The sequence below is a fragment of the Dentiradicibacter hellwigii genome (assembly GCF_041770905.1).
GTDB lineage: Bacteria > Pseudomonadota > Gammaproteobacteria > Burkholderiales > Rhodocyclaceae > Propionivibrio > Propionivibrio hellwigii.
The window spans coordinates 56335-168526 of the sequence record NZ_JBEUWX010000002.1 but is presented as its reverse complement, the minus strand read 5'-3'; the positions used below and the strand labels follow the sequence as shown (position 1 = coordinate 168526).

General features: G+C 57.4%; 112 protein-coding genes, 2 tRNA genes and 4 pseudogenes (1 of these 118 cut by a window edge). 62 read left to right on the top strand and 56 right to left on the bottom strand.

From position 1 onward, the window contains the following. The first annotated feature begins 135 nt into the window (after positions 1-135). The 6 genes from aat to ABCS64_RS03080 all read left to right on the top strand — a co-directional run bounded on the left by aat (position 136) and on the right by ABCS64_RS03080 (position 5450). Positions 136-867 (top strand): leucyl/phenylalanyl-tRNA--protein transferase, encoded by a 732-nt coding sequence (gene aat, locus ABCS64_RS03105; RefSeq protein ID WP_418890464.1) that lies wholly within the window; start codon positions 136-138, stop codon positions 865-867. A gap of 9 nt (positions 868-876) precedes the next feature. Then, positions 877-1623, top strand: a complete 747-nt coding sequence (locus ABCS64_RS03100) for an arginyltransferase (RefSeq protein ID WP_418890463.1) — start codon at positions 877-879, stop codon at positions 1621-1623. A 209-nt stretch (positions 1624-1832) separates the two neighbouring features. Beyond that, positions 1833-2021, top strand: coding sequence for an antitoxin YezG family protein (locus ABCS64_RS03095; protein ID WP_418890462.1), 189 nt, complete (start codon positions 1833-1835; stop codon positions 2019-2021). A 256-nt stretch (positions 2022-2277) separates the two neighbouring features. Further along, positions 2278-2718, top strand: a complete 441-nt coding sequence (locus ABCS64_RS03090) for a hypothetical protein (RefSeq protein WP_418890461.1) — start codon at positions 2278-2280, stop codon at positions 2716-2718. A 262-nt stretch (positions 2719-2980) separates the two neighbouring features. After that, positions 2981-4495 carry an ABC transporter permease/substrate-binding protein gene (locus tag ABCS64_RS03085; RefSeq protein ID WP_418890460.1) on the top strand — a complete coding sequence of 505 codons (1515 nt, stop codon included), beginning with the start codon at positions 2981-2983 and terminating at the stop codon, positions 4493-4495. Position 4496: 1 nt separating this feature from the next. After that, on the top strand, positions 4497-5450 hold the full coding sequence (locus ABCS64_RS03080) for a zinc-binding dehydrogenase (protein ID WP_418890459.1): 954 nt from the start codon (positions 4497-4499) through the stop codon (positions 5448-5450). A gap of 345 nt (positions 5451-5795) precedes the next feature. Here the strand turns inward: ABCS64_RS03080 and ABCS64_RS03075 are convergent, their stop codons facing one another. The 7 genes and pseudogenes from ABCS64_RS03075 to ABCS64_RS03045 form a co-directional block, all read right to left on the bottom strand. After that, a complete protein-coding gene (locus tag ABCS64_RS03075; RefSeq protein WP_418890458.1) occupies positions 5796-7025 on the bottom strand; it encodes an HsdM family class I SAM-dependent methyltransferase in 1230 nt (409 codons plus the stop codon). After that, positions 6950-7261, bottom strand: a complete 312-nt coding sequence (locus ABCS64_RS03070; RefSeq protein ID WP_418890457.1) for an SWIM zinc finger family protein — start codon at positions 7259-7261, stop codon at positions 6950-6952. The genes ABCS64_RS03075 and ABCS64_RS03070 overlap by 76 nt, the downstream gene beginning before the upstream one ends. 151 nt (positions 7262-7412) lie before the next feature. Then, a complete protein-coding gene (locus tag ABCS64_RS03065) occupies positions 7413-8432 on the bottom strand; it encodes an HNH endonuclease (RefSeq protein ID WP_418890456.1) in 1020 nt (339 codons plus the stop codon). Positions 8433-8450: 18 nt separating this feature from the next. Then, entirely contained in the window at positions 8451-9452 is a 1002-nt protein-coding gene (locus tag ABCS64_RS03060; RefSeq protein ID WP_081253372.1) for a DNA-methyltransferase, read from the bottom strand. A gap of 81 nt (positions 9453-9533) precedes the next feature. Beyond that, complete coding sequence (locus tag ABCS64_RS03055; RefSeq protein WP_418891860.1) at positions 9534-10580, bottom strand: DUF3418 domain-containing protein; 1047 nt, start codon at positions 10578-10580, stop codon at positions 9534-9536. Between the two features lie 36 nt (positions 10581-10616). Further along, positions 10617-12122 (bottom strand): annotated as a pseudogene (locus tag ABCS64_RS03050) (type I restriction endonuclease); the annotation flags it as partial. A 34-nt stretch (positions 12123-12156) separates the two neighbouring features. Beyond that, positions 12157-12645 (bottom strand): annotated as a pseudogene (locus ABCS64_RS03045) (IS1595 family transposase); the annotation flags it as partial. A gap of 386 nt (positions 12646-13031) precedes the next feature. Here ABCS64_RS03045 and ABCS64_RS03040 point away from each other — a divergent pair. From ABCS64_RS03040 to ABCS64_RS02990, 11 genes and pseudogenes are all read left to right on the top strand, one after another. Further along, on the top strand, positions 13032-13190 hold the full coding sequence (locus ABCS64_RS03040) for a hypothetical protein (RefSeq protein ID WP_418890455.1): 159 nt from the start codon (positions 13032-13034) through the stop codon (positions 13188-13190). After that, entirely contained in the window at positions 13187-13885 is a 699-nt protein-coding gene (locus tag ABCS64_RS03035) for a polysaccharide deacetylase family protein (protein ID WP_418890454.1), read from the top strand. The genes ABCS64_RS03040 and ABCS64_RS03035 overlap by 4 nt, the downstream gene beginning before the upstream one ends. 182 nt (positions 13886-14067) lie before the next feature. Further along, positions 14068-14928, top strand: a complete 861-nt coding sequence (locus ABCS64_RS03030) for an SDR family oxidoreductase (RefSeq protein WP_418890453.1) — start codon at positions 14068-14070, stop codon at positions 14926-14928. Continuing rightward, positions 14918-15766, top strand: a complete 849-nt coding sequence (locus ABCS64_RS03025; protein WP_418890452.1) for an ABC transporter ATP-binding protein — start codon at positions 14918-14920, stop codon at positions 15764-15766. Before ABCS64_RS03030 ends, ABCS64_RS03025 begins: the two co-directional genes overlap by 11 nt. A gap of 498 nt (positions 15767-16264) precedes the next feature. After that, on the top strand, positions 16265-17404 hold the full coding sequence (locus ABCS64_RS03020; RefSeq protein ID WP_418890451.1) for an RNA ligase RtcB family protein: 1140 nt from the start codon (positions 16265-16267) through the stop codon (positions 17402-17404). Positions 17405-17407: 3 nt separating this feature from the next. Next, the gene (locus ABCS64_RS03015; RefSeq protein WP_418890450.1) at positions 17408-18109 is read left to right on the top strand and encodes a hypothetical protein; all 702 of its coding nucleotides are present in this window, start codon (positions 17408-17410) and stop codon (positions 18107-18109) included. Beyond that, positions 18058-18729 carry a peptide chain release factor H gene (gene prfH, locus ABCS64_RS03010; RefSeq protein WP_418891859.1) on the top strand — a complete coding sequence of 224 codons (672 nt, stop codon included), beginning with the start codon at positions 18058-18060 and terminating at the stop codon, positions 18727-18729. Before ABCS64_RS03015 ends, prfH begins: the two co-directional genes overlap by 52 nt. Positions 18730-18859: 130 nt before the next feature. After that, positions 18860-19330 (top strand): annotated as a pseudogene (locus ABCS64_RS03005) (NAD(P)H-binding protein). A gap of 60 nt (positions 19331-19390) precedes the next feature. Then, complete coding sequence (locus ABCS64_RS03000) at positions 19391-20047, top strand: LysE family translocator (protein WP_418890449.1); 657 nt, start codon at positions 19391-19393, stop codon at positions 20045-20047. A 163-nt stretch (positions 20048-20210) separates the two neighbouring features. Continuing rightward, positions 20211-20612 (top strand): carboxymuconolactone decarboxylase family protein, encoded by a 402-nt coding sequence (locus tag ABCS64_RS02995; protein WP_418890448.1) that lies wholly within the window; start codon positions 20211-20213, stop codon positions 20610-20612. Positions 20613-20640: 28 nt separating this feature from the next. Further along, the gene (locus tag ABCS64_RS02990) at positions 20641-21747 is read left to right on the top strand and encodes an alpha/beta hydrolase (protein ID WP_418890447.1); all 1107 of its coding nucleotides are present in this window, start codon (positions 20641-20643) and stop codon (positions 21745-21747) included. A 408-nt stretch (positions 21748-22155) separates the two neighbouring features. On the opposite strand, the gene ABCS64_RS02985 is transcribed toward ABCS64_RS02990, so the two are convergent. Further along, entirely contained in the window at positions 22156-23535 is a 1380-nt protein-coding gene (locus ABCS64_RS02985) for an IS1380 family transposase (protein ID WP_418890446.1), read from the bottom strand. Positions 23536-23751: 216 nt separating this feature from the next. Here ABCS64_RS02985 and ABCS64_RS02980 point away from each other — a divergent pair, with 216 nt between their 5' ends. Then, positions 23752-24105, top strand: a complete 354-nt coding sequence (locus ABCS64_RS02980; RefSeq protein ID WP_418891858.1) for a family 1 glycosylhydrolase — start codon at positions 23752-23754, stop codon at positions 24103-24105. Positions 24106-24180: 75 nt separating this feature from the next. On the opposite strand, the gene ABCS64_RS02975 is transcribed toward ABCS64_RS02980, so the two are convergent. Beyond that, the gene (locus ABCS64_RS02975) at positions 24181-24774 is read right to left on the bottom strand and encodes a TetR/AcrR family transcriptional regulator (protein WP_418890445.1); all 594 of its coding nucleotides are present in this window, start codon (positions 24772-24774) and stop codon (positions 24181-24183) included. Between the two features lie 273 nt (positions 24775-25047). Between ABCS64_RS02975 and ABCS64_RS02970 the strand changes: the two genes are divergently transcribed. Together ABCS64_RS02970 and ABCS64_RS02965 are read left to right on the top strand one after the other, a co-directional pair. Next, the gene (locus ABCS64_RS02970; RefSeq protein WP_418890444.1) at positions 25048-27093 is read left to right on the top strand and encodes a TonB-dependent receptor; all 2046 of its coding nucleotides are present in this window, start codon (positions 25048-25050) and stop codon (positions 27091-27093) included. A gap of 225 nt (positions 27094-27318) precedes the next feature. Then, positions 27319-27717: an extensin gene (locus ABCS64_RS02965; RefSeq protein WP_297957696.1), complete on the top strand. Its 399-nt coding sequence runs from the start codon at positions 27319-27321 to the stop codon at positions 27715-27717. 122 nt (positions 27718-27839) lie between these two features. On the opposite strand, the gene ABCS64_RS02960 is transcribed toward ABCS64_RS02965, so the two are convergent. Then, positions 27840-28058, bottom strand: coding sequence for a hypothetical protein (locus ABCS64_RS02960; RefSeq protein WP_418890443.1), 219 nt, complete (start codon positions 28056-28058; stop codon positions 27840-27842). 242 nt (positions 28059-28300) lie between these two features. Here ABCS64_RS02960 and ABCS64_RS02955 point away from each other — a divergent pair, with 242 nt between their 5' ends. The 8 genes and pseudogenes from ABCS64_RS02955 to ABCS64_RS02920 all read left to right on the top strand — a co-directional run bounded on the left by ABCS64_RS02955 (position 28301) and on the right by ABCS64_RS02920 (position 36704). Next, positions 28301-29518 (top strand): MFS transporter, encoded by a 1218-nt coding sequence (locus ABCS64_RS02955; protein WP_418890442.1) that lies wholly within the window; start codon positions 28301-28303, stop codon positions 29516-29518. Between the two features lie 243 nt (positions 29519-29761). Then, positions 29762-30610 carry an aldo/keto reductase gene (locus tag ABCS64_RS02950; RefSeq protein WP_418890441.1) on the top strand — a complete coding sequence of 283 codons (849 nt, stop codon included), beginning with the start codon at positions 29762-29764 and terminating at the stop codon, positions 30608-30610. Between the two features lie 163 nt (positions 30611-30773). Then, positions 30774-31733, top strand: a complete 960-nt coding sequence (locus ABCS64_RS02945; protein WP_418890440.1) for an alpha/beta hydrolase — start codon at positions 30774-30776, stop codon at positions 31731-31733. A 24-nt stretch (positions 31734-31757) separates the two neighbouring features. Next, positions 31758-32117: a nuclear transport factor 2 family protein gene (locus ABCS64_RS02940; RefSeq protein ID WP_418890439.1), complete on the top strand. Its 360-nt coding sequence runs from the start codon at positions 31758-31760 to the stop codon at positions 32115-32117. Between the two features lie 67 nt (positions 32118-32184). After that, entirely contained in the window at positions 32185-33180 is a 996-nt protein-coding gene (locus ABCS64_RS02935; protein WP_418890438.1) for an alpha/beta hydrolase, read from the top strand. A gap of 15 nt (positions 33181-33195) precedes the next feature. Continuing rightward, positions 33196-33828 (top strand): flavodoxin, encoded by a 633-nt coding sequence (locus tag ABCS64_RS02930; RefSeq protein ID WP_418890437.1) that lies wholly within the window; start codon positions 33196-33198, stop codon positions 33826-33828. 226 nt (positions 33829-34054) lie between these two features. Continuing rightward, positions 34055-35581 (top strand): annotated as a pseudogene (locus ABCS64_RS02925) (carboxylesterase/lipase family protein); the annotation flags it as partial. Positions 35582-35594: 13 nt separating this feature from the next. Further along, complete coding sequence (locus tag ABCS64_RS02920) at positions 35595-36704, top strand: alpha/beta hydrolase (RefSeq protein WP_418890436.1); 1110 nt, start codon at positions 35595-35597, stop codon at positions 36702-36704. Between the two features lie 24 nt (positions 36705-36728). Here ABCS64_RS02920 and ABCS64_RS02915 read toward each other — a convergent pair whose 3' ends face one another. Further along, positions 36729-37022, bottom strand: a complete 294-nt coding sequence (locus ABCS64_RS02915; RefSeq protein WP_418890435.1) for a hypothetical protein — start codon at positions 37020-37022, stop codon at positions 36729-36731. Here ABCS64_RS02915 and ABCS64_RS02910 point away from each other — a divergent pair. Both ABCS64_RS02910 and ABCS64_RS02905 read left to right on the top strand, forming a co-directional pair. Continuing rightward, positions 37021-37323, top strand: a complete 303-nt coding sequence (locus ABCS64_RS02910) for a nuclear transport factor 2-like protein (RefSeq protein WP_418890434.1) — start codon at positions 37021-37023, stop codon at positions 37321-37323. The two genes, ABCS64_RS02915 and ABCS64_RS02910, sit on opposite strands and share 2 nt — an antisense overlap. Positions 37324-37576: 253 nt before the next feature. After that, positions 37577-38521 (top strand): CPBP family glutamic-type intramembrane protease, encoded by a 945-nt coding sequence (locus ABCS64_RS02905; protein ID WP_418890433.1) that lies wholly within the window; start codon positions 37577-37579, stop codon positions 38519-38521. A gap of 285 nt (positions 38522-38806) precedes the next feature. Here ABCS64_RS02905 and ABCS64_RS02900 read toward each other — a convergent pair whose 3' ends face one another. The 6 genes from ABCS64_RS02900 to ABCS64_RS02875 form a co-directional block, all read right to left on the bottom strand. Beyond that, a complete protein-coding gene (locus tag ABCS64_RS02900) occupies positions 38807-39559 on the bottom strand; it encodes a DUF4336 domain-containing protein (protein WP_418890432.1) in 753 nt (250 codons plus the stop codon). A 7-nt stretch (positions 39560-39566) separates the two neighbouring features. Continuing rightward, positions 39567-40343 (bottom strand): hypothetical protein, encoded by a 777-nt coding sequence (locus tag ABCS64_RS02895; protein WP_418890431.1) that lies wholly within the window; start codon positions 40341-40343, stop codon positions 39567-39569. Positions 40344-40353: 10 nt separating this feature from the next. Continuing rightward, positions 40354-40554, bottom strand: coding sequence for a hypothetical protein (locus ABCS64_RS02890; protein WP_418890430.1), 201 nt, complete (start codon positions 40552-40554; stop codon positions 40354-40356). Between the two features lie 898 nt (positions 40555-41452). Then, positions 41453-43702 (bottom strand): nitric-oxide reductase large subunit, encoded by a 2250-nt coding sequence (locus ABCS64_RS02885; RefSeq protein ID WP_418890429.1) that lies wholly within the window; start codon positions 43700-43702, stop codon positions 41453-41455. 941 nt (positions 43703-44643) lie between these two features. Beyond that, positions 44644-45270 (bottom strand): DUF1269 domain-containing protein, encoded by a 627-nt coding sequence (locus ABCS64_RS02880; RefSeq protein WP_418890428.1) that lies wholly within the window; start codon positions 45268-45270, stop codon positions 44644-44646. Positions 45271-45589: 319 nt separating this feature from the next. Further along, positions 45590-46534 (bottom strand): LysR substrate-binding domain-containing protein, encoded by a 945-nt coding sequence (locus ABCS64_RS02875; RefSeq protein WP_418890427.1) that lies wholly within the window; start codon positions 46532-46534, stop codon positions 45590-45592. Positions 46535-46637: 103 nt separating this feature from the next. On the opposite strand from ABCS64_RS02875, the gene ABCS64_RS02870 reads away from it, so the two are divergent. Together ABCS64_RS02870 and ABCS64_RS02865 are read left to right on the top strand one after the other, a co-directional pair. Further along, entirely contained in the window at positions 46638-47198 is a 561-nt protein-coding gene (locus ABCS64_RS02870) for an NAD(P)H-dependent oxidoreductase (protein ID WP_418890426.1), read from the top strand. A gap of 13 nt (positions 47199-47211) precedes the next feature. Next, positions 47212-47511, top strand: a complete 300-nt coding sequence (locus tag ABCS64_RS02865; RefSeq protein WP_418890425.1) for a YciI family protein — start codon at positions 47212-47214, stop codon at positions 47509-47511. A 454-nt stretch (positions 47512-47965) separates the two neighbouring features. Here ABCS64_RS02865 and ABCS64_RS02860 read toward each other — a convergent pair whose 3' ends face one another. Together ABCS64_RS02860 and ABCS64_RS02855 are read right to left on the bottom strand one after the other, a co-directional pair. Beyond that, a complete protein-coding gene (locus tag ABCS64_RS02860; protein ID WP_418890424.1) occupies positions 47966-48409 on the bottom strand; it encodes a hypothetical protein in 444 nt (147 codons plus the stop codon). 264 nt (positions 48410-48673) lie between these two features. Next, a tRNA-Leu gene (locus tag ABCS64_RS02855) sits at positions 48674-48758 on the bottom strand. A 134-nt stretch (positions 48759-48892) separates the two neighbouring features. Here ABCS64_RS02855 and hpnC point away from each other — a divergent pair. From hpnC to ABCS64_RS02835, 4 genes are all read left to right on the top strand, one after another. Further along, on the top strand, positions 48893-49702 hold the full coding sequence (hpnC, locus tag ABCS64_RS02850) for a squalene synthase HpnC (protein WP_418890423.1): 810 nt from the start codon (positions 48893-48895) through the stop codon (positions 49700-49702). A gap of 57 nt (positions 49703-49759) precedes the next feature. Further along, positions 49760-50593 carry a presqualene diphosphate synthase HpnD gene (gene hpnD / locus ABCS64_RS02845; protein ID WP_418890422.1) on the top strand — a complete coding sequence of 278 codons (834 nt, stop codon included), beginning with the start codon at positions 49760-49762 and terminating at the stop codon, positions 50591-50593. Next, entirely contained in the window at positions 50578-52038 is a 1461-nt protein-coding gene (hpnE, locus tag ABCS64_RS02840; RefSeq protein WP_418890421.1) for a hydroxysqualene dehydroxylase HpnE, read from the top strand. Before hpnD ends, hpnE begins: the two co-directional genes overlap by 16 nt. Before the next feature lie 429 nt (positions 52039-52467). After that, the gene (locus tag ABCS64_RS02835) at positions 52468-53496 is read left to right on the top strand and encodes a site-specific integrase (RefSeq protein WP_418890420.1); all 1029 of its coding nucleotides are present in this window, start codon (positions 52468-52470) and stop codon (positions 53494-53496) included. 32 nt (positions 53497-53528) lie between these two features. Here the strand turns inward: ABCS64_RS02835 and ABCS64_RS02830 are convergent, their stop codons facing one another. The 3 genes from ABCS64_RS02830 to ABCS64_RS02820 form a co-directional block, all read right to left on the bottom strand. Continuing rightward, entirely contained in the window at positions 53529-53879 is a 351-nt protein-coding gene (locus ABCS64_RS02830; RefSeq protein WP_418890419.1) for a type II toxin-antitoxin system PemK/MazF family toxin, read from the bottom strand. Beyond that, positions 53842-54060 carry a hypothetical protein gene (locus tag ABCS64_RS02825; protein ID WP_418890418.1) on the bottom strand — a complete coding sequence of 73 codons (219 nt, stop codon included), beginning with the start codon at positions 54058-54060 and terminating at the stop codon, positions 53842-53844. The genes ABCS64_RS02830 and ABCS64_RS02825 overlap by 38 nt, the downstream gene beginning before the upstream one ends. Before the next feature lie 338 nt (positions 54061-54398). Further along, complete coding sequence (locus ABCS64_RS02820; RefSeq protein ID WP_418890417.1) at positions 54399-54524, bottom strand: hypothetical protein; 126 nt, start codon at positions 54522-54524, stop codon at positions 54399-54401. A 77-nt stretch (positions 54525-54601) separates the two neighbouring features. Here ABCS64_RS02820 and ABCS64_RS02815 point away from each other — a divergent pair, with 77 nt between their 5' ends. From ABCS64_RS02815 to ABCS64_RS02790, 6 genes are all read left to right on the top strand, one after another. After that, positions 54602-54844 (top strand): antitoxin MazE family protein, encoded by a 243-nt coding sequence (locus tag ABCS64_RS02815; RefSeq protein ID WP_418890416.1) that lies wholly within the window; start codon positions 54602-54604, stop codon positions 54842-54844. Next, positions 54841-55161, top strand: coding sequence for a type II toxin-antitoxin system PemK/MazF family toxin (locus tag ABCS64_RS02810; protein ID WP_418890415.1), 321 nt, complete (start codon positions 54841-54843; stop codon positions 55159-55161). The genes ABCS64_RS02815 and ABCS64_RS02810 overlap by 4 nt, the downstream gene beginning before the upstream one ends. A gap of 226 nt (positions 55162-55387) precedes the next feature. After that, positions 55388-55648, top strand: coding sequence for an antitoxin (locus ABCS64_RS02805; protein WP_418890414.1), 261 nt, complete (start codon positions 55388-55390; stop codon positions 55646-55648). After that, positions 55645-56043: a type II toxin-antitoxin system VapC family toxin gene (locus tag ABCS64_RS02800; protein WP_418890413.1), complete on the top strand. Its 399-nt coding sequence runs from the start codon at positions 55645-55647 to the stop codon at positions 56041-56043. Before ABCS64_RS02805 ends, ABCS64_RS02800 begins: the two co-directional genes overlap by 4 nt. 191 nt (positions 56044-56234) lie before the next feature. Next, positions 56235-56489: a FitA-like ribbon-helix-helix domain-containing protein gene (locus tag ABCS64_RS02795; RefSeq protein ID WP_418890412.1), complete on the top strand. Its 255-nt coding sequence runs from the start codon at positions 56235-56237 to the stop codon at positions 56487-56489. Continuing rightward, positions 56486-56911 carry a type II toxin-antitoxin system VapC family toxin gene (locus ABCS64_RS02790; protein ID WP_418890411.1) on the top strand — a complete coding sequence of 142 codons (426 nt, stop codon included), beginning with the start codon at positions 56486-56488 and terminating at the stop codon, positions 56909-56911. Before ABCS64_RS02795 ends, ABCS64_RS02790 begins: the two co-directional genes overlap by 4 nt. A 218-nt stretch (positions 56912-57129) precedes the next feature. Here the strand turns inward: ABCS64_RS02790 and ABCS64_RS02785 are convergent, their stop codons facing one another. The 6 genes from ABCS64_RS02785 to ABCS64_RS02760 form a co-directional block, all read right to left on the bottom strand. Next, the gene (locus tag ABCS64_RS02785) at positions 57130-57414 is read right to left on the bottom strand and encodes a type II toxin-antitoxin system RelE/ParE family toxin (protein ID WP_418890410.1); all 285 of its coding nucleotides are present in this window, start codon (positions 57412-57414) and stop codon (positions 57130-57132) included. Continuing rightward, a complete protein-coding gene (locus ABCS64_RS02780) occupies positions 57411-57695 on the bottom strand; it encodes a CopG family ribbon-helix-helix protein (protein WP_418890409.1) in 285 nt (94 codons plus the stop codon). The genes ABCS64_RS02785 and ABCS64_RS02780 overlap by 4 nt, the downstream gene beginning before the upstream one ends. A 281-nt stretch (positions 57696-57976) precedes the next feature. Continuing rightward, positions 57977-60295, bottom strand: coding sequence for a DotA/TraY family protein (locus ABCS64_RS02775; RefSeq protein WP_418890408.1), 2319 nt, complete (start codon positions 60293-60295; stop codon positions 57977-57979). Positions 60296-60306: 11 nt separating this feature from the next. Beyond that, the gene (locus ABCS64_RS02770) at positions 60307-61188 is read right to left on the bottom strand and encodes an integrase domain-containing protein (RefSeq protein ID WP_418890407.1); all 882 of its coding nucleotides are present in this window, start codon (positions 61186-61188) and stop codon (positions 60307-60309) included. A 218-nt stretch (positions 61189-61406) separates the two neighbouring features. Next, entirely contained in the window at positions 61407-61691 is a 285-nt protein-coding gene (locus ABCS64_RS02765) for a hypothetical protein (protein ID WP_418890406.1), read from the bottom strand. Positions 61692-61910: 219 nt separating this feature from the next. Next, the gene (locus ABCS64_RS02760) at positions 61911-62192 is read right to left on the bottom strand and encodes a hypothetical protein (RefSeq protein WP_418890405.1); all 282 of its coding nucleotides are present in this window, start codon (positions 62190-62192) and stop codon (positions 61911-61913) included. A 249-nt stretch (positions 62193-62441) separates the two neighbouring features. Between ABCS64_RS02760 and ABCS64_RS02755 the strand changes: the two genes are divergently transcribed. After that, entirely contained in the window at positions 62442-64022 is a 1581-nt protein-coding gene (locus tag ABCS64_RS02755; protein WP_418890404.1) for a type IV secretory system conjugative DNA transfer family protein, read from the top strand. 10 nt (positions 64023-64032) lie between these two features. Here ABCS64_RS02755 and ABCS64_RS02750 read toward each other — a convergent pair whose 3' ends face one another. Next, a complete protein-coding gene (locus ABCS64_RS02750; RefSeq protein ID WP_418890403.1) occupies positions 64033-64347 on the bottom strand; it encodes a BrnA antitoxin family protein in 315 nt (104 codons plus the stop codon). Then, positions 64334-64642, bottom strand: a complete 309-nt coding sequence (locus ABCS64_RS02745; protein ID WP_418890402.1) for a DNA-binding protein — start codon at positions 64640-64642, stop codon at positions 64334-64336. The genes ABCS64_RS02750 and ABCS64_RS02745 overlap by 14 nt, the downstream gene beginning before the upstream one ends. Positions 64643-64680: 38 nt before the next feature. Here ABCS64_RS02745 and ABCS64_RS02740 point away from each other — a divergent pair, with 38 nt between their 5' ends. Then, positions 64681-65007: a hypothetical protein gene (locus ABCS64_RS02740; RefSeq protein WP_418890401.1), complete on the top strand. Its 327-nt coding sequence runs from the start codon at positions 64681-64683 to the stop codon at positions 65005-65007. Between the two features lie 138 nt (positions 65008-65145). Here the strand turns inward: ABCS64_RS02740 and ABCS64_RS02735 are convergent, their stop codons facing one another. The 10 genes from ABCS64_RS02735 to gloB form a co-directional block, all read right to left on the bottom strand. After that, positions 65146-65499, bottom strand: coding sequence for a type II toxin-antitoxin system ChpB family toxin (locus tag ABCS64_RS02735; RefSeq protein ID WP_418890400.1), 354 nt, complete (start codon positions 65497-65499; stop codon positions 65146-65148). Next, positions 65499-65747, bottom strand: coding sequence for an AbrB/MazE/SpoVT family DNA-binding domain-containing protein (locus ABCS64_RS02730; RefSeq protein WP_418890399.1), 249 nt, complete (start codon positions 65745-65747; stop codon positions 65499-65501). The genes ABCS64_RS02735 and ABCS64_RS02730 overlap by 1 nt, the downstream gene beginning before the upstream one ends. Before the next feature lie 96 nt (positions 65748-65843). After that, on the bottom strand, positions 65844-66218 hold the full coding sequence (locus ABCS64_RS02725) for an AbrB/MazE/SpoVT family DNA-binding domain-containing protein (protein WP_418890398.1): 375 nt from the start codon (positions 66216-66218) through the stop codon (positions 65844-65846). A 21-nt stretch (positions 66219-66239) separates the two neighbouring features. Then, a complete protein-coding gene (locus tag ABCS64_RS02720; protein ID WP_418890397.1) occupies positions 66240-66566 on the bottom strand; it encodes a BrnA antitoxin family protein in 327 nt (108 codons plus the stop codon). After that, a complete protein-coding gene (locus ABCS64_RS02715) occupies positions 66544-66843 on the bottom strand; it encodes a BrnT family toxin (protein WP_418890396.1) in 300 nt (99 codons plus the stop codon). Before ABCS64_RS02715 ends, ABCS64_RS02720 begins: the two co-directional genes overlap by 23 nt. Positions 66844-67380: 537 nt before the next feature. Beyond that, positions 67381-68244 (bottom strand): plasmid replication initiator TrfA, encoded by an 864-nt coding sequence (gene trfA / locus ABCS64_RS02710; protein ID WP_418890395.1) that lies wholly within the window; start codon positions 68242-68244, stop codon positions 67381-67383. Positions 68245-68269: 25 nt separating this feature from the next. Next, positions 68270-68644: a hypothetical protein gene (locus ABCS64_RS02705; RefSeq protein WP_418890394.1), complete on the bottom strand. Its 375-nt coding sequence runs from the start codon at positions 68642-68644 to the stop codon at positions 68270-68272. A gap of 126 nt (positions 68645-68770) precedes the next feature. Further along, positions 68771-69118 carry a hypothetical protein gene (locus ABCS64_RS02700; protein ID WP_418890393.1) on the bottom strand — a complete coding sequence of 116 codons (348 nt, stop codon included), beginning with the start codon at positions 69116-69118 and terminating at the stop codon, positions 68771-68773. Positions 69119-69337: 219 nt separating this feature from the next. Further along, a tRNA-Ser gene (locus ABCS64_RS02695) sits at positions 69338-69428 on the bottom strand. A 150-nt stretch (positions 69429-69578) separates the two neighbouring features. After that, complete coding sequence (gene gloB / locus ABCS64_RS02690) at positions 69579-70349, bottom strand: hydroxyacylglutathione hydrolase (protein ID WP_418890392.1); 771 nt, start codon at positions 70347-70349, stop codon at positions 69579-69581. A 33-nt stretch (positions 70350-70382) separates the two neighbouring features. Here gloB and ABCS64_RS02685 point away from each other — a divergent pair, with 33 nt between their 5' ends. From ABCS64_RS02685 to dnaQ, 3 genes are all read left to right on the top strand, one after another. Continuing rightward, positions 70383-71141: a class I SAM-dependent methyltransferase gene (locus ABCS64_RS02685; RefSeq protein ID WP_418890391.1), complete on the top strand. Its 759-nt coding sequence runs from the start codon at positions 70383-70385 to the stop codon at positions 71139-71141. Continuing rightward, positions 71138-71614, top strand: coding sequence for a ribonuclease HI (rnhA, locus tag ABCS64_RS02680; RefSeq protein ID WP_418890390.1), 477 nt, complete (start codon positions 71138-71140; stop codon positions 71612-71614). The genes ABCS64_RS02685 and rnhA overlap by 4 nt, the downstream gene beginning before the upstream one ends. 77 nt (positions 71615-71691) lie before the next feature. Then, positions 71692-72402, top strand: a complete 711-nt coding sequence (gene dnaQ / locus ABCS64_RS02675) for a DNA polymerase III subunit epsilon (RefSeq protein ID WP_418890389.1) — start codon at positions 71692-71694, stop codon at positions 72400-72402. 96 nt (positions 72403-72498) lie between these two features. On the opposite strand, the gene ABCS64_RS02670 is transcribed toward dnaQ, so the two are convergent. Beyond that, positions 72499-73053, bottom strand: a complete 555-nt coding sequence (locus tag ABCS64_RS02670) for a hypothetical protein (protein ID WP_418890388.1) — start codon at positions 73051-73053, stop codon at positions 72499-72501. A 109-nt stretch (positions 73054-73162) separates the two neighbouring features. On the opposite strand from ABCS64_RS02670, the gene ABCS64_RS02665 reads away from it, so the two are divergent. Next, complete coding sequence (locus ABCS64_RS02665; RefSeq protein ID WP_418890387.1) at positions 73163-74062, top strand: recombination-associated protein RdgC; 900 nt, start codon at positions 73163-73165, stop codon at positions 74060-74062. A 212-nt stretch (positions 74063-74274) separates the two neighbouring features. On the opposite strand, the gene ABCS64_RS02660 is transcribed toward ABCS64_RS02665, so the two are convergent. From ABCS64_RS02660 to eno, 5 genes are all read right to left on the bottom strand, one after another. Beyond that, on the bottom strand, positions 74275-74739 hold the full coding sequence (locus ABCS64_RS02660) for a hypothetical protein (RefSeq protein ID WP_418890386.1): 465 nt from the start codon (positions 74737-74739) through the stop codon (positions 74275-74277). A gap of 204 nt (positions 74740-74943) precedes the next feature. Next, on the bottom strand, positions 74944-77331 hold the full coding sequence (gene parC, locus ABCS64_RS02655; protein WP_479686645.1) for a DNA topoisomerase IV subunit A: 2388 nt from the start codon (positions 77329-77331) through the stop codon (positions 74944-74946). Between the two features lie 309 nt (positions 77332-77640). Further along, the gene (locus ABCS64_RS02650; protein WP_418890384.1) at positions 77641-77868 is read right to left on the bottom strand and encodes a glycine zipper 2TM domain-containing protein; all 228 of its coding nucleotides are present in this window, start codon (positions 77866-77868) and stop codon (positions 77641-77643) included. A 221-nt stretch (positions 77869-78089) separates the two neighbouring features. Then, positions 78090-80039, bottom strand: coding sequence for a DNA topoisomerase IV subunit B (locus ABCS64_RS02645; protein WP_418890383.1), 1950 nt, complete (start codon positions 80037-80039; stop codon positions 78090-78092). Positions 80040-80174: 135 nt separating this feature from the next. Then, positions 80175-81479 (bottom strand): phosphopyruvate hydratase, encoded by a 1305-nt coding sequence (gene eno, locus ABCS64_RS02640; protein ID WP_418890382.1) that lies wholly within the window; start codon positions 81477-81479, stop codon positions 80175-80177. Here eno and ABCS64_RS02635 point away from each other — a divergent pair. Next, positions 81460-81774 (top strand): hypothetical protein, encoded by a 315-nt coding sequence (locus ABCS64_RS02635; protein ID WP_418890381.1) that lies wholly within the window; start codon positions 81460-81462, stop codon positions 81772-81774. The genes eno and ABCS64_RS02635 overlap by 20 nt on opposite strands. A gap of 98 nt (positions 81775-81872) precedes the next feature. Here ABCS64_RS02635 and ABCS64_RS02630 read toward each other — a convergent pair whose 3' ends face one another. The 3 genes from ABCS64_RS02630 to tehA form a co-directional block, all read right to left on the bottom strand. Then, complete coding sequence (locus ABCS64_RS02630) at positions 81873-85394, bottom strand: UvrD-helicase domain-containing protein (protein WP_418890380.1); 3522 nt, start codon at positions 85392-85394, stop codon at positions 81873-81875. Between the two features lie 266 nt (positions 85395-85660). Further along, complete coding sequence (locus ABCS64_RS02625) at positions 85661-87532, bottom strand: monovalent cation:proton antiporter-2 (CPA2) family protein (protein ID WP_418890379.1); 1872 nt, start codon at positions 87530-87532, stop codon at positions 85661-85663. Between the two features lie 104 nt (positions 87533-87636). Then, positions 87637-88599, bottom strand: a complete 963-nt coding sequence (gene tehA, locus ABCS64_RS02620; RefSeq protein ID WP_418890378.1) for a dicarboxylate transporter/tellurite-resistance protein TehA — start codon at positions 88597-88599, stop codon at positions 87637-87639. A 692-nt stretch (positions 88600-89291) separates the two neighbouring features. On the opposite strand from tehA, the gene cydD reads away from it, so the two are divergent. Genes cydD through cydX form a run of 5 tightly spaced genes read left to right on the top strand, consistent with a single transcriptional unit; the run spans position 89292 to position 95748 of the window. After that, positions 89292-91055, top strand: a complete 1764-nt coding sequence (gene cydD, locus ABCS64_RS02615) for a thiol reductant ABC exporter subunit CydD (RefSeq protein ID WP_418890377.1) — start codon at positions 89292-89294, stop codon at positions 91053-91055. Continuing rightward, positions 91036-92766, top strand: a complete 1731-nt coding sequence (gene cydC, locus ABCS64_RS02610) for a thiol reductant ABC exporter subunit CydC (RefSeq protein WP_418890376.1) — start codon at positions 91036-91038, stop codon at positions 92764-92766. Before cydD ends, cydC begins: the two co-directional genes overlap by 20 nt. A 45-nt stretch (positions 92767-92811) precedes the next feature. Then, a complete protein-coding gene (locus tag ABCS64_RS02605) occupies positions 92812-94398 on the top strand; it encodes a cytochrome ubiquinol oxidase subunit I (RefSeq protein WP_418890375.1) in 1587 nt (528 codons plus the stop codon). A gap of 30 nt (positions 94399-94428) precedes the next feature. After that, positions 94429-95583 (top strand): cytochrome d ubiquinol oxidase subunit II, encoded by a 1155-nt coding sequence (gene cydB / locus ABCS64_RS02600; RefSeq protein WP_418890374.1) that lies wholly within the window; start codon positions 94429-94431, stop codon positions 95581-95583. 33 nt (positions 95584-95616) lie between these two features. Next, positions 95617-95748 carry a cytochrome bd-I oxidase subunit CydX gene (gene cydX, locus ABCS64_RS02595; protein ID WP_418890373.1) on the top strand — a complete coding sequence of 44 codons (132 nt, stop codon included), beginning with the start codon at positions 95617-95619 and terminating at the stop codon, positions 95746-95748. A 1188-nt stretch (positions 95749-96936) separates the two neighbouring features. Here the strand turns inward: cydX and ABCS64_RS02590 are convergent. From ABCS64_RS02590 to ABCS64_RS02560, 7 genes are all read right to left on the bottom strand, one after another. After that, positions 96937-97380, bottom strand: coding sequence for a lysozyme inhibitor LprI family protein (locus ABCS64_RS02590; RefSeq protein ID WP_418890372.1), 444 nt, complete (start codon positions 97378-97380; stop codon positions 96937-96939). Next, on the bottom strand, positions 97368-97661 hold the full coding sequence (locus tag ABCS64_RS02585) for a hypothetical protein (RefSeq protein ID WP_418890371.1): 294 nt from the start codon (positions 97659-97661) through the stop codon (positions 97368-97370). Before ABCS64_RS02585 ends, ABCS64_RS02590 begins: the two co-directional genes overlap by 13 nt. Before the next feature lie 247 nt (positions 97662-97908). Beyond that, a complete protein-coding gene (locus tag ABCS64_RS02580; protein WP_418890370.1) occupies positions 97909-98352 on the bottom strand; it encodes a lysozyme inhibitor LprI family protein in 444 nt (147 codons plus the stop codon). Continuing rightward, positions 98340-99080 (bottom strand): LysM peptidoglycan-binding domain-containing protein, encoded by a 741-nt coding sequence (locus tag ABCS64_RS02575; RefSeq protein WP_418890369.1) that lies wholly within the window; start codon positions 99078-99080, stop codon positions 98340-98342. Before ABCS64_RS02575 ends, ABCS64_RS02580 begins: the two co-directional genes overlap by 13 nt. 211 nt (positions 99081-99291) lie before the next feature. Then, positions 99292-103257 (bottom strand): phosphoribosylformylglycinamidine synthase, encoded by a 3966-nt coding sequence (purL, locus tag ABCS64_RS02570; protein ID WP_418890368.1) that lies wholly within the window; start codon positions 103255-103257, stop codon positions 99292-99294. A gap of 396 nt (positions 103258-103653) precedes the next feature. After that, positions 103654-103812 carry a DUF1328 domain-containing protein gene (locus ABCS64_RS02565; RefSeq protein WP_418890367.1) on the bottom strand — a complete coding sequence of 53 codons (159 nt, stop codon included), beginning with the start codon at positions 103810-103812 and terminating at the stop codon, positions 103654-103656. Positions 103813-103946: 134 nt separating this feature from the next. Further along, positions 103947-104144: a CsbD family protein gene (locus ABCS64_RS02560; protein WP_418890366.1), complete on the bottom strand. Its 198-nt coding sequence runs from the start codon at positions 104142-104144 to the stop codon at positions 103947-103949. A 91-nt stretch (positions 104145-104235) separates the two neighbouring features. Between ABCS64_RS02560 and ABCS64_RS02555 the strand changes: the two genes are divergently transcribed. The 8 genes from ABCS64_RS02555 to nqrF all read left to right on the top strand — a co-directional run. Further along, a protein-coding gene (locus ABCS64_RS02555) for an IS5 family transposase (RefSeq protein ID WP_418890365.1) occupies positions 104236-105029 on the top strand; the annotation gives its coding sequence in 2 pieces (ribosomal slippage) (positions 104236-104512 and positions 104512-105029; 795 coding nt in all). Positions 105030-105555: 526 nt separating this feature from the next. Next, positions 105556-107157, top strand: a complete 1602-nt coding sequence (locus tag ABCS64_RS02550) for an NAD(P)H-hydrate dehydratase (protein ID WP_418890364.1) — start codon at positions 105556-105558, stop codon at positions 107155-107157. 358 nt (positions 107158-107515) lie between these two features. Further along, positions 107516-108865 carry a Na(+)-translocating NADH-quinone reductase subunit A gene (locus ABCS64_RS02545; RefSeq protein ID WP_418890363.1) on the top strand — a complete coding sequence of 450 codons (1350 nt, stop codon included), beginning with the start codon at positions 107516-107518 and terminating at the stop codon, positions 108863-108865. 2 nt (positions 108866-108867) lie between these two features. Beyond that, positions 108868-110079: an NADH:ubiquinone reductase (Na(+)-transporting) subunit B gene (locus ABCS64_RS02540; protein WP_418890362.1), complete on the top strand. Its 1212-nt coding sequence runs from the start codon at positions 108868-108870 to the stop codon at positions 110077-110079. Beyond that, a complete protein-coding gene (locus ABCS64_RS02535; RefSeq protein WP_418890361.1) occupies positions 110072-110860 on the top strand; it encodes a Na(+)-translocating NADH-quinone reductase subunit C in 789 nt (262 codons plus the stop codon). The genes ABCS64_RS02540 and ABCS64_RS02535 overlap by 8 nt, the downstream gene beginning before the upstream one ends. A 2-nt stretch (positions 110861-110862) precedes the next feature. Next, entirely contained in the window at positions 110863-111531 is a 669-nt protein-coding gene (locus ABCS64_RS02530; protein ID WP_418890360.1) for an NADH:ubiquinone reductase (Na(+)-transporting) subunit D, read from the top strand. 1 nt (position 111532) lies between these two features. Then, positions 111533-112141 carry an NADH:ubiquinone reductase (Na(+)-transporting) subunit E gene (nqrE, locus tag ABCS64_RS02525; RefSeq protein ID WP_418890359.1) on the top strand — a complete coding sequence of 203 codons (609 nt, stop codon included), beginning with the start codon at positions 111533-111535 and terminating at the stop codon, positions 112139-112141. Positions 112142-112159: 18 nt separating this feature from the next. Further along, on the top strand, positions 112160-112192 hold the 5' end (the start) of the coding sequence (nqrF, locus tag ABCS64_RS02520; RefSeq protein WP_418890358.1) for an NADH:ubiquinone reductase (Na(+)-transporting) subunit F. It continues 1191 nt past the right edge of the window; 33 of the gene's 1224 nt are visible here — the first part of the coding sequence; it begins with the start codon at positions 112160-112162; the stop codon falls past the right edge of the window.

The following is a 112192-nucleotide window of genomic DNA, read 5'->3' as shown; positions in this document are numbered from 1 at the left end:
AAAAGTTTTCGCCAAGTCAAGAATCAAATATCCCGACACTCTCTTACACCTGTTCACCGCCGATGAGAAAAGGACGTTCTGTACGTCCTTTTATTTTTTCCTGACGCCCGCACGCCCCTGGTTCCGTCATCTGTAATGATTCCCTGGCTTGATGATAATAGCGATGATTTCCCGCCATGTGAAACTGCGCTACATACGCCTAACGGCCTGCTCTGCGCCGGCGGCGACCTTTCGCCTGCGCGCCTGCTGGCCGCTTACCAGCGCGGCATTTTTCCGTGGTTCTCACCGGGCGAACCGATTCTCTGGTGGTCGCCCGATCCGCGCATGACACTCGACCCGGCGGCTTTCCGGCCATCCCGTTCCCTGCGCCAACGGCTGAGGCGCGGCGGCTACGAAGTCCGGCTGGATTACGACTTCGCCGCCGTTATCCGCGCCTGTGCCACGATGCCCCGCAAAGGACAACACGGCACCTGGATTACCAGCGAAATGCAAACCGCCTACCTGCGGCTTCATACACTAGGCTATGCCCATTCGGTCGAAACCTGGATCGGCGGACAACTGGCGGGCGGCCTATACGGTGTTGCCCTCGGCGGCATGTTCTACGGAGAATCCATGTTCGCGCGCACGACCGATGCCTCCAAGATCGCCCTCGCCCACCTGGCACGCTACCTGCGACAGCGCGGCGACGCACTCATCGACTGCCAAATGACAACGACGCATCTCACCTCGCTCGGCGCCCGCGAAATGTCGCGCAGCGACTTCATTGCCCGCATCCGGGAACTGAGCGCACTCGATATTCCCGCCGGTCGCTGGCCATGCGACGGCGCCCGTCAATCGTGGGAAAGCGCCACCCCCGCTGAGCATTGACCTGCTGCCATGTCACATCCCGACGCTGCTCGTCTGCCTTTCTCGCTGCTCCAGTTTCACCGGACGGATACCTACCCCTGCAGCTACCTGCCCGACCGACAGGCACGCTCGCTCGTCGCCATTCCGCCCGGTCTAATCGACAGCGCCCTCTATAGCCGGCTCGTGCGTCACGGATTCCGGCGTAGCGGCCCGTTTTCCTACCGGCCGGACTGCACCAGCTGCCGCGCCTGCGTGCCGGCACGCATCCCCGTCCAGCGCTTTGTCCCTAACCGCAGCCAGCAACGCAGCCTTAGACGGCACGGCACGCTGATGGCTACGGAACGCCCGCTCACCTACAACGAAACCCACTACGCCCTTTACCGGCGCTACCAGCACGCCCGCCATCCCGGCGGCGGCATGGATCAAAGCGATCCCGACCAATACGCCGAATTCATACTGCAAAGCCATATCGACACCCGGCTGATCGAATTCTGCGAGCCGGAAAGTGGTACGCTGCGCATCGTCAGCCTGATCGACCGTCTCGACGACGGTCTCTCCTCCGTCTATACCTTTTTCGACCCCGACATCGCCGGCGCCAGCTTCGGCACTTACAGTATCCTCTGGCAAATCACCCGATGCGCCACCCTGGGCCTGCCCTATCTCTACCTCGGTTACTGGATTAAGGAATGTCGGAAAATGGCTTACAAAGCCGGCTTTCAGCCAATCGAAGGGCTGATCGACGGCCTCTGGCAGCCACTGCCGCAGGGACAGTCTTAAAAAATTCCGATTTGATATGAAAACGGTAGAAGAAGCATATTAAATGTTCGCACAATACATACTTGATTTTATTAAAACCCGTAAATGGGACAATGTTTTTTGCCAATGCCAAATCTTTGACAAGCTGGCATCAGCTGGTTGTTGGTTAGAATAAAAGATAAAAATCATTTGACTGGCCTAGTGAAAATCTTTCAGAAGGTAATGCAGCCATGTTTCTTCATGATGATCTTTTACGCACCACGGGGCAGCGCATATGGGGACTCACATTTACGCTATACCCAACAGGAAAATTCAATATTGAGTATGACTATGAAAAACCTGAAGGCTATGAAGAGACTGATGAAGTAATTTCTGGAGAAGAAATTAATCAATCCTTGAATAACTTATTTAAAAGTTAATCTATCGAAATAATGACCAGTCGCCTCTGCATTTATCTGGAGTTGGTCGGAAAATGCTCTCCGGCGGCGACCTGCTCCTGCCCGCCAGCCCACTGTTTACGCAGGTTTCCGGCCTGCCTTCCCGCAAACGCTCTATTGGCGTGGGGTTCCGGGCAAGCGGCCGCTGGCCGGTCAGGCAAAAGCGCAGGAAGTCTATAACCGCCTGCGTCTTGACGAGTCGTATAAGAAGCATGCCAATCCGGCCATCGCGCAGGCGGTGACGCTGGTCACCGCTGTGGCGCTGACGGTCGCCTCCAACGGTACGGCGATCGGCGCGGCGCTCGGTCAAACCGGCGGCACGGCGGTGACGCTCAATGCCGGCGTGATCGGCCTGGGCAGTACGATGGTCGGGCAGCTCTCTGCCGGGGCGTCCTTTAACGAGGCCTTCCAGGCCGGGATGAAGGCCGGCGTAGTCTCCGCCGTGGCGGCCGGGGCCGCTTATGGGGTGAATGATTATCTGGGGCTTAACCCAACCGGGGTCGATGCGACCGGTAAGCTCACGTACTCGGAAGCGGCGATGCGTTATTACCGTCTTTCTGCAGTGGAGCGGTTGGGTACAGGGACGTTCTGGGCGCAGGCCTCAAGCAATGCCGTGACCCGGGGTGTGTTGGCACAGGCGCAGGGCGGTAAGTTCGCTACCGGGATGGTCGGCGGTTGAGCTGTTTTTGGCGGGCGGGAAATAAGGTTGCCTGCAAGGTACGCTTGGCAGACTACCCATCCCAGAAAATAATCTGAGGGTGTTGGTGCGCCTAATCGAACACCCATAAAAATCGCCGTGTGATTTTTATGAGTAAGCCTCACCGTACTACTTGTACTGTCTTCGATTCGCCGTCTTCTCAGCTTAATTTCTGGGATTGGTATAACCTTGTTTTTACCAAGCATACATTTTCAATCGGCTATTTATCATAAGGGGCAGGCCGATGGACTCTCTTTCTTTTGCGCATTTGTGGCAGGCGATGCTGGAGCACCTGTGGCTGTCGGCGCTGTCGCTGGCGGCGGCGATTGTCATTGCCGTGCCGCTTGCCGTGTGGTTGGCCGAGAAGCGCCGCCCGGCCGAACTGGTGTTGCAGGGCACCGGCGTGTTGCAGACGATTCCCTCGCTGGCCCTGCTGGGGTTGTTGATTCCGCTGGTCGGTATTGGCTCGCCGCCGGTGCTGATTGCGCTCACGCTCTACGCCCTGTTGCCGATTTTCCAGAACACCTTGCTCGGTCTGCGCCAGATTGACCCCGCCATCAAGGAAGCGCACACCGCCTTCGGCCTGTCGCGCGCGCAGGCGCTGGCGCGGATTGAGCTGCCGATGGCGTTGCCGGCGATTATTTCCGGCATCCGCACCGCTGCCGTTCTGGTCATCGGCACGGCAACGCTGGCAGCGCTGATTGGTGCGGGCGGGCTGGGCAACCTGATTCTGCTCGGCATCGACCGCAACGACATGGTGCTGACCTTTACCGGTGCGGCGCTGGCCGCCGTACTGGCGGTGCTGATGAGCGCGTTCTTCGCTTGGCTGCAAGCATCCCGCCACAAGGCGGCACTGCTGGGCGCGCTGCTCTTGGGGCTGGGCGCAGTCGGGCTGGCGCAATTCGCTGCCGCGCCAACGCGGCAGACGGTAGTGGTCGCGGGCAAAATGGGCAGCGAGCCTGAGCTGCTGATTCATATGTACAAACTCTTGATTGAGCAGCACGATCCGCAGCTGCGTGTCGAGATCAAGCCCAATTTTGGCAAGACGGCCTTCCTCTTCAACGCCCTGAAAAGCGGCGACATCGACATTTACCCCGAATTTACTGGCACGGTGCTGGAAACACTGGTGCAGGTGCCGCCCGACGAAAACAGTCGCGCATTAAGCCAGGACGAGACCTATCAACTGGGCGCGCGCCTGCTCAATGAACAATTCGGCCTGCGCCTGCTGCCGCCGATGGCCTATGAAAACACCTACGCCCTCGCCGTGCCGCAAAGCTACGCCACCGCGCACCGCTTGCAGCGCATTTCCGACCTGGCGCGTGTGCAAAACAGCGTCCGCGCCGGCTTTACCCTGGAATTCATGAACCGGCAGGACGGCTACCTCGGCTTGCAGCGGCATGGCATCCGCTTCACTCACGTCGTCAGCCTTGAACCGGCGCTGCGCTACACCGCGCTGGACAGCGGCCACATCGACCTGCTCGAAGCCTTCTCCACAGACAGCGAGCTGCGCCAATACCACCTCACCGTGTTGCAGGACGACATCGCTCTCTTCCCCCACTACCAGGGCGCGCCGCTGATGAAGGCAGCCTTCGCCGAAGCGCACCCCGGCATCGTGCAGGCGCTAAACGTGCTGGCTGGGCAGATCAGCGCAGAAGAGATGAGCGGGCTGAACTACCGCGTCAAGGCGCAGGGCGAAAGCGCGGCAGCGGTCGTCAAAGATTTTTTGCAGCAAAAAGGCTGGTTAACACAGGGGAAATAGCATGAAAGCCATCGTTATCTACGAGCCCGGCAGCCCGGACAAGTTGATTTACCAAGATGTGCCGATGCCGCAGGTCAAAGAAGGCTGGTCGCTGGTCAAAGTCAGAGGCTTCGGCATCAACCATTCCGAAATCTTCACCCGCGAAGGGAAAAGCCCCAGCGTGCGGTTCCCGCGCATCCTCGGCATCGAGTGCGTTGGCGAAGTTGCGGAAAGCAGTACGCCCGCCCTGCAAGCGGGGCAGAAAGTCGCCTCCATCATGGGCGAGATGGGGCGTGCGTTCGACGGCAGCTACGCCGAATACGTCCTGCTGCCGAATGCGCAGATTTACCCCATCGACAGCGACCGCGACTGGGCAACCCTCGCCGCCATCCCCGAAACCTACTACACCGCCTTTGGCTCGTTGCAACAACTGCGCATCGCGCCACATGACCGTGTGCTGGTGCGGGCAGCGGCTAGCGGTGTTGGCGTTGCCTTTGCCCTGCTGCTGAAAGCGCGCCTACCGCACATCACCCTGCACGGCGCCTGCCGCAAATTAGAAAAGGCCGAGCGCCTGCGGGCGGTGGGCTTCGATGCCATCATCGCTGATAGCAACGGCGTGCTGCAAACCGATGAGCGCTACGACAAAATCCTTGAACTGGTCGGCCCCGCCACTCTGCGCGACAGCCTGGCGCATATCAATGAAGGCGGTATCGTTTGCCAAACGGGGCAACTCGGCAACCAGTGGTACCTCAACGACTTCGACCCCATCATCGAACTCAAATACAACAGCTATCTCACCACCTTCCATTCCACCTTGGTGTCGGGCGAGCGGATGGCTTCTCTGTTCCGCGACATTGACGCACACAACGTGCCCGTTCCCATCGAACGCCGCTACACCCTCGAACAGGTGCCCGACGCGCACCGCTTTTTGCAAAGCGCGGACAGCTTCGGCAAAGTCGTGGTGGTGAATGAATGAAACACTGCCAGAGCAAAGCGGAACTGACCGCCGCAGGACGGCATTTTTACGAGCGCGCCCGCTGCTGCAACTGCCGCGTTACCTCTACGCCGCGCCCGCCTATCAGGCGGAACCCATACTACAACTGGTTCGGACGCGAGCCGAAAACCGTGCTGAATTTCTTGGCGAAGCATATGGATTTGAAAAAAGCCGTCTGAAAATCCTTTAAATAGGGTTTTCAGACTGCCTTCTGCCGCTTGAAGGTCGTCTGACAAGCTTGGTGTTGACAGAGTTAAATCGCAAAAGCAACCTGCATATTGGGAAAACCTAAGTGCAGGCTGCTTTTTATTTTTTAGGCAGCCTTACTTATCCGTTAAACCTCAGTGTTTGCAGCTTTTCTTTAATCTGTTTTTCCAATTCCGCAGATTCGGTGAAGAGCTTGTCTACATCCGCCGAAAATCCCGCCATTTTCTGCTCAAATTCATCGGCAGAAATATCCACATAATCAATCTTTACTTCAAAATATTGACCTGCCGACAGGCTGTAGTTTTTGGCTTTGATTTCATCGTAGCTGACCACCACGCTAAAATCTTCCACAGCTTGTTTGTGCGTGAAGGTATTGCAGATTTTTTGTTCTTCTGCGCGGGAGAGTACGGTTTTTTGGTTTTTGCCGTCTTTGATTTTTTCGCCCAAGCCCGATGCGTCGATTAATACCACTTTGTCTTTATTGGATTTATCGATAAACAGAATAGAAACGTTGGTTCCCGTCGTGGCGAAAATATTGGAAGGCATGGAAACCACGCCGGCGAGCATTTTGTTTTCCACCAAATATTCGCGGATTTTTTTGTCGATACCCGATTGGGCAGTGATAAAGCCCGTCGGCAACACAATCGCCGCTTTGCCGTTTTCTTTCAGGCTAAACAGGATATGCTGGATAAAAAGCTGGTAGATTTCCATCTTATCCGTATCTTTCGCCTTGATTTTCGGGATTCCGGCAAAAAAGCGTTCGCGGTTTTCATCGCTTTCCAGTTGGTCGCGGAAATCGCTGAAATCGAGTTTAAACGGCGGATTGGAAACAATGAAATCAAATTTTTTCAGACGGCCTGAAGCATCTTTATGGGCGGGCAACAAAATCGTATTGCCTTGAACCACATTATTCAAAGAATGCACCAAATTGTTCAAAATCAGATTCAGCCGCAAAAGATTGGACGATTTTTGCGAAATATCCTGCGTATAAATCATACATTTGTCTTCGCCGATGGCGTGTGCGACATTCATCAACAGCGTTCCCGAACCGGCCGACGGGTCGTAAACGTCCACGCTGCGGATTTGCCCGCGCACCTCCTCCGGCACCAAAATATCCGCCATAATCCGCGCCACCGCATGCGGCGTGTAGTATTCGGCGTATTTGCCGCCTGAATTGCTGTTGTAGTCTTTAATCAGGTATTCAAAAATCGTGGCGAAAAAGTCGAATTTTTGCGCAAAAATCGCCTCGAAATTAAAACCCGCCAGCTTGGAAATCAGCGCACGGCAAAAATCATCGCGTCGGTTTCGTCCGGCTGCCCATCCGGCGTTTGAGCGCGCACCGCATACCACAACGCCGCCATATGCTTGCACGCCCCGCCATAAGGACAATCGCAGCCCCCGTCCTTAATGTACAAATCACTATCCAGCTTCAGCCATACCGAATAGTTTTCCGAACCGCACACCTCCGCCCGATAACGCCCGGCGGAAGTTTTTTGGACATCGCGAACCTTACCCTGCTGAAAATACAGCAGTCCGCGTTCGACGATGTGGGGCGGAAATAGGCGGGGTAGGTAGATACCGGACATGGTTTGCTTCCAAGAAGTTTTTGAAACATGAGGAGTTTACTGGTTCGGGCGACGTTTGGGGAGAGGGTGGTGAGAATCCTTGTTTGGTAAAGTGGCAAAAGGTCGTCTGAAAATGGGGTTCAGACGGCCTTTTGGGGTGGTTGAATACAGGTTAAGGCTTACGTTTAGGAATATTTCTATAATGATTTGCTTGAATTATATTTTCAATATTAGGTCGTTGGTTTCTATCTTGTGGTAAATAAATAGTTCTATTAGCAAATTGTTCCAAGTAATCTATTCCATCTAATTGATTAATATCATATAACTCTTTTCTTTTATTAGGATTTATCTGCATTTTAAAATCTTCATCTATATAGATTAGTGAATTATCATAGGCTCTATGTAAAGTTGGATTTAGGGCCAAGCCATTTGTAACATGGTCTGTACTAATATTGCTAGCAACTGGAAGTATGTGTGCTGCATCGAGTAACTTTAATTGCATACGAGAAATTGCGCATCTATAATCGTAAGCAGCGAGTACAATTTTTCTAAATTTAGATTCTCGAGATAATTTTTGCACTTTCTGCACAATTAATTTTCTTTCTAAAGGTAATGTTTCAATATCTCGTTCTATTTCATTTATAATTTGTTCATTTGTATTATTTTCAATAGAGCTAGTTAATAAAGGAACAATCTCTACATTGCCTGTTTCATGTAGTTCTTTAGCATTTAAACAATATTGAATAAATAAATCTGGACGAACACCAATTGCAATCTCACTGTTATCTTTGGTATAAAATCCAAATCCATCTTGTAAACCTGTATCAAGAGCATTCAAATTAATTTGAATGGATGGGGAGCCAACCGAAAATGTTTTATGTTTTTCAAGACTAAATCCTGCAAATACATTTTGTGTGGGAGAGTAACCCATTAAAACAGTATATCCATTTGGATTTATTGCAAGAGGAGAATTAACAGAAGTCATTTGAATTCTAAATTCTCTAGATGAACGTTGTCCTCCACCATGAGTAACTGTCCAGATATAAACCCATAATTCAAAACGGTTATCTTGGAATTGAACAATAAATTTATAAGGTTTATTGTTCCCTCCTAGAAATATTGCACTACCACCTGATGCTTGAATAGCATCGAGTAGAATCTCTATCATTTGAGGTTGACGTATTGCAGCCATAATAATTTCCTAAAATTTTTATTTAGTTATTGGGCGTCTTGTCTTCCCGCCATCTGCTGGTAATTGTTCTTCATTAGAAAGAATATCCAACTCACTGCCCCATAATGAGGCTGGATGTGAGATAGTATAGTTATTTGTTTTTTTAACTATATGTTGAACTGGAAAACGTAGTTTCGCTCCTTCTATATAATCTTCTTCTAATTCGACACAAGCCCATTTACGATTAAGTCGCTCTGCTGCTTCTCCTGTAACACATGAACCACCAAAAGGATCAAGCACCATATCTCCTTCATCAGTCAGCATTCGGATAAACATTTCAGGCAAATCTATTGGAAATCTTGCAGGATGTGGTTTGATACCTTTTTCTTTGCATTTTTTTAAATAGGGAGAATTACTTTCAGTATTAGCAATAGCAATTAAATTTGGAGGAATTGCTGCACCATTGTTAGAAGAGAACTTATCACTAATATCATGACCACTTGGGCGTAATTTAGCATCATAACCATTTTTTAACAGCCCTTTCATCGCATCGCTGTATGGAATCAATACCCTACGATTGCTTGCTTTGGGCCAAGGTGTTTTTGATAGCCACCAAACGCAATTAATTGCATCCTTTACACGAATCCTTCTGATATTAACCCATTCTGCTGGAGTGGGCAGTTTTGCAGGATTCCACCAAAAAAAATCTTGTGCTAAATGGAAACCAAATTCCTTACATAGCATTATTAATAATTCGTAGTGATACAGTGAACGTGTAGGTTGTCCTGCTAACCATGCACCACCAATATCAATAACCAGTGAGCCGTTGGAGGCTAGAATTCGATGGAATTGTTCTGCAAATGGCTTGAACCAATCTAAGTATTCATGTGCATCAACATTGCCATAATCTTTTTTTCTTACTAAACCAAATGGTGGAGAAGTCATAATAAGATTAACTGTTTCATTGGGTAGATATTGCATATAATCTAATGAATTTGCATGGTAAATATTACCTAATTTAGTTTGGAGAGATGCTTTCATTTAGTTGTGACTCTGTTTAAATTAACGAATATTGTACTCAATTTTAATGTCCATTTGTTATCTACTTAAAAATTAGATATTTTATAATCCTTCCAATCCCTCCCACACCTTCAACAACCTCTTCACCGACACCGGATACGGTGTCTTCAATTCCTGCGCAAACAGCGACACTCTCAATTCTTCAATCATCCATCTAAACTCGGCGAGGTCGTCTGAAACGGGTAGTCCTTGTTTCACCAAGCCGTCGGTTTTTTCCTGCCACATTTGTTCCAATTCCTGTATGTCTGCTTCGCGGGCTGCGTCACGGGCGGGGTTGCTGCTGTATTTTTCAAGGCGCAGGGTCATGGCTTTGAGGTAGATGGGGAGGCGCGGCCATTGTGCCCACGGGGTGCGGGTGGCGAAGCCGGCGGCGAGCAAGGTTTGCAGGGCTTTTTTTAAGGCTAGAAGCTGTTTTTTATCTTCTATTTGGCTGATTTGGCGGCAAAATTCTTCGGCGTTTTCGGTATCGAAATCAAACAGGGCGTTTTTAATGTCAGCAATTTCCTGTTCGATTTCTTCGGCAGTTTTGAATAGCTGGCTGTAACTGCCGATTTCGTCGCCCAATTCGTTAGAAAGTTCGTCCCAATAGGCGCGGTTGGTTTTGTCGAATTCGCGCTCGATGTCGGCAAAATCGACGACGTAGCCGTAACGGTAAGATTTGTAGGTGCGGTTGGCGCGGGTGAGGGTTTGTAAAAGGTTATGGGCTTTTATCAGTCTGCCCAAATAGAGTTTTTTCAGGCGCGGCGCGTCAAAGCCAGTCAAAAGCATGTTGTACACAAATAGGATGTCGGTTTTGCCTGCTTTGAAATCTTTAACCCATTGGTCGCGTTCGTCTTTGGTGCCAACGTCGTGCAATATCAGTGCGGCGGTGAAATTGTGGTCTGAGGCCGTCTGAAAATGCTCAAAAAGCTGATGTGCCTGTTCCGCGCTGTCGCAAACGACCATGGCGCCGAGGCTGTCGTCTTGGTTGGTTTTTCTGAATTTGGCGAAGTCGTCCAAGATATAGTCAAGCATCGGGCGGACGAAGTGCGGATGGGCGTAGATTTCTTTGCGGTCAAAGCTGCCTTTTTCGACTTCAAGCGGCGCCAATGCAGCCTGCAATTCGGCTTTGTATTGGCTGCTGATGGCCTCGCGAATCAGGCGCAGGGTGTAGCCGTCGGCAATGGAGGCGTTGTAATAGTATTTATGGATGTAGTCGCCGAAGAGTTCGCGGGTGTTGACGTTGCCTGCGGTTACGCCGATAAGCGGCGTGCCGGTCAGCCCGATTTTGACGGCGTTTACGTCGGACTAGTTGAGGTTGGCAAGAAACGAGCCTTTGGGGTTGTAGCTGCGGTGTACTTCGTCGAGAAAATAGACACGCTGGATGGCGAGGTCGTAGTCGTTACGGGCGACGACATCGGGGTCGTCTTTGAATTTTTGGATGTTGACGACAGTGATTTCCGCTTTGCCTGCGTGGTTGTGCAAAGTTTGGGCGGATTTGATGTCAGCAACAAAGGCTTCGCGGCTGTCGATGGTATGGACGATTAAGTTACGGTCGGTAAATTCCTGATGCGCCTGTTTCAATAAATCGAGCCTGTCCACGATGAAATAGAATTTCGGCACGATGCCCTGTTTGGCGTAATAGTGGGTCAGGTAGCGGGTGTTGTAGTAGGCAAGCGCGGTTTTGCCAGAGCCTTGGGTGTGCCAAATCACGCCTTTTTTACCGCCGTTTGCCAAATGTTTTTCAATGGCGAGAGTGGCAAATAGCTGCGGATAGCGCATGATGTGTTTTTGCAGCGCGCCTTGGTTACTTTTAACGTACGTCAGCCCGTGTTGCAGGAGAAAGGCGAGGCGCTCGCGGCAAAGCAGCGAAGTCAAAATGCGGTTGGTCGGCGTATCGGGCGATTTGTTGCTGACGAATTCGGGGCTGTGTTTGATAACGGGCAGATTATTGTCTTGCAGAACGTTGTTTTCAAGGTCGTCTGAAAGTGTGTTCAATAACTCGGCAAGGTTTAATTTATGCTCTTCGCGGAAATAGTTAAACACGGGCTTACCGTAAGCAGACGAAGCGTAAAACGCGCCTTGTGCCGGTTCGGTTGCGCCGTCGTCGTATTCCATGTTGTTGGAAAAAATCATGAATTGGGTGATGTTGATGAAACGGCGAAATTTGGGGTTGTTCGCGCGTTTGCCCATGCGCTCCCGCTCTTCGCCGATGCCGCCTTTGTTGTTGGGCTTTTTGACTTCGATAAAGACCAAAGGCATGCCGTTTACCAGCAGGGTAATGTCGGGGCGGAATTCTTCATCGCCGTTAATGCAGGGCAATTCGGTTACAACGTGGAAACTGTTGTTATTGAAATTTTGGAAGTCGATCAGTTTCTTGCCGCCGGATTGATTGGTGAGGCGTTCGTAAAATTTTTGTCCCAAGTCTTCGTTATCTAACTCAATAGTGATGTCGGTCAGCAAACGGCGTGCATCGTCCGGCGACAAATCAGGATTGATGCGGCAGAGACTTTTTATAAAGATTTCGGGAAAGATGTTGGTTTGTTTGTCCCAATTTTCGTTTTTGAGCGAGAGGTAGTCGTAGCCCAACCGCATCAGATGCAAAATGGCGGGGATTTTGACGCGGGAGTTTTCGTTGTAAGTTTTGGGCACAAGTTTCTCCGATATCTATTATGGGGCTTAGGAAAAAGGGGGCGTCTCTGAGCAGTTTAAGCAGTATCTTGTAGAGGTCAAGGTGTCGGTGATTGAAGCGAAAGTGCTTCTCCAAACCCAAATCAACCAGCCCAGCATAGCCTTGCCAGCCGTCGGTGTAAAGACGCTGTTGGGAATCCCCTTTACCCCCGAATAATGGCTTGCAGCGTGGCTTTGAAGACATCGGAGACGATTTCGGTATAAACGCAGTCGCCACGTTTGAGCAGGCCAAAGACGATGGTTTTGCCATCCGCGCCACGCCCGCGTTTGCCCCGGATACGCTTGGGGCCGAAATAGGGCTCATCGGTTTCAAGTTCGCCCGAGAACGGGGACTGCGCAGCGCATTCTTGGGCCAGGCGGACACGGATACGCGAGTACAGCGCATTGACCGAGCGCACGGAAAGGCCACACAACTGCGCGACATCCGTGGCGGTCAAGTCATGGCAAACAGGCGCAGTAGCTGACGAAACTTGGCCTCACTGATTTTTCAATGGCGGTAGTACTTGTTTTTGCCTAGCATCTAAGGGAATTAACATGTATTGAACACATGTTTGCTTACCAAGCCCCTAAAAAATCTGTAAATTTGCAGGGTAGTTAAAAACTTTTTCTGGATTGAAGGCGTCATCCGCCGCTTTAAAGACGGCTACAACTGGTTCGGATGCGAGCCGAAAGTCGTGCTGGATTTCTTGGTGAAGTATTGTTGAACAAATAAAAGCGTAACAAGACGCACCGCCGCAGGCAGTACGGCAAGGCGGCGCAACGCCGTTACGATTTTTTAGATGTTTAATCTATGTTCCAAAAAACATTGAGCGATGGCTAATCAGTGTCACCATTTCCCCTCATCCAGCCACCACCCCGAGGAAATGCAACATGAACCTCGCCATCACCGGCGCCAGCGGCCACAGCGGCGGCATAGTTGCCCCACACCTCAGCGCACGCGGCCTGCCACCGAGCCTGCCGCTGCGCAATCCCGCCGGATGGAACAATTTGTGGACTTTCATCCATAACCGTTTGGGCAATAGCCGATGAAACCAAAGAAATTGCTGATCGGTCTCGCACTGGCAATAGCCGCATTTGTTGGCCTATACCTGTTGATGAACGCCCGCTGCTACCAGCTCATCGGCAATCTTGTCTGCCACGGCGCGAACGACCACAAACGCATTGCCCTCACCTTTGATGACGCACCCAGCGAGCGCACCAGCGATGCCGTGCTGGCGGTGCTGGCCGAAAAAAACGTGAAGGCAACCTTCTTCATGATCGGCGAAAACATGGCCCGCCACCCGCAGGCAGCGCAGCGCATCGCCGCCGCCGGACACGAACTGGGCAATCACTCCTACAGCCACCGGCGCTTTTTGCTGCGTTCACCGGCGTTCATCGCGCGCGAAATCGAAGACACCAACGCCCTGATCCGCGCCGCCGGCTATCACGGCCCCATCCATTTCCGCCCGCCCTACGGCAAAAAACTGCTCGGCCTGCCGTGGTATCTCGCCCGCCACAACATTACCACCGTGATGTGGGACAGCGAACCCACCCGCCACCAGCCGCCCACTGGCGAAGCCATTACCGCCGCTGCCCTCGCCCAAGCGCATAACGGCGCCATCATCCTGCTGCACCCGTTTTGCATTGATGCCTGCCGCGCCGAACGCGAAGCACTACCGCTTATCATCGACGGCCTGCGCGCGCAGGGCTACACCCTGACGACTGTTAGCGAACTGCTGAAATAAAAAATGCCGTCTGAAAGTTATCTTCCAGACGGCGTTGCTTATAGTTGAATAGATAAAAAACGTAGCGAGGCGACGTAACGCCGTTACGATTTTTTAAGTGTTTAGCTATATTCCAAAAGGCATTGAGCGATGGGGCGGCAACTGGCACCATTTCCCCTCCACCCAACCCAAGGAGACACAACATGAACCTCGCCATCACCGGCGCCAGCGGCCACATCGGCGGCATGGTCGCCCGCCACCTCAGCGCACGTGGTTTGCCGCTGATTCTGCCGCTGCGCACCCCCGCCAAAGCGCCCGATCTGCCCGCTTGCACGGTACGCCCCTTTGCCTACGCCGATTTCGAGCTGGCCCGGCAGGCGTTAAGCGGGGCGGACGTGCTGTTTATGGTGTCCGCCGCCGAAAGCCCGACGCGCGAGCAGGAACACCTGACCTTGGTGCGCGCGGCAGCGGCGGCAGGCGTGCAGCATCTGGTGTATCTGTCATTCGCCGGCGCCAGCGCCAGCAGCACCTTCACCCTGGCACGCACCCACGCCGCGACCGAAGCTGCCATCCAGCAAACCGCCATGCGCTACACCTTCCTGCGCGACAACTTTTACAGCGAAATGATGGCGACAATTGCCAACGCCGACGGCATCATTGCCGGCCCTGCGGACGATGGCCGCGTTGCCTGCGTCTCGCAGCAGGACGTAGCACAAGCGGCGGCCAACATCCTTGCCGCCATCGCCTCCGGCGACGACCGCCACCATAACCGCAGCTACACCCTTACTGGCAGCGAAGCGCTGACCTTCGCCGACATCGCCGCCGTTCTCAGCAAGATCACCGGCAAACCGCACCGCTACCACAACCAAACCCTTCGTGAGGCCTATGCCAGCCGCGAACGCGACTACCCCGAAACGCCCGCTTGGCAAATCGAAGCGTGGGTATCCACCTACACCGCGATCGCGGGCGGCGAACTCGCCACTGTTTCAGACGACCTGCCGCAACTATTGGGCCGCGCACCACGCCGTTTTGCCGAAGTCGTGAGGGATATTTATGCAGCCTGAACGCATCCCGCTGATCGAATTCAAAAACGTCAGCAAACACTACGACAGCCACGCCGCCGTCAGCGAACTGAACCTCACCATCTACCGGGGCGAATTTTTCGTGCTGGTCGGTGGCAGCGGCAGCGGCAAATCCACCACCCTGCGCATGATTAACGCGCTCACCGAGCCGACCGACGGCAACGTGTACTTCAACGGCAGGCGTATCAAGGATTACGACATCCGCCCGCTGCGCCACCGCATCGGCTACGTCCTGCAACAAATCGCTCTCTTCCCCACCATGACCGTCGCGCAAAACATCGAACTGATGCCGGACATCCTCGGCTGGGGCAAGGCAGAGCGCAAAGCGCGCATCAACGAACTGCTCGAACTCGTCGGCCTCCCGCCCGCGCAATACCGGCGCCGCTACCCGCACGAACTCTCCGGCGGCGAACAGCAGCGCGTCGGCATCCTGCGCGCCATCGCCGCAAAACCCGACATTCTCTTGATGGACGAACCCTTCTCCGCCCTCGATCCACTTGCCCGCGCCTCCTTGCAAGAAACCGTGTCGCTCATCCACAAAAAACTCGGCACCACCATCGTTTTCGTCACCCACGACATGGGGGAAGCGCTGAAACTCGCCTGCCGCATCGGCGTGATGCAGCACGGGCGGCTGCTGCAAGTCGCGACACCGCAAGACATCCAGAACCACCCGGCGGATGACTATGTGCGCTCGCTCTTCAGCGCGGCGCAAACGAACGACAACGCCGCAAGCGTCATCGCCGCTTTCACGCAGTTGGACGAAACGGAAAAGGCCGAAGTGCGTGCGGCATTGGCATTGGGTATCACACGCGACGCATAAGCAGCGACGCTTCTGCTTGCCGTTTTTGCCGTTTTTGTTGCGCTCGGCCTGCCGCCGCACCTGCGGAAAAAACGCAACACATTCCCCGCATTTGCCCGCGCCAAACTTGCCGCCAGCTCATTCTCCCCGCTAACATGACGCCCGCTTTCCCGCCTGCCCCTGCAAACGGGAATATCCGCAAAACGAGGCTGCGCTAAGCCGCCCATTTTCCTGTTTATCCACCATCCAGCAAAGAAGGAGCCCATCATGTCGCATGTTTTCACACTCCGTTCAATTCTTTGCAGCTCAGAAGCATAAGGCCGCTTCCCATTCTTGTGCCGCCCGCTTCGGGCTGCTTTCTCCCCATCGTGTAAACCGCAGCGCTTGCGCCGTTTGGCTGCGCCTGCCGTTTGCATTCGGCGCGAAACCATTTCATTTTCAGCATATTGCTTTGCCGCACGGCAAGGCAGGCTGCCGTATGAATGCCCGGTTTCCCGCCACCAGCAAGAAAGTACGAATATGGGCACACAAACCCCCCAATACCTTTCCGAAAACACCGTTTTAATCGCCGATTCCCACACCTGGATTGAAGGCAACGCCATCCAACAGCTGCAAACCACCAGCCGCCTGCCGCAAATGCGCCGCGTGGCCGGCATGCCCGATTTGCACGCCGGGCGCGGCTATCCCGTCGGTGCTGCGTTTTTCAGCAGCGGCCGTTTCTACCCCGCGCTCATCGGCAACGACATCGGCTGCGGCATGGCGCTGTGGCAAACCGATTTGGCCGCACACAAAGCCAAGCCCGCCAAACTGGCCAAACAGCTCGGCAATATCGATGCCCCGCTGGATGAAAGCTGGCAGCCGCGCATCCGCGAAATCCTGCCGCCCCATCCTTTTCAGGTAGCCTTAGGCACCATCGGCGGCGGCAACCACTTTGCCGAACTGCAAACTGTGGACACCGTCTACCGTCCCGAAAGGCTACCTGAAAATTTCAATGCCGCCTACCTGCAACTGCTTGTACACAGCGGCTCGCGCGGATTCGGCCAGCAGATTTTGCGCCGCCACGTGGAAGCACACGGCCACTCAGGGCTACCTGAAAACAGCCCCGAAGCCGCCGCTTACCTCGCCGAGCATCAAAATGCCCTCGCCTTCGCCCGCGCCAACCGCCAGCTGATTGCCGAACGCATGCTCGCGCTCTGGGGCGCCCAAGGCCGCCGCCTGCTCGACGTGCACCACAACTTCCTGCAACACACCGCAGTCGGCGGCGAAACCGGCTGGCTGCACCGCAAAGGCGCCACCCCATCCGACTGCGGCCTAGTGCTCATCCCCGGCTCGCGCGGCGACTACAGCTATCTGGTCGAGCCAGCCGCCGACTGCACCGTCGCGCTCAACTCGCTCGCCCACGGCGCCGGCCGCAAATGGCAGCGCAGCGAATGCAAAGGCCGCCTGTCGCACAAATACAGCGCCGACAGCCTGCGCCGCACCGCCTTCGGCAGCCTGGTGGTGTGCGCCGACAAGGCCTTGGTATACGAAGAAGCGCCGCAAGCCTACAAAAACATCGACAGCATCATCGCCGCCATGCAGCACGCCGGCCTCATCGAGCCGATAGCCCGCCTCAAACCCGTGCTCACTTATAAAACCAGCGGCGTCTGCGGAGGATGACACATGAAAATCATCAGCAAATTTAAAGATTTCTACGACCACAAAGTGGCCAAATACGGCAGCGACCCCGTGCTCGTGTTCGACCGCCGCCAGCCGTCCGGCAGCGAAATCCTGCATAACCTGCCCAAGCCGCCCGCCGACTGGCAGCAGGAATTCGGCACCTGCGCCGTGGTGTCCGAGCTGTATGTCGGCAACCTGCGCGTGTTCCTATTTGCCACCGACAAGCAGGTGTACAGCTCATACGACATCGAAAGCGTGTATCTGCAACCCCGCCGGCACCACCTCTCTCTGCGCATGGTGCGATTTCTCGACGGGAGCAAATTCTGCCTGCCGCAATTCGGCAACTACTACTGGACTTGGTATCAGCACTTCCAAGAACCCGATTTCAGCCCCAGCCGCTGCAACCGCAGCCAGCCGAGCATTGCCGCCCACCGCCGAGTGCCGTTGCTGCTCGCCTATTATGCCGACCCGCACCGCCCCACCCGGCTCGACAGCCGCCAGGATTTTGCCGAAAACCCCCAGCTCTCCGGCCTCGGCGTCTATTTCGACCCCGATATCGTGTGGCAGCACCTTTGCGAATATTTATCGCAGCTCAAAAGCGAAGCCGAAACCAGCCCGCCCGTGCCCGACAAAGACAAAATCGGCAACAAGGGATTCGATGTCAGACGCTCCTTCCGGCCGAAAATGAAAGGAAACAAAGCATGATCTACCTGCAAATCTCCACCGCTCAAGGCCCGGCCGAATGCCAGATGTTTGCCGCTTTCGCCCTGCGGCAGATACTGCGCGAAGCCGAACAGGCCGGCGTGCAGGCCGAGCTGTTGGAAGAAACGCCAAGCCAGTACGGCATCCTTTCCGCCGTGCTCAAATTCAACGGCAAAAACGCCGAAGCCCTGGCTGGACGCTGGCTCGGCACCCTGCAATGGGTCTGCCCCAGCCCGCTGCGGCCACAACACCCGCGCAAAAATTGGTATATCGGCGTGTTCAGGCTACCTGAAATCCCCGAGCTGCCCAACGATAGCGGCATCGAGTTTCAAACCTGCCGCGCCGGTGGCAAAGGCGGCCAGCATGTAAACAAAACCGAATCCGCCGTGCGCGCCGTACACCTAGCCAGCGGCATCGCCGTGCGCGTTGAAAGCGAACGCAGCCAGCACGCCAACAAAAAACGCGCGCTCGAGCTGCTTGCCCTTAAGCTGGCGGAGCACCACCAAAGCGCCCTGCAACAGCACGCCGCCGGCGCCCACAAATCACTCTACCAAGTGGAACGCGGCAACCCGCAGCGGGTATTCATGGGGCAGCAGTTCAAAGAATGGATCGGCTATAGCTGAAACAATTATTTTTTATCCTAGGCAATAAACCGAAGACAGTATGTGTAATACGGCGAGGCGAGCCAACGCAGCATCAGTTCTATTTGCAACGACTATACAATCCCACCGAACCCATTAACGGAGCCTATCCATGTCCCCACAACACATCCTGATGCTCGGCGCGAGCGGCAGTCTCGCCCGCGCGGTCATTCCCGTGCTGCTCGCCGAAACCGACACCCGCTTCTCTTTGTATGTGCGCAATGCTGCCCGTCTCGCCGCGCTTTCGTCCGAGCGGGTAACTGTCGTCGAAGGCGACGTGCTGGATACGGCGCGGCTCACCGCCGCGCTTGCCGGGCAGTCGCTGGTTTATGCCGGTCTTGCCGGCAATCTGCCCGCGCTGGCCAAAAGCGCGGTGTCGGCGATGGACGCGGCGGGGGTCAGGCGGCTGATTTAGGTCAGTTCGATGAGCATTTATAACGAGACGGGCGGGAACCACGGTGCGGTGCTTGATCCTTATAAACAAAGCGCGGCGATTGTCGAAGCCTCCGACCTCGATTACACCCTCATCCGCCCCGGCTGGCATACATATCCGTTTGGGGAATACGAATCACATTTACCTTGAGAGGTCATTTCGGGTATCCGGATGCGTAGTTATTCTTAAGATTCAGAATCAGGAAATCATATGACAGAAATCATCTCCGTTATCACCACCGTTGTTATTGCCCATTTCCTGGCATTAATTAGTCCCGGCCCCGATTTTCTGCTGGTTGTACGCAGCGCGCTGCGCAATACCCGTCGCCGTGCCATCGGCGTCGCATTAGGAATTGCGCTGGCAAACGGCGTCTATATTACGCTTTGTATTATCGGGGTAGGCTCTGCCATCGCCCATTCCTTGTGGCTGATGATTACCCTGAAAATCGTCGGCGGATTGTTCCTGCTGTATATCGCGTACCACGCCATTAAAGCGCGCCGCAGCGATTATGCTTTTTTAGCGCAAGCGCAAATTATTTTCGGCAATAAAAGTGCGCCGTCGTTTTTTAAAGAATTTTTACTCGGTATCGTATCCGGCTTATCTAACCCGAAAAACATTATTTTTTATTTAAGCCTGTTTTCCGTAATACTTACACCGCGAATTACGATAAGCCTAACCGTCGGTTTAGGGATTTGGATGACGCTGCTGGTATTCGCCTGGGACGTGATGATTATTTTTGTCTTATCGCAGCAACGGGTGCGCAATACGTTCGGCAAGATGGCCTATTATATTGACAAGGTTGCGGGCGCATTACTTGGCTTTATGGGTTATAAATTATTGGAAAGCGCCATAAAAGGAACCGCTTAACAATTCGCGCAGGCGTGTGAGGCTTTTGAATGACGAGTATCCGCCCCCCCGAATAGCCACCGGGGCCTTTCATACCTCAGCGCAAACTTAACGCCTCATCCCCTGCGCACGCGTATCGTCGAAAATCCTGTCGGGAAAGTCTCGACATCGCCAAGGTGTGATCATGTTTCCGTTATTGCAAAGATTCACCGCCGCTCGCTCCGCCGACCCCGAAAACAGCTACGCGCGCGGCGTGCAAACGCTCGTCAACCTGGGCTCCGCCCGCGCCACCGAAGGCGTGCTGTTTGACAGCGAAGGCATGGATTACGCGCTGAAAGCCAACCTCTTCGGCTACCTCTTCGGGCGCGGCGTCCTCTCCTACACCGACCGCGAAATCGTCGTCCTCGCCACCATCGCCTCGCTCGGCGACGGCGTGGAAGCGCAGCTTGGCTCACATATGAAAAACACGCATAGCCTCGGCGTGAGTAGCGCCGAATTGCAGAAAATCGTGGACGCCATCAAAATAGTCAACAGCGACAACGGCGCCCGCGCGCAGCGAGTGCTGGACGGCTTGAAATTGCAATAGCCCTCTCCCCAACACACAAGGAAACCCCATGCAGATCAAAACCCTGCTAACCGCCGCCATCGTCGCCATTATCGCGGCACAAACCGCCACCGCTGCGCCGCTCACCCTCGCCGAACAGGGCAGCTTTGCCGTCGGCGGCACCGTGAAAACCTCGCCCGGCAGCTACACCCCGATCCCGGCAGAAATTGCCGCGCGCAGCGGCGGCGCCTTTTGGGACGCGCACAAGGCCGCCATTGCCGCCGGCGGCATGACCCTGCACGGCGACCACGCCAGCGTCTTCTACCAAATCCCGGCGGACGCCAAAAAAACGCCGCTCGTCTTCCTGCACGGCTACGGCCAGTCGGCGCGCGGCTGGATGACCACGCCGGACGGACGCCCCGGCTTCAACGAGCTCTTCCTGCACAAACACTACCCCGTCTATCTGGTTGACCAGCCCCGACGCGGCCAGGCGGGACAAAGCACCGTCGCCGCCGACATCAGCGCAACGCCGGACGACCAGTTCTGGTACGCGCAATTCCGCATCGGCGTCTATCCGAAGATGAACGACGGCGTCGCCTTCCCCAAAGACCCTGCGGCACAAGAACAATTCTTCCGCATGATGACGCCGGACACCGGCGCCTTCGACGCGGGCGTGATTACCGACAGCATGGTCAAACTCTTTGACAAAACCGGCGGCGGCGTCTTCGTGACCCACTCGGCGGGCGGCATCATCGGCTGGACGACGGCGATGGCGACGGACAAAGTGCAGGCCGTCGTCGCTTTTGAGCCGGGCGCGTTCTACTTCCCGGAAGGCGAAGCGCCGCCGAAACTGGAAAGCAAATTCGGCGACGTGGCACCACTCACCGTGCCGCCGGAACAATTCGCCAAACTGACCCGCCTCCCCATCATCATCTATTTCGGCGACTACATCCCCGACCACCTCGACGGCACCCAGGGCGGCGAGCAGTGGTACATCCGCATGAAAATGGCGCAACAGTTCGTCGAAACCGTCAACAAACACGGCGGCCGTGCGGAACTCGTCCACCTGCCGAAAATCGGCATCAAGGGCAACACCCACTTCATCTTCAGCGACACGAACAACGCACAAGTGGCCGACCACCTCGCCCACTGGCTGAAAGCAAAGGGGTTGGAGTGAGGAAAAAGCCCGTCCTCCCAGTGGCCGCGTCCCACGAAAAAGCTTGCGCTTTTGCGGGTACCCGGCGGATGTGAGGGGAAACTCGCAATCTCGCGCAGCGAGAAAGGGTTTAATAATCGCGACAGCAACAAAACCCAGCATTTATCCCGCTTGGCAGCGCATTCCTTCTGCTCCTAACCCGCATTTCTCACACCCTCACGGTTCGGCCCCCGTTGGCGCGGCTTTTTCCTTCACGCGTTGCCGTGACCGCGAGGATTCAGGCCCGCGAGCGGCCAATGGAGTGCAGGCGGGTGAGGTTCTGCGGGCGGTCAGGTGCGTTGAGGGGGCAAGCGGCGCTGTTTGGGCATGAGACCGCCTCGCGCGAACGGGAGCGCGATCGGATCAGCAGGGCCACGGTGGCGTGGCGGATCAGCCGGGGGCGAGTCTGGCCTGGGCCAGGCGCCAGGTGGTCTGGAACGGATGACTGCTGGCCATGCTGACATGGATGCGGCGCACGCTGATCTTGACCCGTGCGCCGATCTTGAGCAGTTTCAGGCGCAGGCTCTCGCAGGTGGCCTCGGCCAGTTCGGTGCCAGCCAGCCCGATGCGGCGCAGCGCTTCGAGCATGACGTAGGCGAAGGAGGCGAACCACAGCCGCAGCTGATTGGCCCGCATCGTCGCCGTTGAGGTGCGATCGGCGAACAGGTGTAGCTGGCACTCCTTGATGCGGTTCTCCATTTCGCCTCGGGCGCAGTACAGCGCCTCGTACAGTTCGCGTGCCGGCCAGCGCTGAGCGTCCAGGCTGGTGACGATGAAGCGCGGATTGGCCTTGCCCGGCAGCTGCTCGGCCTTGCCGACGACCCGCCGGGCGCACGACCAGCTGTCAAGGGTGCGGTAGGTGAAGTCGCGAAACCGCCGTGCGGGCTTGCCGGTCTGGGTGCATTCGGCCTGCGCCTGGCTCATCTCGGTTTCGATCTGGGCCTTGAGCCGGTCGTTCTTGGCCAGCCCGAAGACGAAGTCGATGTGCGTCTGCTCGCACCAACTCATCAAGGCATCGCGCGCAAAGCCCGAGTCGGCACGCAGCACGATGCGCACCTCCGGCCAGTGGCGGCGGATCTGGGTGACGATGCGTTCGAGTTCATCGATGCTGCCCGCCGAGGCATCCGTGTTGGCCCGGCGCAGCTTGGCGGCGAGCAGATGTCGGCCGCAGAAGATGTACAGCGGCAGGTAGCAGTAGCCGCCGTAGTAACCATGGAAGAAACGCCCTTCCTGCTGGCCGTGCAGCGGGTCGTCGGTGGCGTCCAGATCGAGGATGATCTCGTCAGGTGCCTGCTCCTGCGCCTCAATGAAGCACGCGACGAACAGCGACTCGAAGGCCGCCGGATCGTGAGCGATCTTGTGATAGCGCGAACCGTCCTTGGTGTCGGGGGCATGTTCGAGCCGGTTCAAGGTCGACTTGCCCGCCAGCGGCTCGCAGCCCTTGCGCCGAGCGCTGAGCTTACCGGCCAGCGTGGCCAGTACCGGGTCACGGCGCAATTGATCGTGATCGTTCAGGTCCTCGTAGCCCAGCGCGATCCCCACGATCCGTTGCATCACCAACGTGTGCACCGTGTGTTCGATCAGCTCCGGATCGCGCCCATCCTCGAAGCAGGCCGCCACCCGTTCGGTCAGCCGCAAGGTGCGATCGACCTCGCGCAGCAACAGCGCGCCCGCATCCGAACTGATCTGCCCTCCGTCGAAATCCACCGCCACCTGGCGGCCATCAATACGCTTCGCGCATGGGCTGACTACGGTACACTGTGTCGGCATCGCGGCTTCCTCAGAGATATGGTTAAGTCGTTCTCGCAAAAAAACTTTCTCATATCTCCGGCCGCGATGCACCTTCTATCTGTGAGAAATGCGGGCTAACCGCGACGCCCCGCTCTACATCCGCGCGCGGCAAGACGCAGCAAGCGACTACGCCCCGGAAATTCAGTTGCCGACGGCGGCGCCGAAGTCGCCTTCAACGCCGCAGTACGCCCCGACCTGTTCAAACAACTCCTGCTGCACATCCGCGACGAATGGGGTAACCCGACCGTCATCATCACCGAAAACGGCGCGGGCTTCCCCGGCGATGACGAGATGAAAGACGGGCAAGTGAACGACGAAAAACGCTGCCACTACCTTGCCCACCACATCGCCGCCATGAAAGAAGCGATGGCACAAGGCGCGAACGTTGCGGGCTATCATGTTTGGTCCAGCCACGACAATCTCGAATGGTTCTCCGGCTACGGCAGCCGCTTCGGCATAATCTATGTGGATTTCAGAACCCAACAACGCACAGCTAAGGTGAGTACGGAAGTGTATAAACAGATTATTCGGAAAACGGAAAAGAGCTGAAAAATCGTTTGGATAAATAGAAAAAGTCGGATATCGCGCCCGACCTAAACACCTGTTTGACGCAATTAGGCCTCATCAAATTTTTCTTTTGGATTGTTCACCGGCCAAACCGTGTAACAACAAGCCCAAAACATCCTGCGGCAGCTTTTGCGGCGACGCGGCATAGAGCGCAGTCAGTCGCGGATGGCGCATCAATACGTCTGCCTGACGGATGAACAGGTCGATGAGTTCCACAGGCAAATCGGGGGCAATCAGGCGGCGGCTTTGCAGGGTGTGGAAGAAATAGCGCATGAAGGCGTATTTTTCTTCGTTCAGCTCCTTGAAAAATCGTTCCAGTTCCAAATCGGCGTTCTCTTCGATGTCGCGCAGGAAGGCAGCGGAATAGAGTTCTTCAAACGATTGTCCTTGCAGGGCGAACACGGTTTCGGCGACTTCGCGCAGGCCGCAGCGCCGTTCCAACAGGCTTTCGAATTCGGCGCGGACACGGTCTTTCTGTTCGATAACGATTTCACGCAAGAGCGAGTTTTTGCCACCATAATGTTTGTAGAAGGTAACGCGGCTGACGGCTGCTTCTTCGCAGATTCTGCCCACGGATACAGCGGCAAAACCGTATTCGCGGAACAGGCGGCTAGCGGTGGCGATGATGGTTTGCTGTTTGCGGGCGGTCATCGTTGTTTGTTGTTTGTTTGATGGCTTTCAGACGCAATAGAGCTGAAACAATTATTTTTTCAGTACAAGGCGAGCCGACGCCGTATGAAGTGAAGTATTTTAGCTATATTTTATGAAATCATGATTTTCCTACGGTATTCGGCTGTCCACAAACCGCATTTCGTTGCAAAATCATGCTTTTGATAAGTACTTGTATTCCTCTACCCCTCTTCCTATAATTTACAAAAATAGTAATTTTTATATAAATATGTAAACCACAAAAGGGCTAAGGAAATGCAGAAAACCACCCTCCGCCACCTGCCCCTGCTGCTTGCCGCCGCTTTCGCTTCCGAATGGATTTACGCCGCCAATGTGGCACAGGACACCGAACAGGTGCAATTGGAAGAAGTCGTCGTAACTGGCGAACGCGTCAACCGTAGCGGCTTTGAAACCGCTACGTCCAACCGCGTCTTCACCACGCCCGACATCGACCGCAGCGGCCACAATCTTTCCGCCACTGACCTGCTCAAACAGACCGTAAATACCGTCGATTTGGGCAGCGGCAACGATTTGCCGACCATGCGCGGCGTGGATGGATCGGGCCCAGCAGTGGGCGCAGTGGCGTTTTTCGCAGGCACGCGTCCGCGCCTGAACCTGTCCATAGACGGCCGCTCTGCCACCTACAACGAATACGCCTTCGGCAAGCAGTCGCTGTGGGACATGCAGCAGGTGGAAGTCTTGCGCGGGCCGCAAAGCCATGTGCGCGGGCAGAACGCGGTGGCGGGCGCGGTAGTGATGCGTTCCAAAGATCCGACCGACGAATGGGAAGGCGCAGTCCGCCTAGGTTTAGGCAATCAGAAAACGCACAACATCGCCGGCGTGGTGTCCGGCCCGATAATAAAAAACAACCTTGCCTTCCGCTTGAGCGCGGAGCAGCAGCAGCGCGAAAGCTACGAACCGTTCGTATCCTACGAGCCGACGGGTAACCCGCGCCGCGTGGAAAACACCAACGTGCGCTTCAAGCTCTTGTTCACGCCTGAAAATAATCCCGACTTTTATAGCCGCCTGACGCTGAACCACATCCGCTCCCGCGCGCCGCAGAACGAAATCATGGGCAACACCGCCAGCCGCCGCTTTCTAAAGGAAAAGCCCGTGTTCGTAACCGGCTCGACATCGGGCATCTGGGATGTATCGTGGCAGCTTAACGACTACCTGAAACTGGAAAACAAACTGGTTTACAGTAGCTACCACAACGAACGTTTGCACTTACCGATGACCGTTAATCCCCAAGGCGTGCCGGCTGAACTCAAAGGCCGCGAGCTGGAATGGGAACCTGTGCTGCATTTCAGTAACAAAGGCCGTCTGAAAGGCTTTGCCGGACTGCACTACTTCCACAGCAAGCAGGACGAATGGGTGGATATCCGCAGCGTCGGCGGCCGCAACACCTTTGACGACCACAACAGCGTGCGCGCCCTGTTTGCCGAAGCCACTTACAGCCCCACCGAAAAATGGGACATCACCGTCGCAGGCAGGCTGGAAAAAGAAACGCACCAACGAAACGGCGGCAGCGGCGCACTGCGTCTCGATTTAGACAAGGGACAGACCGTCTTCCTACCCAAGATCGACATCGCCTTCAAACCCACCGACCAATGGGTCAGCGGCATCAAAACCGCGCGCGGCTACAACCCCGGCGGCGCAGGCATCACCTTCGGACGCCCCGTCGTAACCTACGCCTACGAACCCGAGTATGTAAACAACTACGAGTGGTACACCCGCTGGCGCAGCGCAAACCGCCGCCTGCAACTGTCTGGCAACCTGTTCGTGAACCACTACCGCGACATGCAGCTTCCCTTCTATCTCGGCACCAACTCAGTGGTCATTCGCAACGCCAAAAAAGTCCACACCTACGGTGCGGAACTCGGTGCCGACTGGCAGGCAACCGACAGCCTGAAACTCACCACAGGCTTAGGTCTGCTGCATACCAAAATCAAAAGTTATCCCGACAGCGGTATCGAAGGTAACAAACTCGGCCGCGCGCCCAAGTACACCGCCAACATCGGAGTGAAATACCTGAACCCGAACGGCTGGGAAGCAGGCGGCGACGTGCGCTTCTACAGCGGCTACTATTCCGCCGCCGACAATGCCGAATCGGGTAAAATCAGCGCATATAGCCAAGTCAATCTCTACACCGCCTACAACTTCAAACAAGGCCGCGTCTCGCTCTACGCCGACAACGTGTTCAACCGCCACCGCCCCATATTCATCTCCGGCTCCGACCGCCAAGACGCCCTCTACCAACGCCCCAGAAGCGTGGGCGTGAGTGGAGAATGGAAGTTTTAAGGTACAGGCAAAATGAAATAACCGCCGAAACAGAAAGGTCATCTGAAAGCAAAGCTTCAACGAAGTTAAAACAAGGAAACCGCTTTTCAGACGACCTTTTGGACAAACCGGCGACATGCAGGTCGGCATTTATGCCCGGCACAACCCAACCCGATTCCGCCGCCTACTATCGGGCATTCATGCACGACCTACTGCAACTGCCCCCAATACCTAAAGGAAACCCGAATGCACTACTTCACCCCTGCCAAAGCCCTGCCCGAAGGCACTATCTACCTGACCGACCTGACCCAGGTCGCCGATTTTGCCGACTGGCTGGCCGAATTTGGAACCCTGTTAAACCAAAACCACCGCTTCGCCACCGTCTGTACCCCCATGCAGCGGGAGGTAAGCGACGAGCAGCGCATTGCCGACCGCAAAGACTACATCGCCTGGATAAAGGCGCACCAAACACAGCTTGCCGAACGCTGCGCCGCCATGCTGCTCATCGAACCCGATGCCGCGCAACTGGAATTCTTCCGCGAACAATCGTCCAAACTTGCCTCCGCATTGGGTGTGAACTACATCGCTGAAGCGGACGAGGTAAGTGCCATGCGAAAGGCGGAAGAAGCGTTGAAGGCAATCTGAAAAGCCTTCAGACGACATTGCAAAAACCGCATTCGATTATGCGTACACAAACTCGAATTCTTGCACCAAATCAGATGCATGCTGCGGCCGACAATGTACATCTCGCGGGTTGCCGTTTCCAATTAGCGGGGCAATTCCGAGCGGAGTAGCTCCGCCTCGAATGCAGCATTCAGGTGAAATACGATATTGGTTCGGGTAACGCGGAAGTCTTCCATAGAGACTTTATTACCGCCTTCGGCATAACAGCGGACGAAATCCACCCCCTTTGCTTCGGCTTTCAGAGTCATAATCGTTCTGGTGCAGGATGCCAGCGCGGAAGCGAGATAATCGGTTGTGGTCATAAAATCGCCCTTGCCACCCGCAGCCTGCGGGCCGTCCGTATAAACAGTCTAACCGCCTGCAAGATAGGCGTCCTTCTGGCACAAGCTGCCTTAGTATTCGGCCATTACGGTAACTATCATAAATAATCCTTTAATTAATAAAATGGGGCAGTATGGTTTAACACAGTCTGCGGTTTGGGTTGCCGACCACTGCGGCTTTCAAACAGCCTTTTGCACCCGCCCCAACCAAGGAAAACCAAACCATGTCCCAAGCTCCCGCCCCGCGTGACTGGCTGCTGCTCGTACTCGGCAGCACCTACAAATTCACCCTGACCGGCTTTTACCTGGTCGCGCTGATTGCCATTTTAAAAAAACACGGTTACAGCCTGAACCAATTAAGCTGGATACATTTAATCGGCGGCATAGAAGCGGCGAAAGTGCTGTTTGCCGCACTGATGGAACGCCGCAAGCCGGGACGGTTCGGACGGTTTCGCGGCTGGCTGCTGGCGGCGACGCTGGGGCTGGCGGCGGTGTTCGCGCTGATGATGTCCGCCGACATCGTCGGCAATTTCCCGCTGCTTCTGACCTGCTGCGTGCTGCTCTCGGCCATGTCCGCCGTGTACGGCTGCGCCATGCTGGGCTTGTCGTGCATCATCCTGCCGCGCCGCGAACGCGGTTTCGGCGGCGTGATTCAGACCATGGCGGCGCGCGGCGGCAAAATGATAGGCGGCGCGCTGGTGCTGTGGCTGTATCAGGAATACGGGCAGACGACGGCGGCGGTCTTTATGCTTGCATTCACGTTACTGGCACTGCTGCAACTTTTACTTTACCGCGAGCCGGAAAGCCCGACGGCGCAAGGCGGTTTGAAAGAACTGGCGGCGCGGCTGGTTTCTTTCTGGCGGCAGCCCGAAACCGGCTGGCGGTGGCTGGTGCTGCTGTTGTCGGTTGCCGCGCCCTATGCGTTTGCGGCGGCAACCTTCGTACCGAAACTGGCAGATTTGGGGTTCGACCCGAAACAGACGGGCGAGATTCTGGCGGTAGGCATACCCGTTGCCTGCCTGATCGTTACGCCGCTCTCGGGCTGGCTGTCGCGCCGTTATCCGCGCCGCAAACTCGTTTTTCTGCTCTACGCGCTGCAACTGCCGCTCTTGGCATCTATGACCGCCATCGACGCGCTCGCCCGCGTCCAGCCGTGGCTGCCGCCTGCGTTAATTATCGCGTTGAGTCTGAGCTACACGCTGCTACTGCCGGTAATACTCGCCTTGGTAATGGACAAATCCGACCGCACCACCGCCGCACTCGACAGCAGCCTGCAATTTTCCGTCGTCCTTATCGGTAGCTACGCGGCAGGCTTTGCCGCTCTGCGGCTGGCGAAACTTTTGGGCTACGCGCAAGCCTATTGGGTGGCGGTGGGGCTGGCGCTGCTGGTGGGCTGTGTGCTGTGTGCATGCCGGCGGTTGTTTGACGCGAGCGAACTGTAAATTAAAGAAGCAGACCGTCTGAAAGGGTAAATCGAGTAAAGATCCATATTGGATTTTATCTTTCAAATAATGCGGTTAAACGGCTATTTTCTATTTTTGGACGGCCTGTTGAGGCAACGCGGGACAAAACCTGCCCCGCCCAAATTGATGAAATTCGTGCATAGCCCCTAGCGAAGCGGCCCTGTTTATCGCCCGCCGCCCGCCCGTTATCATGCCCAACCTGCAATCACAGAGGAAAACACCATGCAAACCTTCACCCTGAACAACGGCGTCGAAATCCCCGTCCTCGGCTTCGGCGTCTTCCAGATTCCGCCCGCAAAAACCGCGCAGGCTGTGGCGGAGGCCATCAAAGCAGGCTATCGCCACATTGACACCGCCCAGGCCTACATGAACGAGGCCGAAGTCGGGCAGGGCGTCAAACAAAGCGGCGTGGCGCGTGAAGAAATCTTCATCACCAGCAAAGTCTGGGTAGAAAACTACGGCTATGAAGCCGCCAAAGGCTCGCTTGACCGCACGCTCTCGCGCCTTGACTGCGGCCACATCGACCTGATACTGCTGCACCAGCCCTTCAACGACATCTACGGCGCCTGGCGCGCGCTGGAAGAATACCAGGCAGCGGGCAAAATCCGCGCCATCGGCGTGAGCAATTTCACCGCCGACCGCGTCATCGACCTTGGCATCTTCAACAAAGTCATGCCTGCCGCCGACCAGATTGAAATCAACCCCTTCCACCAGCAGGCAGCACAAGTGGACACGCTCCGCGCCGAAGGCATCGTCCCCGAAGCGTGGGGGCCGTTCGCCGAAGGCAAATTCGGCATCTTTGAGAACCCGGTGCTCGCTGCCATCGCCAAGAAACACGGCAAAAGCATCGCCCAGGTCATCACCCGCTGGCTGATCGAGCGCGGCATCGTCGTGCTCGCCAAATCCACCAAACCGGCACGCATGGCGGAAAACCTTGCCGTCTTCGACTTCACCTTGGACGATGACGACAAAGCGCAAATCGCCACGCTGGATGTGGGCAAAAGCCAAATCATCAGCCACACCGACCCGGCGATGGTGCGCCAGTTCAAGGAATGGGTGTTTGGCGTATAAGTTCGACCGCCAGTATTCATCCGCCTGACATTTTTACCCAACGATTGTCCGCTGCTGATTAACGCTTCATGCACGAATAGACGGTTTACCCGCACAAACGCGGTGGTTATCCTTGCCGAATCTATTTTCCTACATCGTTTGCCGGCGGTTTTTACGAGGTTATATGCAACAAAATCGTTCAATGCTGCTCGCCACCCTGCTGTGCGGCAGTGCGGTCATGGCGCCGCTCCATGCCCAGCCGCTGAGCACAGACAGCACCATCCGCGATGTCCTCGCCCAGCCCGCTTTTCAGGGTTTTGCCGAGCGCCTGCTGCCGTGGGACGACGGCCGCGAGCCGCCCGATCTGCCGCTTAACCGCGTGGCGGAGCTGATGCCGTATCACAGCCACATTCATCCCGCAGAGATCGTCGAAACGCTCAACCATATGGCAGCGCAGCGGGCGGGCGGCGAGGCGGTGTTTTACGAGATTTATGCCGAAGCCGACAAACGCCGCGACCCGGGCAAACGTCACACCGGCATCTTCATGTTCAAGGGCAGGGACAACGCCCCCTTTGCCATGATTGCGCCGGGCGGCGGTTTTGCCTACGTCGGCTCGCTGCACGAGGGCTTCCCCATCGCCAAGCGCGTGGCGGCACAGGGCTATAACACCTTCGTAGTGAAATACCGTGCCGGCGCGGGTGGGCAGGCGGCCACGCAGGATATGGCGCGGGCGGTGGCGTTTGTGCGCGAAAACGCCGCCACGCTCAAGGTCAATCCAAACGGCTATTCCGTCTGGGGGGCGTCCGCCGGTGCGCGAATGGCGGCAGCCATTGGCTCTTATGGCACGCAGGCTTTCGGCGAACGCGAACCGTCCAAACCCGTGAGCGTCATCATGCTGTACACGGGGCACAGCGATATCAACCGCGCTGGCGAACCCGCCACTTTTGCCGCCGTGGGCGCAAACGACGGCATTGCCGCACCACACGTCATGCGCCACCGTATCGAACAGCTCAAAGCGATGGGCGTGCCCACCGAATTTCACGAGTACCCCCGCCTCGGCCACGGTTTCGCCCTCGGCAGCGGCACATCCGCCGCTGGCTGGGAGAAAGACGCGCTGGCGTTTTGGCAAAAACAGATGCGCTAATCCACGCCCTTCAGGAGAATCTTTATGCCACCGGATATCCCCAACCTCTCCGCCCTCCTCTGGCACGCCCTGTTGCAAGCCGACAAAGCCGCCGCCGCGCCGCTGATTGACGATGCCGCCGTGTTCGTCCACATGGGCGCGACCCTCGACAAAACGCAGGAACTCGACGCCATCGGCAGCCTGATTCGGCTCAAAAAGCTGGACGTGGAAGAGCAGAGCGTGCGCCTTATCGGCACGACCGCCATCCTGCTCAACAAAATCCGCCTCACCGCCGTGGTGAACGGCGAAACCGTGACCAACCCATTTGTTGTTACCGAAACCTGGGGGCAACAGGACACCGCTTGGCGACTGGCGGCGATGGCCTACACCCGCATCATTTACTGAGGATTGCCCCGTGCAGTTACGCACCATCCTGCTTTCCCTTGTTTTACTTACCACCACAGGAGCTACCATGGCCGCTAATTACAAAGCCAACCCCTTCACCCTCACCTACGACGGCGCCATCCGCGAAAACGTCAAGGGCCAGGTCAACCTGCACACCGTGCATTACCCAGCCAACGGCATCGAAGCGGCGGCGAACGTCTATACGCCCGCCAACTTCGACCCGGCAAAAAGCTACCCCGCCATCGTTGTTGCCCACCCCAACGGCGGCGTGAAAGAGCAGGTCGCGGGGCTATACGCACAAAAACTGGCGGAGGCAGGCTACGTCACCATCGCTTTTGACGCCGCCTATCAGGGCGCGAGTGGCGGCAAGCCGCGCTATATCGACAAACCACAGTTCCGCATCGAAGACATCCGCGCCGCTGCCGACTACATCAGTCAGTACCAGGGCGTGGACGCAAAGCGCCTCGGCGTGCTCGGCATCTGCGGCGGCGGGGGCTACACCATCAAGGCGGCGCAAAGCGACAAGCGCTTCAAGGCGGTGGCGACCGTGTCGATGTTCAACAGCGGCGATGCACGGCGCAACGGCTTCATGCGCTCACAAACCGACACCATTCAGGAGCGCCTGGCACAGGCCGCTGCCGCCCGCGCTCAGGAAGTGGCGGGCGGCGAAGTGCAGTATTCCCCTGCCTTTGCGGCAGGCATGAGCAAGGAAAAAGTCGCCGCACTGCCCTATGAAATGTACCGCGAGGGTTACGAGTATTACGCGCAGACGCACGCCCACCCGAACTCGCAGACCAACTACACCTTGAGCAGCCTGCAAGACCTGATGACCTTCGACGTCAACACCAATGTGGATTTGATTAACCAGCCGCTCTTGATGATTGCCGGCGACAAGGCCGACAGCCTCTACATGAGCGAAGAAGTCTTCAAAAACGCCAGCGGCACAGCCAACAAAGAACTCTTCCTCATCAAAGGCGCAAGCCACATCCAGACCTACTGGCAACCGGAATACGTCAAAGAAATCAGCGCCAAGCTGAAGGACTTTTTCGGCAAGAACCTGTAAACAAACCTGTCGCTCTTGGCGGACGACAGGAAAGGAACACACATGAACAAATTACGCAGAAACCTCATAACAGCGGGCGGCATTGCAGCGTTGTCAGCAGCATTCGGCATCAACGCCGCTGCGGCAGACCGCCCCGCCCCGACAGGACACAAAACCATGAGCAAAACTTTGATTGTTTACTACTCCCACACCGGCACGGTGCACAGCATCGCCCAACGGCTGGCCAAAATGACCGGCGCCGACACCTACGAAATCAAGCCGAAAACCATCTACGACCGCGATATGTGGGCAGCGTGGGACGTGGCGAAAGCCGAGCAGGAACAAGGCATCCTGCCGCCACTTATCACGAAAATACCGAATATCGACCGTTACCAGCAGGTGATTCTGGGCATTCCGGTGTGGGGGCGCACCATCGCCAACCCGATGCAGACCCTGCTGTCGCAGTTGGATTTCCAAGGCAAAAACGTCTATGTGTTCTGGACCTTTTACGACCACGACGAAAAAATACGCGACGCCTTGGCGCAGCAAATCCGCAACGGCCATTTCACAAGCGGTTTGCCGCTGACCATGAATGTCGTCCATGCCCCGGGGCAGTTGGAGGGCGTCTTGCAAAAATGGCTGATGGAAACAGGGCTCGCCGCCCCCTGACACGTTCACCAGGCTGCCTGAAACAGCGGCGTGCCGGAAAAAGAGCGCTTGGCCCGCCACTGTTGCCACGCACCACCCGCCGCTTTCACCCTTTACCCATGACAGGAGAACGCCCATGAAAAAGCACCTACTGACCCTCGCCATCACCCTGGCCCTGCCTGCTTTTGCCCACGCCGACGCCATACAGGCGGGCAATGGCATCGCCGTCGTGTAAACCCAAAGCGGCACGGTGCAAGGCTATATCCACCGCGACATCCTGACCTACAAGGGCATTCCGTATGCCACCGCCGCCCGCTTCATGCCGCCGCAAAAAGTGGCGAACTGGCAGGGCGAAAAACTGGCCCTGACCTATGGCGACGTTTGCCCGCAGGTGCCGATGGGCGGGCGCTCTTTCTTCTTTGCCGGCCCCGAAATGCCTGAAAGCGAACAATGCCTGAACCTGAACATTTGGGCGCCGAAGAAAAACGACGGCGACAAACGGGCGGTCATGGTGTGGATTCACGGCGGCGGTTTCCAATCAGGCGCATCCAACGACTTGCACAGCTATGACGGCGAAAACCTGGCGCGCACAGGCGATGTGGTCGTGGTATCGGTCAATCACCGCCTGAATGCAATGGGCTATCTGGATTTATCCGCATACGGCGGGCCATACAAAGATTCCGCCAACGTGGGCATGCAAGACTTGGTGGCGGCGCTGGAATGGGTCAAAGCCAATATCGACCAATTCGGTGGCGACCCGAATAACGTCACCATCTTTGGCGAATCGGGCGGCGGGGCGAAAGTCTTGACCCTGATGGCCATGCCGAGTGCCAAGGACCTGTTCCATAAAGCGGTGGTACAAAGCGGTGCGGTGGAAAAAATAGGGATGACTCTGACCCCGCAAAAAACGTCGCAACGCGTGACCGAGCTGACGCTGAAAAACCTGGGCGTGAACAAAAACAGTCTCGCCAAACTGAACGGCTTTACCCCGAATCAAATCAACGATGCGGCAAACAAAGCCCTGAAACAAACCGCCGAAGAACAAAAAATCACGCCGGTGCGCGGCACGGGGGGCTACGGACTTTCCTGGGCGCCGAGCCTGGACGGGCGCCTGATTCCGCAAGAACCGGTAGGCGAAAAATATCCCGATATTGCCAAAGACATACCGTTGCTCATCGGCTCCAACTTTGCCGAATGGGAAAGCTTCCCGCTGCAACTGGATCTGGCAACCGCACAAAAAAGCAACCGCTTCACCTGGAGTGAGGCCGAAGTCAGCAAGCGTTTGCAAAGCAAATATGGCAGCCAGACAGAAGCCGTCGTAAATGCCTTTCAAGCGGCTTACCCCAACCGCTTGAAAGCGGACGCCCTCTATGTGGACAGCCTCCTGCGTACCCCTGCGTTAAAAACCGCCCGCATCAAAGCCGAACAGCGCGGCGCCCCGGTATACAACTACCTGTTCGCGTGGGATACCCCAGTGTTCAATGGCGTGCCGATGAGCTACCACACCTCTGAAATCGCGTTTGTGTTCAACAACATCCAAAAAATGGCACAAGCCACTGGTGGCGGCCAAGCAGCGCAGGCGCTTGCCGACAAAATGAGCCGTGCATGGACGAACTTTGCCAAAACCGGCAACCCCAACGGTGAAGGCCTGCCGCAATGGGACGCTTACACACCCGAAAACGGCAAAACGATGATTTTTGACAACCAGCCGGAAGTCAAAGCCCATCACGACGAAAAATTGCAGCGTTTACTCGCCCCGAACCTGAATTTCTAAGCAAGGAAAAACCATGAAGCCCAAAACCGCCATCCTCGCCGTTATTGCCGCTATCGGCCTCGCAACCCAAGCCACCGCTGCGCCGCTCACCCTCGCCGAACAGGGCAGCTTTGCCGTCGGCGGCACCGTGAAAACCTCGCCCGGCAGCTACACCCCGATCCCGGCAGAAATTGCCGCGCGCAGCGGCGGCGCCTTTTGGGACGCGCACAAGGCCGCCATTGCCGCCGGCGGCATGACCCTGCACGGCGACCACGCCAGCGTCTTCTACCAAATCCCGGCGGACGCCAAAAAAACGCCGCTCGTCTTCCTGCACGGCTACGGCCAGTCGGCGCGCGGCTGGATGACCACGCCGGACGGACGCCCCGGCTTCAACGAGCTCTTCCTGCACAAACACTACCCCGTCTATCTGGTTGACCAGCCCCGACGCGGCCAGGCGGGACAAAGCACCGTCGCCGCCGACATCAGCGCAACGCCGGACGACCAGTTCTGGTACGCGCAATTCCGCATCGGCGTCTATCCGAAGATGAACGACGGCGTCGCCTTCCCCAAAGACCCTGCGGCACAAGAACAATTCTTCCGCATGATGACGCCGGACACCGGCGCCTTCGACGCGGGCGTGATTACCGACAGCATGGTCAAACTCTTTGACAAAACCGGCGGCGGCGTCTTCGTGACCCACTCGGCGGGCGGCATCATCGGCTGGACGACGGCGATGGCGACGGACAAAGTGCAGGCCGTCGTCGCTTTTGAGCCGGGCGCGTTCTACTTCCCGGAAGGCGAAGCGCCGCCGAAACTGGAAAGCAAATTCGGCGACGTGGCACCACTCACCGTGCCGCCGGAACAATTCGCCAAACTGACCCGCCTCCCCATCATCATCTATTTCGGCGACTACATCCCCGACCACCTCGACGGCACGCAGGGCGGCGAACAATGGCATATCCGCATGAAAATGGCGCAGCAGTTCGTCGATACCGTCAACAAACACGGCGGCAAGGCCGAACTCGTGCACCTGCCGAAAGTCGGCATCAAGGGCAACACCCACTTCCTATTCAGCGACCTGAATAACGCACAAGTCGCCGACCACATCGCGAACTGGCTGCACAGGAAAGGACTGGGTCAATGACAGATTGCACCTGCCGCGAAGCGCTTATCCCGCTTGGCGGTACCCCTCCCCGACCCTAGCCACAACGACCCGCGCTGCCGCCGCAGCCTGGTTATCTCCCTCAACGGTGTCGGCAACACCGTCGCCACCGGTGGCGAGCGCTTCGCCTTCAGCCCACAGTCGCCCTATCCGCGCGACTACACGGAAAATGTCGCTCAGGCAGAGCGATAATTGGCCGCTGGCGCAGGCCATCTGCTCGCCGGCCTGCCCGACCTCACCGGCTACGAGCACATCTAATACCAATTTTAGGAATTGGTCGCCGCTGGTGCCCGTCATCATGCAGCGCACAAACGGCACCCTGCGCGGTAAGGCGGAAATCCGCGCTTTCCTCGCAGAAGGGGCGCGCCGCCGCCCGAACGAATGGGTGCGCTGGTACCGCGATGCCCACTACTACACCGGCGGCGACATCCTCATTTGGGAATACCCGAGCCAAACCCTGGACGGCAACCAGGTAGATATCCTCGAATTCATGCAGCACCGCGATGGCAAAATCTACCGCCACCGCATCTACTGGGGTTGGTTCGGCAGTCAAATGCTGATCCAATCCGCACTTGCCAAACGAAGTAAGCCGCAAGCGTGACCACCCTCACAAACCTAGTATTTACCTCGCTGGGCGCGTGCCCTGGGCGGAAATGCGCATAGAAAAGCCTTTCACCCGTCGGTGAATGGTTGGCGTGAGAGCATTCGTCCGCAGGACGGACTGAAAAGACCTGATCATCCGCTTGACGGGGCTAGCATTGACCCCGTTTGGTAGGCTCAGTGTTTACACCGCCTGGCGCCCACCATCCGCAAAATCCGTACAATCCCGCCGAACCCACAACCAGGAAGCATCCGTGAACAACCTAAAACCAATGCCCGAAAGTAAGATGAAACGGCGGCGCGCCGAAGACAGAGCAGGTAGTACGGCAAGGCGCGCCAACACAACCAGATTGCTTTCTGGGATGGGGATAAGCGCCTATGACCGCCCCGGCTTTTTTTACCTTTGGTCCTTCCTCATCCCCTGCGCCTGCTGGCTGGCGGCAGGCTATATCAGCCATACCCCCGGTCTTGATACCCACACCACCCTGCAAGGCACCCTTGGCATCATCGGCCTGGCCGCGCCGACCGCCGTCGCCGCTTGGCTCTTCCTGCAAAAACCGGCGCTGCTCGCCGATCTCAAACCCCGCCTCAGCCTGCGCACCATCCGCCCGCGCTACCTGCTCGCCGCCGTGTTCATCGGCCCCGTTACCCTCATCCTCGCCCAGCTCATCTCGCTTGCCTTCGGTTACAGCGCCGAGCAATTCCGCATCACCGGCCAGCCCAGCTTCACCAGCGCTCTCTTCTCGCCGTGGCTGCTGCTTGCCCTCGCGCCCTTGCTTGAAGAACTCGCCTGGCACAGCTACGGCACCAACGCGCTGCTTGCCCGCTACCGCCTCATCACCGCAAACCTCATCTTCTTCGCCTACTGGTTCTTCTGGCACATCCCGCTTGCCAGCATCAAAGGCTACTACCAGGCAAACCTCGTCGCCGAAGGCTGGCAACACGGCGTCAACTTCATGGCGAGCATGATCTGCTTCGTTTTCATCATAAACTGGCTGTACCTGAAAAACGCGCGCAACATCTGGATTGCCGTCGTCTTTCACCTCTGCGCCAATCTCGGCAATGAAATCTTTGCCACCCATCCGGACAGCAAAATCATCCAGACCGGCCTCTTTGCCCTCATCCTCGCCGGGCTGATGACCAAAGAAAAAGCCCTTTTTCTGGGCCCCCTTGCCCAACAAAGCGGAGAAAACCCGTGAGAAAACTGTCCATCACTTGTGCCCTCAGCCTGCTCGCCGGTAGCCCGATCAGTTGCAACCCAATTCGTACTGAGTACAGATGACATCGCCGCTTTGGAAAAACTGGCCGCAGAAACTCGCGTCGATACATACGGCGGCTGGAAAGAAACCGTTTAATACCCATCCCAGAAAATAATCTGCTTGTGTTGGTACGCCCCGCCGTACTGCCCGTACTGTCCTTGGCTCACCGCCTTGTCTCATTCCTATTTGCAACGATGCTATTTACGGGGACTACAAGTGATGCCGTCAATCCAGCCAGCGAAAGGCGCGGCGCAGTTCGGCGACGCCGTCTTTGTCGTAGCAGCGGCCATGCGCGAGGATGATGCGCTCCGGTTGCCAGGCGAGGATGTGCGCCAGTGCGGCACGGGCGGCAATTTTATCTTTGAAGGTGGCGCGCCAGTCGGGCGGGGTTTTGCCGTCCGGATCGGCGATGCCGCTGAGTTTCATCACGCCTGCCCAGAAACGGCTGGGGAATTTTGCGGTCTCGAAGTTTTCGATGAGGTCGGTGAGGATGAGGGTGCGGCTTGCGCGGTGGTAGAAGACGGTTTCGGTCATCACGCTGCTGCCGTGAAAAGGCAGTTGCGCGATATCCTCCGCCCAGTCCGGCGGTGCTTCTGCGCCGAGATCGGCAGCAAAGGTAACGCTGATATGTTGCGATGCCGCCCGCTCGCGTACGCCGGCGCTGGCCCAGGCTTTCGCCTGCGGATAGTGGCGCTGCCAGGCGGGGATATGGGCGTAGTGGATGCGGTTGGGCGAGACGAGGTGGCGTACCGGCCCAAGGACGTCAATAGCGGCAAGCAGTGCCGGATCGGGGGCAATGGGCGAATGGCACCACAGACTGCCGTCAGTTAGACGTACTACGGTCATGCGCGTGCTGAACGGGATGGTGAGGCCCAGCGGGAAGGCCATGCGGATGAGGCCGCCGTCGGCAATCCAAATGTTGTCGCCCCAGGGTTTTAGGGTATTGAGCGGCTGGTAGAGATGGAGCTGGGCTGGCATGAGGCGCTCAGCTATCGATGTTGTCGCCGCACGATTGTGCGCTTTGTGCGGCCTGTTCACGCCAGGCGCTGCCGTATTGCCGGTTGTTGTCTTGTTCGAGCGCGAAAACTGCGCTTTCCAGGGTGTTCCAGTCGTGCTGTTCGAGGATGGCGAGGGGCGGCAGCAGCATGCTGCTGCCAAAATGGCGGATGATGTGTTCTTCGTCGTATTCAAGCAGCAGGCGCAGGCGGCGGCGCAGGGTTGGCGGCGGACAAACGCCGAAGCGCACGGTATAGACGGTTTCTTCCCAGTCAGGCAGGGTGAGCGCCGTCAGCCAGTGGTATTCCTGATACCACACCAGCCAGTCGGTGAGCAGCGTCAGGAATTGGGTTTCCAGTGCGTCAGCGGCGTCTTGCGGCTGGCTCAGAACGTTGGCGACGAGTGCGGGCAGATGCAGCAGGATTTCGCGTTCGCGGTGGCGAATTTGCAGGGGTTCTTCGGGGAAGACGGTACTGCGGCACCAGGCAAAATCGAGGTGGGCGACCAGCGCTTCGCCGAGCAGTTGCGCGGTGAGGCGGACGGTATCGGCGGCGTCAGGGCAAAAAAGCGGTTGGAGCTGTTCGTAGTGCAGGTATTGTGCGGCACCGAACCATTCCAGCGGGCGGCTGTGTTGCAGGGCGCGCCCCTGCCACCGGCGCAGGCCGGGGGTGTTGTCCCAGGTGGTGAGGAAGGCGGTGAGCCGCGTCCGGCGCGTATCGTCGTCCGCAGGCGCTGCGGGTAGCGGTACGTTGTGGTAAGACGGCATGGGTGGTGTTTCAGCGGCCAAACAGCGCCGCGACCATGTCAGCTTCTTCTTCGGTGTAGGCTTTGCCGTTCAGACGCACGGCGAGGGCGTATTCGCCGCTAAGGCCCTGCGCGGCGCGGATCTCCCGCCAGCCTTGCAAGCGCTCTTGCGAGCTTTCTGCGTTTTTCAGTTTGCGGAGGGTGTGGAGAGTTTCTCTGTTTTCGTCTTGCATGGGAGCTCCGTAGTCGTGGTAGAGGTGGTTGCGGTCAAGCAAGATAATATTAATCCTAGCAATCAAGCCAAGAAAGTGGCGCCGTACAGAGCAGACAGTACAGCACTCCGAAGAAGCGCGCCAATACGCTCAGATGATTTTCCCGGATGTAGATAAACCGCAACGGACGACGCGGCCATGGAAACCATCACCCTCGCAGAGCACGTCTCCGACTTCGCCAGCGCGCGGGCCATCCTACTCGCCGCCCTCAAGCAAGCCCCCCTGCCCGACTGGGGTAAAACCTGCACCGATGGACAACCCCCAAAACTCCGATTGCGGCCGCCCGCCAGCCCAGTGTTTACGCGGGTTTCCGGCCTGTCTATCCGCAAGCACCTATTTACGTGGGTTTCAGGCTGGCCTGTCTTCAATTCGCTTATTTACGGGCACTTCCGGTCTATCTATCTTCAATCTCACTGTTTTTTGGTATTTCCGGGCGACCTATCCGCAAGCCCACTATTTACGTGGGCTTCCAGCATGCATGCCGGCAAACGCCCGATTGACAAGGGCTGCAGAAGCAACCGGGCTGGCATGCCCAAAAGACGCGGGGTTTAGGCCGACTGATCATTCCGTTCTGCTACGGCCAGCTGGCTTATGCTTGACCATATCACTGGCGCACCGCCGACCGCAGGAGCAAAGCGTAAGGCGATCTATTCAGTGCGTTGAAGCCAGCTGCATCGCCGGCGCTCGGGTGAAGTATCACCGTCCGAAGCGCGGCCGCCGCGACCGAAGAACGGCAACAACGCCTGCCCCGCAGCCCGCGTAAAACGGGCATCTCCGGAGGGGCTGCCCGCAAGCCCTTGTAAGCAGGGAATCTCCGAGGAGATGCCCTATCCACGCGAGTTTCGGAGGAAGTACCCGATCAGGCCGCGCTGGCGCGGTTCCTGCTGAACACCATCCAGGTGGCCTGCCAGGCGATGCAGCAGCCGCCAGCGATAAACACCAGGTCGGGCAGCGTGCGTATCCAGCGCAGGAGCACTAAGGATTCCTGCTGCATAAAGGCTTCGCTGCGCGCCATCCACAAACCGTCGGTAATGGCGGCGTGGATCTGGATCACGCCGATCGGCAGCAGGCTGGCGGCGATCATTCCGGCCAGGCCGAGGTTCAACAGCCAGAAGCCGCTGCTCATCAGCCTTTCGTTGAACTCGTAGTCCGGCCTCAGGTAGCGCGCCACCAGCAGCACGAAGCCCAGCGCCAGGAAGCCATACACGCCGAACAGAGAGGCGTGGGCATGTACGGCGGTGGTATTCAAGCCTTGCAGGTAGAACAAAGAAATCGGCGGGTTAATCAGGAAGCCGAAGACGCCGGCGCCGAGCATGTTCCAGAAGGCCACAGCGACGAAGCACATCAGCGGCCAGCGCAGGCGCTTCATCCACGGCGTGGCGTGCTGGTAAGACCAATGCTCGTGCGCTTCTTTGCCGAGCAGGATCAGCGGCACAACTTCCAGCGCGGAGAACGACGCGCCGACGGCCATGATCGGCGTTGAGGTGCCGGAAAAATATAGGTGGTGGAACGTACCCGGCACGCCGCCGACCATGAACAGCGAGGCGGCGACCAGCGAGGCCACAGTTGCCGAAGTGCGGCTGACCAGCCCCAGGTTGTAGAAAATGAAAGCCAGCGCCACGGTGGCAAACACTTCAAAGAAGCCTTCCACCCATAGGTGCACCACCCACCAGCGCCAGTATTCCATCACGGTCAGGCTATCGTGCTCGCCGTAGAACAGGCCGGGTGCATAGAACACGCCCACGCCGACCATGGAGGCCACAAAAATAGCCAGCAGGTTTTTGTCGCCGCCGCTGCGGAACGCTTCGACCGTGCAGCGCAGCATCAGGAACAGCCACAGCAGGAGGCCAACCATCAGCAGAATCTGCCAGAAGCGGCCTAAATCTAGGTATTCATAGCCCTGGTGGCCGAACCAGAAATTCAAGTGCGCCGGCATGGCGTGGGTCAGGGCTAGGAAGTTGCCGCCGTAGGAGCCGCCGACCACGATAAACAGCGCGACAAACAACGCATTGACGCCCAGCGCCTGGAATTTCGGGTCCTTCCCGCCATTGACGACCGGCGCCAGAAACAGGCCGGCGGTCAAAAAGCCGGTGGCAATCCAGAAAATAGCCGACTGCAAGTGCCAGGTGCGCACCAGCGCATACGGGAACCAGTCGGACAGCGGGATGCCGTAGAAATGCTGGCCTTCCAGCGTATAGTGCGCCGTCAGTCCGCCGAGGAAAATCTGCACGACAAACAGCGCCACGGTCAGGAACACATATTTGCCCAGCGCCCGCTGCGACGGCGTCAGATGCACCTTGCTGATCGGGTCGCTTTCCGGCAGTTGCGGGTCAGGATCGTGCCTGCGCAAGAAAGACCAGCCCCACACCAGCAGGCCGACGCCGGTCAACAGAAACACGATGCTGGCCACCGACCACATCACGTTTTCGGCCGTCGGCACGTTGTTGATCAGCGGCTCGTGCGGCCAGTTGTTGGTATAGGTAGCGTGGTAATCCGGGCGGTTGGTGGCGGAAGCCCACGCCGTCCAGAAGAAGAAATCCGTTAGCCGCTGGCGGCGCGTTTCGTCCGGCAGCGTGTTGTTTTTCATGGCGAAGTGATCGCGCGCCTTTTCCATCGACGGATCGGCGCCATACAGCGTGATGTAGTACGGCGCAACGGCCTTGATTGCCTTGATGCGGGTATCGCTCAGCACCACCTTGCCGTCGGCGCCCATGCGGCTGCCGTTACGGTATTCCTCCACCATGGTGGTTTTCAGCGCGGCCTGCTGCCCTGCATCCAGCTCGGCAAATGGCTTGCCGTGCTGGTTCTGCGCGGAAATATCCAGCCAGGCCAGCAGCTCGCGGTGCAGCCAGTCGGCCGTCCAGTCCGGCGCCTGATATGCACCGTGCCCCATAATCGAGCCGAGTTCCATGCCGCCGGTGCTCTGCCAGGCGGATTGACCGGCCAGAATATCATCGCGGCTGATGACGGTTTGCCCGTCAGACGACACATAGGCCTCTGGGAACGGCGGCGCCTTACGGTACACCTCTACGCCAAAATAGCCCAGGATCGAGAAAGTGATCGTTAAAACAGCGATGAGTAACAACCATAATTTCTTGTATTGCCCCATGACCCGTTCCCCCTAGGTTAGTTTGTGCCAGTTACAACAATGAAGCACTGCATGGCGAGCCGGATAATTTTCCGAAAGCCCGTTGCCAAATCACCTCGCCCGGCACCCATGCAGCAAACAGCCAGAGCGTATTAAACAGCAGACAAGCCAAGCTGAAAAGCCCCATTGCAAGCGCGGTGAGAGGCATGGCCGGAAACGCCCGTTTTACGCGGGGTTCGGGGCAGGTGGTGTTGCGTGTCTTCGGTCGGGCTGCGCTTCGGAAGGTAATGCCTCACCCACGCGGCCGGCGGAGCGTCAGTGATATGGGTCAGGCATAAGCCTACCGGCCGCAGCGGAACGGAATGATCCGTCGGCCTAAACCTCGCGTCTTTTGGGCGTTCCAGCCCGGTCGCTTCTGAAGCCCTTGTCAATCGGGCATTTGCGGGTAGGCAAGCCGGAAGTACCCGTAAACACTGGGCTGGCGGGTAGCTCCTCTGGAGATGCCCGTTTTACGCGGGGGTTGGGGTAGGTGTCGTTGCGGTTCCAGTCACGGCGACTGTGCTTCGGTAATGCTTCACCCGATGAGGCGCGCTAATACATTCCGGTTATTTTTGGGCTTTGGTGGCTGCTTTGATGAGATGGCAGCGGATGGTTTTCGGGCTGCATTCATGCTGTTCCGCGAATTTTGAGATGCGGAAAGGGGATTCTTTGCGTTCAAGGGCTTTTAGCTCCCGGGAGTTTTACAGAGCGTAAGGCCTCCAGAGATTTTCAGCATGAATTTGTCCGGCGCCCCGCAGAAAAACAGACTCCGGCCCAAAAAAATATCACTGATAATTTATTGTTGATAGCCACAATTCAATAAAAGACCGTCTAAAAACAATGCCTAGACGGTCTGCGGCGGAGAAAGCCGCCCTACGCGGGGTGTGCGGGCGGCTTCCGAGGGAGCGACGGGGCGTCCAGTCTTATTTCTTCAGTTTGGCGGCCAGTTCGTCAAACTTCTGTTTGATGTCGGCTTTGAATGCGTCCAGTTTTTCCCGGCGTTCAGCCTTGCGCTGTTTTTTCCACGCCTCATGCGCCTGCCGCGCCACTTCCTGCTGCGCCTCCACGGCGGCCAACACGTCCTGTTGTGCGGCGGCGGCATCCTGCCGCAGGATGGTGGTTTGAAAGCGGTTGAAGAACGCATCCAGCACGGCTTCGTCGGCTTCCTGCGCCAGAATGATCACGGCAGTGCTGCCATCGTCCAGCTTGCGAGCCGTATTTCCCAAAAGCAGGGCGTCGCCGGCGGTCTCGGCCGTCCCCGTATTGCCGCCGATGAGCGCGCCTGCCGTGCCGCCCAAAATGACGCCCAGCGGGCCCGCAAGCACGCCCACCAGCGCGCCAATCAGGCCGCCCGTCCACGCGCCTTCGGCAGTTCTGGCGGTGAAGTCGGCGCTTTCGGCGGGAATGATCAGGCCGTTTTCCTTCTTGATCAAAACAGCCTGAGCAATCAGCGTATCAGCGGTCTGCGTGTAGGCTTTCAATTCGGAAAACGCCTGATACGCCTCGCTGGGCACATCGAACAAGGCAACGATAATATTCTGTTTCATCATACTTACTCCTGTTTGGGTTGCAGGGAATACATACCAGAGCATGCCTGGTCATTATAGCCACCGGAATTTTTCAGGCTTTTTTGCTTTTCCGGCAGGTGGCCACTGCCGGGCACGGTACTTGTTATATGGATTAGCGACCCCGATGCTTCCTGATACTTCCCCGATGCACGCCGCCGCTCGGACGGACGGATGCGCTGATAGCGCGGCGGCAAATCTGCCGCCGCAGCCCCAAGGTTGTTTCGGCACGCAAATGCTGATCCATTGCGCGCTTGCCGAACAGGACAAGGTTTAAACACGACCAGCCCCGCAAGCCCGGCGTTTACGCTGTTTGGCGGCCACCCTTATGCCGCCTGACATCCATCCCAATCATTCCCGTCCGCCCGAGCAAGTAGTCAATCAGCACCTGCACGCGCCGCGCTTTCTGCGCGTGCCGGCGGTAATAGAGGTATACCGGCGGATAGCGGCGCCAGTAGGGTTCGAGGACAGGGATGAAGGCGTCGCGGTCGGCCTGCCGGTCGCGGATGGGCTCGAAGATGCGGGCGATGGCGAGGCCGTCGCGCACGGCGTCGTTCATCACCTCGATGTCGTTGCAGATGAGCGGCGACGGCATGGTCACGCTGATGTCCTGCCCGTCTTCGTGCAGGGTCAGCGGGTAGAGGTGGTTCGCGGTCACGAAGCGGTAGGCGACGAGGCGGTGGTGCAGCAGGTCGGCGGGCGTCTGCGGCGTGCCGTGCGCATCGAGGTAGGCGCGGCTGGCGTAGAGTCCCTCGCGCATCGCCGGATAGAGCGGGCGGGCGACGACGCCGTCTTCCAGCGCGTTGCCGAAGCGGATGCCGAGATCGAAACCGCTGCTGATGAGGTCGATGGTGCCGTCATGAATGGAGATTTCCAGTTGCAGCTGCGGGTAGCGGCGGCAGAAGTCGGCAAAAACAGGGCGCAGGATGAGCTGGTAGGCGAAGCGCGACAGGGTGATGCGCACGCAGCCCGACGGTTCATCGCCCGCCTGCCGCGCCTCGTCCACCGCCTGATGCAGGGTGAGCAGGGCGTCGGCGGTGCGCGCCAGCAGTTGCTCGCCCGCCTCCGTCAGATGGATGCTGCGCGTGCTGCGGATGAAAAGCGGCACGCCGATTTTCGCTTCCAGCTGTTTCAGCCCCTGACTGGCGGACGGGGTGGTAATGCCGAGCTGGCGCGCGGCGGCGGTGATGCTGCCCGCAGCGGCGATAAGGCGGAAGAGATTGAGTTGGGCGTAGATGCTGTTGTCCATAAGATTGTGTGGTTTGGGCTAAGAGTGTTTCAGGCAGTTTGCGGCTAATCATCATAATCCCGCCTGCCTATACTGCGCCGCGTCATTTCACTACGAGGTTTTTATGAAAAACATCCTGATCATCTCCGGCCATCCCGACCTCGGCACCTCCGTCGCGAACGCCACCATTCTCAACGAAGTCGCGAGAGCCCTGCCCGAGGCGGAAATCCGCCGCCTGGACAGCCTCTACCCCGACTACCGCTTCGACATCGCCGCCGAACAGAATGCGCTGCGCCGGGCCGACGTCATCGTCTTCCAGTTTCCCTTCTCGTGGTACAGCGTGCCTGGTCTGCTGAAACTGCGGCTGGACGAAGTCTTCCTGCACGGCTTCGCGCACGGCTCGACCGCCGAACTGGGCGGCAAAAAACTGCTGCTCTCCTTCACCACCGGCGCGCCCGCCGCCGCCTACCAAAAAGACGGCTTCTTCAAGCACACCATCGACGACTTCCTGCCGCCGTTTGCGACGCTCGCGACCCTGTGCAACCTCGACTTCGTCGCGCCCATCTACACCTGCGGCATCAGCTACGTTGGCCGTGAAGACACCGCCGCCATCAACACGCAGAAAGACCAAGCCCGCGACCACGCCGCCCGCCTGATTGCGAAAATCAGGGAAATCGCCGCCTAAACCAGGAGAACCCATGTACATCATCAACATCACCGTCAACGCCGACCTGCCCGCCGACAAACACGAAAAAATGTTTGCCGAACACGCCGCCTGGTTCAAAAAACACTTCGCCGCCGGCCACTTCCTCATGCTCGGGCCGTACATCGATTCCGACGCGCACGACGGCGTGATCTTCGCCCACGTCAAAGACCGCGCGGAACTGGACAAAATCCTCGCTGAAGACTGCTACTACCCGGATTTCGCCGCTTACGAAATCCGCGAATTCGCGCCGAGGATGATTGCCGAGGATATCGGCAAGGCAAAAATGGCCTGATATATCGTTTCAAATAGAGGGTTGGGACAAGGCGAGCCGAAAACAGTACAGATAGTAAGTGTGGGTTTCCCATAAAAATTGCGCAACGTTTTTTATGGGTGCCCGGTCAGGCTTACCGACACCGTATCAGTTCTATTTGAAACGACGATAAAAACGGACGGTTCGCCGTCCGCTTTTCTTTAGAGAGGTCTCCCGGCGCGATAAACATGGACCTGCGGAGGACGGGCTTCAGCCCATCGCTTGCTCACGCGATTATTTTCTTAAAAACCGCCAGGCGAGATAAACACGGCCCCCGCCAGGTCGCAGCATGATTTATTCGAACCCAACCTTTCGGATGCCTGCTCGCTGCACGCGCTATTTCAGCCCCACAGGGCGAAGTTTTTATCGCGTAATTTTCCGGGTACGGGAGCCGGTATAGAAAACGGGGCAGACCCCCGTTTTTGGCATCACATTTTTATTTGCGGATTTTCCAGTTGCCCTTGCCTTTTCCTTTGATCAGGCGGACTTTGCCGTCTTTGGATTTGTAGCCGCCCTTGCCGGCGTTCAGGATGAGGCCTTCCGGCAGGTCGGCGGCGAAGACTTCGGCTTTTTTCTTGTCCTGAGACAGGATGACGTATACGGCAAGGGTGTCATTGGCTGGGTCGATCAGACGAATATCGGCGATGTCGAAGACTTGCACGCATTCGCTGCGTATGGCTGACCAGGTCTGCCCGGCAGATGGCAGGCAGCCATGTGCATCTTTTTCACCGCCCACCGGTCGCTCGACGGCTTGCTGTGCTGCGGCGGCATCTGCCTTTGGCGGGACGGGCGCTGGGTCTGCCGGCGAGTTCTTGTTACCGCCGCCGCAGGCAGCGAGTAAGCAGGTAATAGCAAGTAGAGACAATGCGCGTTTTTTCATTGTTTCCTCCGTAGATTGAAAAGAATCTCGGCACATCAGCGACCTGATGACAATCTGCATTGCAGCGGTGTTTTTCGGCATTTGCGACATTAGAAATGCTCACGAGGTTTTTCAGCCTTGTTGCGTTTTTTGCCTTGCATAAGAAGCGCAATGCATTAATTGCGTCACCCTCGTCTGAAGGTCTACTGATTTAGGGGATCAGGCAACATCAGGTCAGCGACCATGTGCGGTACGCCTGCCCCTACCAGTGGTCAGGCTGCAAACTGGTGCGAGAGAAGGGACTCGAACCCCCACGCCTTGCGGCGCTGGAACCTAAATCCAGTGCGTCTACCCATTCCGCCACTCTCGCCTTGTGGCGGCAATTTTACTGCATAAAAGCCCTATACTCCTACCCTGAAATACTGAAATTTCAGTCATGCTGTCGAGCCGATCAGTTTTTTGTTTTTTCTTGGTCTTGCACAACCCGTCACCAGGCTGCCACTCATGCCCGTTGAACATTACGAGAATTTTCCTGTTGCCTCTCTCCTGCTGCCCCGGCGGCTGCGCCGGCCCATCGAAATCATCTACCAATTCGCGCGCAGCGCCGACGATATTGCCGACGAAGGCGATACCAGCAACGAAACCCGGCTGGCTAGCCTAGATGCCTACCACGCCGAGCTAGATCGCATCGAAGGCGGTCAGACGCCAGACACAGCCCTGTTTCGGGCGCTGGATCAGGTGATCCGGGAATGGCGACTGCCGCTCGCGCCTTTCCGCGACCTGCTCGACGCTTTTGCCCAGGATGTGGTCAAGCAACGTTATGCTGATTACCCGGAATTGCTCAACTACTGCCGCCGCTCGGCCAATCCCGTCGGTCGCTTGTTGCTCCATCTGTTTGATTGTACCGATGCGGAAAACCTGTACCGTTCCGACTGCATCTGTACGGCCTTGCAGCTCACCAATTTTTGGCAGGACATCGCCGTCGACTGGCAGAAACAGCGCGTCTATCTGCCGCAAAGTGATCTGATCCGCTTCGGCATCGATGAGCGCCAGATTGCCGAAGGCCGCTGGAGCGAAGCTTGGGCCGCGCTGCTTGATTTTCAGATCGAACGCAGCGAAGCGCTAATGTATGCGGGCTCACCGCTCGTTCATTCTTTGCCCGGGCGCATAGGCTGGGAAATCCGCCTGACCATTCAGGGCGGCTTACGTATTCTTGAACGCATTCGCCAGGCACGCGGCGATATTTTTCACCGGCGGCCGCGCCTGGGCGTGTATGACTGGGTGCGGCTGGCCGGCCGAGCGCTGTTTATGTAAAAATCCAGCTTCCCTACAGATCAGATCCCGCCAACTGCTTACAGCCAGCCAAGCGCCATGTCGCCAAACGCATATTGCCAGCAGAAAGCCGCCGCCAGCGGTTCGAGTTTTTATTACAGCTTCACTTTCCTGCCGCCGGAACGGCGGCAGGCGATCACTGCACTCTATGCTTTCTGCCGCGAAGTAGATGACATCGTTGATGAAGGCGGCGATGTGCACACGGCCGCCGCACAGCTCGATGCCTGGCGCAGTGAAATCGAACGCCTCTATGCCGGCACGCCGCGGCATCCCGTCGCACAGGCGCTGGGCGAAGCGATGACGCATATTTGCCTGCCCAAAGAACACCTGCTGGAAATCATCGACGGTATGGCCATGGATTTGCACGAAGGGCGTTATCCAGACTTCAAGTCGCTGCTGCTCTATTGCCACCGCGTAGCCGGGGTCGTCGGCTTGCTGGCAGCAGAAATTTTTGGCTATCAGAATCAACGCACGCTCAAATATGCGCACGACCTGGGCATCGCTTTCCAGCTGACCAACATCCTTCGCGATATTGGCGAAGATGCCCGACGCGGCCGTATCTACCTGCCGCTCGACGAACTCGCCCGCTTTTCCGTGACGGCAGAGGATATTCTTGGCGCGCACGACTCTCCCGCATTTCATCGCCTGATGGCCTTCCAGATCGAACGCGCCGAACGTTATTACGAGCAGGCGCTGGAGCAGTTGCCTCCCTGCGATCGCAAGGCGCAACGCCCTGGCCTGGTGATGGCAGCCATCTACCGCGCCGTGCTGGAGGAGATCAAACGGCGCGGCGGGCAAACGCTCACGCGGCGTATCTCGCTCACACCACTGCGCAAACTCTGGATTGCCTGGCACACATGGTTCAAGGCTTAGGACCTCAGGGGGCATACACTCAGTCCCTGGAATACACCGGCAGCCCCCTTCGCACCGCGCTGTCGGTCGCTATCATCGGCGGCGGTTGGGCCGGGCTTGCCGCCGCCGTCGAACTGTGCACGGCCGGCGCCTCCGTCACTGTGTACGAAGCCGCGAAGCAACTGGGCGGCCGCGCTCGCAGTGTCGCCATCGACGGGCGTGTACTCGATAACGGCCAACACATCCTGATCGGCGCGTATCGCGAAACCTTGCGCTTGATACGGCACGTGCACCGTAACATCGACAAGTGTAAGGAAGCGCAGGCAGACCACGCCAGCAGCAACGCTGGGCACCAGCTCTCCACCCTGTTCCATCGCCTGCCGCTGACCCTGCAACATCCTGCCGGAAACTTTCGCCTGCGTCTGCCGCCTTTGTGGCTGCCGCTTCCGGCGCCATTGCCGCTGGCAATCGGTTTACTCGGTGCACGAGGCGTTACGCTCGCCGAGAAACTTTCCGCCGCCCGCTTCATACGTGGCTTGCAAGCCCTCGACTACCGGCTAGATGCGGACAGCAGCGTAACCTCACTGCTCGACCACACCGGGCAGGCCGGGGCGTTACGCCGCATGCTCTGGGAACCGTTGTGTCTAGCCGCACTCAACACCCCACCGGAACACGCCTCAGCGCAAATTTTCGCCAATGTGCTGCGTGACAGCCTCGGCGGCGACCGGTACGCCACCGACCTGCTCTTGCCCGCTGTCGATCTGGGGCGGCTTTTCCCCGACGCAGCCGCAACATTCATCGCAGCGCACGGTGGCCGCATCCGTTTTTCCTGCCGTATCGAACATATGACACGGAACAGACAGCACTGGTGTATCGGAGACGAATCATTCGACCACGTCATCATCGCTACCGCGCCGCAGCACGCCGTGCCGCTGCTGACGGAACATATAGAAACACATTCTGTCGCCACACAGCTTGGCGCCTATGATTACGAGCCAATCGGCACCGTTTACGCCGCGTACCCGCCAGAAGTCCGACTACCCGCGCCGATGCTCGGCTTGAGCGACGCGGCGGGAAACAACTTGGGCCAATGGGCATTCGATCACGGTCGGCTTTACCGCACACCGGGTCTCATCGCCTTCGTTCTGAGTGCACGCGGACGTTGGGACGAACGCGATAACGCTACACTAATGGTCGCGCTGCACCAGGAACTTCAAACCGCTCTGCGCCAACAGCTACCCTTCCCTGTCTGGCATAAGACCTTGCGTGAACGCCGTGCTACTTTTTCCTGCCGCCCCAATCTGTTTCGCCCAAACACCAGTACCTCGCTGCCTGGACTCCACCTTGCCGGCGACTACGTTTGTGCCGACTACCCCGCCACGCTTGAAGGCGCCGTGCGCAGTGGCATCCAGGCTGCCAGAAGCATTCTCGCCGCATCGCCCATACCGCCTCTACCACTGGGCTGAGGCTGAGCAAGCCCAAACACGCATCATCAGCGATACATCTTCTGCAAACGGCTCCCTAATAACTGGCCGGATACGGGTAAGTATTTCGTCAGGTTATTTGTAGGCATCCTGTCATTCCCATGCCACACGCGCCTACAATCGTGCCTACAGATTCGCCATGTAGAACGGTTCTTTTGTGTTGCCCCTCTCTTGTTGCCTGTGTTGGCAATCGTGGATAAAAAATCGCCCGAAACCCTTATTTACCTGGGGTTCGGGCGTTTCTTGTGGGTAATGTTTTTATTCTGGCGGAGAGAGGGGGATTCGAACCCCCGTCAGGGTGTTACCCTGAACACGCTTTCCAGACGTGTCTTAAATGCCTCAACCACGGGACTTACGGGGTATTTTGGTATATATTGTCACAAATTTGTCACACTGATAGGATGTACCCCCATGGCTACGATTCGAAAAAGAGGTGAATATCAATGGCAGGCGCAAATCAGACATAAGGGCTTCCCGCTCCAGACTAAAACGTTCAATTACCGGGAAGATGCCGAGAAATGGGCAAGAGCCGTTGAACGGGAAATGGACGCAGGCAGTTTCACCAGCAGCAATGTGGCGGAGCGAACCACACTGCGCGAACTCATCGAGGATTTCAAGACGGAGTTTGCGCCAATGCATTACCGGCAGCGCGAAGACCGTAAAGAGGCATGGCGGTTCCAGCTTGCGCGCATTGAGGAAGCCTTGGGCGACTACAGCCTGGCTTCGCTTGATCAGCGCCTGGTTGCCGGTTTCCGCGACCAACGGCTCAAAGGCAGCGCCCGTCGCCCGGCCGCGGGAGAATCAACGGTGCGCAAGGAGCTTTACATGCTGTCTAAAGTGCTTGGGTTTGCTCAGACCGAAAAAGGCATCACGCTCCCGCGCGGCAATCCGGTCGACAAAATCCGCAAGCCCAGAGAGTCTAAAGGCCGGGAACGCCGTCTATCACAAGAGGAATGGGAGGCGCTCTCCAAGGAATGCCGCGCAAGCCGGAATCCCTGGCTATGGCCTTCCGTGACTCTGGCTGTCGAAACCGCTATGCGTCAGGGCGAACTACTAGCCCTTGAGTGGAAGAACATCGACTTGAAACGACGCCTTGCTTTGTTACCGATAACCAAGAATGGGGAAACACGGGTGGTTCCACTTTCTCCCGCCGCTTTAAAAGCGCTGAAAGCCTTGCCGCGCTCTTTGAGCGGCCGGGTGATTCCCGTCGGCAGAGTAACGTTGTACAGCGCCTTTGGCGCCGCCTGCCAGCGCGCGGAAATTGCCGACATGACGTTTCATGACCTGCGGCACGAAGCCCTGTCGCGGCTGGCCGAACGCGGCGATTTTTCCGTGCTTGAGCTGGCCGCTATCAGCGGCCACAAGACGCTACAGGTCTTGAAGCGCTACACTCACCTGCAAGCGGAAAAACTGGCCGCCAAGCTGGCCGGGCAAGGCTAGCGCTAAAGTAGAATCAGATGTGCTGGCTATATCTATTTCGGCAATGCCAGATGTACCTTGATAGCATCCTCGACGGCCAACATATCAGCCTTTGAAAGCGTCCCTAGCTGGCCTTTGAGCCGAGTTTTATCGGCAGCCATAATCTGATCCGCCATCGCTTTACTGCTTTGCCCGGCAACCGTTACCAGTGCTTCGCCAGGATATTGCCGCCCGGTGTTACTGGTCATGGGTACAACCACAACCCGCGCCAAATGCCGATTGGCGGCATCGTTACTTACAATGACCGCTGGGCGTGTTTTGCGTATTTCGCTACCGACGGACGGATCGAACTCAACCCACCAGACTTCACCGCGCCGCATCGGCCATGTCCCCTGCCAGCGCATTGCACCATTCCAAGGCTTCGGCTTCGCGTGCCTCGTCGGCGGCCATTGCCCGATAGCCTTCGTCAAGGGAAGTGTCGACCACATGCGGGCGTACCAAATCTTCGATAAACTGGCTCATGCGCCGTCTACCGACAGTCCGGTAAAGCCCTTCGTAGACAGCTTCATCAAGTGTAATCGTCATTTTCCGGTGCATATCAATCTCTCATACACTGAATACGTATTACATTATAGAAGTGTTGATAAATCCGGGCAAGACGTGATGCTCCGCGCGGCAAAAAATCCCAACTCAAAAAACAAAAAGTGTGTGTGCCTTTCGCAGGCGCATGTGCCCGCGCCGGACGGCGGCGCGGCCTTGATGCGCTGCGCATCAAGGTTCGCACGCATGCGCCTGAACACGCATCCGAAACCCCGCCACCCTCTCGGGCTGGCGGCGAATGCTGCTCATTCGGAACATAAACGCCGCAGCTTGTCTATAAATGGAAAGCGGATCGGGGACACAAGCGGCTGAGGACTCTTCTGTTACCCAAGACGCAGCAGATCGTCGGTCACGGCAATCACTGTGTTCGTCAGGTCGATGAGGCCGAAGCCGCGAACCCGAGAAGCTTCAAGCCGTTTTACGTAAAAGCGGAAAAACTGGCCGGGCAAGGGTAATCTCCACACCGTACCCAAAGAGATGGGCAAGGCAGCATTAAGGCTCAAACCTTGGTATCATGTAACCTTACATGATACGTAAGGAGATTCCCGTGGCTACAGCCAGGCAAGTGACTGACAAGGTAGATCGGCACCGTCAGCGTATGCGTGCTGCGGGGTTTCGTCCTGTTCAGTTTTGGGTTCCGGATACGCGAACCGATGATTTCGTGGAACGCATACGCCAACAGTGCCTGAAGTTAAAGGGCGACGAGGCAGAGTTGAATGCGCTAAGGTTTGCCGAAGAGGCTGCAGGGCAGATTGAGGGCTGGCAGTGAAACGGGGTGATCTCGTTACGATTTCGCTACCAGGGGACTACGGCAAACCCCGTCCTGCCCTTGTTGTGCAGTCGAATCTACTGGCCGAATTGGAAAGTCTCGTGATTTGCCCAATTACCAGCGCCGTGCGTGATGCCGCTTTCCGTGTCACCGTTGAACCGGACAACGCCAATGGCTTGCGCGTGCTTTCCCAGGTAATGGTGGATAAGCTATCAACCTTGCCTCGGTCGAAGATCAGCGAGCCTTTTGGAGGGCTCGACGATGAGCGGATGAAGGCGGTAGATCGCGCCTTGCTTCTCGTCGTTGGGCTGATTTAAATTATTTTCCACTGCGTCAAGTGACTTGGCACGCCAATTTTCCCGTAAGACAAAACCGATCCTGTAAACAATAAAAACCGTGCAGGCGCAATCACAAACCCCACCCTGCCCTGGTTGTGCGTTGTGCAGTCGAAGCAACCTGCCGGAATCTAATGAGATATATCTTGATATATCTCATTTACTAAAATACACTTTGATATATGCCTGCTTGAAGGAAGTTTTAATCGTGAGCCAAGTCGCCAAACTGTTTATTAATGGCCGTAGTCAGGCGGTGCGGCTACCAGCGGCCTACCGATTCGACACTAAGGAGGTTTTTATCCGGAAGGATCAGGAAACCGGGGATGTGATTTTGTCGCGCAAACCCGCAACCTGGGATGGTTTCTTTGCCGCGCTCAAGGAAGCCCATGTACCCGCCGACTTCCTGGATGAAAAGGAACGCAGCCAGGGAATACATGACCGCGATCCGTTCGAGGATTACCAGGAATGAAGCATTACATGCTGGACACCAACATGGTGAGCCATCTGCTGAAAGCGCATCCGGCCGTTGTCAACCGGGTAGTTTCCGCCCCCATGGCGGCGCTTTGCATCTCGGCGATCACCGAGGGAGAAATCTTTTTTGGCCTGGCCAAACGGCCGCAGGCAAAGCGACTTCAGCGCGCAGTGCAGGAACTCCTGCGACGTGTCGATGTATTTCCCTGGGATGGCGCCGCAGCCGAATGTTACGGGACACTGCGCGCTGGCATGGAACGGCATGGCCTTATTCTCGCACCGCTGGATTTACTAATCGCCGCGCATGCATCTGCCGTCGGCGCTGTGCTGGTCACGGACGATCAGGCATTTTACCAGGTCAGCAATTTGCAAGTGGAGGACTGGACGAAATAATCCCTGTTCTACAAGAAATAAAAAAGTGTGTGTGCCTTTCGCAGGCGCATGCGCCCGCGTCGGGAAGTGACATGGCCTCGCGTAGCGAGGACAGCGCAGAAAGCTGAAACACGGATCGGCAAGGCTGACTTGCAGGAATGATTGCATTTTGCTAATCTGCAAGCAGATCAATTATTTTGAGGTTTTGAAACATGCCTTCTGTCACTGTTCGGAATGTGCCTGAAGAAGTGCACCGGGCTATCCGCGTGCGCGCTGCCAGGCATGGGCGTAGCGTTGAGGCTGAAATGCGCGAAATCCTGGGGGATTCCGTAAAACCGGCTCACCGACTCAAGCTGGGTTCGTTGCTGGCTGAAATTGGCCGTAAGGTTAAGCTGACTGACGAAGAACTTGTTCTCTTCGAGAACATGCGCGACAAAAATCCGGCGCGGTCGGCGAGCTTAGAATGATTCTGCTTGACACAAATGTGGTTTCAGAGCCGCTGCGCCAGTCTCCCGAAATCCGTGTCATCGAATGGATCGATGCGCAGGCGCTGGAGACGCTCTATCTGTCGGCCATGACCGTAGCCGAATTGCGCGCTGGCGTTGCTTTGCTGCCGGTAGGCAAGCGTCGGACGGCGCTTCACGAGAATCTGGAAACGCGCATTTTGCCGATGTTCATCGGGCGCGTATTGCCGTTTGATCTGACCTGTACGAACGCTTATGCTAGTCTGCTGGCGGTTACGCGCGCTTCCGGCCAAAGCCTCCAGACAGCCGATGCCTGCATTGCCGCCATTGCCACTGCCAATGGCCTGGCTATTGCCACACGTGACACATTGCCTTTCCGGGCGGCGGGGCTGGTTGTTATCAATCCGTGGGAATTCGAGCCATAAGTGTCCGGGCGCGCCTTTCGCAGGCGCATGTGCCCGCGCCGGACGGCGGCGCGGACACATGCGCCTGAACACGCATCCGAAACCCCGCCACCCTCTCGGGCTGGCGGCGGATGCTGCACCTTTGGAACCTAACGGTCGAAGCTGTCTATAAATGGAAAGCGGATCGGGGACACAAGCGGCTGAGGACTCTTCTGTTACCCAAGACGCAGCAGATCGTCTCAAGACTGAACCGGCGGCCATTGCCGGGCAACGTGCAGCACACGAAGCATGCGCACCAGGTCGCCTGCCACGTCATAGATGAGGGCGTAGTTCCGATGCACTGTCAGCTCATGGGTGCCGTCAACGCGGCCAGGTCGGCCCAAGCCCGGATAGTCGAGCAAGCGTGCAGCCTGCTTTGAGAAGAGATTATCGAGGGCCAGCGCGGCGGCCGGATTGTCCTGTGCGACGTAGGCGCGGATTTCCCGCCTGTCGGCTGCTGCTGGCCGTGTCCATGCCAGCTTCACGATGCGGCAATCTTCCGGCGTGTTTCAGCCCGCCACGCCTCGGCCTCTGCTTCCACCTCATTGGCGGATAGCAGCTCGCCGGCATTGGCCGAGTCCAAACCGCGCTGCACCTGACGGCGAAACCATGCTTCATGCGTATCCTTTTCCTGCTGCAACTGGACGAACTCGCGCATGAAGTCGCGCAGGAGTTGCGCGCCGCTTCGGTCACTGGCTTTAGCGGCCATCGAGAATTCGGTTTTCAGGGTTTCGTCGACCCGAAAAGTGAAGGTGGCTTCGCCCATTTTTGCCGCTCTCATGTGTTACAAACAAAGTGCATTGTAACGCGCCCAAAGGGCATCAAGTTGTTTTTGACGCCATAAGCATCCGGGCGGTATCCGGGCGCGCCTTTCGCAGTCGCATGTGCCCGCGCCGGACGGCGGCGCGGCCTTGATGCGCGCAGCGCATCAAGGTTCGCACGCATACGCCTGAACACGCATCCGAAACCCCGCCACCCTCTCGGGCTGGCGGCGGATGCTGCACCTTTGGAACCTAACGGTCGAAGCTGTCTATAAAAAAACAGCGCTTACTTCTTCTCTTGCTCAAGGTTTTCCCGCGTCACGAAATTGGCTGACTCACCGCTTTTTCCTGCGACTCGGTTTTTCCCGCGTACCAGCATCTCGATTTTTTTCATCGCATCCTTCTCACCCAGGCTGCCGATACCGGCGCTGATCCACTTGAGCACTCTGTCGCTCATATCCTGCGGCAGAGCAAAAACGGTCATGAACACCGACAGCGTGATGAAGGCATAGACGAGCATAAAACCAAAATAGGAGGCAATCCCGGTTGTACTGTTAGCCTGGATCGTGTTCAGGGAGCCGATAAAACCCAGATTGACCAGATCCATGATCGGGCGCAGCATGATCATCGACAGCAACAAACCCAGCACGGTCAGGATCGGCTTGAAAAATACCGACAGCAACAACAGATACCCCTGCTGCTGCGAACCGATGAAGCTATCGTTTGACTCCGGCGTCATGTGCATGACCATCCACAAGGGCGCGGCCACCACCGATTCGACGACGGCGATTAACCAGCCGATGACGGCCAGGGTAAAAACCATGAACGGCACCATCGGCAGGAAAATCGACATGAAATAACCGATGTAAAGCAGACCGTAGGCCGGAACGACGATCAAATCGGACAGCCAGCCCAGCGTCTGAATGAAGGCGCTGCCGGTTTCTTCGGCAACATCCTGTAGCCCTGTCAAATTGATCGGTGTGATGGACAACAACGATTTCACCCCCGCCTTGGCCCACCTGGCGGCGATCTTAAGCATCGTCGGCGCAGCGATGAGCGTTTCCCCGATGACCATTGCATAGTCGCCGATGTTTTTGACCTGTATCACCGGATCGTGCCAGCCCGGCGTATCCGGCACGGCGAGCATATCCACCGTCCCGGCCACGGCCTTCTGGCCCATGCTGCTAAGCCAGCCATCCCACACATCGGTCGGATCGGAACCTTTCTCCAGCTTCAGAGACGGAATCTCCGTCGCCTTCTTTCCCGCATTGACGGGATTGCTCTCCCAGGCTGCCGGTCCGTTGGCGATAATATCAAACGCCTTTTGCGTCGCCAGGGCGTAATTAGCCAAAAGTCCCTTGTCGTGCGCAGGGGCAGTCTGCTGGATCAATTCAGTCATCGGCGGCTTACTGTTCGGCGTGATGCGATACGCCTCGTTCAAAGCCGTCTGAATCTGCGAAAGGCGACGATGGAACATCCCGGCCTGCACCCAGCCATGTTGCGTACTCTGTTCCAGGAAATTCTTGATGACCTGTCCGTGCGTCGAATCCATTTGATTGATGTCGGTGTTATAGCCTTTGCGGAATGTCCGGACATAGGCATTGATCCCTTCCTGGAAGCGCCCGGCATCGATGTCCGGTTTTTCGGACACGATGTCGGCGGCCAGCACTGTCATCTTTTCGTCCAGTACATTGTATGCCCCAACCGCAGTGTTGTAGGCCATGGCGTTGGCGATCATCTGAATTTGCTTGGCGTCATAGCCCGTACTCACGAACATCTTTTTCGCATCGATGTTGGCCGAAAACGGCACACTTGGCGTTGTCGCGGAAACTGTCGACGTTCTGCCCATAAAACCGACGCTGCCGCAAATCGGTTTGCCATCGGCAACCGGCGTTGCCGACGTATCCTTGTACTCATAAATCTTGGTCACAATGCTGGTATTCAGGCCAAGCGCCTCGGCGGCCATATCGGACACGACCGAAAAGCCTCGACCCAGGTTGAAATTAATGGTCTTCTCGACAGGCTGAATGTTTGTCTGCCCGTTTGTAATCATGCCCAGCGTCTGGTTGAGCGACATCGTGCAGACCTTGGACAGCAGCATGTTGCCCGCTAGTGTGCGGACCTGGTTGGCATCGGCATCGAGGGCGACGAACGCATTGGGTAGCGGCCGGGTCAGCGCCGCCTTCACTACGTTTGTCCACGTTGTGTCGGCAATGCCCACGCCCCAGACGACAATTTGCAGGACAATCAATTGAATAACCGAATAACCGGATGTGGTCACGATCAGCGATGCCGCTGATCCGGCGATGCGCAACGGCGTAAATACTGTTGACCACTTGCGCCCCAGCGCCTGTCCGTCGTTGGCCGTGTTCATGACCCCGAACACGGTCACATAGGCCAGGATCACCGTGCCAAAAAACAGGACGGCGCTATTGAAATAGGCGAAGGCTGTACCGAGAATATCGGGCAGACCGCCTCCGGCCGTACTCCCGAAGATGTTGGCCGTCACTTCGCCGAAGGTATTGGCCAGCAGATGCGTGATGGAATAGTCCTGCGGCTCCGGCGTGAAATTCGCCATGTTGTTTGTCGGTGTGCCTGCTGGCATGGTTGCCCCTCCTATCGCCCCAGATAAACGGCCGTGATGTTTTCCCGGTTGTGGCCCAGTTCATTGCTGATTACCAGTCTCGCGGCTCGATCCGCTTCTTTTTGCTCCTGATCAAGCTGCTTGTTAGTCGGCCCGCCCCTGGCCGGGCATTCCCGGCCGGTCAATTCTTTGTACCGGTTTTGCGCGTAGGCATGCCGCAGCCCGTGAAGTCGCGACAGGCCGAGGAAATTCGTCGTGTTTTCGTACTGCTTGAGCCGTTCCACGTACCGTTGCCCCGCCGGGATCATCGACCCGGCCCCGGCCAGCATCGCAGCCCTGGCCAAAACTGCTTTTTGATAGTCGTTTAGGATTGGAATCTCACGCGCACGACCACCCTTGCACCACGAAGCCTTGAGCCTGACAATCCCGGGACTGCCAGCAAGTGCATAACTCGGCTGGAATTTCAGGCACTCCTCGCGGCGCAATCCAAAAGCACGCTGTAACTCAATCGAGCAACGCAATCTTTCGTCCTTAATATTCTTCAAAGTTTCATCACTAATTCGAACCGACTTGTTTTGGTTTGTCACATATTTGCGTCGGCCGATGCCTAATTGAGCATTGGCCTTTGGAATAACGTTTTGCTTGTTGATCTTATCCGCCCACCATCGAAGGTGGGCAATGCGATTCTTTATCGTCGCATCTGAAAGTCCGTCTACTTTCTGCCACTGATTAACGAGAAACTGAACATGTTTAGGCTTCAGGCCCGTTACGCCCATGTTTCTAAAACGGCCAATTTCAAGAAGCTGTTTTCCCGCCTGAATCAAAATATCTTTTCTGGCAGCTTGTGTCGAAAAACTACCGTCTTTGTTTCTCTCGCACAATTGAGTAATTTCCCGAACAAGAATGTGCCTCATTGCCTCATCCAAAACTATTTAAAAGTAGTGGTTAGTGTTTAAATAAAGTTTCGACGTTCGAAAACGGCGAAAACAATCGAAAAACCGTAGTTTTTCGATAGGCCGAAGCCCGTGCACCACAAAATACTGCAAATCAATTTGCGTCGCTGTCGTGCCGTAGGCAGCTATTTAACCAGACGAAACAAACTGAAGGACTGCCAATACCTTAAACTTCAAATTTAGCCATAGATTTTTTGCCCATAGCTTTTAACTGCATTTACAACTTCTTCAGGATTCTTTGCCATTTCAACAATCATTGCAGACACAACCAAAGACAATTCCGGTCGCATTCCTATTGATTTCTGAACAGTTTTGCGTAATTCCTGAATTTCCATCATTGCCTCTTCAGTAATCGGAACTTTTATCTCTTTTGATGGCTCGACCTGAACAAACCGGCTTCCATCAAACTGATAAAGTTTTCCCTTGTCAAAAACCTCTTCCTTCTGACTGACTTCTTCACTCATAAAATAATCTCCTTTTCAAAAAAAAAATATATATAAAAGATACCCACATGTGCACTTGGCCTGCGTTGGTTGCCTTTGATACATACGCGCCTGCGTTGCCTGCTGCTTTTGGCCTTGCAAGACTGACCGTCTTTTGCTTCTACGAGCACAACCGCCATTACTGGCTCTAGTGTCAATCACCTGAAGCAAGGTGGCCTTTTTTGAGAAAAAAGACAAAAACTATGACCTTGAAAGGCCAACTGACTTGCCCAGTTTTGCCTTGAATCTGTTTGCCCGTTGAACCGAATTTTTCTGGCGCTTCCTGGCTTTCGTTACTGCCCGCAACGCCTCATTTAGCTTAGCTTCCTTCATTGCCAAATTATTTTCCAACTCGGCAATTTTTCGGTTTGCTTCAGCCAGATTAGCCGAAAGTTTCTTTCGGGCCGACTCGGATTCTCGTAGCTGTGACAGCAGTTCATTTGCTTGCCGGTTTATTTTGCTGTCACTTTTAAAGATAGCCATTTCTACAACCCAAAAATTATTTACGGAAATTGTCGCATTTCTGCGACGGCAAGTCATTACCCGCTTTTTACTTTATTTTACTGTAATTCAAATCGTCACTATTTTTTTCGGCCAGTAAGCCCTACTATTGAACCATCAGGGCGGAGCGTCACTACCTACTCGCTGACGCTCGCGGTAGAGACGCTCCGCGTTTAAACCCTGCCGGAATTACATCAAAATGTAATTTTGGCATATTAGATGGATGGCACTATGCTAGTCGACAAGATCAAAAATTTTTTGCTTTCGTTATTGTTTGGCTCAATGTTTACGGTTGTTTTTGCTTTTGCCGGACTCAAGCTAATTTCCGCACGCCGAAACATTCCTATTAATCATGCCGCTAATTTTGCCTGGCAAAACTCAATTACCAATTGGCCGCTTGATCTTCAATTGGCTATGGCTGCTGCTTTGATTTGTGGCCTTATTATCACTACTTTGCTATTTTGGCTTCTTTACAATACAAAGTGGACTTTTCAGCCACGCCGAATTGATGATGAAGAATCAATTAAAAAACTTTTATCGATGAGCGCAACGAAAGAAGAAGCAAGAGTGTTTGCCGGCAAATACAATGAAAAAGAAATGTACGTATCAACGGAAGATCGAGGTCTAGTTATTGGCCCACCTGGTACTGGTAAAACTGTTTTTCTTTTGAACCAGATTCTGAGAGCGGCAGAAATTGGATTAAGCTTTGCGGCAATTGACATCAAGCCTGAAATTCACAAAGTCATTTCTTCTGGTTTGGTAAAAAATGGTTATCGGGTTCTCAAAGTCAATCCGGCTGTTGACGATCCAGAGGCCGACCATTGGAATCCTTTGGCCGATATTGATGGCGAAACCGATATCAGTGAGCTTTGCAATTCGCTTCTGCCAATCAACAGCCCGGACGAGGCGCCTTTTGTTGAGGCTCAACGCGACTGGTTAAAAGCCTCTGTATTTCATGCCAAATTGCAGCCGGGTGGCAGCTTACCGTCTGCCTATCAATTTCTTTCTTCACAACCCGATTTTGGAAAGCTGCTTGATGTTTTAATTGACTCAAAAAGCTCAACTGCCGCGCAAATTGCACGGCGAATTAAAGCTGGATTGTCCGGAAACAAGCCTGATCCATTAATACTTCCGGGATTGTCGGGCTGCTTGCGCTCACTTAATTATTTATCGCTGCCAGGCGTTCAATCGGCACTTGGGCATTCTGATTTTTCGATTAAGGAAATCGGTACGAGCCGACCGACCGCACTTTTTTTGCAATTTGAGGAATCGAAACTGGGAGCGCTTGGGCCGCTGCTGGCATTCATGGCGACGGGGCTTTTGACTTCGCTAATCAATACCGCCGGAAAACGCGCCGCCGTGGCATTTTTTTTGGACGAGATTGGCAATATGCCAGCAGTGCCCGGGCTTGCCGAGAAACTCAACACAATTCGTAGTCGCCAGCTTCCTACTTGGATGTATTTTCAAACGACTCAACAAATTGAACGGCGTTACGGTAAAGGGGCGCTCGATGTGTTTTTTGCCAGTTCAGATGCCCAATTATTTTTCCGCCTCAATGACGAAAAAACGCGCGAACTTGTTTCCCGGTTGATCGGCACAACCGAGCAGGTAAAAACTACCCAGTCGACTACGCGCGAGGAAGGCGGACGCAAGACCACCATAAGCCGGACAAGGGAGCGCGTGGCGGTCATTGAGCCGCACGCCTTGGGCCAGCTAAAGCCCGGCCAGGTGGTTTGCCTTTATCGGGGCGCGGCGGCGCTGGGACGCGCGACGCCGCACTATGTGGATTTCCCGGAGTTCAAGAGATCATGAATCGGGCAAATTACGATGGAGCGTGCGCGGCCAGCAAGGCCGCCGCCCGTGTCTGCCAGCCCTTGCCGCTGGCCCGCCATTTGGCGAGCGCTTCCGGCTCCATGCGCAGCGTGACGGGTTGCTTATGCACGGCGGCTACGCTTCCTGCCGGTCGTCCCGCCTTGCGCCGCGCCATGATCATTTCCGGCGTGTGCACGGCGGCATATTCGCCGCGCTGTGCCTGGCGCAGCGATTCACGCAGACCGGGCAAGGGCTGCCCCGCATCCGCTTCCGCAGCGGCGGCAACTTTTTCAATATCGAGATTTTCCAGATCAAAATCGTTCATGCTTAGCCTCCTTAGCTACTTTGGCGGATATGTTGGCGCGCTTGCTCTTGATATACGCCATAAGCAACACCAGCGCACCCTCATCAAGCAGGTTGAAATAAATGACTCGCGCTCCGCCGCGTTTTCCTTTACCGCTCGCTGTCCAGCGTACCTTTCTTACGCCGTCTGCGCCGGGAATTACATCACCGGCCAGTGGGTTACAGGCTATCCACTCAATGAACGCATCACGCTCTTCATCGCGCCAGATAGCTTTGGCCTGTGTGGTAAATGTTGCGGTTTCAATCACGGTTAACATGGTTTTATTGTACATCTAATTTATATTGGAGGATAGACATGCTGGACCAGCTGGAACTTATTCGGCAGATTGTTGACCATGCCGCCGCACCCCGGCAGTTTTTCTGGGGCGGATGTCCGATTCAACGAGAAAGCCTGTCCGATCCGTCGGGTTTTCTGCCGCTATTGCTGCTGGATGCCTGCTCACAGATCGAGCCGGTGAATCTTCCCTGTTTTCTGGTAAAGAATGATGAAGAAGCCAGCTTTAACGTGCGCTTGATCCGCGTCAGCGGCCTGCGTCAGGAGTTCATCAAACGGTTTGCGGCTTGTGTTCGTGAATGCGATGGCGACTTGCAGAAAGTCGCGCAAGCGCACTTTCAAAGTTGAGGGAAAACATGCCCAGAAAAATGACTATCAAGGTGGCAACTTACGAGGAATGCGAGCAATGGGCTTTTAATGCTTGCCGAACCGTTCGCTGCGACTTTTGTGGCGTGGTGCAGCCCATCCTTTGGGGTGAGGAGAAGATCAATCAACCTCTAATAAGGCCAAAAGGCGGCCCAAGGCGTCATCGATAACGAACTGTGGCACACGTTCGACGAACTTGGCTTGGCGTGCGGCAAGATCAAGCATCCGTACCTTGTTGACCAGGGCCGCGCCTTGAGTCTTGCAGCCCGTACCCGTCAGGCTGACTGCGAAGCCTGCATAGCGGCTGTAATCTGCGCCCTGTGTGATGGGCGCTACCAATACGTCGCCCAGTTGATTAAACGACCTGGTAGTCAAAATCAGCGCGGGATGCGCTTCCCCCCGCATTTCACGACCTGTCACCGGCTCAAGGTTGACACGAACGATGTCGCCACGCTCGAAGCGTGCAGCGGCCATCACCACACCTCCTGCCCAACAGGTTTTGCGTCGTCCCACCCGCCAAGATCAGGCGCAGGCGCATTCGGGTCGCATTGCGCCAGAAGCTCATCGAGTGTGTAGCGTGGTTTTGCTGCGCGCAAAACGGCTTGCCGGGCGCTTACTTCCACAGTGAACGCATCCCCGATTTTGACGCCGAGCTGCGCCAGCATGGCGCTGGGCAAGCGCACGGCAGCGCTGTTCCCCCATTTCTGAATACTGAGTTTCATGCGGTTTGCGTTCCTGTTCTGTTGGCTATCCGGCTTTAATGTTTCTACATTGTAGCTTCGTTGCTTTGGGTAGTCAATTGTGGCGGATTGTGGATGTCAGGCATTCGCCTCACGAAATTGCTTTCTTTCGTTTGCCTTTGCTCTTCTTGCAGAGGCTTGGCGGCGTTCTGCCTTTCCTGCTGAAAGCGTAGCGCCTGCCGCACTGGAACACCCCCAAACGTCTGCCTTGCCAATGTTTGCCAAAACCTCGTCAAGCGACAGTTTTTGCTTTGCTGGAGAAAGCCGGATAGTTCTATCTGGTTCTATTGAAACGGTGACTTTCTCACCAGGGCGTATGCCTAGGTGATACAAGCATGCTGCATCAAACTTACGCAGCGTGGTCTTGCCGATTGCACCGACCCGATGCAATGCCTGCGCGGACTCGTGGATAGACTCGAAAGCATCTGACTTGAATGTGATGTTAGTAGTCATTGAAATGACGAACAGCCCATGTCACGACTGTTCCCGTTCCTTATGCCGCAAAGAGCGAAGCATGGCCTCTCGCAAAATGGCGTTGATCCTCGTTTGATACCCTTTTCCTTGCCCCTTTAGCCACGCCAGAACATCTGAATCCACCCGCACCGTGGTAGATGTTTTAGTAGGCTTGTAAAACGGATTGCGTACAGCGTTCAGCCAGAACTTTTCCGTCAAGGGCGGAATGTCACTGTAGTCAATTTCGCTGTCAGGCCGGTCAGCCAGTGCACGAAGTTCGGCTTTGCGCTCTTCGGTCAGGGGCGGAAGGCTGCCCAGATCAACTTCATAGCGAACAATTTTGTTCATAGCGTTTTCTTTCTTTCGGTTCGGCGCGACGCGCCGAAATGATGCGTATCACCTCTGTGCCGTCCTGATCATCCCGGACAGTATGGGCAACTAGCAACAGTAGATAGCCATCTACGATTCCCAAGGTCTGCCAGCGGTACTCACCGTTTTCAATGCGATCTTGTTCGACCAATGCAAACGGGTCAGCAAAGACACGAACGGCCGTTTCAAAGCCCACCCGGTGCTTTTTGAAATTCTTGGCTGCTTTGTCTGAGTCCCATTCGAATCTAGTTTTCATACGATTATGTTACTACATTTCTGTTAGACCGACTAGCGGTTGTACCCAGCCTGTAGCTAAAGCAGGTCGTCCGACAGACCCAGAACCCAGAATTACCCCCTAAAACGCACATAAACGCGCTATACGGCAAAAACGACCCTTAGCCTATAAAAGGATATTCCCAGCATCAAGAAAACCTCGCCAGCGCGCTTCCTGAAGATCGGACAAATGCAGTGGGTTTTCGGCGAAACCTTAGATTCGGGCAATAGTCAGGATAGGCGCTTAATGTCAGCCGCGCCTAACTCCGGGACCGGTGGCGGACAGATAGCGTTAATGGGTATATTTTACGCATCACGCAGACAAGACGCTCTTATTAAAAAAGATTAGTAAACGATTAGCAGAGTTATCCACAACCCACGAAACCCTTGCCATTGCTAGATTCTCTGGCTGTTTTATTTATGGGCAACCCCGGTGCTAGAACGGTATTGCCCCGGTGCTAGAACGGTATTGCCCCGGTGCTAGAACGGTATTGCCCCGGTGCTAGAACGGCATCAGCCACTAGGTGAGTTTGGCTTTTTTCTTGATCAAGTGCCGCCGCTGCGACCCGCTGGCCTGCCGTTCGACGTATACGAGGTCATCGCACACTTCATACCTGAACCACTTTCCGTGAGCCGCGCATGCCTCTTTCACAGCGAGTAGCGCCTTGCGCAAATCCTGCCGGTAATGATCCATGCGGACTGCCTCGCTTCCGCAAAGTTGGTGCAATGTTCGTACTTTAAAAGGAAACGGCGCTGCATGACTTGAATAAAAACTGTGTAGCCATTGCGCGAGCGGCTTCCCATTAAGCGAGCGGCGTATCCTCCAGTCCACTTGTGTGAACTGGTATTCGTCAAATAGCGGACGCAAGTGCGGGTCTAATTCAATTACCCATTCCTGCGTTTTCTCATCCTTAACCGAGGAGCGAATCAGGCTGCCTATATAAATATAACGACCTTGCCGGATCGTCAAAGCAGCGGCTACAAGCCGTTCGATGCGCTTCTGTAACGCCGCCCGATTTTTTCCCGTGTCCGTTAATCCGATTAGTTTTAGCAACGAGTATGACGTGACGCGGCATTGCTCGCCTAGCGACTGCGAGCGCACAGCGTGAAGCAAATTTTCCCAGACGTCCAGATCATCTTGACCAAGGCGCTGCCCAGTATAGTAAATTTCGATTCCATCGAGCGCGGCAAGCGGCTCGCCCTCTGCGTAGCGGCGCCGCCCTCGCCCGGTCGAGGAGAATAGTGAGCTGCGCAGGATCGCGTTGGGCACTGCTCGAATTGAATCGGGCCATTGGGGAAGCCGCGCCTCCTCGGGAAGCGGCGCGCGCTTCCCGCGCGCCGCCCTCACTCGACAATCGGCGATCAAATCAGCCAATTTTTTCATTGCTTTTTTTATGACAAAAGCAACTTCAATTGACCGACTTTTTATGCTTTCGAATATGCTTTCGGAATTCTGTGACACTCATGCCAGCGGCATGGGCGGCCAGCCGCTCTTCCTTTCTCGGCGGGCCGCGCCGCGGCCGTTCACCACCGCCTCCGACACTTTCTACTTCCGCTAACGCATCAGCTATGCCAAAGACATCGAACTGCAGACGCGGACGAAGGCCTTCGATCGGTCGAATCGCCAGCGTCCCGTGAGTATGACGATTGTATAATGTTTGTGGCGCAATGTTCATTATTTCGGCCGCTTGTTTTGCGCTCACACAAAGCGAACCATTTGATTTTTTTAGTATTTCCTGCAGAATCTCATCGCGCCGTTTATCTTTATCATATGCATTTTGCATTTTTTCCTCGCTTGCCGCCCCTTTTTGGGGGCGGCGCCAGTCAATCTTTTTGATGCTAATGGCATAGCATCAAACCGAAGAACTCGGCGAGGCAATATGCTAAATAGATATCTGTCGCCTCGCCGGTCAGGCGAGGCGGAAACGAGGCGGACGGTCGCCCGGGCAACTTTCCCAGACTAAGCGATTGATTTTAATAATTATCTTTCTTGGCCGCGGCGTATCATTTATGATCTTGTCATTCGGCCAGCCGGGAATCAGGGCAAAAAAAGTTATGACAAAAGCAAAAACAAGACAAGCAAAACCCCCGACCATGGCCAACTGGCCGGCACCAATGCCGGTCGAAAAAGCGAAAAATCCGCAGAGAATCAGCGCGCAACCGAGCAGACCAATAACCAGCTGGTCTTTGGATAGCCCGCAGCAGGCCGCCCGGCCGAGCCGAAAAGGCAAATTTCTCGTTTTTCCCCCAACGTCCATTTTTGTTATTTTACTCTTTTTTTCTAACTATTCAAGTGGTTATATTTACTTTTCTTTACCTTAATTCTTTTTCATCGTTACTTTTACCACTCTTTACCTCATCCCAAGTTTGTCACAATTTTGTCACACTGAGCGGGAAAAAATAGGGGTAAATCAGGGTAAAGGCAAGTATGACGAGGGAAACAAAAAACGGCCGAAACGGCCGTTTTTCAAGGGTTTTGGCGGAGAGAGGGGGATTCGAACCCCCGTCAGGGTGTTACCCTGAACACGCTTTCCAGGCGTGCGACTTAAACCACTCATCCATCTCTCCGGCAGGGCGAGATTCTAGCAGAAGCCATGCCAATCAACAAAACCAATGATCACATGGCGATAGCTCTGATCTTACCGAGCAGCACCATCTATAAGCCGGGCTTCAACGTGCGTTTCATTGTAATCGATTCATTCACCATGCCCACGAACCCTAAAAAGTATTTTTCCACTCACGTAGTGCTCGGAAAACTTGTATGGCATCATCGCTCACAGCGCCATGCACACGCGCCGAGGCGATAACTTCCGGGACATGGCAACGCAGAAAAGGATTGGTCGCTTTTTCCAGCGCCAGCATTGATGGCACAGTGGGTAATCCTTTGGCACGCAGAACGCTCACTTCATCAACACGTTTTTGCAAGCGCCGGTTGCCCGGCTCGACGGCCAGCGCAAAGTGCAGGTTGGTCTCGGTATATTCATGTCCGCAGTAGATTTGCGTTTGTTCGGGCAAAGCCGCAAGTCTTGCCAAAGAGTCGAACATCTGTGCCGGCGTTCCTTCGAAAATGCGACCGCAGCCGCCAGTAAACAGCGTGTCACCACAAAACAAAACACCCGCCTCAGCGCTGAAATAGGCAATATGCCCAAGGGTATGCCCCGGCACGGCCAATACCTGAAATATGCCCTCAAGTTCGGGAAAAACGATTGTTTCACCACCTGAAAGAGGATGGTCCAAGCCTGTGATAGACTCCTTTTCCGGGCCGTACACCGCTGCCGCTGGATACTGCACCAGCAGGTCGGCAATCCCCCCTTGGTGGTCAGCGTGGTGATGGGTCACGAGAATGGCGATCAGCGACAATTTCTCGCGTGTCAGCACTTCCAGCACGGGAGAGGCTTCGCCCGGATCGACGACAGCGGCAAACGCCCCCTTGCGCAGCAACCAGATGTAATTGTCCTTGAGGGCATGAATATTCAGTAGCTCGAACATGGGATTATTGTGAAAGAACGGCAAGAAAAGTCAATGCGTAATATGCCCGGCACCATGCATGATGCGTCTGACATCGCTGACTGGTTGGAAACCCCACGCGGCCGCTACGTCATAAACTGGGAGCAACCCCACGTCGATGCGCAAGTTGCCGATGTGTTCGGCTATAATGCGCTGCAACTCGGCTTGCCACAGGTCAAATTCCTTGCCCATAGCCGCATTCCGATGCGTCAGATCGTCGGTGAATCAGGCCCCGTCGATGTACGCTGTAGCTTATGCGAGCTTCCATTTGCCTCGGCCAGTATCGATTTGGTCGTCATGCCGCATGTGCTGGAATCACATGACGATCCGCATCAGATCCTGCGAGAAGTCGAGCGTATCCTGATTCCCGACGGTCAGGTCGTCATTACCGGGTTCAATCCTGTTTCACTTTGGGGGCTCCGACGTTTTATCCGGCGTAACCGTCAGGGGTTTCCGGATAACGGCAACTTTATTTCTGTGTTACGTCTACGCGACTGGCTAAACCTGCTCAGTTTTGAGGTTGATCGTGGCAATTTTGGCTGCTATGTACCGCCTTTCCAACACGAACACTGGTTGCGCCGCTTCCATTTCATGGAATCGGCAGGTGATCGCTGGTGGAGCTTCGCCGGCGGCGTCTATTTACTGCGCGCTGTCAAGCGGGTTCGCGGCATGCACCTTGTCCTGTCTGACTGGAGGCAACAGCACGCGCTACGCCAGACGTTCACCACCGTAACGCAGCAAACACTCGACAAGGAACTGAATAAGCTACCATGAAGCGCACTGAAGTCATCACGCATATCTACGCCGACGGCGCCTGCCGCGGCAATCCTGGCCGCGGTGGCTGGGGGGTATTGTTGCAGGCAGGCACGGCTGAAAAAGAACTGTGGGGCGGCGAGCATGAAACCACCAACAACCGCATGGAACTGACAGCGGTGATCCGTGCCCTGGAAGCGCTCAAACGTCAGGCGTTTGTCCATGTTCATACTGATTCGCAGTATGTACAAAAAGGTATCAGCCAGTGGATTCATGGCTGGAAACGGAATGGCTGGAAAACAGCCGACAAGAAGCCGGTTAAAAATGCCGATCTCTGGCAACGACTCGATGCACTGGCACAAGGCCATGAAATCACCTGGTCGTGGATCAAGGGACATGCCGGTCATCCAGGCAATGAGCGCGCCGACACCCTTGCCAATCGTGGTATCGATGAATTGCCTGATGACTCGACAAACAACCCGCCAAACCCATGAGACCTAACGCTCCGCTGCTGAACGCATTTCCTTGAAAGCAGCCTTGTAAATCTCACGCAAACCCAAAGCAAAACACTATGCGACAAATCGTTCTCGATACGGAAACTACCGGCCTGGAACATAAGCTTGGCCACCGCATCATCGAAATCGGCGGCGTTGAAATCAATAACCGCCGTTTGACAAGCCACCACTTTCATTACTACCTCAACCCTGAGCGGGAAATCGATGAAGGTGCGCAGGCCGTCCACGGCATCAGCCTAGATTTTCTACAGGATAAGCCGCGCTTTGCCGAAATCGCCGCTGAATTCCTCGATTTTGTGCGCGGTGCGGAATTGATCATTCATAATGCGCCGTTCGATATCGGATTCCTCAATGCCGAACTGGCACGACTCGATATGGAGCCGATCGAGAGCGTTTGCTGTGCCGTGCTGGATACACTGCGCATGGCTAAGGAGCGTTTTCCGGGCAAGAGAAACAACCTTGATGCGCTTTGCGAACGCTACGCCATCGACAATTCGAAGCGCACACTGCACGGTGCATTGCTTGACGCCGAAATTCTTGCCGAAGTATATATCGCCATGACGCGCGGGCAGGAAAGCCTGCTCATGGAACTGACGGATGACAGCAATACCGGACAGGGCCATATTGAAGAGCGCCTAACCATAAGTGCACACCACCAGCGAGTTCTGCGCGCCAGCCCCGAAGAAATTGCCGAACACGAAGCATTGCTTGCGGAAATCCAGAAGGAGAGCAAAGGGAAATGCGTTTGGCTGGCAGATTTGACATAGGGCGATAGCGTATTAAAAAAGGTACGTCTGCACCTTTTTTATTTATGTATCCGGAACCTGATCAACAATCAGTTCTGCAAGGGCCTTCACTACCCATCAATCATGATTGCCGTCACCTTGGCTACCGTCGGCGTTTCCGGTATTTCTATCGCTGCCGGCAGGCGTGGCAAAAGCCATGCCATCGCTTACTTCTCCCGTACGACCGCCATGTGTGAATCCGGTTGGATAACCATTTCCATTTCCCGTATCACTCGGCCCCTGTGTCTGATTCTCACGCGGCGGGCGTGATTTGGCGCGCCGATGCGATCGCTTGAGTGGTGAGCGGTTTTTATTTTCCTGGCGACGCACATCGGGACGGTTTTCCTTTTCCTGTGGCAACCAATTCTCCTGACGGGAATTGGCATTTTTTTGTCCCTGGTGACTCCGTCGTCCTGGCGTAAAACCACGCTTACCTTCGCCACGATCCAACGTGTACCCGTTGTCACGATTGCCCGGCGCCGTACGAATTTCAAGCTCATTCAGCTCATCCCATTCCGCATCGCTGCGATCCCGATCGGGGATTGCCAACAATTCACGAATTCGGCGGCGAATATCAAATGATTGAGGATCGTTCATACCTGTATTATGAACCACTCCGACAACGGCGTTCAATACTCTTCTTACCGATGAACTTACCCGATGTCGCATTCAGCATCCGAGCGGTATATTTCACCGCTTCGCTTTTATAATTACATTTTTACAGAATTCCGCCTTCCCTCTCATGTGGTTCAAAAATCTCCAGCTATTCAGGCTGCCTGCATTTGACGATAGCGCCCTCGAAACTATTGAGACCGCTCTTGCCCGTGCCGCGTTGCACCCCTGCGCCCCCAGCGATCTACGGCGCTTGGGCTGGGTACCGCCCTTGGCAGATGGTACGTTCGTACATGCTGTCAATCGCCAGTGGCTGATTGCGCTGGGCATTGAGGAAAAGCTGTTGCCCACTACCGTCATACGTCAAATGGCCAATGAGCGCGCACAGGCAATTGAAGCCACTGAAGGCCGGCGCGTCAGCCGTAAGGAGCTGCGTGACCTGCGTGAATCGCTGTCCATCGAATTACTACCGCGTGCTTTTGCCTGCCGGCACACCATATTTGCCTGGATCGACCCACTGCATGGCTGGCTGGTCGTCGATACCGGCTCTCAACCCAAAGCGGAAGAATTGGCCGAGTGCCTGCTGAAAACCGCTGAGGGCTTCTCCATCGCGCTACCGGCGCCTGTGCGCACGCCCACTTCGGCCATGACCGCATGGATGGCGGCCAGCGAGGCGCCCGCCGATTTTACCATAGACCAAGACATCGAGCTGCGTTCCCCGGAAAATGCTTTAGTACGCTACACGCGCCACTCGTTAGAGGGCAAAGAAATTGGCCATCACATCGCTGAAGGCAAGATCGTCACCCGTCTTGGCATGACGTGGAATGACCGGATTTCGTTCATTCTTGACGAGAAGCTGCGCATCAAGCGCCTATCTTTCCTCGACATCCTCAAAGAAGAAAACGACGGACTGGCTGACAATGAAGCCGAACGTTTCGACCTTGATTTCACACTGATGACTGGTGAACTCGCCCGTTTGTTTGACGATCTGCTTGCCGCGCTTGGTGGGGAGGCTGACGCAAAACACTAAGGAAAGCCAACCACCAAAGAATTACGGACAAATCAATCCAATCGTCCCCGTATTTTTCAATCCAATAAAATTCAGACCGGGCACCCCGCCGAACTCATCGGCAAATCGCACCCGGTCTGGTAAAAGCAATATGGAATTTCAGTTAGGAGAGAAGGAACCTAAGCTTCCCTAACTAGAGCCCCTATATCCCATACATAAACAATTCACAAAAATTACTGCTTCGCGGCTTCCTGCGCGTTCTGTACGGTTTCCTTGGCACCTTCCTTGACTTCAGAGGCAACCGCCTTGGTCTTATCGACGACTTCCGCAGCAGCATCCTTGGCCTTGTCTGCGGCCTCTGTTGCAGCATCCTTGACCTGCTCAGCCGCTGTCGCTGCCTTGTCGGCGGCTGCGCTCGCCGCATCCTTGGCCTGTTCGCCAACTTCCTTGGCTTTATCAACCGCATTGGAAGCCGCTTCGCTCACTGCAGCTGCCGCTTCCTTACCCGCTTCCTGGGCAGCTTCACCTGTCTTGACGGCTGCATCCTGAGCGGCTTCACCCGCTTTCTGAATTGCGGCACCCGCCTCCTGTGCAGCGGTTTCGGCAGGGGAAGCAGGTTTTTGATCATCCTTGTTGCACGCGGCCATCAGGGGCAGACAAATTGCAGCGGCAATCAGGGTTTGTGTCAGTTTGCTCATGGTTTTTCTCCTTTCAGTAAGAGTTTGGATTATCGGTTATTTCCGCCCGACAGGCAAAAAAGTGCGATCTTCCAGTGTTTCATGCGCATCGACCATTTCTGCCACATCAGGCAAGGTCAATCCGGGATCAAATTACTTTTGCCATTAACGTTCTCTCCTGTTGTTGGATGACAGAGACAACAATACAGCGGGTAAGGCGAACGATCAGCCCATCTCATTGAGCGGCGTAATTGTTGCCTGCGTGATTAGTCCGATGGGCGAACCACGGCGTGCACGCTGCCCAATGTGCTTACTTTCAGAAAGCATTTCTTTCGGGCGATTGCGGAAAATGCCGCGCACGCACACGATGGCTCCCCGACCAGCAATCGCCGCCCTAAGCGTTTCGCCCTCACGAAGCCCGATGATCTGTACGCCTTTGCCGCCAGAGAGTTTCTTCATCTGGTCGATCGGAAAAATCAGCAAGCGGCCGTCTTCAGACAACGCTGCGACATGATCGGCACGCCGCTCACCTGCGCCCAGCGGTGACGGCGGCAAGATGGCCGCGCCCGCTTCCATTGTTAGAAACGCCTTGCCGGCCCTCTGACGTGAAAATAGATCGCCCAGCGTGGCAATGAATCCATAGCCCGAGGTCTTGGCAAAAAGGAATTCCTCGTCCGGCCGACCGGTCAGCACATGCGCCAGCTTACCGCCGCCCAGCTCGACAAATGAAGCCAGCGGCGCGCCCAGCCCGCGTCCATCGGGCAATACCGCAACAGGCACTGTGAAAGCGCGTCCCTCGGTCGACAAGATCACGAGCGAATCGACCGAGCGACACTCAAAGATTACGCCCGCGCCATCGCCGTCCTTGTAGGCAACCGATGAAAGATCGAGGCCATGTCCCTGGCGGACGCGCGCCCAGCCCTTGGCAGAAACGATCAGCGTCACCGGCTCATCCGCAACAACGGCCACTTCGCTGCGCGTTGCGGAAGCGGCCGCTTCAATATGTGTACGCCGCGCATCACCGTATTGGGCAGCATCGGCACGAATTTCCTTGATAACGAGCTTACGTAGCAGCGTATCGCTGGATAACAGCTTTTCCAGATCATTTTCGGTGTGGCGCAGTTTTTCCAGTTCCTGATCAATCTTGAAGCCTTCCAGGCGCGCCAGTTGGCGCAGGCGAATTTCCAGAATGTCGTCGGCCTGCCGCTCGGAAAGTGCAAAGCGCGCGATCAGCGCCGGCTTGGGTTCGTCCGACTCGCGGATGATTCGGATCACCTCGTCGATATGCAGAAAGACGGTGCGCCGACCTTCCAGAATATGGATACGCTCACACGCTTTGTTCAGGCGGAATTCACTGCGCCGGCGCACCGTAGCCAAGCGAAAGCGACACCATTCATCCAGCAAATCAAGCAAGCTTTTCTGGCAAGGACGGCCATCCAGGCCAACAGCGACAAGATTGATTGGCGCCGTCGTTTCCAGGCTGGTATGCGCCAGCAACAGCGCCAGAAACTCCTCGCGCTTCTGGCGCGAGCTGACTGGCTCAAATACCAGGCGAATCGCATCGTCCTTACCCGATTCGTCGCGCGCACGGTCAAGCTGCGAGGCAAACAGCGCCTTCAGGTGCGCGGCGGCAGGATCAATGCTCTTTTTGCCCGGCTTCGGTTGCGGGTTCATCAGCGCACCGATTTCCGAAAGCACCTTGGCGCTCGATACGCCGGGCGGCAGCTCTTTGACGACCAGTTGCCAGGCACCGCGTGCCATTTCTTCAAATTCACACCGGGCGCGCACGCGCAGACTGCCGCGTCCGCTGGCATAAGCCGCCGTGATTTCGGCAGGTGCGGAAATGATCTGTCCGCCGCCCGGATAGTCCGGCCCCGGCACATGTTGCAGCAACTCGGCCAGATCAGCGCGCGGATTCTGGATCAGGCAGATCGCCGCTTCCGCAACTTCGTGCAGGTTGTGCGGCGGAATTTCGGTAGCCATCCCCACGGCGATACCCGATGCGCCATTCAGCAGGGAAAACGGCAACCGCGCCGGCAAAAAGGCCGGTTCCTGGAAAGCACCATCATAATTGGGCTGAAAATCGACCGTGCCTTCATCGAGTTCGCCAAGCAGCAGCTCAGAAATCCCCGTCAACCGCGCCTCGGTATAACGCATCGCCGCTGCGCCGTCACCATCACGTGAGCCAAAATTTCCTTGCCCATCAACCAGCGGGTAACGCAATGAAAACGGCTGCGCAACACGCACCATGGCATCGTAGGCTGAAGCGTCTCCATGAGGGTGATATTTGCCGATGACATCGCCCACCACGCGCGCGGATTTGACTGGCTTAGCCCCCGCCGCCAGCCCCAGCTCATGCATGGCAAACAGAACGCGCCGCTGTACCGGCTTCTGCCCATCCCGAACATCCGGCAATGCCCGTCCTTTAACCACGGCCACCGCATATTCAAGATAGTCGCGTGCAGCCGATTCATGCAACAGAAGACTCTCGCTTCCATCATCAGAAACCGTGGTCGGCCGAGACGATCCGGGAGGGATCACCGGAGATCCAGGAGGCGAAGATGAAACGGAGGGGGCTTTCTCAAACAAATCAGGCGTCTGAATATCAGGCATACACTCGACTCAATCGATCCGTCAGGAATAAAATCTCTGTAAAAACAGCAAAGGCCGGACTCAGCCGACCTTCAGCGAAAACGTGAGTGTACTACCGATTACTACCGATCAACGCTGCGAACGAACACCATCAACCAAACACGGTACGTCGCGTAGCCATCCATCTGATAACTACGCGACGGCGCATCAATAAGCCAGAAACACCCGGACAATCAGCCAAAAATAAGCACATCGCATACATCGTGCATATCGTCAGCATCATGCCCTGTGCAATTCGCATACAAGGGTTACGCAGCAAACACGCACAGCCTAGCGCTTGACCTGGTTCCCAATCACACCACCTACGACCGCACCACCAACGGTACCCATCGAAGAGCCGCCTGTCAGCACAGCGCCTGCGACGCCGCCCACAGCTGCGCCAACGGCCGTATTCTTTTCACGCTTACTCATATTGGAACACCCGGCCAATGCCACACACACCACTATGATGGCAAACAGGTTTTTTTTGGAATTCAGGCTGGATTTCATCGTTTTCATTTCACGTGCTCCAAAAATTAAGACAAGTGTATTGCAGTTTTCTCACTGCAAAAATCAGGCCAGGATTGAAACTCATATAAAATCAATGAATTGATTGAATTGCACCAAGATTCTCATAAACATCTCGTCGCCACAGCACGACACTGGTAGCTTGCTAACAGGCAAACGCCTGATTCAACGCAAATATTTCTGTCGCCCGGAAGCGACATTTCCGCCATTTTTCAGCTTTCCGCCTCAACCAGCGCACCGTTCTCCTCCATCCAAGCACGGCGCCCGGCCGACTCATTGCGCGCCATCAGCATATTCATGACCGGCAGCGCCTCTGCCGCCAGCGGCAAGCGCACGCGCATCAGCCGACGCGTATCGGGCGACATCGTCGTTTCCCAAAGCTGCTCGGGGTTCATTTCTCCCAGCCCCTTGAACCGCGAAACCACAAGCGTTTCCGGTCGGACGCCTTCACGCCCCAAACGTTCGATGAGAGTATCGCGCTCCGCGTTGTCGAGCGCATAGAGTTTGCGCAGCGGACGCTTTTTACCTTGTGCCGGCACATCGATCCGGTATAGCGGCGGCTGCGCAAAATAGAGATGCCCGCCGGCAACGAGTCTCGGGAAATGCCGATAGAACAGCGTGCAGAGCAGGACGCGGATGTGGCTGCCATCGACATCGGCATCAGTCATGATGACGACCTTGCCATAACGCAACCCGTCGAGCGTCGTATCGGGAGCATCGGCCGTATGCGGGTCGATACCAAGCGCCACGGCAATATCGTGCACCTCGCGATTGGCAAACAGGCTGCCTGGATCAACTTCCCAGGTGTTGAGCACCTTGCCGCGCAACGGCAAGATCGCCTGCAATTCTTTGTCACGCCCGGATTTGGCCGACCCCCCTGCCGAGTCGCCCTCGACAAGGAAGATTTCATTGCGGGTGATGTCTTCACTCTGACAGTCAGACAGCTTTCCCGGCAGAATGGCAACGCCCGACTGCTTGCGTTTCTCGACTTTCTGCCCGGCGCGAGTACGCGCCTGCGCAGCCCGAATGGCGAGATCGACAATTTTTTTGGCTTCATCGGGATGCTCGTTCAGCCACAACTCCAGCGGGTCACGCAGCATGCGCGCAACCAGTGCAACAGCATCGCGCGAATTGAGCCGCTCCTTAGTCTGCCCCTGAAATGAAGGGTCGAGCATGCGCGCCGACAGAACAAAGGAGAGGCGCGCCGCCACGTCATCCGCGACCAGTTTGATTCCCTTAGGCAACAGCGCGTGGTGTTCGGCAAAACCTTTCACCGCATCGAGTGCCGCCTGCCGCAAGCCGGTCTCATGCGTGCCACCGGCTGGAGTCGGGATCAGATTAACGTAGGACTCGCGCACCGGAGCACCTTCGGCGCACCATGCCAGCGCCCAGGCCGCGCCGGAACCGGCGGGAAAGTTCTCGTCACCCTCTGCGGCATGGTTTTCCGCAGTAAAAATCGGTGCGGCAAGGTCATCAACGATCTGCCCAGCAAGATACTGCGCCATCCCTTTCTCATAACGCCAGCGCTTCGTCTCGCCGTCTTCGATGCTCAGCGAAATCTCCAGCCCCGGCAGAAGCACGGCCTTGCTACGCAGCAGGCGCTCAAGTTCGGTCAGCGAAATTTCCAGCGAATCGAAAAACTGGGCATCCGGCCAGATGCGCACCTGGGTTCCGTGCGCCCGCTTGGCCGCATCGCCGACGCGAACGAGCGGCTCGGCCACAGCGCCGTCAGCGAAGACAATGCGATAAACCCCGCCGCCCCGGGTCACTTCAACCTCCAGACGCTTCGACAGCGCATTGGTCACGGAAACCCCGACGCCATGCAGCCCGCCGGAAAAGCGGTAGGCCGAATCCCCGTCGTTTTTATTGAACTTGCCGCCAGCGTGCAGCTGCATAAAAACGACTTCGACCGTCGGCACGCCTTCCGTCGGATGAATTTCGACGGGAATGCCGCGCCCGTCATCGCGTACAGTCACCGAACCGTCGCAGTGAAGAATAACGGTGATCTGCCGGCAATAACCACCGAGCGCCTCGTCGGCCGCATTGTCAATGGCCTCCTGAACAATATGCAACGGACAATCGGTTCGCGTATACATGCCCGGACGGTGGCGAACCGGCTCCAGACCCTTGAGAACGGCAATGGATTCTGCGGTGTAATTCATCGATAAAACTCAGGCAAAACACATGCGGTGCGGATTATACCGGCCTGAAAAACGGCCATGGACGCCGCCACGCAACAACAGAAACAACAAAAAGGCACCGCCGCAGCGGTGCCTCTCCGGGACAAGCCGGCGTAATCAGAAGCCCGCGCCCTTGATCGCCTTCAGCCCTTTGAAGACGGCCTTGGCGCCCAGCTGTTCCTCGATCCGGATCAACTGGTTGTACTTGCAGATCCGGTCGGTGCGCGACAGCGAGCCGGTCTTGATCTGCCCGGCGCCGGTGCCGACAGCCAGGTCGGCGATAAATGCATCTTCCGTCTCGCCCGATCGGTGCGAGGAAATTACGCCGTAGCCCGCCTTCTGCGCCATCTTGATGGCATCGAGTGTTTCAGTGACGGTGCCGATCTGGTTGACCTTGATCAGAATGGCGTTGGCAGCGCCCATCTCGATACCTTTTTTGAGGCGGTCAGGATTGGTGACGAAGAAATCGTCGCCGACGATCTGCACCTTCTTGCCCAAGGTCTTGGTGAATTTGACGTAGCCCTCCCAATCGTTCTGATCCAGGCCATCCTCGATCGAGACAATCGGATACTTTTTGCACCACGCCTGATACTTGGCAATCATATCGTCAGCTGTAAACAGCTTTTCCGGATTCGACTTCCAGAACTTGTATCCCTTGCGTCCGCCTTCATCGAACAGTTCAGACGAAGCGCAGTCGAGTGCGATGGCAATCTGCCTGCCGGGCTTGTAGCCTGCCGCCGCGATCGCCTGCATGATGACTTCGAGCGCTTCATCATTGGAAATATTCGGTGCGAAACCGCCTTCATCGCCCACTGCCGTCACATGGCCGGCCTTCTTGAGGATGCCCTTCAGCGCATGGAAGATTTCGGTAATCCATTGCAGCCCCTGCGAGAAGGTCTTGGCGCCGACCGGCATGATCATGAATTCCTGGAAGTCGATCAGGTTGTCGGCATGTTTGCCGCCGTTGATGATATTGGCCATCGGCGTCGGCAATACGAATTCCCTGTTTTTGTGCAACTTGCCGATGTACTTCCAAAGCGGCATCTTGCTGACATGCGCGGCGGCGACGGTAATCGCCATCGAAGCGCCCAGGATGGCATTGGCGCCCAGCTTGGATTTATTGGTCGTTCCATCAAGCGCGATCATGGCTTCGTCGAGCGTGCGCTGATCGAGCGGATTCTTGCCCTTAAGCAGTTTGGCGATCGGCCCATTGACGGCGGCCACCGCCTTCAGCACCCCTTTGCCGAGATACACCTTTTTGTTGCCGTCGCGCAGTTCACACGCCTCGAACTCGCCCGTCGATGCACCCGAAGGCACGGCGGCACGCGCGACAAAACCGCAGCTGAGCACGACATCGACTTCGACGGTCGGGTTTCCGCGCGAATCGAGAATCTGACGGCCGATGACCTTGGAAATCTTCACTGCGTCCGCTGCCGGCCTGGCGGCCGCTTTTTTTACCGCCGCCACATTCTTCACACTTTTCACGGCAGCGGATTTTGCAACGGCCTTGGTTGCGGCGGGTTTCTTGGCGGGCACAGCGGCTTTTTTGGAAATTTTGGAAACGGGCTTGGAAGTTTGGGTTTTCTTTGCAGAGGAAGCTTTAGCGGACGTAGCCATTTTTCATTCCATGACGGTAGTTGAACAAAAAGGTTTCTACAAACGGATTTTCAAGCACTTAGGCGCTTACACGGCGGCGCAGTATACATCAACGCAATGACGGCAGGCTTGCGCTGCCCGCGCTGGCCGGGAACATCCGCCCGCCAGAACTCAAGCGGAATCATCAAAATTGCCGCTCCGACCGCCCCACCGTCGTATTCATTCGATTTCGAGCAATTCGGCGTCGGCGAACACTAGCGCACCGTGGATTGTCCTGTCCGGAAAAATATCCGCCAGCACGCGGCAATAGCCGCGCACCTGTTCTCGGTACGCATCAAGGCGCGCCGTTTCGCCCGACGAACTCTTGTAATCGAGCACCCACAACGCATCGTCAAGCTCAACCAGCCGGTCGATGCGCAGCAAACGGCCGTCGCGATCGGCCAGTTCGATTTCGTTCCATGTCCGCCGATAACGCGCGGAGTCGAAAAACACCTGTAGCGCCGGCGCGCTGAGCAGCCGCTTGACGACCGGCCAGGCACGTCGGTGCGCCTCCTCGTCAAAACCGGGAATACGCCAGTGCGCAAACGCTTCGAGCCGGTCGATACGGCCGCCATCGGCCAGGCGTTCCAGCAGCGCATGCAGCAGCGTGCCAAAACGCGCGGCATCATCCGACGCCGGCCGCAGGCTGCCTACCGCAGTGAAAGCCGGCGCAGCCGTTGGCGACAGAACCTGCGCGGGCACGGACATTGTCGCGGTACATGTTTCCGCATCGACGGGAGCGGCCCTGGTCAAATCATCGCCATGAACCAGAGTGCTGCCCGGTTCAACAGGCAATGTCTGCACACTTTCCAGCGCGTGTTCGAGCAAACGGTACGCGCTTTTTTCCTCGGACTGCGGACTGTCGCTCTTTCGGCCCTGCTCGCTGCCGCTGGCAATAAACACCTGCTGCGCGCGCGTCATGGCCACGTAAAGCAGATTCAGTTCTTCGCGCTGCGCCGCCTGCGCCTGCGCATCAAAGAGAAAACGCCGCGCCGCGCCGCGCGCGTCCTTGCGGCCGAAAAAGGAAAAATGCCGCGGCGAAGCTTCTTCCGGCGGCCAATCGACGATGACATCCCATGGCTCGGCCGGGCGCGCTGCGGCGTTGGCATCGAGCAGCCAGACGATCGGCGCCTCCAGCCCTTTGGCCGCATGGATCGTCAGAATACGCACGCGATTGCTCGCCGTCTGCGCGGAAACGACTTCCCCTTCGTCCGGCGCATCGCCGGCGTCGGCTTCACGCAGATTGCGCAGTTCATCGACAAAGCGGGAAAGGCTCGGATAGCGCCCGCCATCAAGGTCGAGCGCGAGCAGCAACAACGCATTCAGATTGGCCTCGACGGCGGCGGCGCGGTATTCCGGACTCGCCCGACGATAGCGCGGAAAAACTTCGCCTTCGTGATAAATGCGGTCGAGCAAATCGTGCGTCGGTAAATCTCCGGCAATGCGCAGCCAGGATGCCAACAGACGCGCCGCCCGCAGCAGGCGCGGCGGCACCTGCCCGCCAGCGGCAAGGTCAGTGAGGCGCCGCCACCATGAATCGGGGACCGATTGCGGCGCGGCGTTTGACGAAAGCGGCGGCAAAATCTGCGGAAACGCCAGCAGCAACAGCTCCTCGTTGCTGCACGCGAAAATCGGCGAACGCAGCACATGCGCCAGTTTGAGGTTATCGAGCGGCATGGCGAGAAATTCAAGCAAGGCCGCAATATCACTGGCTTCCAGCGTTGCCAGCAGGCCGCCGCGCGAAGCCGCTTCATAGGGAATTCCGGCGGCGCTCAGCGCGCGTTCATAGACAGCCAGCTTGCTGCGCGTGCGCACCAGCAGCAGGATGTCGCCATAACGCGCCGGGCGCGGCCCGCCGCCCATCCTATCGGGATCATGGAGCTGCCAAGCGCTGCCGCCCGCATGACCGACAATCTCTCTAATCTTTTTTGCCAGCGCCTCTGCCTCCCGGATCTGGCGCAGGTCTTTGGTTTCCTGTGCCGCTTCGGTCAGCGGGTCGCGCAAATGCCCGTCCACACGGGCTTTACCGGCATCTGCCGCGGCAGTATTGGCAGCCGCATCTGCCGCGCTTCCAGCCTCGGCTTCACCTGTCGGGCCGCCGGCGTCAGCACCAAACAGCGGCAACAGTTCGACACGCCCCGGAATGCCTTCGGCAAACGTCGTCTGCGCGCGGAAAGGCGCAAATTCCGGCAGGCCGAGAAATACGGCATTGACGGCATCGACCACCGGCTGTGCGTTGCGCCGCGTCGCATCCAGCGTGCAGCGAAGCGCGCCATAGGCACGCACGAGAAAATCGGCCGCAATCCCGAACAGCCTCGGCTCGGCGCGGCGGAAACGGTAGATCGACTGTTTGGGGTCGCCGACGAGGAAAATGCGCGGACGCCAGTCATCCGAATAGGCATCCAGCCAGGCGCGCAGAATCTGCCATTGCAGCGGATTGGTATCCTGAAATTCATCGAGCAGGACATGGCGGTAACGCGCATCCAGCCGCGCCTGCAAAAAGGCCGACGTCTCCGGCGCGCGCAACAGTTGCAGCACGCGCCATTCGGCATCGACAAAATCGATCTGCCGCCGCCCCTGCTTGATGGCCTCGGCATGAGCGAGAAACGCGGTAAATACGACACAGGCATCGCGATTGAACGCGAGAATGTGCTCCGCCAGCCGACGCTCGCCGCAATCAACCAGACGCTGGCACAGCGCGGCATGCAGCGCGAGAAAACGCCGCGCGCCTGCCGGCGTATAACGCTTGTCGAGCGCAGCGCCCGCTTTCTTGACGGGAATCGAACCGTCCTTATTGAGCATGGCGGCGCGCAGCAGGGTAAAGCGCGCGTCTGCGTCCGCTTCGGCGAGCGCCGCACGCAGCGCCGCCGCACTGGCGCGGTCGCCTTTCAGCTCGCTCATTTCCAGCAGGCCGAGATACGCCTGCCAGTCCCCCGGCCAGCCATCGGCAAAAAACGCCGCCAGCGCCTCTCCCGGCGCACCCGCGCCCAGCAGGGCTTGCAGAGAAGACACTACGCGCGCGGCAGGCGTCGTCGAATCACCGTCTGCCTCGGCCAAGGCCAGCCATTCGCTGCGCCGCTCATACGCCCGGTGGATAAGGCGGCGCACGGCCTCCAGTCCGGCCGTCTCCAGCAGACGCACCAGCGCCGGCGCAGGATCCACATCATCGCTCACGCGCTGCGCCTGCTCACCGGGCAGCGTGGCGACAAAGGCACGCCAGAGTTCGTCAAACTGCCGTACACCCGGCTCGATCAGCGACACCCCCGCCAGATTGGCGGAAAGCGGCGCCGCATCGACCAGTTGCAGAAACCAGGCGTGAAAGGTATTGACCGCCAGCCCCGGCTGTGCTGCCAGAACCCGTTCATACAGCCCGCGCGCCGCCTGCCGCAGCGTGGGATCAGCTGCATCCGCCACCAGACCGCGCTCGGCGAGAAAATTATCGATGGCAGCGTCTTCTTCCATCGCCAGCTGGCGCAGCCAGCCGATAACGCGCGCTTCGATCTCGCGCGCCGCTTTGCGCGTGAAGGTGATGGCCAGGATTTCGCCCGGCGCAACGCCTGCCAGCAGCAAACGCACGATGCGCGAGGCCAGCAGCCAAGTCTTGCCGCTGCCGGCGCAGGCTTCGACGACAACACTGCGCGCCGGGTCGAGGGCGTCGCGGGTCAGGCGGGCGGTCTGGCTGGCGTGGGACAAGGTATTCATTGCGCGAGTATTCGGTGTATGAAATAAGGGGCGCCCTGAGATGCCCTGTTGATAAAGGTTTCAGAGCAGCCTTTAGAATGGGCTCAATCATATCGCCAGTCATGCCGCTTGGCACGAAACCCTTTCTCCCACTTGCGGGGGAAAGTGGCCGAAGGCCGGAAGGGGGAATTCCGAACAACCAGCATTTATCCCGCTTGATGGGGTACGCGCGGCAATCCCTGTAAAAACACCCGCCGTGGCGGGTGTTTTCTTTATCCGGCAAGCGGTTATGGCGACGGCGCGGTCAAATCCGCTTCCGGCTTCCAGTCCACTTCTTCGCCACGCAGTAGCGCCGCAATCATCGCCTCTGTTTCGGCGTCGTCGGCTTTGGCAATCATCGCCATGCGTTCGTTGCCGAAGCGGGGCAGGTCGGGATCGTAGGCATCCGCCATCAGGCGCACGCTGTGGCGGTCGCGGTGATAGTAGAAGTCGCTGATTTTCTGCGCCAGCGCGATATCCATGCCGAGCATTTCCAGGGCAATCCGCCCGCTGCGCATCGCCGCGTCGAAGGTTTCGCGGACGATTTCCTGTGCGCCTGCGCGGTAGAGTGCGTAAACGTGCCGGCGGTCGTAGGCGCGGGCAAGGATGGGCAGCTGCGGGTAGCGTTTGCGCGCTTCTTCGACGATGGCGGTGGCCCGTTCGGCGTTGTCGATGGCGACCACCAGCAGTTGTGCCTTGGCAATGCCCGCTGCTTCCAGCAGTTCCGGGCGGGAGGCGTCGCCGAAGTAGGTTTTGATGCCGTATCTGGCAAGGAGGCCTTCCACGGTTTCCACGTCGTAGTCGATGACGGTGGTGTGGTAGCCACAGGATTCGAGGAGGCCGTCGATTATCTGCCCGAAGCGGCCGTGGCCGAGGATGATGATGGGGTTTTCTTCGGCGATGGTATCGGCCTGGCGCGGGTCTTGTCCGACAGCGGCTGCGCGCGGGAATTTTTCGTACACGATGAAGAGCAGCGGCGTGAACAGCATGGAGAGCGCCACCACAAGCAGCAGGCGATCCGCCACGGCTTGCGGCATCACGGCGTTTTGCACCACAAAGGACAGCAGCACGAAGCCGAATTCCCCCGCCTGGGCAAGGCTGAGGGCGAAGAGACGGTTGTTCAGGCCGCGCTGGCGGAAAAGTTTGCCGAGGACGTGCAGCACCGCCGCTTTGACCAGCATCACCGCCAGCGTCAGGCAGAGGATGGTGCCAAATTCGTTAAAGAGCAGGTCGAAATCGATGCCCGCGCCGACGGTGATGAAGAAGAGGCCGAGCAGGAGACCTTTGAACGGTTCCAGTGTGCTTTCCAGTTCGTGCCGGTATTCGCTGTCCGCCAGTACCACCCCGGCGACAAAGGCGCCGAGCGCGGGTGAGAGGCCGATCAGGCTCATCAGCGCGGCGATGCCGACCACCAGCGCCAGCGCCGTCGCCGTGTATATCTCGCGCAAGCGTGAGCGGGCGATGTAGCGGAAAAACGGGCGGGTGAGGAAGTGGGCGCCGCCGACGATACCGCCGATGACCGCGACAATCAGCGCCGCTTTCTGCCAGGCGGGCATGCCATCGAGCAGGGTCGCCGCTTCATGACTCTCTGCGTGTCCAGTCAGCCCCGGCAGGGCAAGCATCGGCAAGAGCGCCAGCATTGGAATGACGGCGATATCCTGAAAGAGCAGCACGGAAAACGCGGATTGTCCGCCCGGACTGCCGAGCAAGCCCTTCTCGCCGAGCGTCTGCAAGACAATCGCGGTGGATGAGAGCGCCAGGACGCAACCGGCGGCGACCGCCACCTGCCACGGCTGCCCCAGCAGCATGGCAAGCGCGGCAATCACGAGTATCGTCAGGACGACCTGCAAACCGCCGAGGCCGAACAATTTGGCGCGCAGCTTCCACAGCATCGCCGGCTCCAGTTCGAGCCCGATAAGGAACAGCATCATCACCACGCCAAATTCGGCAACGTGCTGCACATCGTGCGTTTCCGCGCCGACGAAATGGAATATCGGGCCGATGAGGATGCCTGCCAGCAGATAACCCAGCACCGAGCCGAGACCAAGCCGCTTTGACACTGGCACGATCAGCACCGCTGCCCCCAAATAGACAAATGCAGAAGAGAGAAGGGAAGTCATAAGAATCCTTTATATGAGGTAACGAGACGGGCGCACCGCACACCCGTAGAAAAAACATTTGGGTCAGGGCAGAAAAAACAAGGTGGGCGAGCGCCAGCTGCCAACTAACGCAGCCAAAACCGCCCGCGCCGCATCGCCGCAAACGTCGCCAGCACCAGCAGCGCAATCCCGCCGCTACCTGCCACTACCATCACCCATGCCAAGAACGGCATCATGCCCTGCGCCAGCAAATGCAGGCCGCAGCCGCACATTGCCGCAAGGCCGAATGAAAACCCCCAAGAGCTCATAAAAAAGCCATCGCTTAGCAGCCACGGCAGCAGCCGCAACAAAAACAGCCCCTGCAACCAGCCATACCCCATCAACATCAAGGCAAAACCATCCACCGCCCCGCCATGCACGGCGAAATACGCACCACAGGCGACAAACGGCGGTGCCAACTGAATCCCGACGATCCCGCGCACCGCTGGCGCCAGCGCCTGTTCAACCCGCAGCCGCAATAAAATCGCCCCTTCCAGACTCAGCCACGAAAATACCCCCATCCCGAAAAACAGCCAGGCATAGTCCGTGAATCCCAGCGCGGCGAACGCCGAGGTGCTGACAAACGCAGCGGCGACCGTTGGCAAATACACCACCGGCGTCGTTGCCGCGAGCGTGTGTAAACCGCGCCACAAACCCGCCGCACGATACATGGCAAACGCCAGCTGCGCGCCAACCCCCAGCATCACAGCCAGCATCGCCGGCAGACGGGCATACGGCAAAAGCGCCATCGCCAGCAACAACAGCGTGATAGGGATCATGCTCAAAAAACAGCACTGCACCAGATCCTGCAAATCGGCGAGAAAATCGGCGCGGAAACGCCAGATCTTGACGGCATAAGCGGCGATCAGCAGCAGCCACAACAGCGCGGCGACCGCCAACAGCGCTTCAGCCGGCCAGGACGGTGCAAACCCCATTGCCGCGCCATAACGCCACGACAGCCCCAGTGCGGACAAACCAAGCGGCATACTGAAATAACTGAGCGGAACCGGAAACTTGCGCGACGGTGCAGCAGGCGAAGAAACAGACATGGCAGTGCTCCAGATAAAAGAAAAATTATAGACAGTGCCCGTCCTTGAACTGTCTCTAAAAACCATGTGCTTGGCTCGCCTGGTGAAGCCAGCGTTTACGCCGCTTGGCCGGAAGAGAGCATTTATCCAGTTTGACCATAGGTATCTACCTATCTTAAGCGCTGTAAAAAACTGCGGAAACTAAGGAAAACCACTCGCCTGCTTGCGGGACTGGGACAGCTCGCGTAACGAGAAAAGGAGTGAGGGCATTCGTGCATAGACCGGACACCTAGGTAACGGCGTGCGAGGACATAGGTGACAGTCCGGGGATAATCTATCAAACCTTATTCAGATCAAATTCCTTCACAAACTGATGGCAAAAAATCGGCGTGAATGCACTTCGGCAGGCCGTAGCGCTCAAATACCCGCAGTAACGTCTCCGGCACGGTTGTGCAGCGCTCGTTGCCCTGCGCGTCGAGGCAGAGGCTGTAGCGCGAGGGGTCATCAAGGAAAGCATAAATAGCAGCTCGACTTTGCCAAGAGACAAGGCGGTACGCCGCAGGCAGACGATTCAGTACGGCAAGGCCAGGTCAATATAGCAACGCCGTATTTTGGCAAAGGAAGCCGTTGTTTTTCTTGTGAAATCACGTGTGTCTGGCTAATAATACGGTGCGCCCTCAAAGCATTTTCAGAACCGCCCGCCCTCTCCCTTCATGAAACCGAACACGCAAGACAGCCCGCCCGTGCCCGGCCTGCGGCTCGACGCCGCCTGCCTGGCGCATGCGGTCAGCCCGCTCCTGCGGCTCCCGCAGGCAGCGCTCATTGCATGGGGCATCTCGCGCCTGCACCACGGCGCAGGCGTCGCGGATCTTGTATGGCTGACGGCAGGCATCGTCTTTGCCGGCGTTTTGCGTGCCGTACTGGAAGCGTGGAGCGCCGGATGCATGTTTGACACGGCGCGCGAACGTCTGAGCCGCTGGCGCAGCCGTACTGTCGCGGCGCTGGCAGCACGCTCTCCGCTGGATCGCGCCCGGATGCATGCCGGCGCGTCCGCCAGTGCATTGGCCGAACAGGCCGAAGCGATTCTCCCCTGGCTGACGCGTTACCGCAGCGCCGTCTGGCGCGCGCGCATCATGCCCGCGATGATCGTGCTGCCGGTCGCCTGGTTTTCCTGGGCTGCCGCGCTGGTGCTCCTGCTGGCGGCGCCGCTGATCCCGATGTTCATGGCGATCGTAGGCCGTCGCGCCCGTGCCGCCAGTGAAGCGCAGTGGTTGCAAATGAGCAGTATGAATGCGTTTCTGCTCGACCGCCTGCGCGGCCTGCCGACACTGCGAGCGCTCGGTTGCGTGGCGCTGACGGCGCGCCGCCTGCGCGCCCAGATCGAGGATCTTCGCCAGCGCACGCTGCGCGTACTGCGCATCGCCTTTTTGTCTTCGGCGGTGCTGGAGCTGTTTTCCGCATTGGGCGTCGCCCTCGTCGCGGTTTACATCGGCTTCCATCTGCTGGGCTATCTGAAATTCGGCGCCTGGGGGCGGCGGCTCGATCTGGCCGAAGCGCTCTTTATCCTGTTGCTGGCGCCGGCCTTTTTCGAGCCACTGAGGGAGCTGGCTGCCGTCTGGCACGACCGCGCCGCGGGCCTCGCGGCGGCGGACGCATTGAACCGGCTCGCGGTGGGCGGACTGCCGCTGCTTGGCGGCGCGCCGGATAATCCGCTTCCAGCGCAAACGCCCTCGCCTTCATCGGGAGAAAACGATGCGCCTGATCTGCCGCCGCAGGTCAGGATCGAAGAGTTGCATTTTGCATTTCCCGGCGAAGCCCCCGTTTTCCAGGACTTTACGCTGAACGTAGCGCCTGGAGAACGGGTGGCATTGATGGCGCCCAGTGGGACAGGGAAAACGGTTCTGCTCTCGCTGATGGCCGGGTTGTTGCAGGCTACGCAAGGCCGTATCGAGATCGGCGGCACAGCCCTGACCGCTGCCTCGGCGCAGCGGCTGCGTCAGCGCATGGCCTGGATGGGGCAGCGCCCGCACGTATTCTCCCGATCGGTACAGCATAACGTCTCGCTCGGACGGACGGATCCAGGTGAAGGCGATGGCGAGGCGTATGTGCGGCAGGCCATCTGCTGGGCGCAGCTGGGCAGCGTGGCGCAGGCGCATCCGGGCACCTCGCTGGGCGAAGGCGGAACGGGACTGTCCGGCGGCGAGGCCGTCAGGCTGGCCTTGGCGCGTCTGGCCGCTGCATTGCACGTATCGCACGCGGATCTGCTGCTGGCGGATGAACCGACGGCGCATCTGGATAGCGAGACGGCCGCCCAGGTCACGCAATCTCTTCTCGATCTGGCGCGGGGACGCACCCTGATCGTCGCCACGCATGACCCGGTGCTTGCCGCACGACTGGATCGCAGCGTGGTGCTCCCGACCCCCAACGGCGCCGTACACGCCGAGGCAGAGGCATGCGATGACGCGCAGATTCAGTGAGACAGCCTCGGTGCTGCGCCCCGTGCTCGGTGCCCTGTTCGCCGGGGTTTGGCGCCGCATGGCGCTGGGCGCCAGCCTGGCGGCAATCACCGTTCTTGCCGGCATGGGGCTGCTCGGGCTATCGGGCTGGTTCATTGCCGCCACCGCCATTGCCGGACTGCACGCCGCCAGTGCCCTGGCCTTCGACGTATTCGCGCCGTCAGCCGGCATCCGCCTGCTGGCGCTGGGGCGCACCGCTGCGCGTTACGGCGAACGACTCGTGACGCACGATGCGACGCTGGCCGCACTGGCGGCACTGCGCGAGCGTATTTTCCGGGGCTGGGCGAGCGCCGCGCAGATTCGGGAACTGCTGCGCCGTCCGGCACGGGCGCTCTTCCGGCTAACCAGCGACCTCGACGCGCTGGAATCCCTCTATCTTCGCCTGCTAACGCCAGCCGGTGCGGCGCTGTGCGCAACGGCGTTCGCTGCGGCGACGCTCGGCCTCATGACGTTCTGGCTCGGCATCGCCCTGGGAATATGGATGCTGGCGGTCGGCATAGCCGTCAGCGTCGGGCTGTTCTTCCGCTCCCGCCGGCCCGCCTTGCGCCGCGCACTGCTCACGGAACGCCTGCGGGCGCAGACCGTCGATCTGGTCTCCGGTCAGACAGAGCTGGTCATGGCCGGACGTCTGGCAGCCCAATGTGCGGCGCTTGAGCAAACGGATCGCCGCCTGGCACGCGCCGACCGGCGTCTGCACCGTCTGGACACGGCCGCCGGTGCAATTTACGGCATTGCCGGCAGCCTGACCCTGGCCGCCACCTTGCTCGGTGTCGGCGCACTGGTCGATCGCGGGCAGATCGGCATTCCCGCCGCGGTGCTGGCGCTGCTCATCGCACTGGCGGCCATGGAACCCTTTGCCGCACTCCGGCGCGGCGCGCTGGAAGCCGGCCGCATGTGGCTGGCGGCAAAACGTCTGTCGCCCCATTGTGCCGAGTACGCCGAGTGTGCAGATTCCGGCGCAACGCCGGATGCCGCTGTGCCTGATGTGCCCAATGCGGGCGATGCAGTCATCCTGCAACGGGTTTCGGTACGTTATCCGGGCAGTGCGACCGACGCGCTGCAATCACTTTCCCTGACGATTGCCCACGGAGAACGGGTTGCCGTCGTCGGCCCCAGCGGTGCCGGCAAATCGACGCTGATGGCGCTGCTCGCCGGCGAATTGGCGGCGCACGCGGGCAGTATCCAGCGGCTGCCCTTTGCCTGGCTGAGCCAGCGGGCCGATCTTTTTCAGGATTCCCTGCGCGAGAACCTGCTGCTGGCCGCGCCCGAAGCCGGCGATGAAGCGCTCTGGCACGCGCTCGAATCAGCCGGGCTAGCCGCCGATATACGCGGCCTGAATGCCGGACTGGAAACCCGGCTCGGCGAAAGCGGGCTGGGGCTCTCTGCCGGGCAGAGACGCCGTTTGGCGCTGGCGCGCCTGCTGCTACAATCCCATCCGCTCTGGCTTCTCGACGAGCCGACGGAAGGACTGGACGCGGCGACGGCGGCGGATGTGCTCGCGCGGCTTCGGATACTGGGCGAAGGGCGCGCTTGGCTGATGGCGACCCATCTGAGGCGCGAAGCAGCGCTGGCCGACCGTCTGCTGATATTGCGCGACGGCCGCGTTGAAGCCGAGTATCGCTGGGGCAGCCGGGATTTTGCCGCCGCACTGGCCGCATTGAGGCATGACTGATTCATTCGGACGCACATGAAGCCATATTCATAAGGGGAAACCGCCATGGATTTTGACATCGTCAGCCTGTCGCGCCTGCAGTTTGCACTGACTGCGCTCTACCACTTTATTTTCGTCCCGCTGACGCTGGGGCTGTCGATTCTGGTCGCCATCATGGAGACGGTTTATGTGCTCACCGGCCGTACGCTTTGGCGTGACATGACGAAATTCTGGGGCGGGCTGTTCGGCATCAACTTTGCCATGGGCGTCGCCACCGGCATCGTGATGGAATTTCAGTTCGGCATGAACTGGAGTTATTACAGCCACTACGTCGGTGATATTTTCGGCGCCCCGCTTGCTCTGGAAGGATTGATGGCTTTCTTTCTGGAAGCCACCTTTGTGGGCCTGTTCTTTTTTGGCTGGGAGCGGCTTTCCCGCGTAAAACACCTGATCGTCGCCTGGTGCGTGGCGCTCGGCTCGAATTTTTCGGCCTTGTGGATTCTCATCGCCAATGGCTGGATGCAAAATCCGGTCGGCGCCCAGTTCAACCCGCAGACTATGCGCATGGAAATGACGGATTTTTTCGCCGTGCTTATCAACCCGATGGCGCAGACGAAGTTCGTGCATACCGTGACTGCCGGCTATGTGACGGCGGCCGTTTTCGTCCTTGGCATTTCAGCCTGCTACCTCCTCAAGGGACGCTACCCGGCGCTTGCCAAACGATCCATGACCGTGGCGGCGACGTTCGGCCTGGTTTCCGCACTGGCGCTGGTGGCGCTGGGCGATGAAAGCGGCTACCTCGTCGCCAAACACCAGAAGATGAAGCTCGCCGCCATGGAAGCCATGTGGAAGACCGAGCCTGCGCCCGCCGCCTTCACCGCTTTCGGTTTTCCGGACCAGGCCGCACGCGAAACCCATTATGCCGTGCATGTTCCGTGGCTCATGGGGCTGATTGGCACGCGTTCCTTAACGACTGAAATTGCCGGCATCGAGGCACTGGTCGAGCAAGCAGAACGCCGCATCCGCGACGGCCTCACGGCCTACGACGCCTTGCAGCGCATCCGCGCCGCCAGCAAAACTGGGGCAGGCATACCGCCCCAGGCACAGGCCGACTTTGAAACGCACGGTCATGCGCTAGGCCATGCGCTGCTGCTCAAGCGTTACACGGACGACCCGCGCCAGGCGAGTCCCGAACAAATCCGGCAAGCAGCGTGGGATACCGTACCGCAGGTTGCCCCGCTGTTCTGGGCGTTCCGCCTGATGGTTGGTCTGGGCTTCTTTCTCATTGTGCTGACCGCCGTATTTTCCTGGCTCTCGATACAACGCCGACTCGATGCGCACCCTTGGCTGCTCAAGATCGCCGCGTATTCCATTCCCCTGCCGTGGATCGCCATTGAATGCGGCTGGATCGTTGCCGAACTGGGGCGCCAACCCTGGGTGATCGAAGGCGTTTTGCCGACGGCCGTCGCCGTTTCAAATCTGGGCGCATCGACGGTGTTGTTCACGATCATCGGCTTTGTCCTGATCTATACCGTCCTGCTGCTCATCGAGCTGAAGCTGATGCTCCGCGCGATCCGAAAAGGCCCGGACATTGCGGCGCCGGACAGCGCTGACAGCCGGATAACCGCTGCCACCCCAGCGCCGGCACATTAACCCAACGACTTCTAGCAAGGAGCAAACGGCATGATCCTGACTGAACTGATCTCCTATGAGACGCTGCGCCTGATCTGGTGGGCGCTGCTGGGCGTGCTGCTGATCGGGTTCGCTTTGACCGACGGCTTTGACCTGGGCGCCGCGACCTTGCTGCCCTTTGCGGCGCGCAGCGACATCGAACGCCGCACCGTCATCAATGCGATCGGCCCCGTCTGGGAAGGCAACCAGGTCTGGCTGATCCTCGGTGGCGGCGCCATTTTCGCGGCCTGGCCGCAACTCTACGCCGTATCGTTTTCAGGCTTTTACCTGGCGATGTTCGCCATTCTGTTCGCACTCATCCTGCGCCCCGTCGCCTTCAAATTCCGCAGCAAGCGGGAGGAAGCCTCTTGGCGTAATCGCTGGGACTGGGCTTTATTCATAGGGGGATTTGCGCCGTCGCTGATTTTTGGCGTAGCGGTAGGCAACGTCTTGCAGGGGGTGCCTTTCCGCATCGAAGAGGACATGCAGATTTTTTACGATGGTTCGTTTTTTGGACTGCTCAATCCCTTTGCTCTGTTGTGCGGCCTGGTTTCCGTCGCCATGCTCGTCATGCACGGGGCCGCCTGGCTACAAGTCAAAACGTCGGGCGCTGTGGCCGAGCGTGCGCGCCGTTACGGCATCACGGCGGCACTTACCGTTCCGGTGCTGTACTTGGCGGCGGGCGCCATACTGGCGTTCTTTCTGCCGGGATACGTCATTACGAGCGAAATTTCCACCTCTGGCGTATCGAACCCGCTGCTCAAGCACGCCGTGATACAAAACGGCGCCTGGTTGGCCAACTACGCTGCGCACCCCGCGCTGTGGCTGGTGCCCGGGCTGGGGCTGGCGGGCAGCGTAATCGCCGCGCTCTGCATGGCCGCCCGCCGCCCGCTGGCCGCCCTGATTACGGGCGGCGCGGGCATCGCCGGAATCATCACCAGCGTTGGCGTCTCGATGTTTCCCTTCATCCTGCCCTCATCCGCCAACCCCTCGGCCAGCCTGACGGTGTGGGATGCCTCATCCAGCCACCTGACGCTGTTCATCATGCTGATTTCGACACTGATCTTCATGCCGATCATTCTCGCCTACACCAGCTGGGTCTTCTCGGTACTGCGCGGCAAGGTGGACGCCGAAGCCATTGAGAACGGCAAAGAACACGCCTACTGACGCCCCGATCATTTCATTCATGGGATATTGAGCATGTGGTACTTAGTCTGGATTCTCGGCCTGCCGCTGGCGGCCACTTGTGCGATTCTCAGCGCCATGTGGTTGGAGCTGAAGGAAGACGATGCGCTGCGGCACAACGCTCCCAGCCAGGGCAACCCCGACTGAGCACACCGACCGGGGCACCTGCCGCAAGGCATCCCTCGGAAACCCGCGTGGATAGGGCATCTCCGGGTGCTCCATCTAAGATGCCCTGTTTATAAGGGTTTCAGGGCATCAAAAAATATAAACCGGGGAAATAGCATCCGGCTGACCCGCCGAAGCCCGCATCCATAAAAGTGCTTCGCCCAAGCCGCCTTGCCCTCTCCATTGCCCTTCATTTGCGTGCATTCCAACAGGGACAGGGGTTCAAGTCAGGCGCTCCGGACAGTCTATTTTATGAGGGTTCCAGAAAGGCTTTTCTTTTTTCAGCGCCTCCTGGTAACTGAGGCAGGCCTCAAATTCTTTGGTGCAGGCAAATCCGATGCTGAAAGCGATGGGTCCCATTTTCCACGAGCTCTATCCCTGCCATGAAATTGTCGAAAAACTCGTCGACCGAGGCGCAAAAAGACAGATTTCGTAAAAATTCACTTCGACCTGGCTGTCCGCTGTTAGCTGGGAATCGATAAAGCGCACGAAATCGTCAAAGATCGCCACCGAGACGGGCGAGTTAGCCAGCAGGAACGCTCGCGTGCGGCATTTTCCCTGAATTGCACAGGCGTCAGCCGGAAGGGTGGATATGCATCGGCATCTCCATCATTGTCATCTTCTGCGTCGGGGTCTTTGTTATACGATTTTTCCTCGATTTCGAGCCATTCCTGCCGGGCAGGTTTCCATGGTGGCACGGTCGAGCAGAAAGATCCAGAAGTTAGCAATCGTGTTGTTGCATTCGAACAGTTGACGCCCACTATCAGGCGACACGACGTCCAGACAGGACCGGTTTCCCATTTTTTCCTCCTTTAAACCCGGCTTCCTTTGCCATGTGAAAAACAGGCGCTTAACCCCTTAGCTCTTCGGGCAATCCTCTTTAAAAAAGAGGGCGAAAAAGCAGTCTATATTTTCTGACACCCTGAGATGCACGTAAATCAAGCATCTCAACATGGTGGTTTTGTCGGGCATGAATGCCCGACAAACATGGCCAGTACAGGGCACGATTTTTCAATTTATATTTTTTGATGCTCTGAGATTCCCGTGTTTAAAGGATCTCAGGGAATTTTATGTTTTCTTCCCTGAAAAACCGCCTTGTTACGCACGTAAAAAAGACGGCCTTGCCGTCTTTTTGTTCGCAGCCCCGAGGCGGGTTGTGTTCATGCAAGGCTACTTCGACGGCATGCCAAATACAGCATCGAGCAACTGTTGGGCGCGTCGGTTGTTGAGTTCCGTAACGCAGCCCAGACGCCCCATCTCACGCACGCCTCCCGCGCCGCCGCCGCTGAGCGAAGACCCAAATGCACATTGCGCATTGCGGTACCGAATAAATTCCTTGTTTGCCGCAGCAAATTTTGCTTTGGACTCCTTGATGTATTTATCGTCCTCATCCCATTTTGAAAGCGCGCTCACCACCTTTTTTTCCGCTTGCTGTAATGTCCTCTGACTATCCTCCGCCTTCTTTGCCAGACATTCTTGCATTCCCGCCTGAGAGAAGGCGCTGCATTCTTCGTACATTTCCCGCTCTGTTTGAACAACAATGCCGGATGCAGCACAGGCCAGCACTGGAGAAAAAAGAATGAACGACAAAGTGATTCGTTTTATTGCGTACATGAGGTAGCCTTTCCTTTGCGCACCATGGATAGCGCGTAATCAAGTTTTCTGTCGTAATTCAGATTGGTCATATAGACAACCTCCTTCAGTAAAACAAGCGGGGCACTGAAATAGCGGCTCCCTTTGTCAAACCCTTCGCCCCCTTTGAAAAGGAGAGCAGGCCCATTCTCGACCCCTCGTGGAAATGCGCGCAAATGCGGGGCTAGGGAGAAGGCAATGCGGGTAGCAAGAGTGTCAAAAATGGAAGCCTCGCTGCTTCTTGAAAACAGATCAGAAAACATAAACCACTTTTCTTCGCTCCTCTTCTTGAAGAAGAGCATCCCCAAGTGCTGAGGGGTCTAGAGCTTGTTTTTCATGTAGAGAAGTCGGCCGGGCGCGTTGCGCCCGACAAATAAACAACTAAACAACTGCTGGGCATAAATGCACCGACCGTCCCCTCTGGAACTCGCTACCTTGTTACGCGCGTAAAAAAGACGGCCTTGCCGTCTTTTTGTTCTCAGCCCCGAGGCGGTTTGTATTCATGCAAGGCTACCTCGCCCGCACGGTAGACACAGCGTCGAGCAACTGTTGGGCGCGTCGGTTGTTGAGTTCCGTAACGCAGCCCAGACGCCCAATCTCACGCACACTTCCCGCGCCGCCACCACTGAGCGAAGACCCAAATGCGCATTGCGCATTGCGGTACCTGATAAATTCCTTGTTTGCCGCAGCAAATTTTGCTTTGGACTCCTTGATGTATTTATCCTCCTCAAACCATTTTGAAAGCGCGCTGACCACTTTTTTTTCGGCTTGTTGTAATGCCATCTGACTATCCTCCGCCTTCTTTGCCAGACACTCCCGCATTCCCGCCTGAGAAAAGGCGCTGCATTCTTCGTACATTTCCCGCTCTGTTTGAACAACAATGCCGGATGCAGCACAGGCCAGCACTGGAGAAAAAAGAATGAACGACAAAGCGATTCGTTTTATTGCGTACATGGGCTAGCCTTTCCTTTGCGTACCACGAATAGTGCGTAATCAATTTTTCTGACGTAATTCGGATCACTCTGCATTGAATTGTAGTACAACGCAATCGTTCGAGTTGAGAAATCTTTCCAACCGGCGATTACTCTTTGAATTGACGCCTTCTGATACTTCAACACCTGCCTGGGCCGTAGAACAGCAGCGGTCGGATTCAATTTTTTCAGCGTATCGACTGTACTTCCCTGTACCCTTGCAATCTTGTCGAGGCTATCGCCTGGTTTGACGGTGATTTCGTAAACCCTGGCATCAGCGCCAGGCATGCTTTGGTATTTGATGTTTGCCATACGCATGAGCAGATAGCCAATCCCTGCCCGGATGTTATGTGCCGGGTTAACCCGGGCTGATTCCATCGTTAGCCTACCCTTCCAGGCTGGCGGCAAAATCAAATCACCCCCTTCGTTTCCCGAGAGAAGCGCTTTTAATCCTGGATCACCAGCCATGCCTATTTGCATTGGCCTAAAATTCCAATCGGAAGTGTGGGCGCCGGTTTCGACCCATATCATCGCCTTGATAAGCTGCCAGTCTAATCGCCGATACCCTGGCGTGCCAGATAAATGCTGATTGTATTCATTGACTGCCCTCTGAATTTCACAATCCCAGGCGTTCCATTTGGCATTGTTCACTGCCTTGTTAATGCCATCCTGCCATTTTTCGAAGCCCGTCTTCGGTACTTGAACTGCCATATCAGTCCTTTCTGGTTGAATTGTCCATGTGTTCAGCATCCCAGGGCATGGCAAAGGCCAGTTATCCGTCTGCGCCAAACAGGCCGGCGCGCATGCTGGCCGAACTCACGTCAATACACAAAAATACCCCGCGTTCGTTTTTGCCAAAATACTGTGTTTGCTCGCCTTGTCTTTTGGAAAAAGAAGCCGCTATAAAACATAAACTGCCGCCCTACCCCACCCACTTCCGCGCATTGCGGAAGATGCGCATCCACGGCGAATCTTCACCCAGGTTTTCCGGATGCCAGGACATCTGCACGGTACGGAACACGCGCTCGGGGTGCGGCATCATGATCGTGAAGCGGCCATCAGCCGTCGTCACTCCCGCCAGCCCGTCGGGCGAGCCGTTCGGGTTGCAGGGATACGTTTCGGCCGGCCGGCCGGCAGAGTCGATATAGCGCACGGCAAGCCGCACGCGCGCCGCCTGTTCAGGCGCATCGAACTCGGCGCGGCCTTCGCCGTGCGAGATGATGACCGGCATGCGGCTGCCGGCCATGCCGGCAAAAAACAAGGAGGGCGACTCGACGACTTCGGTCATGATCAAGCGCGCCTCGAACTGCTCGACCGCATTGCGCTCAAAACGCGGCCAGTCCGCCGCGCCGGGGATCAGCGCCTTCAAGGCGCTCATCATCTGGCAGCCGTTGCAGACGCCCAAGGCGAAGGTATCGCCACGCGCGAAGAAAGCGGAGAACTCGTCGCGCGCGCGGGGGTTGAAGAGAATCGTGCGCGCCCAGCCTTTGCCCGCCCCCAGCACGTCACCATAGGAAAAACCGCCGCACGCCGCCGCCCCTTTAAAGTCGGCCAGCGAGACGCGGCCGGCGAGGATGTCGCTCATATGCACATCGACGGCGGTAAAACCTGCCCGGTCGAAGGCCGCCGCCATTTCGGCCTGGCTGTTGACGCCCTGCTCGCGCAGGATCGCGATCCGCGGCCGCGCGCCGTCAGCAATGAACGGCGCGGCGATGTCTTCCGCCGCATCGTAGGTCAGCGCCACTGACAGCCCCGGATCGTCCTCATCAAGAATGCGGTCATACGCCTGCCGCGCGCATTCCGGGTTGTCGCGCAGCGACTGCATGTGGAAGCTGGTTTCCGACCAGGCGCGCTGCAGGTCGACACGCTTCTCGCACAGCACCGTCTCACCCCGGCAGGCGATGCGCAACTCGCCGCTGCGATCGGGCGCGCCGAGCAGCACGGCGGGAATACCCGCCGTCTGGAACATCGCCTGCACGGTATTGCGCACAGCGCGGCGAATCTGGACCACCGCGCCCAGTTCTTCGGCAAACAGCGCGCCAATGCGGCCTGCGGCCGACCCGTCGCACAGATTGCCGATATCGACGCTCATGCCGCAGTGCGCGGCGAAGGCCATTTCAGCCAGGCAGGCGAACAGCCCACCGTCAGAACGGTCATGATAGGCCAGCAACATTCCGTCGGCAGCAAGGCGCTGAATCAACGCAAAAAAAGTCGCCAGCTTTTCCGGCGCATCAACGTCGGGCGCCGCCGTGCCCGTGGCATTGAAAGTCTGCGCCAGCGCCGAACCGCCCAAGCGGTTGCGCCCCATGCCAAGATCGATCAGCATCAGGTCGCTCGCCTCGCCGCTAATCTTAAGCTGCGGCGTCAGCGTGTGCCGCGCGTCCGACACCGGCGCAAAGGCCGAAACAATCAGCGACAGCGGTGAGACGACCTGTTTTTCCCCCGCCGTCCCCTTGCCGGAATCCTCTTGCCGTGCTTGCCAGGCCGTGCGCATCGACAACGAATCCTTGCCGACCGGAATCGAAATGCCGAGGCGCTGGCACAGGTCGGATACCGCGCGTACCGTATCGAACAGACGCGCATCTTCGCCGGGTGCGCCGGCTGCCGCCATCCAGTTGGCCGACAGCTTCACGTCGCCCAATTTTTCGATGCGCGCGCAGGCGATGTTGGTCAGCGCCTCACCCACCGCCATGCGCCCGGACGCCGGCGCATCAATGACGGCCAGCGGCGTGCGCTCGCCGATGGCGAAAGCCTCGCCGCGCAAGGTACGAAAGCCCATCGTCGTCACCGCCGCATCGGCGACGGGCACCTGCCAGGGCCCGACCATCTGGTCACGCGCCGTTTGGCCGCCGATTGAGCGGTCGCCGATCGTGATGAGAAAAGTCTTGTCGGCCACCGCCGGCAGACGCAACACGCGGTAGGCAGCTTCCTTCGGATCGACGGCCGCCGCATCGAACGGTATGCCGACAGCCGGCAGCCGCACGGCCTCGCGTTTCATGCGCGGCGGTTTGCCGAGCAGCGCCGCCATATCCATATCGACCGGCGCATCGCCGAAATGCCGGTCGGTAACGACCAGACGGCCGTCGGCACTCGCCGTACCGACGACGGCAAACGGGCAGCGCTCGCGCGCACAAATAGCGCCAAATTCGGGCAGCCGCGCGGGCGGAATGGCCAGCACGTAGCGCTCCTGCGCTTCGTTGCTCCAGATTTCCGCCGGCGACATGCCAGCTTCCTCGATCGGCACCTCGCGCAGTTCGAAGCGCGCACCGACGCGGCCGCTGTGTGCCAGTTCCGGAAAAGCGTTGGACAGCCCGCCCGCGCCCACGTCGTGAATCGACAGGATTGGGTTGCCGTCGCCCGGCTGCGCCGCATCCTGGCGCGAGGCGCCCAAGCGCCAGCAGGTGTTGATGACTTCCTGCGCACGCCGCTGCATTTCCGGATTGCCGCGCTGTACCGAGGCAAAATCGAGAGCTTCGGCATTCGCGCCGGTGCTCATCGAACTGGCCGCACCGCCGCCCAAGCCAATCAGCATTCCGGGGCCGCCCAGCTGAATCAGCAAGGTGCCGGGGGCGAATTCGGCTGCCTTGTACGCCTGGCTGGCGGCGATGTTGCCCACTCCGCCCGCCACCATGATCGGTTTGTGATAGCCGCGGACAACGGCATTTTCCCCTTCGCCGACGCACTGCTCATAGGTACGGAAATAGCCGGCCAGATTCGGCCGGCCGAATTCGTTGTTGAAAGCCGCTGCACCAATCGGCCCGTCGAGCATAATCGACAGCGCCGAGGCGATGCGCGACGGCCGCCCGTAAGCCGCCATTTCAGCTTCCCAAGGCTGCGGCGCGGCGGGCAAATAGAGGTTGGAAACGGTAAAGCCGCAGAGGCCGGCTTTTGACCGGGAGCCGCGTCCGGTCGAGCTTTCATCGCGGATTTCACCGCCGGAGCCGGTCGCCGCGCCGGGGAACGGCGAAATCGCCGTCGGGTGGTTGTGCGTTTCCACCTTGGCGAGAATGTGCGTCAGCTCGTTGCGATAGCGGTACGCACCGTCCGCATCGGGATAGAGCTGTTCAACCTCCGCCCCCTCGAAGACCGAGGAATTGTCCGAATACACGACGACATTCCCCTGCGGGTGCGCGGCGTGCGTTTCGCGGATCATGCCAAACAGCGTTTCCGGCCTTGGCTCGCCGTCGATAACCCATTCGGCGTTGAAAATCTTGTGCCGGCAATGCTCCGAATTTGCCTGCGCGAACATCATCAGCTCGACATCGGTCGGATTACGCTGCATCCTGCCGACGAACACATCGAACAGGTAGTCGATTTCGTCCTCCGACAGCGCCAGCCCAAGATTGGCGTTCGCCTCGACCAGCGCCGCACGGCCGCCGGCCAGCGCATCAATATGCCGCATCGGTCGCGGCGCAACGTGGCGGAACAGCGCAGCCGTCCCGGCAAAATTATCCAGCACGGTTTCAATCATGCGGTCATGCAGCAGCGACGCGACGCGGTCGCGTTGGCCGGACGCCACGTCCGACACGTAAAAGGCAATGCCCCGTTCAATGCGTTCCACGGCTTTCAGTCCGCAATTCCAGGCAATATCGGTGGCCTTTGACGACCACGGCGAGATCGTGCCGATACGCGGCGTGATCAGAAACAGTTGCCCCTGCTCACGTTCCTGTCCGCGCTTTTCGTCTTTCTCCGCCGGGCGTTCCTCCAGCAGTTCGGCCAATTGCGCCCGCGCTTCGGTGGGCAGTTCGGCGTTCAGCTTGACGAAATGCCAGTAATCGGCGGCCAGCAACCTGGCTTTCGGCGCAACAGCCTGAATACGTTGCTGCAAGCCTTGCAGACGGAATGCGGAATACGCGGGCGCGCCGCGCAGAAAAAGAAGATCGCTCATAGTCGGCCGGAAAAAGAGTGGATCGGTTGAAAGATGGAGGAAATCGCAGGCAATTCGCCAGGACATCGCCCAAGCCTGCCGGAATCTTCCGCAGCCGTCGGGACGCCGGGGTCCTCCCGCTAGCGCTTCTCCGGCAAAAATTTTCAGTTCCCTCCAGCGCGCGGCTCCCGCGCGAACGTCGCATTATAGCCGAGCGCATTCCTCGTCTGGCCGACATACGATGCATCACGGCGCCAGCGGGTACCCGAGTTGCTCACAACGGGGGCATGGTGAATCATGTTGATGGGGCGCCACTCCGCCAGAATATTATCTGAACACAACGCAAAGCAATAAAAAACCCTGTGTGCCAGTAAATGGCGACAGGGTTTGAGGAACAAGAAAATTCTTTCTTCAGCCCTACTTTTTTCGACCAAACAAAAATGACAGGACAGACAGTACAAGAAAAACAAAAAACAGGATTTTCGCAATACCGACGGCACTGCCCGCGATACCACCAAATCCCAAGGCAGCCGCAATCAGGGCAATAACAAAAAACACAATAGCGTAATGGAGCATCACAACCCTCCAATCAAAAATACAACAATCCAGAGACTAATAAAATCAAAGAGCCATCAAATATCACCAAAGCCGGACATGAAAACGGGAGAGTGCCAGCGTCAACCGACATGCTCCCCCGCTCTCATCTGACGTCAGTTTTTGTCGAACCAATCACTCACTTCCTTTTCAACTTCTTCCTTGGTTCGGCCATAGCGTTCCTGGATACGCCCCGCCAACTGGTCGCGATGGCCTTCAACGATCTTCCAGTCATCATCCGTCAGCTTTCCCCAATTTTCCTTGGCCTTTCCCTTCAGATGCTCCCACTTGCCTTCAATAATATCCATATTCATGGCATACCCTTTCTGAAAATAGTCTACGCACCCCATCTGGGGCGTTAATACACTAAGAACGTGTTCATAGTCTCTGCTGTAAAGTATCGTTATGAACAGAAAAGCCTACCCAAGCGATATAAGTCGCACACAATTTGCTACTCTTCTTCCTCTTTTGGAAAGTGCTCGCAGACGCACAGCACCGCGCAAAGTGGACTTGTACGATGTCTTTTGTGCCATTCTCTATCTTCTACGCAACGGCTGTGCCTGGCGTGCCTTACCGGGCGATTTTCCCAAATGGCGCACCGTTCATTCCTACTTCCAAAGATGGAGTGAGCCCCGGGAAAGTGGCATCAGTCTCTTTGAGGAAGCGTTAAAAAAAATCAGGTGGCCGCAGCACGTCGCAAGCAGGGACGCCATGAAGCAACCACTTTCCTGATTATTGATGCGCAGAGCGTGAAGAACACGGATACCGCCATGGAAAAAGGCTACGATGCGGGCAAGAAGGTTAGCGGTATCAAGCGACATATAGCGGTTGACACGCAAGGTTTGCCGCATGCCCTTGCGGTAACGACGGCGGATGTTACGGATAGAAAAGGCGGCCTGGTGGCATTGGAACGTGACAGAGATAATCTTGGTGCGGTACAAAAAGTCCTTGCCGACGGAGGTTACACGGGTCAGGCATTTGCTTCGTCGGTACAGGAGTTGATTGGTGCGGAAGTAGAGATTGCCAAACGAAACGAATTGCAGCGTTTTGCGGTATTGCCAAAGCGATGGGTAGTAGAGCGCAGTTTTTCCTGGTTGGAAAAGAACAGACGGCTTTGGAAAAACTGTGAGCATAAGTTGAGTACCAGTCTGCAAATGGTAGTTTTGGCTTTCTTGGGAATCCTGCTACGAAGACTATGAACACGTTCTAACACACAAACCCTTCAATATCGCTTGTTTGCCAAAAAATTTTCAACCGTGCATATTAATTCCAAATTGACCACCCAAGTCATCTCAAAACGAATCCGTTTGGATTGCTTCAGGCTGTCTTTGAGCTGTTTTCCACGGGCGCTAGAATTCGTCTACGAATCGGTCGAAACTTTTAACCCACGCTGGACAGGCCAACACGCCGCATGTCCTCGCAACTAGGAATCAGCACGCCATGCAGGTTTTCCTGAGCACCAGCGAAGTCTTCGCCACCAGGGCGCTTAGTCAGATCTTTCCCGTCCCGGGCAGTGGGCCACCGCCATTGTGTGCAATGTGAGCCATGCCTTGACATCCTGCTTCATCCCGCCCTCGTGAGCATCCTGCTACTCATCGCTGGCAGCATCATGCTCAACCTGGACACGCCGCATGCCTGAGGCGTTTCAGTGTCAGCCCCGCTCATCCAACTTCATCTCCAAATCCATCCAAATCCATGACGAATCCGCAAACAAAATCCATGACCATGCCTGATCTTCTCTGCTGTGTTTCGGCGCTGCGCCGCATCGAAGCCGCCGCTGCCGGCCAGCCATTAATGCAGCGCGCCGGACGGACCGCTGCCGAGCTGGCGGCACGCCTGTGCCGTGACGATGGCGGTGCGATACTCGTTCTGGCCGGGCCGGGCAACAACGGCGGCGACGCTCTCGAGGCCGCCCGCTGGCTCCATGAATGGCATTTCTCCGTGCATGTCGTTTTTCCCGGCGACCCGGCGCGCCTGCCGCCGGATGCTGCGGCCGCTCATGCCCGCTTCACCGGCGCCGGACTACAGACGCAGCCCGATATCCCCGCTACCCCGCGCTGGTCGCTGATCATTGACGGACTCTTCGGCATCGGCCTCAGCCGCGCCATCATGTCGCCGTATACCGACCTGATCGAAAAGGCGAACCGCCTCGCGGCCGCTTGCCGCTGCCCGCTGCTGGCGCTCGACTGCCCGAGCGGACTCAACGCCGATACCGGACGCGCGACCGGAACGGTCATCCGCGCCAGCCATACGATCAGCTTCATCGCCGGCAAACCGGGCTTATACACCGCCGACGGCCCGGATCTGTGCGGCAAAATCTCAATCGACGCACTGGGACTTAACGCTGAAAACCCGGAGATCACGGCCAGCACCGACCGCAGCGCGCTTGCCACAGAGACTGCCGACAGGGCAACGCCCGCATCTGGCCACCTGACGGCGATGCAAGCATTCGCGCACTGCCTGCGCCCTCGCCCCCGCAACAGCCATAAGGGCAGCTACGGCAGCGTCGGCATCCTCGGCGGTGCCGCTGGCATGGCGGGCGCCGCACTGCTCGCCGGGCGAGCCGCACTGCGCCTGGGCAGCGGCCGTGTTTATGTCGGCCTGCTGGATACCAATGCTCCCGCCTTCGACCCGGCGCAAGTGGAACTGATGTTGCGCACGCCGGAAGCCCTGCTGACGGCCGATCTTTCCGTCCTTGCCTGCGGCCCTGGTCTGGGTGTCTCGCCCGCCGCGCACGCGCTGCTGCTCACCGCCTGCACAAAGGCCCGCACGCAGATGGTTCCGCTCGTCCTCGATGCCGACGCGCTTAATCTGATCGCGGTGGAAAATGCCGCGGGGGGAGCTTCTGCGGGGTCGCTGACCACTACACTGGCGGTGCGCCAGGCGCCGACGCTGCTGACGCCGCATCCGGCTGAGGCAGCACGTCTGCTGAACTGCACGACGCAAGTCATCCAAACAGACCGCATTGCCGCCGCCTGCACGATTGCCGGGCGTTTCCGCGCCTGGGTGGCGCTCAAGGGCTGCGGTACCGTCATCGCCTCGCCCGACGGCTGCTGGCAGATCAATCCCAGCGGCAATCCGGGACTCGCCACCGCCGGCAGCGGCGATGTGCTGACCGGCCTCATCGCCGCCCTGCTGGCACAGGGCTGGCCGGCCGAGGCCGCACTGCCCGCCGCCGTTCATCTGCACGGCGCGGCGGCAGACCGGCTGGCCGCAAACGGAATCGGCCCCATCGGCCTGACGGCGGGCGAACTGATCGACAGCGCCCGGTACTGTTTCAATCAATGGATCTCCGAAAACAGCCAGAAAATTTCCGGGAAATGCTGAAGAAGCAGGCCATTTCCGCATCATGCAGCGACCGTACCATCGTATATCTTTCATGCACAACGACAGTGTGTTGTACGCTATGAAGCATGGCGGGCAACGCTGCTATTTCCAGCACATCCATAGCGGGTTTTCCAGCTATAATTGGCCGCCCGCGAATATGCCCCAATGCGGGTTGGGAAACATGCAAAAAAACAGGTTTTCTGAGAATCAAAGGTTTTGTTTTTCCGGCGGTACGCTGCGCCCTGCATTGCGACGCCCTTAGCCCAAGACAGGCCAGGACGGGCAGGCAGTACGTCGCATGACATTTAGGGCAACTTCGTAACTCCGGTTTATCCTACGAAAAGCGGACTACACAACGATGCATAAAATCAAACGCGGCCTGGATCTGCCGATTGCCGGCGCCCCCAGACAGCAGATCGACGATACCCCCGTCGTGCACAGCGTTGCCGTCATCGGGGCGGATTACCACGGCCTCAAGCCGACGATGGCCGTACAGGTGGGCGACCGCGTGAAGCTTGGACAACCGCTGTTTGCCGACAAGAATCAACCGGGCGTACAGATCACCGCCCCCGCAACAGGCATCGTCAGCGCCATCCATCGCGGCGCACGCCGTGTGCTGCAATCAGTCGTCATCGATATCGACGAAAACGCCGGCGAGGACGACGCCTTGACCTTCGAGCGTTTTGACGATGCCCGGATCGACACGCTGGAAACCGCCCAGGTGCGCACTCACCTGCAACACAGCGGCTTGTGGGCGGCACTGCGCACGCGCCCGTTCAGCAAGATCCCGGCGGTCGATGCGACGCCGGCGTCGATTTTTGTCACCGCCATCGACACGCATCCGCTGGCCGCTGATCCTGCACCCATCATCGCCGCACACGCTGACGATTTTCAGCGCGGCCTGCGCGTATTGTTGCGGCTAGCGTCCGTTTTTTTGTGCAAAGCGCCCGGCGCACCGTTGCCCGGTGAAGATCTGCCCGGCGTGACCACAGAGAGTTTTGAAGGCCCGCACCCGGCCGGTCTGCCGGGCACGCATATCCACTTCCTGCAGCCGGTCGGCATTGAGCGCACCGTCTGGCATATCGGCTATCAGGACGTCATCGCCATCGGCAAGCTGTTTGCCAGCGGACGGCTGTGGACCGAGCGCATCGTGGCGCTGGGCGGCCCGGTGGTCAAGAACCCGCGCCTGCTGCGTACGCGGCTGGGCGCCAATCTGCTGGAACTGACGGCAGGCGCGCTTGAAGGCGACGATAACCGGATCGTTTCCGGCTCGCTTTTTGGCGGGCGCACGGCACAAGGGCCGTATGCCTTCCTCGGCCGCTACCACCTACAAGTAAGCTGTCTGCGTGAAGGCAGGGAGCGCGAGATGATGCATTACATGCGCCTGGGCGCCAACAAGCATTCGGTCTCCAAATCGTTTCTCTCCTGCCTGCTCGGGCGGCGGCCGCTGGCGCTGACAACGACAACCAACGGCAGCCCGCGCGCCATGCTGCCGATTGGCAATTTTGAGGCCGTCATGCCGCTCGATATTCTGCCGACGCAGCTGCTGCGCTATCTCATCATCGGTGACACCGAAATGGCGCAAAAGCTCGGCTGTCTGGAGTTGGACGAAGAAGACCTGGCGTTATGCACCTACACCTGTTCCGGCAAGTATGAATATGGCCCGATTTTGCGGGACATCTTGACCCGCATCGAAAAGGAGGGCTGATCATGGGCTTGCGATCTTTCATGGACGCGCTGGGCCGCCATGTACAAAAAGGCAGCAAATATGAAAAGCTGCATACTTTTTACGAGGCGATGGACACCTTCCTGTACCGCCCGGCCAGCGTTACCCGCACCACCTCGCATGTGCGCGACAGTCTCGACCTCAAGCGCATGATCATTCTGGTATGGCTGTGCACGTTCCCTGCCATGTTCTTCGGCATGTGGAACATCGGCTATCAGGCCAACACGGTATTCGCCGCGCACCCCGACCTGCTCGCCGCACAAACGGGTTGGCGCTTCGAACTGATCCGCCTGCTGGCCGGCTTCAATCCCGCCAGCGTGTACGACAACATGGTTCAGGGCGCGATGTACTTCCTGCCGGTTTACATCGTGACCTTCGCCGTCGGCATCACCTGGGAAATCCTCTTCGCCACGATCCGCGGTCATGAGGTCAACGAAGGCTTCTTTGGCACCTCGATTCTGTTCGCACTGACGCTGCCGCCGACGATCCCGTTGTGGCAGGTGGCGCTGGGCATCAGCTTCGGCGTGGTACTGGGCAAGGAAGTCTTTGGCGGCACCGGAAAAAATTTCATCAATCCGGCGCTGGCCGGCCGCGCTTTCCTGTTTTTCGCCTATCCGGCGGCGATGTCGGGCGATGTCGTCTGGAATGTGGTCGATGGCTACGCCGGCGCCACAGCGCTTAGCCGGGCTGCTGGCGGCGGCGTTGCGGCACTGACTCAGGGCGGGCTGAGCTGGACGGACGCCTTCTTCGGTTTCATGCCGGGGGCGATGGGCGAAACCAGCACGCTGGCCATCCTGATTGGCGGCGGCGCGCTGCTCATCATGCGCATCTCGTCCTGGCGCATTGTGGCCGGCGTCATGATCGGCATGATGGCCTTCAGCACCCTGCTCAACACGATCGGTTCCGCCACCAACCCCTTGTTCGCTCTGCCCTGGTACTGGCATCTCGTGCTGGGCGGCTACGCTTTCGGCATGATGTTCATGGCGACCGACCCGGTTTCTGCCGCCATGACAAATACCGGCAAATGGGTTTTCGGCATGTTGATCGGCGTCATGGTGGTGATGATCCGGGTGATCAATCCCGCCTTCCCCGAAGGCATGATGCTCGCCATTCTCTTTGGCAACCTGTTTGCCCCGCTGATCGACTACTTCGTCATACAGGCAAACATCAAACGGAGGGCCGCTCGCCGTGTCTGATCAGAAGGAATCCGTGGGCCGCACCCTGCGTGTGGCGTTTATGGTCTGTCTGGCGTGTTCGGTGGTCGTGGCAGGCGCTGCCGTCGGATTGAAGCCCGAGCAGATCGCTAACCGGCAACTCGACAAACAGCGCAACATTCTGGTCATTGCCGGCCTGGCCAATGCCAACGCGTCAGCCGCTGAAGTCAAGCGTATTTACAACGAAAAGATCAAGGCGCGTGTCGTCGATCTCAATACCGGTCGTTACGACGATACGCAGGATGCCGCCCGCTTCGACCCGCTCAAGGCGGCACAAAATCCGGCCGCATCGAAAGCGCTGACCGGCAGCGAGGACATCGCCTCGATCAAGCGCCGTGAAAACCAGACGGTGGTCTATCTCGTCGAGGGCGACAAGGGACTGGAAACCCTCATTCTGCCGGTGCGCGGCTACGGCCTGTGGTCAACGCTGCACGGTTTTATGGCGCTCAAGAAAGACCTGAAAACCATCGCTGGTTTTGGCTTCTATCAGCATGCCGAAACCCCCGGCCTGGGCGGAGAGGTCGATAACCCGCGCTGGAAAGCACTGTGGCCGGGCAAAGAAGCCTTTGACGATGCGGGCAAATTCGACATCACTGTTATCAAAGGCAGCGTCGATCCCCACAGCGCACGCGCCGTGCATCAGGTGGATGGCCTGGCTGGCGCCACACTCACCAGCAACGGCGTCAACCACCTGCTCAACTTCTGGCTGGGGCCGCAGGGCTTTGGGCCGTATCTGGCTCAACTGCGCGCAGGAGGGAACTGATCATGGCACAACCCACCCTCAAGGAAGTCTTGCTCGACCCCATCGTCAAAAACAACCCGATCGGTCTGCAGATTCTCGGTATCTGCTCGGCGCTGGCCGTCACCTCCAACCTCAAGACCGCCCTGGTCATGTCGATTGCGCTGACGCTGGTCACCGGGTTTTCCAGCCTGTTCATCTCGATGATCCGCAGCCAGATTCCCAGTTCCATTCGCATGATCGTGCAGATGGTCATCATCGCCTCGCTGGTCATCGTCGTCGACCAGATCCTGAAAGCCTATGCGTTCACGCTGTCCAAACAGCTGTCGGTATTCGTCGGCCTGATCATCACCAACTGTATCGTCATGGGGCGCGCCGAAGCCTTTGCCATGGCCAATCCGCCGGCGCTGTCATTCTGGGACGGTATTGGCAACGGCCTGGGTTATAGCGCCATGCTGATACTGCTCGGCGTTATCCGCGAACTGTTCGGCGCCGGCAAGCTGTTCGGCGTCACGATCCTGCTCGTTGTCAACGACGGCGGCTGGTACGTGCCCAACGGTCTGCTCTTGCTGCCACCCTCGGCATTTTTCCTCATCGGCCTGATCATCTGGGCCTTGCGCACCTGGAAGAAAGACCAGGTGGAAGCGCCGGCATGGACGCTGGCGCCGCAAGTCAGCGACCGGGAGGGCGCCTGAAATGGAACATTATCTGAGTCTGTTTTTCCGCTCCGTGTTCATCGAGAACATGGCGCTCGCCTTTTTCCTGGGCATGTGCACCTTCATTGCCATTTCCAAGAAGATTCAAACGGCCATCGGACTGGGCATCGCCGTCATCGTCGTACAGGCCATCACGGTACCGGCCAACAACCTGCTGTTCCGGTTCCTGCTAAAGGACGGTGCGCTGGCCTGGGCCGGACTGCCGGAGGTGGATCTGAGTTTCCTGGGGCTGCTTTCTTACATCGGCGTCATCGCCGCCATCGTGCAGATTCTGGAAATGACGCTGGATAAATACGTGCCCAGCCTCTACAACGCGCTGGGCGTATTCCTGCCGCTGATTACGGTGAACTGCGCCATCATGGGCGGTACGCTGTTCATGGTCGAACGCGATTACAACCTGGCTGAAAGCGCCGTCTATGGCTTCGGTTCCGGCCTGTCCTGGGCGCTGGCCATCGTCGCGTTGGCGGGGATCCGCGAAAAGCTCAAATACAGCGACGTGCCTGCCGGCCTGCAGGGATTGGGCATCACCTTTATCACCATCGGCCTGATGGCGCTGGGGTTCATGTCGTTTTCCGGCGTGCAGCTGTAACGAGAAAGGCAAAGCGAGATGAATACCGAAATCCTGCTGGGCGTCGTCATG

Excerpts from the sequence above, each read along its gene's own strand:
- aat (WP_418890464.1), top strand. The coding sequence starts at position 136 with ATGATTCCCTGGCTTGATGATAATAGCGATGATTTCCCGCCATGTGAA.
- ABCS64_RS03100 (WP_418890463.1), top strand. The coding sequence starts at position 877 with ATGTCACATCCCGACGCTGCTCGTCTGCCTTTCTCGCTGCTCCAGTTT.
- ABCS64_RS03095 (WP_418890462.1), top strand. The coding sequence starts at position 1,833 with ATGTTTCTTCATGATGATCTTTTACGCACCACGGGGCAGCGCATATGG.
- ABCS64_RS03085 (WP_418890460.1), top strand. The coding sequence starts at position 2,981 with ATGGACTCTCTTTCTTTTGCGCATTTGTGGCAGGCGATGCTGGAGCAC.
- ABCS64_RS03080 (WP_418890459.1), top strand. The coding sequence starts at position 4,497 with ATGAAAGCCATCGTTATCTACGAGCCCGGCAGCCCGGACAAGTTGATT.
- ABCS64_RS03070 (WP_418890457.1), bottom strand. The coding sequence starts at position 7,261 with ATGTCCGGTATCTACCTACCCCGCCTATTTCCGCCCCACATCGTCGAA.
- ABCS64_RS03065 (WP_418890456.1), bottom strand. The coding sequence starts at position 8,432 with ATGGCTGCAATACGTCAACCTCAAATGATAGAGATTCTACTCGATGCT.
- ABCS64_RS03060 (WP_081253372.1), bottom strand. The coding sequence starts at position 9,452 with ATGAAAGCATCTCTCCAAACTAAATTAGGTAATATTTACCATGCAAAT.
- ABCS64_RS03040 (WP_418890455.1), top strand. The coding sequence starts at position 13,032 with ATGAACCTCGCCATCACCGGCGCCAGCGGCCACAGCGGCGGCATAGTT.
- ABCS64_RS03035 (WP_418890454.1), top strand. The coding sequence starts at position 13,187 with ATGAAACCAAAGAAATTGCTGATCGGTCTCGCACTGGCAATAGCCGCA.
- ABCS64_RS03030 (WP_418890453.1), top strand. The coding sequence starts at position 14,068 with ATGAACCTCGCCATCACCGGCGCCAGCGGCCACATCGGCGGCATGGTC.
- ABCS64_RS03025 (WP_418890452.1), top strand. The coding sequence starts at position 14,918 with ATGCAGCCTGAACGCATCCCGCTGATCGAATTCAAAAACGTCAGCAAA.
- ABCS64_RS03020 (WP_418890451.1), top strand. The coding sequence starts at position 16,265 with ATGGGCACACAAACCCCCCAATACCTTTCCGAAAACACCGTTTTAATC.
- ABCS64_RS03015 (WP_418890450.1), top strand. The coding sequence starts at position 17,408 with ATGAAAATCATCAGCAAATTTAAAGATTTCTACGACCACAAAGTGGCC.
- ABCS64_RS03000 (WP_418890449.1), top strand. The coding sequence starts at position 19,391 with ATGACAGAAATCATCTCCGTTATCACCACCGTTGTTATTGCCCATTTC.
- ABCS64_RS02995 (WP_418890448.1), top strand. The coding sequence starts at position 20,211 with ATGTTTCCGTTATTGCAAAGATTCACCGCCGCTCGCTCCGCCGACCCC.
- ABCS64_RS02990 (WP_418890447.1), top strand. The coding sequence starts at position 20,641 with ATGCAGATCAAAACCCTGCTAACCGCCGCCATCGTCGCCATTATCGCG.
- ABCS64_RS02985 (WP_418890446.1), bottom strand. The coding sequence starts at position 23,535 with ATGCCGACACAGTGTACCGTAGTCAGCCCATGCGCGAAGCGTATTGAT.
- ABCS64_RS02975 (WP_418890445.1), bottom strand. The coding sequence starts at position 24,774 with ATGACCGCCCGCAAACAGCAAACCATCATCGCCACCGCTAGCCGCCTG.
- ABCS64_RS02970 (WP_418890444.1), top strand. The coding sequence starts at position 25,048 with ATGCAGAAAACCACCCTCCGCCACCTGCCCCTGCTGCTTGCCGCCGCT.
- ABCS64_RS02965 (WP_297957696.1), top strand. The coding sequence starts at position 27,319 with ATGCACTACTTCACCCCTGCCAAAGCCCTGCCCGAAGGCACTATCTAC.
- ABCS64_RS02960 (WP_418890443.1), bottom strand. The coding sequence starts at position 28,058 with ATGACCACAACCGATTATCTCGCTTCCGCGCTGGCATCCTGCACCAGA.
- ABCS64_RS02955 (WP_418890442.1), top strand. The coding sequence starts at position 28,301 with ATGTCCCAAGCTCCCGCCCCGCGTGACTGGCTGCTGCTCGTACTCGGC.
- ABCS64_RS02950 (WP_418890441.1), top strand. The coding sequence starts at position 29,762 with ATGCAAACCTTCACCCTGAACAACGGCGTCGAAATCCCCGTCCTCGGC.
- ABCS64_RS02945 (WP_418890440.1), top strand. The coding sequence starts at position 30,774 with ATGCAACAAAATCGTTCAATGCTGCTCGCCACCCTGCTGTGCGGCAGT.
- ABCS64_RS02940 (WP_418890439.1), top strand. The coding sequence starts at position 31,758 with ATGCCACCGGATATCCCCAACCTCTCCGCCCTCCTCTGGCACGCCCTG.
- ABCS64_RS02935 (WP_418890438.1), top strand. The coding sequence starts at position 32,185 with ATGGCCGCTAATTACAAAGCCAACCCCTTCACCCTCACCTACGACGGC.
- ABCS64_RS02920 (WP_418890436.1), top strand. The coding sequence starts at position 35,595 with ATGAAGCCCAAAACCGCCATCCTCGCCGTTATTGCCGCTATCGGCCTC.
- ABCS64_RS02910 (WP_418890434.1), top strand. The coding sequence starts at position 37,021 with ATGCAGCGCACAAACGGCACCCTGCGCGGTAAGGCGGAAATCCGCGCT.
- ABCS64_RS02915 (WP_418890435.1), bottom strand. The coding sequence starts at position 37,022 with ATGATGACGGGCACCAGCGGCGACCAATTCCTAAAATTGGTATTAGAT.
- ABCS64_RS02900 (WP_418890432.1), bottom strand. The coding sequence starts at position 39,559 with ATGCCAGCCCAGCTCCATCTCTACCAGCCGCTCAATACCCTAAAACCC.
- ABCS64_RS02895 (WP_418890431.1), bottom strand. The coding sequence starts at position 40,343 with ATGCCGTCTTACCACAACGTACCGCTACCCGCAGCGCCTGCGGACGAC.
- ABCS64_RS02890 (WP_418890430.1), bottom strand. The coding sequence starts at position 40,554 with ATGCAAGACGAAAACAGAGAAACTCTCCACACCCTCCGCAAACTGAAA.
- ABCS64_RS02885 (WP_418890429.1), bottom strand. The coding sequence starts at position 43,702 with ATGGGGCAATACAAGAAATTATGGTTGTTACTCATCGCTGTTTTAACG.
- ABCS64_RS02880 (WP_418890428.1), bottom strand. The coding sequence starts at position 45,270 with ATGATGAAACAGAATATTATCGTTGCCTTGTTCGATGTGCCCAGCGAG.
- ABCS64_RS02875 (WP_418890427.1), bottom strand. The coding sequence starts at position 46,534 with ATGGACAACAGCATCTACGCCCAACTCAATCTCTTCCGCCTTATCGCC.
- ABCS64_RS02870 (WP_418890426.1), top strand. The coding sequence starts at position 46,638 with ATGAAAAACATCCTGATCATCTCCGGCCATCCCGACCTCGGCACCTCC.
- ABCS64_RS02865 (WP_418890425.1), top strand. The coding sequence starts at position 47,212 with ATGTACATCATCAACATCACCGTCAACGCCGACCTGCCCGCCGACAAA.
- ABCS64_RS02860 (WP_418890424.1), bottom strand. The coding sequence starts at position 48,409 with ATGAAAAAACGCGCATTGTCTCTACTTGCTATTACCTGCTTACTCGCT.
- hpnC (WP_418890423.1), top strand. The coding sequence starts at position 48,893 with ATGCCCGTTGAACATTACGAGAATTTTCCTGTTGCCTCTCTCCTGCTG.
- hpnD (WP_418890422.1), top strand. The coding sequence starts at position 49,760 with ATGTCGCCAAACGCATATTGCCAGCAGAAAGCCGCCGCCAGCGGTTCG.
- hpnE (WP_418890421.1), top strand. The coding sequence starts at position 50,578 with ATGGTTCAAGGCTTAGGACCTCAGGGGGCATACACTCAGTCCCTGGAA.
- ABCS64_RS02835 (WP_418890420.1), top strand. The coding sequence starts at position 52,468 with ATGGCTACGATTCGAAAAAGAGGTGAATATCAATGGCAGGCGCAAATC.
- ABCS64_RS02830 (WP_418890419.1), bottom strand. The coding sequence starts at position 53,879 with ATGCGCTGGCAGGGGACATGGCCGATGCGGCGCGGTGAAGTCTGGTGG.
- ABCS64_RS02825 (WP_418890418.1), bottom strand. The coding sequence starts at position 54,060 with ATGACGATTACACTTGATGAAGCTGTCTACGAAGGGCTTTACCGGACT.
- ABCS64_RS02815 (WP_418890416.1), top strand. The coding sequence starts at position 54,602 with ATGATACGTAAGGAGATTCCCGTGGCTACAGCCAGGCAAGTGACTGAC.
- ABCS64_RS02800 (WP_418890413.1), top strand. The coding sequence starts at position 55,645 with ATGAAGCATTACATGCTGGACACCAACATGGTGAGCCATCTGCTGAAA.
- ABCS64_RS02795 (WP_418890412.1), top strand. The coding sequence starts at position 56,235 with ATGCCTTCTGTCACTGTTCGGAATGTGCCTGAAGAAGTGCACCGGGCT.
- ABCS64_RS02790 (WP_418890411.1), top strand. The coding sequence starts at position 56,486 with ATGATTCTGCTTGACACAAATGTGGTTTCAGAGCCGCTGCGCCAGTCT.
- ABCS64_RS02780 (WP_418890409.1), bottom strand. The coding sequence starts at position 57,695 with ATGGGCGAAGCCACCTTCACTTTTCGGGTCGACGAAACCCTGAAAACC.
- ABCS64_RS02775 (WP_418890408.1), bottom strand. The coding sequence starts at position 60,295 with ATGCCAGCAGGCACACCGACAAACAACATGGCGAATTTCACGCCGGAG.
- ABCS64_RS02770 (WP_418890407.1), bottom strand. The coding sequence starts at position 61,188 with ATGAGGCACATTCTTGTTCGGGAAATTACTCAATTGTGCGAGAGAAAC.
- ABCS64_RS02765 (WP_418890406.1), bottom strand. The coding sequence starts at position 61,691 with ATGAGTGAAGAAGTCAGTCAGAAGGAAGAGGTTTTTGACAAGGGAAAA.
- ABCS64_RS02760 (WP_418890405.1), bottom strand. The coding sequence starts at position 62,192 with ATGGCTATCTTTAAAAGTGACAGCAAAATAAACCGGCAAGCAAATGAA.
- ABCS64_RS02755 (WP_418890404.1), top strand. The coding sequence starts at position 62,442 with ATGCTAGTCGACAAGATCAAAAATTTTTTGCTTTCGTTATTGTTTGGC.
- ABCS64_RS02750 (WP_418890403.1), bottom strand. The coding sequence starts at position 64,347 with ATGAACGATTTTGATCTGGAAAATCTCGATATTGAAAAAGTTGCCGCC.
- ABCS64_RS02745 (WP_418890402.1), bottom strand. The coding sequence starts at position 64,642 with ATGTTAACCGTGATTGAAACCGCAACATTTACCACACAGGCCAAAGCT.
- ABCS64_RS02740 (WP_418890401.1), top strand. The coding sequence starts at position 64,681 with ATGCTGGACCAGCTGGAACTTATTCGGCAGATTGTTGACCATGCCGCC.
- ABCS64_RS02735 (WP_418890400.1), bottom strand. The coding sequence starts at position 65,499 with ATGGCCGCTGCACGCTTCGAGCGTGGCGACATCGTTCGTGTCAACCTT.
- ABCS64_RS02730 (WP_418890399.1), bottom strand. The coding sequence starts at position 65,747 with ATGAAACTCAGTATTCAGAAATGGGGGAACAGCGCTGCCGTGCGCTTG.
- ABCS64_RS02725 (WP_418890398.1), bottom strand. The coding sequence starts at position 66,218 with ATGACTACTAACATCACATTCAAGTCAGATGCTTTCGAGTCTATCCAC.
- ABCS64_RS02720 (WP_418890397.1), bottom strand. The coding sequence starts at position 66,566 with ATGAACAAAATTGTTCGCTATGAAGTTGATCTGGGCAGCCTTCCGCCC.
- ABCS64_RS02715 (WP_418890396.1), bottom strand. The coding sequence starts at position 66,843 with ATGAAAACTAGATTCGAATGGGACTCAGACAAAGCAGCCAAGAATTTC.
- trfA (WP_418890395.1), bottom strand. The coding sequence starts at position 68,244 with ATGAAAAAATTGGCTGATTTGATCGCCGATTGTCGAGTGAGGGCGGCG.
- ABCS64_RS02705 (WP_418890394.1), bottom strand. The coding sequence starts at position 68,644 with ATGCAAAATGCATATGATAAAGATAAACGGCGCGATGAGATTCTGCAG.
- ABCS64_RS02700 (WP_418890393.1), bottom strand. The coding sequence starts at position 69,118 with ATGGACGTTGGGGGAAAAACGAGAAATTTGCCTTTTCGGCTCGGCCGG.
- gloB (WP_418890392.1), bottom strand. The coding sequence starts at position 70,349 with ATGTTCGAGCTACTGAATATTCATGCCCTCAAGGACAATTACATCTGG.
- ABCS64_RS02685 (WP_418890391.1), top strand. The coding sequence starts at position 70,383 with ATGCGTAATATGCCCGGCACCATGCATGATGCGTCTGACATCGCTGAC.
- rnhA (WP_418890390.1), top strand. The coding sequence starts at position 71,138 with ATGAAGCGCACTGAAGTCATCACGCATATCTACGCCGACGGCGCCTGC.
- dnaQ (WP_418890389.1), top strand. The coding sequence starts at position 71,692 with ATGCGACAAATCGTTCTCGATACGGAAACTACCGGCCTGGAACATAAG.
- ABCS64_RS02665 (WP_418890387.1), top strand. The coding sequence starts at position 73,163 with ATGTGGTTCAAAAATCTCCAGCTATTCAGGCTGCCTGCATTTGACGAT.
- ABCS64_RS02660 (WP_418890386.1), bottom strand. The coding sequence starts at position 74,739 with ATGAGCAAACTGACACAAACCCTGATTGCCGCTGCAATTTGTCTGCCC.
- parC (WP_479686645.1), bottom strand. The coding sequence starts at position 77,331 with ATGCCTGATATTCAGACGCCTGATTTGTTTGAGAAAGCCCCCTCCGTT.
- ABCS64_RS02650 (WP_418890384.1), bottom strand. The coding sequence starts at position 77,868 with ATGAAAACGATGAAATCCAGCCTGAATTCCAAAAAAAACCTGTTTGCC.
- ABCS64_RS02645 (WP_418890383.1), bottom strand. The coding sequence starts at position 80,039 with ATGAATTACACCGCAGAATCCATTGCCGTTCTCAAGGGTCTGGAGCCG.
- ABCS64_RS02635 (WP_418890381.1), top strand. The coding sequence starts at position 81,460 with ATGACCTTGGAAATCTTCACTGCGTCCGCTGCCGGCCTGGCGGCCGCT.
- ABCS64_RS02630 (WP_418890380.1), bottom strand. The coding sequence starts at position 85,394 with ATGAATACCTTGTCCCACGCCAGCCAGACCGCCCGCCTGACCCGCGAC.
- ABCS64_RS02625 (WP_418890379.1), bottom strand. The coding sequence starts at position 87,532 with ATGACTTCCCTTCTCTCTTCTGCATTTGTCTATTTGGGGGCAGCGGTG.
- tehA (WP_418890378.1), bottom strand. The coding sequence starts at position 88,599 with ATGTCTGTTTCTTCGCCTGCTGCACCGTCGCGCAAGTTTCCGGTTCCG.
- cydD (WP_418890377.1), top strand. The coding sequence starts at position 89,292 with ATGAAACCGAACACGCAAGACAGCCCGCCCGTGCCCGGCCTGCGGCTC.
- cydC (WP_418890376.1), top strand. The coding sequence starts at position 91,036 with ATGACGCGCAGATTCAGTGAGACAGCCTCGGTGCTGCGCCCCGTGCTC.
- ABCS64_RS02605 (WP_418890375.1), top strand. The coding sequence starts at position 92,812 with ATGGATTTTGACATCGTCAGCCTGTCGCGCCTGCAGTTTGCACTGACT.
- cydB (WP_418890374.1), top strand. The coding sequence starts at position 94,429 with ATGATCCTGACTGAACTGATCTCCTATGAGACGCTGCGCCTGATCTGG.
- cydX (WP_418890373.1), top strand. The coding sequence starts at position 95,617 with ATGTGGTACTTAGTCTGGATTCTCGGCCTGCCGCTGGCGGCCACTTGT.
- ABCS64_RS02590 (WP_418890372.1), bottom strand. The coding sequence starts at position 97,380 with ATGTACGCAATAAAACGAATCACTTTGTCGTTCATTCTTTTTTCTCCA.
- ABCS64_RS02585 (WP_418890371.1), bottom strand. The coding sequence starts at position 97,661 with ATGTTTTCTGATCTGTTTTCAAGAAGCAGCGAGGCTTCCATTTTTGAC.
- ABCS64_RS02580 (WP_418890370.1), bottom strand. The coding sequence starts at position 98,352 with ATGTACGCAATAAAACGAATCGCTTTGTCGTTCATTCTTTTTTCTCCA.
- ABCS64_RS02575 (WP_418890369.1), bottom strand. The coding sequence starts at position 99,080 with ATGGCAGTTCAAGTACCGAAGACGGGCTTCGAAAAATGGCAGGATGGC.
- purL (WP_418890368.1), bottom strand. The coding sequence starts at position 103,257 with ATGAGCGATCTTCTTTTTCTGCGCGGCGCGCCCGCGTATTCCGCATTC.
- ABCS64_RS02565 (WP_418890367.1), bottom strand. The coding sequence starts at position 103,812 with ATGCTCCATTACGCTATTGTGTTTTTTGTTATTGCCCTGATTGCGGCT.
- ABCS64_RS02560 (WP_418890366.1), bottom strand. The coding sequence starts at position 104,144 with ATGAATATGGATATTATTGAAGGCAAGTGGGAGCATCTGAAGGGAAAG.
- ABCS64_RS02550 (WP_418890364.1), top strand. The coding sequence starts at position 105,556 with ATGCCTGATCTTCTCTGCTGTGTTTCGGCGCTGCGCCGCATCGAAGCC.
- ABCS64_RS02545 (WP_418890363.1), top strand. The coding sequence starts at position 107,516 with ATGCATAAAATCAAACGCGGCCTGGATCTGCCGATTGCCGGCGCCCCC.
- ABCS64_RS02540 (WP_418890362.1), top strand. The coding sequence starts at position 108,868 with ATGGGCTTGCGATCTTTCATGGACGCGCTGGGCCGCCATGTACAAAAA.
- ABCS64_RS02530 (WP_418890360.1), top strand. The coding sequence starts at position 110,863 with ATGGCACAACCCACCCTCAAGGAAGTCTTGCTCGACCCCATCGTCAAA.
- nqrE (WP_418890359.1), top strand. The coding sequence starts at position 111,533 with ATGGAACATTATCTGAGTCTGTTTTTCCGCTCCGTGTTCATCGAGAAC.